Annotated in this window: 99 protein-coding genes and 4 pseudogenes (2 of these 103 running past the window's edge); 49 read left to right on the top strand and 54 right to left on the bottom strand. The window is 61.3% G+C overall.

Going from position 1 to position 115343, the window contains the following annotated elements:
- On the top strand, positions 1-463 hold the end of the coding sequence (locus FHW69_RS14005; protein ID WP_255494809.1) for an amidohydrolase family protein. 1013 nt of this gene lie to the left of the window's left edge; 463 of the gene's 1476 nt are visible here — the last part of the coding sequence; the start codon falls outside the window, past its left edge; the stop codon is at positions 461-463.
- A 2-nt stretch (positions 464-465) separates the two neighbouring features.
- Here FHW69_RS14005 and FHW69_RS14000 read toward each other — a convergent pair whose 3' ends face one another.
- Entirely contained in the window at positions 466-1383 is a 918-nt protein-coding gene (locus FHW69_RS14000) for a LysR substrate-binding domain-containing protein (protein WP_221195549.1), read from the bottom strand.
- Positions 1384-1526: 143 nt separating this feature from the next.
- Here FHW69_RS14000 and FHW69_RS13995 point away from each other — a divergent pair, with 143 nt between their 5' ends.
- A complete protein-coding gene (locus FHW69_RS13995) occupies positions 1527-2552 on the top strand; it encodes an amidohydrolase family protein (RefSeq protein WP_183423704.1) in 1026 nt (341 codons plus the stop codon).
- Between the two features lie 102 nt (positions 2553-2654).
- Positions 2655-4190, top strand: coding sequence for an aldehyde dehydrogenase family protein (locus FHW69_RS13990; RefSeq protein WP_183423703.1), 1536 nt, complete (start codon positions 2655-2657; stop codon positions 4188-4190).
- A gap of 85 nt (positions 4191-4275) precedes the next feature.
- On the opposite strand, the gene FHW69_RS13985 is transcribed toward FHW69_RS13990, so the two are convergent.
- Entirely contained in the window at positions 4276-5793 is a 1518-nt protein-coding gene (locus FHW69_RS13985; protein WP_183423702.1) for a serine hydrolase domain-containing protein, read from the bottom strand.
- 126 nt (positions 5794-5919) lie between these two features.
- On the opposite strand from FHW69_RS13985, the gene FHW69_RS13980 reads away from it, so the two are divergent.
- On the top strand, positions 5920-6453 hold the full coding sequence (locus FHW69_RS13980) for a dihydrofolate reductase family protein (protein ID WP_183423701.1): 534 nt from the start codon (positions 5920-5922) through the stop codon (positions 6451-6453).
- Positions 6454-6684: 231 nt separating this feature from the next.
- Positions 6685-8217, top strand: a complete 1533-nt coding sequence (locus tag FHW69_RS13975; protein ID WP_183423700.1) for an FAD-dependent monooxygenase — start codon at positions 6685-6687, stop codon at positions 8215-8217.
- A gap of 3 nt (positions 8218-8220) precedes the next feature.
- Here FHW69_RS13975 and FHW69_RS13970 read toward each other — a convergent pair whose 3' ends face one another.
- Together FHW69_RS13970 and FHW69_RS13965 are read right to left on the bottom strand one after the other, a co-directional pair.
- The gene (locus tag FHW69_RS13970) at positions 8221-9474 is read right to left on the bottom strand and encodes a dienelactone hydrolase (RefSeq protein WP_183423699.1); all 1254 of its coding nucleotides are present in this window, start codon (positions 9472-9474) and stop codon (positions 8221-8223) included.
- Between the two features lie 106 nt (positions 9475-9580).
- A complete protein-coding gene (locus FHW69_RS13965) occupies positions 9581-11875 on the bottom strand; it encodes a M20/M25/M40 family metallo-hydrolase (RefSeq protein WP_183423698.1) in 2295 nt (764 codons plus the stop codon).
- A gap of 356 nt (positions 11876-12231) precedes the next feature.
- Between FHW69_RS13965 and FHW69_RS13960 the strand changes: the two genes are divergently transcribed.
- The 3 genes from FHW69_RS13960 to FHW69_RS13950 all read left to right on the top strand — a co-directional run bounded on the left by FHW69_RS13960 (position 12232) and on the right by FHW69_RS13950 (position 15545).
- Positions 12232-13305, top strand: coding sequence for a condensation domain-containing protein (locus FHW69_RS13960; RefSeq protein ID WP_183423697.1), 1074 nt, complete (start codon positions 12232-12234; stop codon positions 13303-13305).
- A gap of 67 nt (positions 13306-13372) precedes the next feature.
- Positions 13373-14764, top strand: coding sequence for a hypothetical protein (locus tag FHW69_RS13955; RefSeq protein WP_183423696.1), 1392 nt, complete (start codon positions 13373-13375; stop codon positions 14762-14764).
- Positions 14748-15545 (top strand): alpha/beta fold hydrolase, encoded by a 798-nt coding sequence (locus tag FHW69_RS13950; protein ID WP_183423695.1) that lies wholly within the window; start codon positions 14748-14750, stop codon positions 15543-15545. Before FHW69_RS13955 ends, FHW69_RS13950 begins: the two co-directional genes overlap by 17 nt.
- 457 nt (positions 15546-16002) lie before the next feature.
- On the opposite strand, the gene FHW69_RS13945 is transcribed toward FHW69_RS13950, so the two are convergent.
- Positions 16003-16770 carry a helix-turn-helix transcriptional regulator gene (locus tag FHW69_RS13945; protein ID WP_183423694.1) on the bottom strand — a complete coding sequence of 256 codons (768 nt, stop codon included), beginning with the start codon at positions 16768-16770 and terminating at the stop codon, positions 16003-16005.
- Positions 16771-16865: 95 nt separating this feature from the next.
- Between FHW69_RS13945 and FHW69_RS13940 the strand changes: the two genes are divergently transcribed.
- A complete protein-coding gene (locus tag FHW69_RS13940) occupies positions 16866-18032 on the top strand; it encodes an MFS transporter (RefSeq protein WP_183423693.1) in 1167 nt (388 codons plus the stop codon).
- Positions 18033-18126: 94 nt separating this feature from the next.
- On the opposite strand, the gene FHW69_RS13935 is transcribed toward FHW69_RS13940, so the two are convergent.
- Complete coding sequence (locus tag FHW69_RS13935) at positions 18127-18759, bottom strand: TetR/AcrR family transcriptional regulator (RefSeq protein ID WP_183423692.1); 633 nt, start codon at positions 18757-18759, stop codon at positions 18127-18129.
- 102 nt (positions 18760-18861) lie between these two features.
- Here FHW69_RS13935 and FHW69_RS13930 point away from each other — a divergent pair, with 102 nt between their 5' ends.
- Positions 18862-24969 (top strand): autotransporter outer membrane beta-barrel domain-containing protein, encoded by a 6108-nt coding sequence (locus FHW69_RS13930; protein WP_183423691.1) that lies wholly within the window; start codon positions 18862-18864, stop codon positions 24967-24969.
- Positions 24970-25110: 141 nt separating this feature from the next.
- On the opposite strand, the pseudogene FHW69_RS13925 reads toward FHW69_RS13930, so the two are convergent.
- Positions 25111-25221, bottom strand: a pseudogene (locus FHW69_RS13925) (transposase); the annotation flags it as partial.
- Positions 25222-25330: 109 nt separating this feature from the next.
- Complete coding sequence (locus FHW69_RS13915) at positions 25331-26512, bottom strand: M35 family metallo-endopeptidase (RefSeq protein ID WP_183423690.1); 1182 nt, start codon at positions 26510-26512, stop codon at positions 25331-25333.
- 169 nt (positions 26513-26681) lie between these two features.
- On the opposite strand from FHW69_RS13915, the pseudogene FHW69_RS13910 reads away from it, so the two are divergent.
- The 18 genes and pseudogenes from FHW69_RS13910 to FHW69_RS13830 form a co-directional block, all read left to right on the top strand.
- Positions 26682-27055: pseudogene (locus FHW69_RS13910) on the top strand (DUF892 family protein); the annotation flags it as partial.
- Positions 27056-27447: 392 nt separating this feature from the next.
- Positions 27448-28356 (top strand): RHS repeat-associated core domain-containing protein, encoded by a 909-nt coding sequence (locus tag FHW69_RS13905; protein ID WP_183423689.1) that lies wholly within the window; start codon positions 27448-27450, stop codon positions 28354-28356.
- Positions 28356-28814, top strand: a complete 459-nt coding sequence (locus tag FHW69_RS13900) for a hypothetical protein (RefSeq protein ID WP_183423688.1) — start codon at positions 28356-28358, stop codon at positions 28812-28814. Before FHW69_RS13905 ends, FHW69_RS13900 begins: the two co-directional genes overlap by 1 nt.
- A gap of 870 nt (positions 28815-29684) precedes the next feature.
- Positions 29685-29855: pseudogene (locus tag FHW69_RS19230) on the top strand (hypothetical protein); the annotation flags it as partial.
- Between the two features lie 111 nt (positions 29856-29966).
- Positions 29967-30641, top strand: coding sequence for a phosphopantetheine-binding protein (locus FHW69_RS13895; protein WP_343204028.1), 675 nt, complete (start codon positions 29967-29969; stop codon positions 30639-30641).
- Positions 30583-31710 (top strand): thioester reductase domain-containing protein, encoded by a 1128-nt coding sequence (locus tag FHW69_RS13890; protein ID WP_343204027.1) that lies wholly within the window; start codon positions 30583-30585, stop codon positions 31708-31710. Before FHW69_RS13895 ends, FHW69_RS13890 begins: the two co-directional genes overlap by 59 nt.
- A 135-nt stretch (positions 31711-31845) precedes the next feature.
- Positions 31846-32058, top strand: coding sequence for an MbtH family NRPS accessory protein (locus FHW69_RS13885; RefSeq protein ID WP_183423685.1), 213 nt, complete (start codon positions 31846-31848; stop codon positions 32056-32058).
- A gap of 74 nt (positions 32059-32132) precedes the next feature.
- A complete protein-coding gene (locus tag FHW69_RS13880; protein WP_183423684.1) occupies positions 32133-32516 on the top strand; it encodes a VOC family protein in 384 nt (127 codons plus the stop codon).
- 53 nt (positions 32517-32569) lie between these two features.
- Complete coding sequence (locus FHW69_RS13875) at positions 32570-33496, top strand: AMP-binding protein (RefSeq protein WP_183423683.1); 927 nt, start codon at positions 32570-32572, stop codon at positions 33494-33496.
- Positions 33497-34270: 774 nt separating this feature from the next.
- Positions 34271-34423 (top strand): hypothetical protein, encoded by a 153-nt coding sequence (locus FHW69_RS13870; protein WP_183423682.1) that lies wholly within the window; start codon positions 34271-34273, stop codon positions 34421-34423.
- A 71-nt stretch (positions 34424-34494) separates the two neighbouring features.
- Complete coding sequence (locus FHW69_RS13865) at positions 34495-35646, top strand: replication initiation factor domain-containing protein (RefSeq protein ID WP_183423681.1); 1152 nt, start codon at positions 34495-34497, stop codon at positions 35644-35646.
- A gap of 28 nt (positions 35647-35674) precedes the next feature.
- Complete coding sequence (locus FHW69_RS13860) at positions 35675-35938, top strand: hypothetical protein (RefSeq protein ID WP_183423680.1); 264 nt, start codon at positions 35675-35677, stop codon at positions 35936-35938.
- Between the two features lie 210 nt (positions 35939-36148).
- On the top strand, positions 36149-36349 hold the full coding sequence (locus FHW69_RS13855) for a hypothetical protein (protein ID WP_183423679.1): 201 nt from the start codon (positions 36149-36151) through the stop codon (positions 36347-36349).
- A gap of 5 nt (positions 36350-36354) precedes the next feature.
- Positions 36355-36573, top strand: a complete 219-nt coding sequence (locus FHW69_RS13850; protein WP_183423678.1) for a major capsid protein — start codon at positions 36355-36357, stop codon at positions 36571-36573.
- A gap of 108 nt (positions 36574-36681) precedes the next feature.
- Positions 36682-38133, top strand: coding sequence for a hypothetical protein (locus tag FHW69_RS13845; RefSeq protein ID WP_183423677.1), 1452 nt, complete (start codon positions 36682-36684; stop codon positions 38131-38133).
- 29 nt (positions 38134-38162) lie between these two features.
- Entirely contained in the window at positions 38163-38414 is a 252-nt protein-coding gene (locus FHW69_RS13840; protein WP_183423676.1) for a hypothetical protein, read from the top strand.
- Complete coding sequence (locus tag FHW69_RS13835) at positions 38414-39559, top strand: zonular occludens toxin domain-containing protein (protein WP_183423675.1); 1146 nt, start codon at positions 38414-38416, stop codon at positions 39557-39559. Before FHW69_RS13840 ends, FHW69_RS13835 begins: the two co-directional genes overlap by 1 nt.
- 162 nt (positions 39560-39721) lie before the next feature.
- Positions 39722-39988 carry a hypothetical protein gene (locus FHW69_RS13830; RefSeq protein ID WP_183423674.1) on the top strand — a complete coding sequence of 89 codons (267 nt, stop codon included), beginning with the start codon at positions 39722-39724 and terminating at the stop codon, positions 39986-39988.
- Between the two features lie 610 nt (positions 39989-40598).
- Here FHW69_RS13830 and FHW69_RS13825 read toward each other — a convergent pair.
- The 3 genes from FHW69_RS13825 to FHW69_RS13815 all read right to left on the bottom strand — a co-directional run bounded on the left by FHW69_RS13825 (position 40599) and on the right by FHW69_RS13815 (position 43154).
- Positions 40599-41138 carry a hypothetical protein gene (locus FHW69_RS13825; RefSeq protein WP_183423673.1) on the bottom strand — a complete coding sequence of 180 codons (540 nt, stop codon included), beginning with the start codon at positions 41136-41138 and terminating at the stop codon, positions 40599-40601.
- 115 nt (positions 41139-41253) lie between these two features.
- The gene (locus FHW69_RS13820; RefSeq protein ID WP_183423672.1) at positions 41254-41826 is read right to left on the bottom strand and encodes a hypothetical protein; all 573 of its coding nucleotides are present in this window, start codon (positions 41824-41826) and stop codon (positions 41254-41256) included.
- A gap of 251 nt (positions 41827-42077) precedes the next feature.
- A complete protein-coding gene (locus FHW69_RS13815) occupies positions 42078-43154 on the bottom strand; it encodes a hypothetical protein (RefSeq protein WP_183423671.1) in 1077 nt (358 codons plus the stop codon).
- Between the two features lie 196 nt (positions 43155-43350).
- On the opposite strand from FHW69_RS13815, the gene FHW69_RS19080 reads away from it, so the two are divergent.
- Positions 43351-43479, top strand: a complete 129-nt coding sequence (locus tag FHW69_RS19080; RefSeq protein WP_255494808.1) for a hypothetical protein — start codon at positions 43351-43353, stop codon at positions 43477-43479.
- Positions 43480-44096: 617 nt separating this feature from the next.
- Here FHW69_RS19080 and FHW69_RS13810 read toward each other — a convergent pair.
- The 4 genes from FHW69_RS13810 to FHW69_RS13795 all read right to left on the bottom strand — a co-directional run bounded on the left by FHW69_RS13810 (position 44097) and on the right by FHW69_RS13795 (position 49114).
- Positions 44097-44393 carry a nuclease-related domain-containing protein gene (locus tag FHW69_RS13810; protein WP_183423670.1) on the bottom strand — a complete coding sequence of 99 codons (297 nt, stop codon included), beginning with the start codon at positions 44391-44393 and terminating at the stop codon, positions 44097-44099.
- 166 nt (positions 44394-44559) lie between these two features.
- A complete protein-coding gene (locus tag FHW69_RS13805) occupies positions 44560-46290 on the bottom strand; it encodes a hypothetical protein (RefSeq protein WP_183423669.1) in 1731 nt (576 codons plus the stop codon).
- Positions 46287-47984: a hypothetical protein gene (locus FHW69_RS13800; RefSeq protein WP_183423668.1), complete on the bottom strand. Its 1698-nt coding sequence runs from the start codon at positions 47982-47984 to the stop codon at positions 46287-46289. The genes FHW69_RS13805 and FHW69_RS13800 overlap by 4 nt, the downstream gene beginning before the upstream one ends.
- Before the next feature lie 26 nt (positions 47985-48010).
- Positions 48011-49114: a DNA-binding protein gene (locus FHW69_RS13795; RefSeq protein WP_183423667.1), complete on the bottom strand. Its 1104-nt coding sequence runs from the start codon at positions 49112-49114 to the stop codon at positions 48011-48013.
- A gap of 177 nt (positions 49115-49291) precedes the next feature.
- Here FHW69_RS13795 and FHW69_RS13790 point away from each other — a divergent pair, with 177 nt between their 5' ends.
- Both FHW69_RS13790 and FHW69_RS13785 read left to right on the top strand, forming a co-directional pair.
- Positions 49292-49840, top strand: a complete 549-nt coding sequence (locus tag FHW69_RS13790; protein WP_183423666.1) for a hypothetical protein — start codon at positions 49292-49294, stop codon at positions 49838-49840.
- 176 nt (positions 49841-50016) lie between these two features.
- On the top strand, positions 50017-51198 hold the full coding sequence (locus FHW69_RS13785; RefSeq protein WP_183423665.1) for a tyrosine-type recombinase/integrase: 1182 nt from the start codon (positions 50017-50019) through the stop codon (positions 51196-51198).
- Between the two features lie 218 nt (positions 51199-51416).
- Here the strand turns inward: FHW69_RS13785 and FHW69_RS13780 are convergent, their stop codons facing one another.
- Positions 51417-51755, bottom strand: a complete 339-nt coding sequence (locus FHW69_RS13780; RefSeq protein ID WP_255494807.1) for a hypothetical protein — start codon at positions 51753-51755, stop codon at positions 51417-51419.
- Positions 51756-51888: 133 nt separating this feature from the next.
- Here FHW69_RS13780 and FHW69_RS13775 point away from each other — a divergent pair, with 133 nt between their 5' ends.
- Together FHW69_RS13775 and FHW69_RS13770 are read left to right on the top strand one after the other, a co-directional pair.
- Positions 51889-52206 carry a helix-turn-helix transcriptional regulator gene (locus tag FHW69_RS13775; RefSeq protein WP_183423663.1) on the top strand — a complete coding sequence of 106 codons (318 nt, stop codon included), beginning with the start codon at positions 51889-51891 and terminating at the stop codon, positions 52204-52206.
- A 31-nt stretch (positions 52207-52237) separates the two neighbouring features.
- On the top strand, positions 52238-52990 hold the full coding sequence (locus FHW69_RS13770) for an SseB family protein (RefSeq protein WP_183423662.1): 753 nt from the start codon (positions 52238-52240) through the stop codon (positions 52988-52990).
- A gap of 38 nt (positions 52991-53028) precedes the next feature.
- Here FHW69_RS13770 and FHW69_RS13765 read toward each other — a convergent pair whose 3' ends face one another.
- From FHW69_RS13765 to FHW69_RS13700, 14 genes are all read right to left on the bottom strand, one after another.
- Complete coding sequence (locus FHW69_RS13765) at positions 53029-54525, bottom strand: hypothetical protein (RefSeq protein WP_183423661.1); 1497 nt, start codon at positions 54523-54525, stop codon at positions 53029-53031.
- Between the two features lie 11 nt (positions 54526-54536).
- Positions 54537-55565, bottom strand: a complete 1029-nt coding sequence (locus FHW69_RS13760; RefSeq protein ID WP_183423660.1) for an ATP-binding protein — start codon at positions 55563-55565, stop codon at positions 54537-54539.
- 10 nt (positions 55566-55575) lie between these two features.
- Positions 55576-57519 carry a hypothetical protein gene (locus tag FHW69_RS13755; protein ID WP_183423659.1) on the bottom strand — a complete coding sequence of 648 codons (1944 nt, stop codon included), beginning with the start codon at positions 57517-57519 and terminating at the stop codon, positions 55576-55578.
- A gap of 59 nt (positions 57520-57578) precedes the next feature.
- Complete coding sequence (locus FHW69_RS13750) at positions 57579-58277, bottom strand: hypothetical protein (protein ID WP_183423658.1); 699 nt, start codon at positions 58275-58277, stop codon at positions 57579-57581.
- Positions 58278-59168: 891 nt separating this feature from the next.
- Positions 59169-59666 (bottom strand): hypothetical protein, encoded by a 498-nt coding sequence (locus FHW69_RS13745; RefSeq protein WP_183423657.1) that lies wholly within the window; start codon positions 59664-59666, stop codon positions 59169-59171.
- Positions 59667-59752: 86 nt separating this feature from the next.
- Positions 59753-59986 carry a hypothetical protein gene (locus FHW69_RS13740; RefSeq protein WP_183423656.1) on the bottom strand — a complete coding sequence of 78 codons (234 nt, stop codon included), beginning with the start codon at positions 59984-59986 and terminating at the stop codon, positions 59753-59755.
- 551 nt (positions 59987-60537) lie between these two features.
- Positions 60538-61200, bottom strand: coding sequence for a hypothetical protein (locus FHW69_RS13735; RefSeq protein ID WP_183423655.1), 663 nt, complete (start codon positions 61198-61200; stop codon positions 60538-60540).
- 312 nt (positions 61201-61512) lie between these two features.
- Positions 61513-63690 carry a TonB-dependent receptor gene (locus FHW69_RS13730; RefSeq protein WP_183423654.1) on the bottom strand — a complete coding sequence of 726 codons (2178 nt, stop codon included), beginning with the start codon at positions 63688-63690 and terminating at the stop codon, positions 61513-61515.
- 212 nt (positions 63691-63902) lie between these two features.
- Positions 63903-65207 carry an alpha/beta fold hydrolase gene (locus FHW69_RS13725; protein ID WP_183423653.1) on the bottom strand — a complete coding sequence of 435 codons (1305 nt, stop codon included), beginning with the start codon at positions 65205-65207 and terminating at the stop codon, positions 63903-63905.
- Positions 65195-65605 carry an alcohol dehydrogenase catalytic domain-containing protein gene (locus FHW69_RS13720; RefSeq protein WP_343204026.1) on the bottom strand — a complete coding sequence of 137 codons (411 nt, stop codon included), beginning with the start codon at positions 65603-65605 and terminating at the stop codon, positions 65195-65197. Before FHW69_RS13720 ends, FHW69_RS13725 begins: the two co-directional genes overlap by 13 nt.
- 86 nt (positions 65606-65691) lie before the next feature.
- Entirely contained in the window at positions 65692-66687 is a 996-nt protein-coding gene (locus FHW69_RS13715) for a hypothetical protein (RefSeq protein WP_183423651.1), read from the bottom strand.
- A gap of 137 nt (positions 66688-66824) precedes the next feature.
- On the bottom strand, positions 66825-67469 hold the full coding sequence (locus tag FHW69_RS13710; RefSeq protein ID WP_255494806.1) for a response regulator: 645 nt from the start codon (positions 67467-67469) through the stop codon (positions 66825-66827).
- Between the two features lie 23 nt (positions 67470-67492).
- Complete coding sequence (locus tag FHW69_RS13705) at positions 67493-67864, bottom strand: response regulator (protein WP_183423650.1); 372 nt, start codon at positions 67862-67864, stop codon at positions 67493-67495.
- Positions 67864-71223 (bottom strand): PAS domain-containing protein, encoded by a 3360-nt coding sequence (locus tag FHW69_RS13700; RefSeq protein ID WP_183423649.1) that lies wholly within the window; start codon positions 71221-71223, stop codon positions 67864-67866. The genes FHW69_RS13705 and FHW69_RS13700 overlap by 1 nt, the downstream gene beginning before the upstream one ends.
- A 633-nt stretch (positions 71224-71856) precedes the next feature.
- On the opposite strand from FHW69_RS13700, the gene FHW69_RS13695 reads away from it, so the two are divergent.
- The 9 genes from FHW69_RS13695 to tssA all read left to right on the top strand — a co-directional run bounded on the left by FHW69_RS13695 (position 71857) and on the right by tssA (position 79613).
- A complete protein-coding gene (locus tag FHW69_RS13695) occupies positions 71857-73227 on the top strand; it encodes an alpha/beta fold hydrolase (RefSeq protein WP_255494805.1) in 1371 nt (456 codons plus the stop codon).
- A gap of 72 nt (positions 73228-73299) precedes the next feature.
- On the top strand, positions 73300-73713 hold the full coding sequence (locus FHW69_RS13690) for an organic hydroperoxide resistance protein (RefSeq protein ID WP_343204025.1): 414 nt from the start codon (positions 73300-73302) through the stop codon (positions 73711-73713).
- A 359-nt stretch (positions 73714-74072) separates the two neighbouring features.
- Positions 74073-74294 (top strand): hypothetical protein, encoded by a 222-nt coding sequence (locus FHW69_RS13685; protein WP_183423648.1) that lies wholly within the window; start codon positions 74073-74075, stop codon positions 74292-74294.
- Positions 74291-74995, top strand: a complete 705-nt coding sequence (locus tag FHW69_RS13680) for a cytochrome c biogenesis protein CcdA (RefSeq protein WP_183423647.1) — start codon at positions 74291-74293, stop codon at positions 74993-74995. The genes FHW69_RS13685 and FHW69_RS13680 overlap by 4 nt, the downstream gene beginning before the upstream one ends.
- A 2-nt stretch (positions 74996-74997) precedes the next feature.
- Positions 74998-75519 carry a thioredoxin family protein gene (locus FHW69_RS13675; RefSeq protein ID WP_183423646.1) on the top strand — a complete coding sequence of 174 codons (522 nt, stop codon included), beginning with the start codon at positions 74998-75000 and terminating at the stop codon, positions 75517-75519.
- Between the two features lie 148 nt (positions 75520-75667).
- Positions 75668-76672 carry an alpha/beta hydrolase gene (locus FHW69_RS13670; protein WP_255494804.1) on the top strand — a complete coding sequence of 335 codons (1005 nt, stop codon included), beginning with the start codon at positions 75668-75670 and terminating at the stop codon, positions 76670-76672.
- Positions 76673-76687: 15 nt separating this feature from the next.
- Positions 76688-77197, top strand: coding sequence for a cytochrome P460 family protein (locus FHW69_RS13665; RefSeq protein ID WP_183423645.1), 510 nt, complete (start codon positions 76688-76690; stop codon positions 77195-77197).
- A gap of 411 nt (positions 77198-77608) precedes the next feature.
- Positions 77609-78592 (top strand): LysR family transcriptional regulator, encoded by a 984-nt coding sequence (locus FHW69_RS13660; RefSeq protein ID WP_183423644.1) that lies wholly within the window; start codon positions 77609-77611, stop codon positions 78590-78592.
- A complete protein-coding gene (tssA, locus tag FHW69_RS13655; RefSeq protein WP_183423643.1) occupies positions 78579-79613 on the top strand; it encodes a type VI secretion system protein TssA in 1035 nt (344 codons plus the stop codon). The genes FHW69_RS13660 and tssA overlap by 14 nt, the downstream gene beginning before the upstream one ends.
- Before the next feature lie 262 nt (positions 79614-79875).
- On the opposite strand, the pseudogene FHW69_RS13650 reads toward tssA, so the two are convergent.
- From FHW69_RS13650 to tssB, 15 genes and pseudogenes are all read right to left on the bottom strand, one after another.
- A pseudogene (locus tag FHW69_RS13650) lies at positions 79876-80769 on the bottom strand (serine/threonine-protein kinase); the annotation flags it as partial.
- A gap of 119 nt (positions 80770-80888) precedes the next feature.
- Entirely contained in the window at positions 80889-84404 is a 3516-nt protein-coding gene (gene tssM / locus FHW69_RS13645) for a type VI secretion system membrane subunit TssM (protein WP_183423642.1), read from the bottom strand.
- The gene (gene icmH / locus FHW69_RS13640; protein WP_183423641.1) at positions 84401-85705 is read right to left on the bottom strand and encodes a type IVB secretion system protein IcmH/DotU; all 1305 of its coding nucleotides are present in this window, start codon (positions 85703-85705) and stop codon (positions 84401-84403) included. Before icmH ends, tssM begins: the two co-directional genes overlap by 4 nt.
- A gap of 4 nt (positions 85706-85709) precedes the next feature.
- Positions 85710-87050: a type VI secretion system baseplate subunit TssK gene (gene tssK / locus FHW69_RS13635; RefSeq protein WP_183423639.1), complete on the bottom strand. Its 1341-nt coding sequence runs from the start codon at positions 87048-87050 to the stop codon at positions 85710-85712.
- A gap of 12 nt (positions 87051-87062) precedes the next feature.
- Positions 87063-88253, bottom strand: a complete 1191-nt coding sequence (gene tagH / locus FHW69_RS13630) for a type VI secretion system-associated FHA domain protein TagH (protein ID WP_183423637.1) — start codon at positions 88251-88253, stop codon at positions 87063-87065.
- Positions 88250-88795, bottom strand: coding sequence for a hypothetical protein (locus FHW69_RS13625; RefSeq protein WP_183423635.1), 546 nt, complete (start codon positions 88793-88795; stop codon positions 88250-88252). The genes tagH and FHW69_RS13625 overlap by 4 nt, the downstream gene beginning before the upstream one ends.
- Positions 88792-90753: a type VI secretion system tip protein TssI/VgrG gene (gene tssI, locus FHW69_RS13620; protein WP_183423634.1), complete on the bottom strand. Its 1962-nt coding sequence runs from the start codon at positions 90751-90753 to the stop codon at positions 88792-88794. Before tssI ends, FHW69_RS13625 begins: the two co-directional genes overlap by 4 nt.
- 51 nt (positions 90754-90804) lie before the next feature.
- Positions 90805-91464, bottom strand: coding sequence for a hypothetical protein (locus FHW69_RS13615; RefSeq protein ID WP_183423633.1), 660 nt, complete (start codon positions 91462-91464; stop codon positions 90805-90807).
- Positions 91457-94105, bottom strand: a complete 2649-nt coding sequence (tssH, locus tag FHW69_RS13610; RefSeq protein WP_183423632.1) for a type VI secretion system ATPase TssH — start codon at positions 94103-94105, stop codon at positions 91457-91459. The genes FHW69_RS13615 and tssH overlap by 8 nt, the downstream gene beginning before the upstream one ends.
- A complete protein-coding gene (gene tssG / locus FHW69_RS13605) occupies positions 94102-95142 on the bottom strand; it encodes a type VI secretion system baseplate subunit TssG (RefSeq protein WP_183423631.1) in 1041 nt (346 codons plus the stop codon). The genes tssH and tssG overlap by 4 nt, the downstream gene beginning before the upstream one ends.
- The gene (gene tssF, locus FHW69_RS13600; protein WP_183423630.1) at positions 95106-96971 is read right to left on the bottom strand and encodes a type VI secretion system baseplate subunit TssF; all 1866 of its coding nucleotides are present in this window, start codon (positions 96969-96971) and stop codon (positions 95106-95108) included. The genes tssG and tssF overlap by 37 nt, the downstream gene beginning before the upstream one ends.
- Positions 96972-96975: 4 nt before the next feature.
- The gene (gene tssE, locus FHW69_RS13595) at positions 96976-97479 is read right to left on the bottom strand and encodes a type VI secretion system baseplate subunit TssE (RefSeq protein ID WP_183423629.1); all 504 of its coding nucleotides are present in this window, start codon (positions 97477-97479) and stop codon (positions 96976-96978) included.
- Between the two features lie 7 nt (positions 97480-97486).
- Complete coding sequence (locus FHW69_RS13590; protein ID WP_183423628.1) at positions 97487-97993, bottom strand: type VI secretion system tube protein Hcp; 507 nt, start codon at positions 97991-97993, stop codon at positions 97487-97489.
- Positions 97994-98028: 35 nt separating this feature from the next.
- Entirely contained in the window at positions 98029-99522 is a 1494-nt protein-coding gene (gene tssC, locus FHW69_RS13585; RefSeq protein WP_183423627.1) for a type VI secretion system contractile sheath large subunit, read from the bottom strand.
- A 3-nt stretch (positions 99523-99525) separates the two neighbouring features.
- On the bottom strand, positions 99526-100041 hold the full coding sequence (gene tssB, locus FHW69_RS13580; protein WP_183423626.1) for a type VI secretion system contractile sheath small subunit: 516 nt from the start codon (positions 100039-100041) through the stop codon (positions 99526-99528).
- Between the two features lie 228 nt (positions 100042-100269).
- On the opposite strand from tssB, the gene FHW69_RS13575 reads away from it, so the two are divergent.
- Together FHW69_RS13575 and FHW69_RS13570 are read left to right on the top strand one after the other, a co-directional pair.
- On the top strand, positions 100270-100632 hold the full coding sequence (locus FHW69_RS13575; protein WP_183423625.1) for a metalloregulator ArsR/SmtB family transcription factor: 363 nt from the start codon (positions 100270-100272) through the stop codon (positions 100630-100632).
- Complete coding sequence (locus tag FHW69_RS13570) at positions 100610-101110, top strand: SRPBCC family protein (RefSeq protein WP_183423624.1); 501 nt, start codon at positions 100610-100612, stop codon at positions 101108-101110. Before FHW69_RS13575 ends, FHW69_RS13570 begins: the two co-directional genes overlap by 23 nt.
- 73 nt (positions 101111-101183) lie before the next feature.
- Here the strand turns inward: FHW69_RS13570 and FHW69_RS13565 are convergent, their stop codons facing one another.
- Entirely contained in the window at positions 101184-102053 is an 870-nt protein-coding gene (locus FHW69_RS13565; protein ID WP_183423752.1) for a trypsin-like serine protease, read from the bottom strand.
- Positions 102054-102292: 239 nt separating this feature from the next.
- Here FHW69_RS13565 and FHW69_RS13560 point away from each other — a divergent pair, with 239 nt between their 5' ends.
- Both FHW69_RS13560 and FHW69_RS13555 read left to right on the top strand, forming a co-directional pair.
- Entirely contained in the window at positions 102293-103423 is a 1131-nt protein-coding gene (locus FHW69_RS13560; RefSeq protein ID WP_183423623.1) for a histidine kinase, read from the top strand.
- The gene (locus FHW69_RS13555; protein ID WP_183423622.1) at positions 103420-104172 is read left to right on the top strand and encodes a LytTR family DNA-binding domain-containing protein; all 753 of its coding nucleotides are present in this window, start codon (positions 103420-103422) and stop codon (positions 104170-104172) included. Before FHW69_RS13560 ends, FHW69_RS13555 begins: the two co-directional genes overlap by 4 nt.
- Positions 104173-104218: 46 nt before the next feature.
- On the opposite strand, the gene FHW69_RS13550 is transcribed toward FHW69_RS13555, so the two are convergent.
- The 8 genes from FHW69_RS13550 to FHW69_RS13515 all read right to left on the bottom strand — a co-directional run bounded on the left by FHW69_RS13550 (position 104219) and on the right by FHW69_RS13515 (position 112355).
- Positions 104219-104908, bottom strand: coding sequence for a type 1 glutamine amidotransferase domain-containing protein (locus tag FHW69_RS13550; RefSeq protein WP_183423621.1), 690 nt, complete (start codon positions 104906-104908; stop codon positions 104219-104221).
- Between the two features lie 109 nt (positions 104909-105017).
- The gene (locus FHW69_RS13545; RefSeq protein WP_183423620.1) at positions 105018-105623 is read right to left on the bottom strand and encodes a TetR/AcrR family transcriptional regulator; all 606 of its coding nucleotides are present in this window, start codon (positions 105621-105623) and stop codon (positions 105018-105020) included.
- A 90-nt stretch (positions 105624-105713) separates the two neighbouring features.
- Positions 105714-107225 (bottom strand): ATP-binding protein, encoded by a 1512-nt coding sequence (locus FHW69_RS13540; RefSeq protein WP_183423619.1) that lies wholly within the window; start codon positions 107223-107225, stop codon positions 105714-105716.
- Positions 107222-108706, bottom strand: a complete 1485-nt coding sequence (locus tag FHW69_RS13535; RefSeq protein WP_183423618.1) for an ATPase domain-containing protein — start codon at positions 108704-108706, stop codon at positions 107222-107224. Before FHW69_RS13535 ends, FHW69_RS13540 begins: the two co-directional genes overlap by 4 nt.
- Entirely contained in the window at positions 108703-109125 is a 423-nt protein-coding gene (locus tag FHW69_RS13530) for a hypothetical protein (protein WP_183423617.1), read from the bottom strand. The genes FHW69_RS13535 and FHW69_RS13530 overlap by 4 nt, the downstream gene beginning before the upstream one ends.
- Before the next feature lie 74 nt (positions 109126-109199).
- Positions 109200-110837: an ABC-F family ATP-binding cassette domain-containing protein gene (locus FHW69_RS13525; protein ID WP_183423616.1), complete on the bottom strand. Its 1638-nt coding sequence runs from the start codon at positions 110835-110837 to the stop codon at positions 109200-109202.
- Positions 110838-111043: 206 nt separating this feature from the next.
- A complete protein-coding gene (atpF, locus tag FHW69_RS13520; protein WP_183423615.1) occupies positions 111044-111532 on the bottom strand; it encodes a F0F1 ATP synthase subunit B in 489 nt (162 codons plus the stop codon).
- A 133-nt stretch (positions 111533-111665) separates the two neighbouring features.
- On the bottom strand, positions 111666-112355 hold the full coding sequence (locus FHW69_RS13515) for an SOS response-associated peptidase (protein WP_183423614.1): 690 nt from the start codon (positions 112353-112355) through the stop codon (positions 111666-111668).
- A 106-nt stretch (positions 112356-112461) separates the two neighbouring features.
- On the opposite strand from FHW69_RS13515, the gene FHW69_RS13510 reads away from it, so the two are divergent.
- From FHW69_RS13510 to FHW69_RS13500, 3 genes are all read left to right on the top strand, one after another.
- The gene (locus FHW69_RS13510; RefSeq protein ID WP_183423613.1) at positions 112462-113157 is read left to right on the top strand and encodes a response regulator transcription factor; all 696 of its coding nucleotides are present in this window, start codon (positions 112462-112464) and stop codon (positions 113155-113157) included.
- Entirely contained in the window at positions 113144-114523 is a 1380-nt protein-coding gene (locus FHW69_RS13505) for a HAMP domain-containing sensor histidine kinase (protein WP_183423612.1), read from the top strand. The genes FHW69_RS13510 and FHW69_RS13505 overlap by 14 nt, the downstream gene beginning before the upstream one ends.
- Before the next feature lie 88 nt (positions 114524-114611).
- Positions 114612-115343: the 5' portion of an efflux RND transporter periplasmic adaptor subunit gene (locus FHW69_RS13500; protein ID WP_183423611.1), read on the top strand. 450 nt of this gene lie beyond the right edge of the window; only the first 732 of its 1182 coding nucleotides appear in the window; the start codon lies at positions 114612-114614; its stop codon lies beyond the right edge, outside the window.

The following is a 115343-nucleotide window of genomic DNA, read 5'->3' as shown; positions in this document are numbered from 1 at the left end:
CGCCTACTCCGGCGACATGTTTGCCGAAATGCGGGCCGCGCTCTATCTGCAGCGCAGCGCGGGACAGGCACAGCGTGTGGCGAAAGATCCGCATGCGCCAGCGCCCGTGCGCATGCGCGAGTTGCTTGAGGCGGCCACGATCAACGGCGCAGCAGTGGCGCATCTGGACAAGATCACCGGCAGCCTGACCGAAGGCAAGCAAGCCGACCTGGTCCTCATCAACACGAACGACATCAATCTGTACCCGTCGAACAATGCCCTGGGCACCGTGGTCGGTGCCGCTGAACGCAGCAACGTGGAGACCGTCATCATCGGTGGACGCGTACGCAAGCACGGCGGCAAGCTGGTTGGCCTGGACATGGCGAAGCTGCATCGCGCTACGGAAGAGTCACGGGCCTACCTGTTCAAGTCAGTGGGTTACGACAAGGGCGTGCTGGCCGAAGATTTCGGCCTGCGTCAGTAAACTCATTCCGCGCGGGTACGTGCCTCATGAACGGCGGTACGGCGAATCAGATCGGTGAAGAACTCCGCTGCCGGTGGCAACGGCAGGGCGGCTCGACGCACCAGGCAAATGGCCGGTGCGGCGAGCCGCTCGCGAATCGGTATCGGCATCAGCAAATCGACTGCGCCCGGATGCCGGAGATATTGGCGGGGCAGCATGGCCAGCAGGTCGCTGTTGGCGGCTACCATCATCGTGCTGAGGGCGGAGCTGGTCTCCACCTCGACCCGCGGCGGCGGCAATCCGCGCGTGGAGAAGACGAGGCCAAGTTCGTCCTCTCTGTGCTCGGTGAGCGCCGAGCCGATCCAGCTTGCATCAGCGAGTTCCGCCAGGCTGGAAGCGTGCGCCATCGGATGCCCGACGCGCCCGAGCACCAGACGTTCATTCGTAAAAAGTTGCTCCAGCACAAACTCGCGAGGCAGCGGAACTTCCGCGACGGGCCCCACGTAGAAATCCAGATCACCATCGGCGATCTGCCGGCGCAGGCCCGGGAAAAGTCCCTCGACAATTTTCAGTTTTACACCGGGATAGCGCGCCTTGAATGGTGCGAGCGCGCCCGAAAGCAGCGCAATGGTCGAGGCCATCGACAGGCCGATGGTCAGCTGTCCGATGGTCAGTCCCTTCAGCTGGTCGATCTCGTCGCGCGAACGTTGCAGTTCGGCCTGGATCGACCGCATGCGGCGCACAAACACTTCTCCTGCCGGTGTCAGGCGCATGCCGCGGGGCAGCCGTTCGAAAAGTTCTACGCCCAGATCGTGCTCGACTTCCCTGATGCTGCGGGTCAGTGCGGGCTGCGCGAGGCCAAGATTCTGGGCTGCCGCGCGAAGGCTTCCGCCATCAGCAATGGCGACGACATCGCGTATCTGGCTGAGCTTCAGTGTCATAACAAAACTGCTATGCCTCGAACGATTTCGCCATCTTACGGCATCACATATCGCGAGGCTATCGTGCGTCCACAGTCCCGGCGCAGCACGCGTCGGCGACACCTCCCCAGCAAATCCATTGGCCTTCTTCTGCCATGACTTCGATGAGCACTTCCTTGCCGAACCCGACGAATGCAGTGTCCGCCAGCCGCGGAACGCCCCGCATTGATGTGCACGCGCACTTCCTGCCGGATTTCTACAGCGCGGCCCTGCATGAGGCCGGACTTTCCGCTCCCGATGGCATCCGTGCGTTGCCCGAGTGGAACGAAGTGGAAGCGCTGAAGGTAATGGATGCGCTGAACGTGTCGACCGCCATGCTGTCGATTTCGTCGCCGGGTGTGCATTTCGGCGACGACGCGAAGGCCAGGGAGCTTGCGCGTCGCGTCAACATCGAGGGAAGTCGCCTTGTCGCAGCGCACCCGGGACGGTTTGGTCATTTCGCATCCTTGCCGCTGCCCGATGTCGAAGGCGCTGTGGCTGAAGCGATCTACGCACTTGATGAACTGGGCGCCGATGGCGTGGTGCTTGAGAGCAACGCGCACGGCATCTACCTCGGCGACCCGCGCCTTGCGCCTCTTTATGCCGAGCTCGACAAGCGTCACGCGGTGATCTTCATTCACCCGACTACGCCGGCCTGCTCGTGTTGCGCCCGGCTCGCCGCGAACTATCCGCAGCCGTTGATGGAATTCATTTTCGACACGACACGCTCGGTCGCCGACATGGTGCTGTCGGGCACGCTGGAAGATTTCCCCGATCTTCGCGTGATCGTGCCGCATGCCGGTGCTGCATTGTCGGTGCTTGCTGATCGTATCGAGCTGCTGCTTCCCGCTCTTGCCGATGCACCGGCACGCGGTCGGCCGTCGCTTCGCGAGGCCATGAAGCGCCTGCACTTCGATCTGGCCGGTGTGCCGGTGCCGCATCTTCTGTCCGCACTGACGCAGGTGGCTGACCCCAGTCGCGTGCATTACGGGAGCGACTATCCGTTTACGCCGGAGGCAGCGTGCCACGCGCTGGCCGAGCGTATCGAAAAGACGCCGTTGCTTGACGATGCACGTCGCCAGGGCATCTGGCGCGACAACGCACTTTCGCTGTTCCCCCGCCTTCAAACGGTTTCGGTATCGGACATCTGAGCCCGGACCCGTCCCCCGACTTCGCTGCCTTTCGACATGTGCCGACCGCAGCTTAGCCACTCGCTCGATATGTGCTATCGGGCATCCTACGAGGAATACCCCATGCAACTCGATCTCGGTACATCCAAAGCCCTTGCAGCGAAGCTGAGCGCCGTCAAGACGTATGGCCACTTCATCAACGGCAAGTGGGTTGACGGTCACAGCGGCCAGACCATCGAACTGACCAACCCGGCGACCCGTCAGACGCTGGCACACATCCAGTCCGGCGATGCCGTTGACGTGGATCGTGCGGTCAATGCTGCTTACGACGCGTTTCCGAAGTGGTCGCGCAGCTCGCCGGCACAGCGCCAGACGGTGCTTCGCGCCATTGCCGACCGCCTGCGTGCCCGTCAGCTTGAATATGCAATGATGGACACGCTGAACAACGGCAAGACCATCACTGAGGCCTATACGCACGACATCACCGGTGCTATCGGCCTGTTCGAATACTATGCCGGCGCCGCCTTCCATCTGCATGGCGAAGTGGCTGACTTTGCCGACTCCACCATGATCACGCACCGCGAGCCGATTGGCGTGGTGGCGCAGATCATTCCGTGGAACGTTCCGTTGATGATGGCTGCCCTGAAGCTGGCCCCCGCACTGACGGCCGGTTGCACGGTGGTGCTGAAGCCTGCCGAGACGGTGTGCGTGTCGGTGCTGGAATTCATCAAGGACATTGCCGATGTGCTGCCCCCGGGCGTGATCAACGTGGTGACCGGCTACGGCCACATCGTTGGCGAGCCCCTGGTCACGCACCCGAAGGTGCGCAAGGTGGCCTTCACCGGTTCGCGCGGCACCGCGCAGAAGATCATGAACTACGCTGCGGTCAACATCATTCCGCAGACGCTGGAACTAGGTGGCAAGTCGGCGAACATCGTGTGCGAAGACGCCGACCTTGATGCCGCTGCCGAGTCGGTCGTCATCACCACGATCTTCAACAAGGGCGAAGTGTGCCTGGCGGGCTCGCGTGTCTTCGTGCACAAGAAGGTTCGCGAAGAGTTCGTCGACAAGCTCACCAGGCTGTTTGCCAAGGTGAAGCAGGGTGACCCGACCGATCCGGCTACGCGCCTCGGTGCGCAGTCCTCGAAGGCCCAGTACGATCGCGTGCTGTCGTATATCGAACAGGGCAAGAAGGAAGGCGCTTCCGTGCTGGTTGGCGGCGGTCCCGCTTCCATTCGGGGCCTTGAAAACGGCCTCTTCATCCAGCCGACGATCTTCACCGACGTGCGCAACGACATGGTCATTGCCCAGGAAGAAATCTTCGGGCCGGTCACGGACCTGTTCACCTGGGAAGACGAAGCGGACATGCTCAGCATGGTCAACGACAACATCTATGGCCTGGGCGGCGGTCTGTGGACCCGCAACCTCAACCGCGCCCACCGCATCTCCCGTGCGATGGAAACCGGCATGGTCTGGGTGAACCGCTACTACAACTTCAAGCCCGGTCAGCCGATCGGTGGCGTGAAGCAGAGCGGCTTCGGCCGCGAGAGCACCTTCGAGACCCTGATGCACTACACCAACACCAAGAGTGTGGTCATCAATCTGGAAGAGGGCGGTTACGGCGATTTCCACGCGCCGCCGCCGAACGCGTTTGTCTGATCGCTGTTGGGATTGATCAGGGGAGGGGCGCCGCATTGGCGCCCCTTTTTTATAACAAGAATGTGGCGAGCAAAATCACGTTGCCTCAGTGCGTTTTGGCTGCGTTCGCCGCTGCAAGCAAATCGGCAATGCGTTCGGCCAGAAACCAGTTCTGTCCGGGCCCTTCATTGCTGGTCAGGGCCACGGCTGCCTTCGTCCCCCAGACCATCTGCATATTGGCATCCGTGCCTTCCGTGCCGCCGGCATGGCCGCGAATGTGCAGGCCGTGCGACAGACGATCGCCGAAGCCGGCCGCATAGCCACCGGGGCCTGCGGGAACCTGATCGTCAAACATCTTCGTCAGCGTGGCGGCCGAAACCAGCTTCCCTTCGCGCAGGGCGGCAGCGAACCGCAGCAGATCCGCGTTGGTGGAATAGCCGCCGCCCGCTGCGCCACCCTTGAGGCCGATCTTCAGCCAGTCCGCCTTCCATGCCGTGGAAAACGGCCCCTCACGGAAATAGCCCACCGCGAGTTTCGGCGTCACCTCATCCACGCGGTCGAACCCGGTAGCTCGCATGCCTGCCGGTGCGAAGACGTGTTTTTGCATGTAGTCGTCGTAGTTTTCGTGCGACGTGGTCTCGATGATCCGCCCGAGAAGCATGTATCCGGCGTTGCTGTAGTTCCAGCTCGCTCCCGGCGCGGCGACCTTGGGCTGGCGGGCAATGAGATCGAGGTAGTCGACGGGATTGACGAAGGCCTCCCGATGTTCAAAGTACGCAGGCACGAGGAAATCACCGAGCCCGGCCGTGTGGTGCAGAAGCTGCCATACCGTGACTTTTCGGGCTGTTTCCTGATCGGGATACTCAGGCATGCAGTCAGCAAGCGTGGTGTTCCAGGACAGTTTTCCGGCTTCCACCAGCTGCGCGATAGCAACGGCGGTAAACATCTTGTTGATGGAGCCGATATGAAATTTCGTCTGCTGATCCACGGGCACGCTGAAATTTCGCTCCGCCAAACCGCGGCATTCGTCGAACAGCGTTTTTCCATCATTCGCGATGGTCACGCAGCCGGAGAAGTCGGACGTGCGTACCAGCTGGTCAAGCGTGTTGTGGACCAGGCGTGCAAGCTCACCGTCCGATACCGGACCTTTGGGCCAGCCGGCATACAGGGCCGGGTCGTCGGCGGCATGCAGCTCAAGCTGGCCAAAAAGCTCCGGATGTGCAGGATCGGGGGCCAGAAAGATCATCGCCCGCTGCCCGTGGGCGTCTTTGACGATGAGCTGAAGAAGCCCCGGTTGGCGCGGATCGCTCGCCACATCCACCATGCTCACGCCACCGCTGTCGCGTGCGGCCAGCGCGAGACTTTCCACGGTGTCGGCCTTGTCGCTGGCACCTATGCTGGGCGACATCACGCCCGCCGCCCACTGGCGGATCTGAGCGGGCGTATCGGTGTTGATGTGTTGTATCAGCGCGCTGCCCAGCTTGCCAGCGGGCGTATCCGGAAGTGAGGTGGTCGCCGGACTGGCGCCGGCTCCTGACGTCGGCAGGGCGATGAGCAACACAAGCGCCACGGAGGCAAGGCCTCGGCGGGCACGGCGGAAAGGCGTACGGGATGGAGCGTTCATCGACGGGTTCCTTGGTGCCCGGAGAAGCCGGGTCTGAGGCTTGGATGCGTCGACAGGTACATCCGGATTCACGCGCGGCGCGAGGATCTCGCGTTATCGTCAGCACACTCTCGCGGAGACGTCGCCATGGCGAAACTGACCTTCGGATTGCAGCAGACCCTTGATGGCTATGTGGACCATCAGAACATGAGGCCCGGTCCTGCGCTATTTCGTTTCTTCATTGAGCACGTGCGCAGTCTGAGCGGCGCGATTTATGGCCGCCATACGTATGAAATCATGCGCTACTGGGATGATGACCAGGCCGACTGGGATGCGGAAGAACGTGATTTCGCGGCGGCGTGGCGCAACTTGCCCAAATGGGTGGTGTCGCGTTCGCTGAAGTCTGTGGGGCCGAACGCCACCCTGGTTGGCGAAGACGTCCAGGGCGCGATACGCGAACTCAAGGCCAGACTCACCGGAGTGATCGACATGGCAGGTCCGGACCTGGCGCAACGCCTTGCCGATTCTGGCCTCATTGATGAGTACCGGCTTTATTTCCGCCCCGTTGTGAGGGGGCAACGAGGCACACCGTTCTTCGCCGGACCCGTGCCGTCGCTGCGCCTGGTCTCAGTCGACACGGTCGCGGAAGATGCGGTCAGGCTGGTGTACGTTCCTGCGTGATTCTGGCGCCCGGGTGGTACGTGCCACAAAACCCGTGTTAATGTCGCCGCGTCGGAAAAGGCAGACTTGGTTTGGTAAGCCCAAGTCCTTTCGGTAACGAAAGCTCTGGTCTTTGGCTTCGCGCTTGAGATCCCCGCGACGAATATCGGACGCCCCAGGCGTCCCTTCATTCGTCCGCGAGGGTTCTGTTGCCGAGGAACGCTCCGGTCGATCATTGACCAGGAGCCGTTTATGCAATGCCGCCTTTCCCCATCCCATGACGTCGTTATTGCCGGTGCCGGGCCCGTTGGGTTGTTCCTCGCCTGCGAGCTCAGGCTCTTCGGCCTGTCGGTCATCGTGCTTGAACAAGCCGACGACCCACACTCGCCCCTCAAGCGCCTGCCTTTCGGCATGCGCGGCCTGTCTGCACCCACGCTGGAAGCATTCCATCGGCGGGGATTGCTGGACGCCGTGACCGACGCGCAGCGGGCAAACGATGCATCCGGCGCCACCCACGCGGCTTCTCACTGGATGCAGCAGGCCCGGCGTCCGGCGGGCCATTTCGCAGGCATCCCGTTCTTCCATGAGGACGTCGACGCCTCCCGCTGGTCACATCGCCTTCCGAGCCCGGCGGGCACCAGCCTGATGGTGACGTTGGAGTCTCTTGAATCCGTTCTTGAAGCGCGCGCTGTGGGCATGGGTGCCGAGATCCGCCGCGGCGTCACCGTCGAAGGCTTTGAACAGACCGACGACGAAGTGATCGTGCGCAGCGCGGACGAGGCGTTCCGTGGAAGTTGGCTTGTGGGATGCGATGGTGGCCGCAGCATCGTGCGCAAGGCCGGGAGCTTTGAATTCACCGGCACGCCTCCGGAGTTCACGGGCTACTCCCTCGACGTTGAGCTGGAACAGCCCGACATGCTCCGCACGGGCCGCACATACACGCCAACCGGCATGTATACCTATGCGCGTCCCGGAACCATCGCGATGGTCGATTTCGACGGCGGCGCGTTTCATCGCACGCAACCGGTCACGCTCGATCACGTCCAGTCGGTTCTGCGTCGCGTGTCCGGTGTGGACGTGACATTGACGGCGCTGAAACTCGCCAGCACCTGGACGGATCGGGCCAGTCAGGCCGCGGCCTATCGCCACGGGCGTGTCCTGCTGGCCGGTGATGCGGCTCATATCCATTCGCCGCTGGGCGGGCAGGGACTCAATCTCGGGCTCGGCGACGCGATGAATCTGGGCTGGAAGCTTGCCGCCACCCTTCGCGACAACGCGCCCGCCACGCTGATCGACAGCTATCAGCGCGAACGCCATCCGGTGGGAGCGCAGGTGCTGGACTGGTCGCGTGCCCAGGTGTCACTCATGCGGCCGGCCCCGGCGTCACGCGCACTCGAAGCCATCCTTCGCGACCTGATAGATACGCGCGACGGTGCGACCTACTTTGCCGAACGCGTGTGGGGTGTTTCGCTTCGCTACGATCTGGGCAGCAACCATCCCCTGGTCGGACGCAGCGTCCCCGATTTCGAACTAGCCGACGGCACCAAAGTCGGCGCGTTGCTAAGGGCGGGCAAAGGGCTGTGGCTGGATTTCGCCCCGGACGCTCCATGGCGCGAACTGGCAAGCCGCTGGCACAGCCGGGTCACGTACGTCGCGAGCACCGTCGTGAAAGGCCTGGGGGTGAGCGCCGTGCTGGTACGTCCCGATGGCGTGGTTGCCTGGGTTGCCGAGGATGGCTCAGGCGTCATCGAGGCGGCGCAGGTGGCGAGTCTGTGGTTTGGTTAAACCTTACCGGCCACTGGGCGAAACAGCAGGCGCCTGGCTTTGATCCGGCATGGGCCGGGAGGGCCACGGTTGAGCCACGGTCTTTGTTTCGGCAGGGCGAAACTTCGTCGCCATGAAGTGTCTTGGAACGCCGTTCTGGGCAGGTGTCCGCAAAAGAAACGCAGCAGCGTCGTCATCTTTCTTGAGGGTGGCGTCGAGGAAATTCAGGATGTATCGGGCTACCCAGGCATGGCTTGTGTTGGCGTCGTCCCGCCCGTAGTCGGCGACCTGATCGGCGGCGAAGCTCTCCGCGCTTTTCCGACGTTGCTGCATGGCGCCGAACTGCCCGTGTGACATGCCCACCATGTTCACCGTGTACAGATCGCCGTGCGTCCAGGCATTGAGGACATTCGGCCCCATCCGGTCTGCCTGCGGGCCCTTGTAGCCCGCTTCCAGGTCTTCCAGAAGGTTCGGGTATTCCGCCGTGAAAAACAGCAGGGGAATGGTCATGCGATCTGGATGAATGTCACCTGCCTTCTGCACGATGCCGGGGAAGTAACGCATGCTGCCATCCATCTCGGCCAGCGCCTTGACGCGCGGATCGCGCGCTGCGGCGAAGAGGCTGGAAATGCCGCCCCAGCTCCAGCTGACAAGTCCCACCCTGGACATGTCAGCGTTGGGAAGTGTTTTCGCATACGTGATGAGGAACGAGATATCGCGGGCTTGCGCGTCGATGCCGCGCAGGTCGTCTGTCATGTCACGTGTTGCGGCTCCCATCGAAGGGCTTGCGAGTACCACGTAGCCATGGCTGGCAAGGTATTCGCACAGGTCCGCATTCTCCCACGGGGTGGACGAATCGCTGGGAGCGTATACCAGCACGGGATAGCGGCCTGGCGCCGGCGAAGCATCCTTGTGCGCCCACAGTTGCACCTCTGACGATGACTGCAATTGCGCGCGCCATTTGTTCTTCTCCGGGCGCGGATGGTCGAAATTCTCCGTGTCCGCGAGGCTGGCGTAGTCGCCCACCGTCATGGCCTTGCCTGCCGCAGGCTGCGCGGGATACCAGATCAGCGTCTGTATCGGGCGGTGACCATTCTTCGTGCCGTTGTCGGCCGATAAAGGATACGAACGGGATGTGTCGTACTGGTTCACCACTTTCAGCCCGACCGAAGAGGGGCCGGCGGGCTCAAGAAACTGGAACGACGGTGTCTGCGCGCGAAGCGGAATGGCACTGAGCGACAGCGCGATGGAGAGACACCATCGACCCAACAGCTTCATCGTGAATCCATGTATGCGGGCAATGCACGATTGTAGATCGACCTGACGACCGGACATGTGCTGAAAGTCAGTAAACGCATGCCGAATGCGAAGCGCAATATCCTGCTCAGAGTTGCACCGTCCCCAGCACAAGGCTCTGATTCCCATCGCTGCGTGCCGTCGCCAGATTGCCACGGGCACGTGCGACGGCTGCTGCCTTTTCCGGAAGCTGCCGGTATTCCACAGCGATGATCGCCTCGTGTCCGGTTTCTTTCAGCGTCATCGTGATCTGGCGACCGTTGCACGATGCTCCGCGACAGATGAAAGGATTGTGGTCGCGCGTGCTCGTCGAATAGTCCAGATGGTTGCCGTCCACTTCAATGGCTTGCAGACCTGCCGCCCTGGGGATAAGCAACTCGACCATCGAGGCGTGCTCATCGGCATCAATGCGCGCGGTGACCTGCCATGAGCCACCGACGTTGGTCGTGTTGAGAATCGTCAATCGGGCAGGCGGGAGCGCGGCAGTCGGAACCGCCACGGTATAGAACCGGCTATCTGTCCAGGGAAATACGTTGTTGAGCGCGGCGTCCGGCCCCAGGGCTGCCAACACCGACTCCGGCGGATGGTTGAATGCGGTGCCTGCTGCAACCAGGGCCTTGCCGTGGTCATCCTGCACATACATGACGTTCAACGGCTGCGGTCGTTGTGCGGTATAGGCAGGCGCACGGAACGACAGCGCACCACTGACCACAACAACGGCAAGGCCGACGTAGGTGACATACGCATATACGCGCGTTGCATTTCCGGACTGCGCGAACGGAAGAATTACGCTGGCCGTGACGCCGATGAATCCGCCCATGACAAGAATGCCGAGGCCGCCGTTGAATCCGAGCATAATTTCGACAAGGAAAATGGCAGGAATGACGACGACAAATACGGCCAGCGCAGGAGGAACCTGCAACATATATCGACCGTCGTCGGTCAGGGGGCGCGAGCAGATCAGCGCGCACACCACGAACAGCACGGACGGAAGCAGGAACAGATAGCTGATGCCGGGCAACGCAAAGCACGTCGCTACAGACAGCATGAGCCATGCCCAGCCCATGCCGATCCACAGTCCTACCGGGCTGCTCTTTCGCGCCAGCAGTCGCTGCAATGAAACCACCACGAGCAACACGCTGCTCCACAGGAACAACCGGTTGAACAGACTGCTGGTGTGCCAGGCGTTCGTGGTTCCGTGAACGGCGGACTGGGCATAGTTCAGGACATAGGCAACCGCAACGCCCACCACCAGGGATACGAGAAAGCCCAGCACACCGAACAGGACACTCCGCCCTCCATACGGGTCGAATCTGCGCAACCGCCAGCTTGCAAACGCGAACAGCAAGACGAGCGCGATAGCGGCGATCTGCCCGTACAGCGTCGACCAGTGCAGCATGCCGGTACCGAGAATGTCGGTATAAACCACACTCCCCATGGCATCGCCATCGGGAAGATCGGCATCCATGAGTTTATCGACGAGGTCGTAAACGTTGTCACCCTGCTGCTGAAGACTGCCCGGATCGACGGCTTTCAGATTGTCCAGCGGGGTGTGATAGAGGGGAAAGTTCTCGCCATAGGCGAAGTTGAGTCCCTGTATGCCGCGCTCCTTGAACACGCTCAGGTCGGTGTCGTTCGGCAGCAGCGTGTAGACCGCTGATATCAGTGAATTGGCAGAAGGTTGTCGCGACGTGGACGCAAATGCGTTGACAAGCCAGCCACTGTGGCTGCCTGTCTCGAACATCATGCTCTGGCCCGATGTGCCTCTCGCTTCCATGTTGACGACAGCGGCGACCCTGCCAGCGAGCGGATGTCGCGACGCGAAGGCTTCCGCTCCAAGGAGGCCAGCTTCCTCACCTTCGGTGAAAAGAAAGGCTACCGAGTTCTTGCCAGGCGGCTTTTGCCCGATCAGCCGGGCTGTTTCCAGAAGTATGGCAACGCCCGCTCCATCGTCACTCGCCCCTGGGCCCGCGGGGACGGAGTCGTAGTGGGCAGTGACAAGAATGAGTTTTCCACCTGCGGCACCTTCACGGAGCGCCACAATGTTGCGCACTCTGGCACAGGTTTGCTCCGCCGAAACACAGGACGTAACGTCCTGGACGTCGGGGTCGTAACCCTGTGAATTCAGCCTTGCGAGAATCTTGCGACGGACTTCGTCGTTGGCGGCGCTATCAACCGGATGCGGGGCTTCGTTGCCTAGAAGGTCCGCAAGGACATCGGTGGCGCGTTCGTAAATAAATGCACCTGAAGGCTTGTCCCCTACGGCGTCCGGCTTGATGGTGTCCATGCGCCATCGGATAACGAAGGCAGCGACAACCAGCACGATCAGCAACGCAACGAATATCCCGCTGTACCAACGTCTGTCCCTGATCGTTGCTGACATTCACATCCCCAAATGTTTAGCCCGAACTGCGAAGAAGCGGCTTGCCGAAAACGCGCATATGTGTTCGTGAAGAACGTTTCGTTCCATCGGCGCCGCGGCAGCGTATGTCATCCCTTTCGATGTTGCACGTGGAATTTGTGCATGTGTGCCGAATTTGTGCCACATCCGTTCGACATTTGGTGTGTGTATATAGACGCTGCGAAGGAAGCCTCATCTCGCATAGTTGTCCTGCGCATCGCCGCAGCACGTTGTGCATTCATGTGCCGGGGGGCACAGAGCTCGATCAAGCCGTCGTACCGACGCTCTGCGCGCCGGTCTTGCTGTGTATTTATGTACGCGGATAGGGATGTCGGTTCATGCGAACTTTCGAAACTATGCAGTTGACGGCGGCACAGCAGGATATTTATCTGGAAGGGAAGCTGTTTGGCGGCGTCCTGAACAATATTGGCGGTTTCCAGAAATACCGATGTCGGCTCGACATTACCCGCTTCAAGCGGGCACGAGAGCACGTTCTTCTGGGAAATGATGCATACCGCCTACGGTTTCACGAAGAGGCAAGTGAGTGTCACGCGGTTCTTTCCGATCAACCGCCGTCTGCTCTTCGCGTGCTGGAATGTCCGACTGAAGCCGCCGCACAAGCCTGGATTCAAGCGCAGTTCGAGTGCGCATTTGCCGACCTTTCCTGTGAAGTCTTCCAGGATGCGCTGATTTCCCTTCCAGGTGACGAGTACTGGTACTTCGCCAAAGCGCATCACCTCATGATGGACGGGTGGGGCTTTGCATTGCAGATGCAGCGCATTCTGCATGCGTATGAAGCGCAGGCTCATCCAGCTGAGGAGGGCTACCGAAGGTCATATCCATCGTTCGCTGAGTACATGGAGCGACAGGCGAGCTACCGCGATAGCCCGCAGTACGCACAGAATCGAATCCACTGGCTCGCGCGCCATGAGCGCCCGGCGGAACCGTTGTTCGAGCCCCGCTCAAAGGCCGACGATGGCACATGCAGCGAGCGCGTCAGCGTTGCATTCAACACCGCATCGGTTGGCGCGTTGCACCATTTGGCAGGCGCAGCCGACGCGAATCTGGCGGCGGTGTTTGTCTCCGCACTGACCGTTTATTTCTGCCGGTCATATCAACGAAGTGACATTGTGATCGGGTCGCCGGTGCATAACCGGCGCAATGCCGTCGACAAGGACATTATCGGGTCGTTCGTAAATGTGAACGCGCATCGGTTTGACGCGCCGAACGACGAGTCATTTATCCAGTTGCTCGGGCAGGTCGCTTCCGTGCAGCGGCAGGATTACCGCCATAGTCGATACAATCAGCAAGGAAACGCTGATTCGGCTCGTCGAGATCGAATGCGCCAACGAGGTGGAGCAGAGCACTTATGGCTTCATCCAGGTGCTTTCGACACTTCCGTTCGTGAATGAACTTGATGCGGAATTCTGCATGCATCTCAGAGAAGCGATTGGCGCCTCATCAGCGGAGATTCAATAAATGGACGTTTCCCTAAATCCCGAGATCGTCAGTAACCACGCGCTTACCTCTTTCAGTGCCGTGAAGTTTCTGGACTATTGCGTGACCCAGGGGCGCTGCATGAAGCGCCTGAACCTGCTGGATGACTCGCTGCCCGTGTTCCTGCGCAACTACAAGTACCCGCTGCAATCGTGGCCATGGTTCATTGTCGACAGCATGCAGAAGACGCTCCAGGATGCGGCCTGTCGCGTTCCTGCCCTGATTTACAAAGCCGTGCAGGCGGAGTTTGCCGGGGACGCGAAACGATTTGCCGAGTTCTACCGCATGCCTGACATCCTGGGCGAAATCTTCATGCAGTCCGGCATGGACCTGTCGCAGATCATGCTCCGCGTGGACGCCGTAATGACGTCACGTGGCCTGAAGATCATGGAAATCAACGCCGGTCCCAACATCGGCGGCTGGCAGATCCAGTGGATGGACAAGCAGTATCGCAAGCAGCCGGCGCTGGCGTCGTTCTTCGAGACGACCGAGTGCCGGTCGAGAAACATCCCGCGAAACTACATGAAACATCTTATCGAACAGGGTCGCGCGCGGTGCAACTCGCCGGATGATCCGGTGAATGTGCTGTTCGTTCTTCAGGGATCGGAACTCACCGACGACAGTGTCGACACGTTCCGTACCCTGTTTGAAGAAGCACTGCACGAATGCCAGCTGCCGGGTGAGATCATCCTGGAGCCGGACTTCAGTGACGTTGTCTTCGATCATACCGGCGCATATGTTCGCGGCAAACGCGTGACGTCGCTGGCGGCATTTCACCACGAAACCACCATCGAATTGCCGCGCGAACTGTATCGCTGCTTTCTGGGCGGCAAGGTGTACTGGCCAGGAAACCCGTTCGTGATGGTCATCGGCGACAAGCGTTCGCTGGCCATCGCCAATAACCACAAGAACACCTCGCTGTTCAATGACGAAGAACGCCGCCTTATCGAAACCCATGTGCCATGGTCCGCCGCCATCGTCAGTGGCCCTGTGGAATTCGATGGTGTGACAGGCGATCTGGAAACCCTTCTGCTGGAGCGCAGAGAGGATTTCGTGATCAAGATTGCTCGCGGAAGCTCCGGGAAAGACGTGTATGTCGGCCGGTTCCAACCTGCCGACGTATGGCAAGGCGTTGTACGTCGTGCGTTCTCGGAGGGCGCATGGATGGCGCAGGAATATTGCCTGTCGCTGCCGTTCTACGGACAAAGCGGAGAAGAAGGCTACGGTATACACGACGTGATCTGGGGTGCTTTCGGCTTCGGCACAGGCTACGGCGGCTGCTGGTTGCGCCTGATGGCCAAGGACGCCGGCGACGGTGTCATCAACTCCGCAACGGGAGCCATGGAGGCCATCGTGTATGAAGTATACGAATAATCCCGAGACCCGCGCCCGATGGATGACCATTGGCGCACGTCGACCGGATGCCAGAGCACGGCTGTTCTGCTTTCCTTACGCGGGCTCCGGCGCCTCGATATTCAGGGGGTGGCAAGACCACCTCCCCGAAGACATAGAGGTCGTTGGCGTCCAGCTTCCCGGGCGCGAAAACCGATTCAACGAGCCACGTTTCAACCGACTCATCGACGTCATCGCACCGCTTCACGAAATGGTCGCGGAGATGGCGGATAAGCCGTTCTACTTCTTCGGCCACAGCATCGGCGCACTGATTGCCTTTGAACTCTCCCGCGCATTGCAACGCTACAACTCCCCCCAGCCCTTCCACCTCGTAGTATCTGGCATGCGCGCGCCTCACATAAAGAGGGGAGGGGAGCCGTTGCACCTCATGGACGACGATGCCTTGCTGGAACGAATCACCGACTACAACGGTACGCCGAAAGAACTGCTTCAGGACGTCGAACTGATGAAGTTCTTCCTGCCGCAGCTACGGGATGATTTCGCCATCTCGGAAACCTATCAGTACAGGGACGGGGAGTCGCTGACGTGCCCCGTGACTGCGCTGGGCGGCGATGCTGATCCGAGTGTGTCGGAGAGTGACCTTGACGCGTGGGAAATGCAGACGCGCAGTGCGTTTCGGGCCATCGTTTTCGAGGGGGATCATTTTTTCATACACCCTAACAAGCTTTCGGTGCTTGATGTTCTTGGGAAGTGTTCGGTGGCACACCGGGGGGAGAACAGGGGCGTTGTCTTCGGCTGCTGAGGTTGCCGCCACCCCGGATTTTCTGTTTTTTTTCCTGCTACGATTCCCGGGAACTTTGGGGGCAGGGATGGCTATGGGCACGAAGACCAATTACACGTTGGCGGTATTGTTGACGCTAGGGACCGTGCCTCTTTACCACTTCATTTTGACCGGGCGTTTTTCGTCTGAGAGCTATTGGGCTAAGGTCGCTGCACCGCAGCCACCACCGCCCGCTGCGGAAGTGCGCTCGCCAACTACTTTCACCAACTGCGACGACGCACGAGTTGCGAATGTCTGTGCAGCGATTGAGGCCATGCGGAAAGGAAAGGCCCGCTGTGTGGCGGGACGCATTTATCGTGTTGAGCCCACCATTATTGAGCCCTGGCCGGGTGGGGTTCGTTGTTCGGGATAGCGCGGCTGGAGGCGGAGGAATACCTTCGCTACGACGATTTCGCGCACCACCATCGCATTTGCCGTCTCACTTTTTCAGATAGGCTTTGGGCGTGCAGCCCTGCAACTGCTTGAAGAACGCGATAAACGTGCTGTCGCTCGAAAAGCCGAGTTCGCCGGTGATATGGGAGATGGACTCCCCGGTGACCAGCAACTCAATCGCCCGCAGCAACCGCCATTGCTGCCGCCACTGCTGATAGCTCATGCCGGTATCGCGCTGAAAAATGCGGCCGATGGTCTTGCTGGTCGCGCCGACATGTCTTGCCAGCTCCGCCATTTCCGGTGGAAGCGCGTCAGGTCGGCTGGTGAAACCGGCAAGGCGACGGTCCCTGGGCATGGCGAGCAGCATGGGCTGGCGTGGTGCATCGACAATTTCATGGATGCACAACCCGATAAGGTGCTGGTCGCGGTTGCTGCTCCAGGGATGGTCGAACGCCGCCAGGGCCATCGGCTCGAGTATGGCGCCGAGCAGCGGGCTGACATCAATGACCGATACCGTCGCCGGCAGCCGAAGGCAAAGGGTGGCGTCGAACCAGAGCGAGCGGTAGTCCACCACTTGCCGCATCACGGCGCGATGGCGCACATTGGCAGGAATCCACGCGGCGCGCGTCGGCGGCAGCAGGCATAGCTGCTCGTCCAGGGTGATGCGGATGCAGCCCTCTCGGGCAAACAGCAATTGCCCGCGGCCATGGCAGTGAAGTCCGGAGTCGTGACTGGCCAGCGTTGAGGCGCAGCCCACGACTGGCGCATCGAAGCTATCCGGATCAAAGAGGGAGTCTGCGGTTAACCAGGCCATGCCGCGATTGTCCGGTTTGCCGCATTTTCTGTCTAACTTCCGTGAGACAGGACAGGCGGCGCTTCCGAGAATGGCCCACTCGTGGAGAGGCCATCATGGACAACAAACACTTCTTGCCGTTGGCGATTGCGCTGCTGATGTTTCCCCAACTTGCGCAGACGCTCTACAGCCCGGCCCTGGCGGACTTTGTACAGCATTTTGCCGTGGCCCCCGGGTTGGCAGCGCAGACGCTGGCCGTCTATTTCCTGTCCTTCGCCTTTGGCGTGGTCGGATGGGGCTGGCTGAGCGATCGGTGCGGGCGTCGCGTTGCCATGCTGGCCGGTTTGGCAGTGTATACAGCCGCCACGGTGATCGCTCTTTGTGTGACCACGTTCCAGGGCCTGCTGTTCGCCCAGGCGCTTGCGGCGTTCGGCGCTGCCGTGGGATCGGTCGTGACACAGACGATCCTCCGCGACTGCTTTGCCGGGGCCACGTTAACCAAGGTGTTCGCTTTGGTGGGCATGGTGTTGGCGCTGAGTCCGGCCATCGGCCTGTTCACCGGCGCCGCCTTGGTGCAAGCTTTTGGCTATCGCGGCGTGCTTTGGTGTTTGCTGGTGTTGGCGATGTCATTGTTCCTCTGGAGCGCCGTAGCGCTGCCCGAGACGCGGTCCCGCCCGATAACGAACGTGTCGTTGCGCGAAACGTTCCGGTTGCTCATGCACAACACCGGCGTATGGCAGTCGGCGCTGCTCGTGACGGTCTTCAATGTCGCCATGTACGGCTATTACGCGCTGGGTCCTTTCATCTTCCAGCACCTGGGCCTGGAGAAGTCCGCCTACGGTGCCAGCGGTATCTTGCTGGCGGCCGGATCGTCGCTGGGCGCCTGGAGCAATCGAACCTTCAACAGGGCAGGCGTTCGCGCCGAAAACGTTCTTGTGCTCAGCGCGGTACTGGTCCTGAGTGGCGGTCTGGGCGTGCACGCTTTGCGGCACAGCGCATGGTTTATTGCGCCGATGCTGCTGGTGGTTTTCGCCTTTGGCCTGGCTATTCCTCATGTTCTTGGAAGGGCGTTGTCCGATTTTGGAGATCGCCTGGGTACGGCGGGCGCGCTGTTCGGGTTGATGTACTACCTGATGATTGGCGTGGGAATGTTGCTCACCGGCTGGGCGCAATCACTTGGCAATACGTTGCTGGTCTGCGGCGGCATCGCTTTGCTCCTGAGCATAAGTGGGCGACATGGGCCTGGCGTATCGCCCGTGCGCTCAGGAAAGACGGATCACTGATCGACAGGCGACCGGTGCCCGGCGGGCCGCAAAGCCCGGCGCCGCACTTGCAGCAGCGCATGCGCCGCGTGCGAGCCAGCCCGCTCCAGGCGCTTCACACCGGTGCCGATGCCACGTACTTCTCTATCAGTTCGACAAGTTCCAGTTCAATGGCTTGTCGTGGCACGTCCACGTTGGGCTGGACAAGTAGGCCGCGGAATACGCCACTGACCGCATGCGTCAACACGAACGCCTGGGCAGGCGTAAGCATGCGCCGGGAATCCTGCTCAGCGCCGTGCTCGCGAGTCATCTCGCTGCTGAGCTCGGCCATCATGGGCAGAAGCCGGTTGGTTGTACCCTGCGACAGGGCGTGCACCAGAAGCTGGCGATGCACCTTCGAGCGTCCCCCATAGGTCTGGCCGATGGCGCCAAAAATAGCCAGGAGTCGCTCCCGCGATGATTGGCTGGAGGCGCGACGGTAGCTTGCCAGGATGCGATCCGATAGTCCGCCCATTTCCCTGTCCGCCAGTTCCTTGAGCACGGCCGGCTTGCCATCGAAATATTGATAAAGCGTGCCGATGCTGACACCGGCACGTTCGGCGATGGCGTTGGTGGTAAGCGACTCGATGTCGCCTTTGTCCAGGAGCTGGATAGCGGCTTCCAATATGAGGGCGACCTTCTCCTGCGACCGTTGCTGCAACGGCTTGCGGCGCTTAACTGCTTGAGTTGGCGGTTCTTTTTGCTTCATGGCCAAGTCCCGGGAACGTGAGTCCCAAAATATGAGCATTGCTCATATCATGGTCGCGTCCCGCCCGGCAAGGGCGATTGCAGACCTCCTGAGGATATTCCCATGGCTCCGATCATTGTCGGCGGCTCGCGGCCGCCTGCCTTTCACTCGCACGCACGTTTTCCCCGCCGGACCCCGCTGGCATTGCTCCTTGGTGCCCTGCTTCCGCTGAGCCAGAGTTTCGCGCAGACCATTCCGCTCAGCGGCGCGCAGGGCGCCTATGCCAACAACCAAACAGGTCAATCCGGTGCGGATGGCCAGGGTGACGATACTCATCCTCAGGATGGCAGCCCGGCGCCGGGTGGCCCGGTGCTTTCGGTTGAATTGACCAATGGCGCCCGGATGACGTCGGGTGGCACGAGCCCGACCCTCAGCCTGTTGCTGGCTGGCGGCACGGGTGGCAAAGGCACTGCGGTCAAAGGCGGCAACTACGGCCCGTTCGGTGGCAACGGCGGCCAGGGCGGTACACCCGACTTGCTGCAGTTCGTGAGTGATCTCAATACGACCATCACCAGCAGCACGACGGGGCCAGCTGCGGTAGTGCTGCAAAGCACCGGTGGCGCAGGCGGTTATGGCGGCAGCTACACCGGAACCAATGGCGATCCGGGCAAGGCCGGCGCCGCCGGAAACGGTGGCGACGTCACAGCCAACCTCTCCGGCAGCATCATCAGCACGAATGGCTGGTCGGGAAGCAACCCTGGTACGACGGCGCTGCTGATGTCCTCGACCGGTGGTGCCGGCGGTGGCTTTGATCCCGCCTACAGCAGCTCGGGCACGGCACAACATTCGGTAGGCGACACCACAGCCAACGCCGGCGCCGCTGGTGGAGCAGGCGGTAACGTATCGCTTGCGACCCAGGACGCGAGCTTCGTATCCGCGGGCACGGCAATCGAACTTCTCAGCCAGGGCGGCCAGGGCAGTGAGGGTGTTGCGGCTTACTCCCCGGACACGGCCAGAGGCGGCAACGGCGGTACGGGTGGCACCGGTGGCGCGGTCACCGCAACCATCACGGGCGAGCCGAACAGTAATTCGTGGCTCATCTCGGCCGTCGGCTCGCCGCTGGCGGCCCAAGGCAACACGTTCAATCTGCCCCATGACGATGGCACGGTCGAGACATCCTTCCTCAGCGCGGGCGTGTCCGCCCAATCGTTGGGCGGTGGCGGCGGCACGGGTGGCGATGCCAATGGCACCCCCGCCTATGCGGGCACCGGCGGCAAGGCCGGTGACGGTGGCGCTGTGACGTTGACGCTGGGCGACATCAACGTCACCACGAAGGGCTACACCACGCCGGCGCTGCTCGCGCAGAGTATCGGCGGCTCGGGAGGCGACGGTGCGGACGCCGGGTCGGTGTTCAAGTCGAAAGCCGGCAATGGTGCCGATGGTGGCAACGGCGGCAATGTCGTTGTGCAGACCTATTCGGACGCGACCAGCGCAGACACGCAGGCCGCCATCACGACCAACGGCGATGACTCCAGCGGCATCGTTGCCCAGAGCATTGGCGGTGGCGGCGGTGCCGGTGGCGATGCGACGGCCAATGGTGTGCTGGCCGGCATGTCGGTGGGTGGCAAGGGCGAGCAGGGCGGTCTCGGTGGCACGGTGACGGTGGTGAACGGCCAGAAGGACGATGGCACCGCGATGCCCGGCCTCGTCATCCTGACCCATGGCGATCGATCCGATGGCATCTCGGCGATGAGCATTGGCGGCGGCGGTGGCTCGGGCGGTAATGCATCGACCTTCACGGCCGGAGCCTTCACGATGACCGTCGGTGGCACTGGCGGCTCGGGCGGCAACGCCGGTACGCGCGGCACGCAGCAGGTCAATGCTGTCAACAACGGCATCATTCAGACCAACGGTGCCCATTCGATTGGCATGCAGGCGCTGGCGGTTGGCGGAGGCGGCGGCAACGGCGGTTCGGCCAGCTCGATCGAGGGCGGCGCGCAGCTCGATGTGACGCTTGCCGTAGGCGGCGCGGGCGGCTCGGCGGGCACGGCGGGCGACGTGTACTCGACCAACAACGGCCAGATCCTCACGCAGGGAAGCGATGCCTTCGGCATGCAAGTCCTCAGTGTGGGCGGTGGCGGCGGTAATGGCGGTGCGAGCAAGGCCGCGGCGTATCAGCTGCTCAACACCGGTGAAGTGCCGTCGCTGGATTTCAATCTCTCTATCGGCGGCCAGGGCGGCGGCGGTGGCGATGGCGGCAACGTCCAGGGCACTAACAATTTCTCCATCGTTACCAGTGGCTCCGGTTCGCACGGCCTGGAAGTGCAGAGCATTGGCGGCGGTGGTGGTAACGGTGGCGATTCGAGTTCCACGCAGACGAGCACGAAGGGTTCCACCATCAACGTCAACCTCGCCATCGGCGGTGACGGCAAAGGCGGTGGTACCGGCGGCCAGGTGACAGCCACGAACAACGGCCTGATCTGGACCATGGCCGGCGACAGCGATGCGATCTTCGCGCAGAGCGTCGGCGGTGGCGGCGGCAACGGCGGCACCGGGTACGCCGACACCTCGCAGTTCGCCGACAACGACAGCAAGAAGTCTGGCCAGTTGCAGCTGTCCGTCGGTGGCAATGGTGGCAGCGGTGACGCCGGGGGTGACGTGACGGCAACCAACGCCCAAGGCGCCACCATCATCACCATGGGCGACAGCGCGCGCGGCATCTTTGCGCAGAGCGTCGGTGGCATTGGGGGCAATGGCAGTGGCGGCCAAAGCAACGGCAGCTCCGGCACGCTGGATGCGCGCGTTGCCGTGGGTGGTAATGGCGGCAATGGCAACGTCGGCGGCACGGTGACCGTGAACAACGCCGGCACCATCGTGACCGGAGGCGGAGATTCCGCGGGCGTTTACGCGGAAAGTGTCGGCGGTGGTGGCGGCAATGGCGGCAAGGCGGGCACGGCCGGCGGCAATGACCCGCAAACGCAGCTCTTCAACTACCTTCAGGCATCCTTGCCCAGTGTCGTTTCAACCTACAGCAACAAAACGGACGGGTTCGTCCCCAACGCTGCACAGCTGTTCGACAAGGGCGTGAACTGGACCGTCAACCTGCTGAAGGGCTACTACCAGAACAATGCGGCCAATGGCGCGAAGCCGCAGGCCAGTGGTGCGGGTGGTGGCGATCTCAATGTGTCGCTGACGGTAGGCGGTGGCTTTGCTGGCAAAGGCGGTAGCGGCGACACCGGCGGCGACGTCTACGTCAACAACGCAGGCACTGGCGCCATTCAGACGCTGGGGCCGATGTCCGATGGCATCTTCGCACTGAGCGTGGGCGGCGGAGGTGGCGATGGTGGAACGGTCGCGGCCTCCAACAACACCAGCACGACGCCCTCAAAGCTCAACGTCACGGTGGCCGTGGGCGGCCGGGGCGGTTCAGCAGGCGATGGCGGCAATGTGTCCGTGCTCAACAATGGCAGCGTCACCACGGCTGGCAGTGGTTCGCTTGGCATCTTTGCCGGCAGCTTCGGTGGCGGTGGCGGCACCGGCGGTGTTACTGCCACCAGCGTGTTAAACGGCAGCAACACCTTGCAGACGGTCAACGTCGAGCTTGGCGGTGATGCCGGCGCCACAGGCAATGGCCAGGATGTCACTGTCCTCAGCATTCCGGCAGTAAATCAGGCGGCGCCCACGCAGGTGTCGACAACAGGCTCGTATGCAGCGGGTATCGGCGCGATGAGCGTGGGCGGCGGTGGCGGCCTGGTGACGCTCAATGGCACGGTGACGGACCCCACGACTGGTGGCGCAGTGAGCACGGGCGGCCTCCAGATGTCAGGCTTCCAACTTGCGGGCAAGGACCAGGCGGTGGTGTGCGGCGGACAGGCGCTGGCCTCCTGTGGCGATGGCGGCAGCGTGACGGTGACTGCGCAAAATGTGCAGACCATGGGCCAGGATTCACCGGGCATCGTGGCGCAAAGCATCGGTGGTGGCGGTGGCTGGGTTCAGGGCGTTGCCTCCAACGCGCAGAACTACTTCAGCGCCAGTAGCGTGAACGGCATGTCCGGCGATGGCCATGACGCGTCGGTCAACGTACAAGGTCATGTCGCCACGTCCGGCAGCGGAGCATACGGTGTCATCGCGCAAAGCATCGGGGGTGCCGGTCTTCTTGGCGGCGACCTGTCCAGCGCCACAGGCGCAGGTGCGTTCACGCCGGAAACGACCAACTGGCTGACCAAGGGCAGCATCGGCAATGGCGGCACTGTACTGGTCAATGTTCCGACCGGTGCGAGCGTGACCACGACCGGCACCAATGCGATCGGTGTCTTCGCGCAGAGCGTGGGCGGCGGCGGCGGATTGGTGGCTAGCGAGAATACCGCTTATATGGGAACGGCGGGCGGCACTGGCACCTCTGGGCAGGTCACCGTCAACGTGGGCGGCAAGGTGACCACGATGGGGGAGGGCGCCACGGCGATCTATGTCAATGCAGATGGCAACACGGCATCAAGCAGCGCAACTGCCGTGAATGTGACAGGAGAAGTCACCGCGACGGGCGCCGGATCGGATGCGATCATCTTCAACAGCAATGCGGCGAGTAACACGGTGACCAACTCCGGACTCATCGGCTACAGCGGTGCGTTCGGAAGCGCAATCGTCGCCGAGCGCGGCAACGTCGAGGTTACCAACCAGGCATCGGGCACCCTCTATGGCCGAATCAGCCTGGGCAGCGGCGGCACGTTGTCCAACGCCGGCACGTGGGTACTCCCGACTGGCAGCATCAGCCTTGCGAGTTCCGTCGACAACACCGGGACCATGATCGTAGGCAAGGGCCTGACCAACGGTGGTTCGGTTCCGGGTACCTATCTGGACAGCTATCTGGTCCTCGATGGCACGCTGGAAACCTACGTCGATTTTGCCAACAAGCAGGATTCAGAGCTAACCGTCGCAAAGGGTGCAAGCCTCGTGGGCACCATCCAGATCAACCCGGTAACGATGGCCCCCAACACCGTCGCGGTGCTATCGGTGCCCACGAGCCTCGGAACAGGTGATTACAAAGTCGTGGATGCGTCGAACTACCTGTTTCAGTACACGCCGACTCTGAGCAATGGTGTGCTCTCGGTGACGCCGCAGGCCAAGCTGGCGAGCACGGCGCAAGAGGCAGGACTTTCACGCAACGCCCAGCAGTTGGCCAATCACCTGCAGGCGAATTTCGATGCCGGAGTGACTGCACTGTCCCCCCTGTATAGCGTGCTGGACCAGGTCAAGGATCCCGCCCATTACGCGGCCACACTCAATGGGCTGGGAGCCGAATCCCTGCAAATGGTTGGCGTTGCGCGCATCAATGCGAGTGAGTCGTTCGTCAATCGCATGAACGCCTGTCCTAACAATGGCGACACGCCCGCGGATCAGCGTGAGCACGACTGCGTATGGGGCCGCGTGACCGATCAGGTAAGCAATGCGGACGGTGAGGGTGACGGCTACCACCTCAACGAGCACGTGGTGCAAATGGGTGGTCAGCACGAGTTCGCCGACGGCTGGTGGGTGGGCGGCTCGGTGGCATACAACAATGGCACTGAATCCGCGTCCAGCGGCGTTGGCGGCGTCACTGATCACGGTTTCAGCATCGGCGGCGTGGTGAAGCGCGAGATGGGTAACTGGACCTTTACCGGTGCAATGGATGCATCGCAGGGAAGCTACCAGTCTGCACGCAACCTGCAACTGGTCGATCAGCGCATCCAGGCGACCGGGTCGTTCGATGGAACGAACATCGGCTTGCACTCGCGTATTTCGTATCTTTTCTCTGACAGCAGCTGGTATGTGCGGCCGTACCTTGATCTGCATCTAGTGAACGTCCATACCGACAGCTTCCAGGAGAGCACCGCCGGAGCGATTGGCCTGAAGGTGGCGGCAGGCAACGGCACCATCTTTGCCGCTACGCCCATGATCGAGGCCGGCGACCGCTTCACCTTCGACAACGGTGTCCAACTGCGCCCGTCCGTCGGCGTGGGTCGCGCCTTCTACAGTGGCAACAGTTGGAATACGGACATGCGTCTGGCCGGCTCATCCGACAGCGTCGGCTCGTTCAACAGCGCATTCAACGCCCCACGCCAGATGAATCAATATGACGCGGCGCTGGATCTGACGCTGAATGCACATTCCGAGCTGCGCCTGGACTACACCGGGCAATTCGGCAACGGATATCGCATGAATGAGGGCGCGCTGAAGTACACGTACTTCTTCTAATGGCCGGTTGGGCGCTTTATATGGATGAAGGGCGGCCGCCATCTCCAGAGGAACCCCGTTCTGAAGGTGGACTTCGATTATGGCGGCTACAACAGGCGGTCGTCGCACCGTTGCCGCACGCCGCACCTTGAACCGCCCCACGAATCGGCGCATCGATGCCGAGTCATACCGGGCTTCTTCCACGGCCGGATCGCTCAACGCATACCACTGCTACAAGAAGTGGATGCGCAGCGTGCGGTCCAGACCCACCGGGCGCGGCATCCTCAAGGTCATGAAGCGCATGGCCTACTGCTACAGGGATGGCGCGTACTTCTTTATGAAAATACGCGCCGCCTTCCCCGGTAATCCACGATGAACCTTTTTAAAGGCCGCCACTTTCGACGAAGAATTTGTAATTGTCGGCGTTTCTGATTGCCGCTGACTTATTGTCTTTCGCCAGTTGCGCCGAAGGTCCGGTTCCATATCTGATATCCACGGCTCCCTGTGCCAAATCGTCGGAAAAATGTGCTGCCTCGTGGATGAGTGCTCCTGCTTTGGTGTCAAACCCGCCATCGCTGAGCTCGAAAAATCGGGGGCAGATGCCGATTTTCTGATTGGACAAAGCCACTGCAGCGGTCAGATCTGTTGCGCCCCATTCGGGCGGACACGCGCAGTCGAATGATATGGGCCTCGTATAGGGTATTCCGCCAAGTCGCAAAGCAATAGCGGAAGTGACCTTTATTGGATAGAAATTTTCCGTGTCGAACCAATGCGGATCAATCGCGGCAAGCCAGTTGGGGTCATAGCTCCCCAACCAATTGTTCCGTCGGAAGTCATTTTTCAGCTTTGCGGTAAAGGTATTGCCTTCGCCCTCGTAGTACCACAGGCTAGCATTGTGCTGAGTAGCGCTCGTAGACAACGCCATTGCCCTGGACATGGCCGCATCGATTACATCTTGCTTGGATGCTTCACAAACCGTCGCTTGTGGCGTGTCGTAGAGCCCAAGCGTTTTATCCTGCATTTCCAAAACGGCTTTGACCGAAATGTCCAACGTGTTGCTTATTGGTTGCCGGGCAGAATCTATTTGGAGAAAACGCGAAACTCCGCGCTCGTCCTGAGCGGGCTCACCGATTACAGGGCGATTGAATCTCAATGTATATATGCCGCCAGTACTTAAATCGTAGCTCTTCGACAAATCTATCTCTCTTGACAGGGAATCTCCCGGGCTCATTCTGAAGAAAGCTCTCCCGTCAATTCCGTCACTGACATAGGCAACTCCGCTGTTATATATACTGGTATATCTTGCGTTTATTCCGCGGGCATCAAGCACTTCAAAAACATTGTTCGTCAGGCGCTCACCCGTTGTGGAGAACGGCGTGAGCGGTTTCAGCACATAGACCGGGTCAGCGCCTTGGTTTTTCATCGTAAATATTACAACGCCAGATTCCGCCGCGGCCGCTGACGGTGGCCGACTGATAATGATTTGAAGTGGGCTTTCTTGCGGAGTGCTTGATACGTCGATGGGAAAACAAGCGAGTAATATGATTACGCTGATCGCTTTCATTGTCAGGTCTCCAAGAGCTTTTTGTGGGAAGCGTTCCTTGCTTTGAACGTAGCATTACGAACTTCCGGAGGATGCAGGCTGCTTCTGAAAAAGCTGGAGCGATCTCTGGCAACGGTAACGGTCGGCGCCGCGGCAAACGGTGACTCCTCTTCTAAAGCAGCGCGGTGACATGACTATCAAAACCATCGAAGATCTGTTCATTCACGAGTTTTCGGACATCTACAGCGCCGAAAAGCAACTAACCAAAGCACTGCCCAGACTGGCGCGCGCATCTACAGATCCCGGCTTGAAGGAGGAGTTTGAGAGTCACCTTGGGGTCAGGTCGAACGCATTGACCAAGTGGTGGAACTGTTGGGCATTCGCCTGAAACGTATCAAGTGCGCTGCGATGGAGGGTCTTGTGGAGGAGGGCAAAGAGGTCATTGACGGTGTTGAGGAAGACCCCTTGCGCGACGCGGCCCTCATCGGCGGTGGCAACAAGGTCGAGCATTACGACATCGCCAGCTACGGCACCCTGATCGCGTTGGCCAAGCAGCTCGGTTACGGCGCCGGAAGTTGGGCCACGTCAGGGCGAGGCGACGGCACCTACGCTTACGTCGTGGCCGCATGCAATGCCGGCGGTTGCGGGCCGAACAGCGCAGCGGCGACCGTGTCCGTCAACAACGTTCCGCCGACACCCACCAACGTTCATGCCATCGATTCCTTCAGTGGCAAACGGGAAATCCTGACTATTACGTGGAACGCGACACCAGGCGCCACCTATTACCAAGTGCTTCGAAACAACACGACCACGATGTGGCAAGTTAACGCGCCCACGACCTTGCAGCTCGTGGAGTCAGGGCCGATTGGCGAAATCATTCTTTACGGCTACCAGGTGCGTGCGTGTAACGCCGTGGGGTGTTCCGCGTGGGTGGATGCGTTATGAGAACGATAGCGATGATCGACCAATTCGGATCGCTTCGCGAGGCGATGGCCCGCTCCCTTTGTGTGGCCGTTATCGCGATCGCAGCGTTTGGCACCTCGCTGGCGGCCGCTACCGAAACCGTGACGTACTATTACACCAGCCCACAAGGGACAGTGCTTGCAACGACGAATGCGGGAGGAAGTGTGATATCCACGGCGGAGTACCGACCCTACGGGAGCCAAGTGCTGGGCACCCCAGAAGATGGTCCGGGATACACGGGGCATGTAGGCGACGTCGATTCAGGCTTGATCTATATGCAAGCGAGATACTACGACCCGACTTCGGCACGATTTTTATCGATAGACCCGAAAAATGTGGGTGCTGGCGATATACAGAGCTTCGCCCGATACAGTTATGCAAATCTGAATCCGATTTTGAACATCGATCCCGACGGTCGGGCAAGTTACGCATTAATTCCCCTGCAAGCGAAGAACATCAACACGATTGTTACCGACGGAAAGGGTGGAATACAGGTGTATCTGGGCAACGCACGCGGCATGGGACGCGTCGTGCATGAGGGTGTAGACCGGCACGAAAATACGCATAAGTCGGACTTCTATACCAACTGCGATCAGACGTGCGGCATCCTGGCCGATGCGAAGGCTGGCCTCCAGATCGTTGTAACCTCCGGGGATGCAGACGCGGCTGCATCCGAAGTCAGGGCGTCCAATGTCGAGATTGACTATCTCACAAGTGAAAAGGACAAATTGCGAAACAATCAGGAGAAACCCAGCATCCTGAAGCGTATTGATCAGATGACCGAATATCGCAACGACAACCAGACCATCGTTGATCAAGCGGCTCCCTCACCTCCGCCAGCAATCGTCCCGGCAACACCCACTCCGCCTGATCCTAAGCAGCAAAACGAAGGAGGCCACTGATGTATGCCAAGGTAGTTTTGTTCGCCATCGCATTCGCATGCATTGGCGTGACACAAGCCGAGGAGAACAGAGTCTGCGCTTCCGTTCCTTTACTCGCAGTGATGCTCGACGATGGAAGCGACCAAACCCTCACGCTGACCGTTAAGAACCCCGGCTCAAAGGCGGTCGAACTCGAAGCGTTCTATCTTGGGGAGAACATGTTGCACCTTTCCGCAGTGGAGAAGACGAGCGGCCGGGTGCTTAAGGTGCTTATCCCACTGCTGTCGCCCGGTGTGGAGCCACTGAGGATCCCACCAAAAGGCGAAGTGGCACGAAAAGTACGGCTCAATGTGTTATTCCCTGAGCTTTCGGAAACGTTGAAGCGAACGGCTGTGGATATCTCCTGGAAGGTGACCTTGAAGCCGATCGACGGCTGCTTCTCGCAGGAGGTAGCGACGACAATGACGCTTCAGCGATGAGGCGACGTTGGACCAAATCGGGTGCGCTGGCTCGGTTCGTCCAATACGACAAAACACGTCCGCACGCGCATCCGACTGGATATTCACCCGTACAAGGGCGATCTCATGACGACGTCCATCCTTCATCGCCATGCCGGAAGCTCCTCTTGAGGCGAAGCAAACTACCGGCAGACGCAAGATACCTTACCGCCATCGGCGGCCCGCCCGAGCATGGGGGCGCTAGCGAGTCACAAGGTGTACGCGGCCGGCCGGCTGCTTGATGGAAGCATGGGGCTAGCTAGCGGCGGCGCCCTCCCCATCATCCATCAAGCGTGCTCCGATGCTCTCGCTCAACGCGCCGGTACGGTGATAACCCACGACGCTGGCGACGCTACGGCAGCTGCCTTAGGTACTCGTGGACGCCAGCCGTTGACAGGGGACTGAGTTCTGAATCTCGCAGCTCGTGACTCCAGACGTCCACGAATCCAGACAGCCCCGTTGAAAGGCTGGACATAGATGCCGCGGTACGCCGAGCCGTCCAGTCTAGCCAGAGCTCGGCGCACCTTCCACGCAAGTCAGTTGGACAATCGGCTTGCCGTGCGGTCAAGAGATCGGCAAAGCGGATCAGCGTGTTGGTCGAGTGCCTGGCGGGGAATGTATGTCGTGCCATCGCGGACTCCTCATAAGTAAGTGCTCACGACATCCCAGTTGTAGCTCGCGAAAAGTCAGAGCAACTTTTGCAGCGCCTGCGTTCGATAAGGCTGTGGCGCCGAAGGGAGCGACGCGATGTCGGCATGCGACACTAATGGCAGGACAGAACGACGATGCTAGGCCGCTAAGTAAAAAGATCTGCGGGAGGCAAGTGTTTGATCCAACGAAGGCGGCGCGACCGAAGCGTCGATCTGGTCGATCGGGCTGCGGCTCGAACCCAGCGACGGGCCGGCCTTGCCGATTCCCTACGGACGTCCGTTGCGCAACCAGAAGATCGCCGTCATGGATGCGTGCCACTGGCCTTGCCCGGATCATGTAGTGGGCGAAATCTGCATCGGCGGTGATGGCGTTGCCGATGGGTATGCTGGCGATCCCGTGCAGACCGAAGCCCGTTTCATCACGGCATTCGACGGACGGCGCTGGTATCGCACAGGCGACCTGGGCATATCGTCGGATGACGGGATGATCCACATCCTGGGCCGCATGGACACCCAGGTGAAGGTCAACGGGCACCGGATCGAATGCGGCGACGTCGCCTCGGCGTTGCTCGGCATCCACGGCGTGAACGATGCGATCGTGGTGGCGCGCGAGGATGGTGCCGGCCGGCACCTTGCGGCGTACGTGGTCACCGCGTCGCCTCAAACCACCGCTGTGGCGCTCGATCATGCCCTGCGTGCGCGCCTTCCCGCGTACATGGTCCCGCGTGCATGGTGCCTTTGCGATGCGTTGCCCCGTTCCGCCAACGACAAGGTCGACATGAGCCGCCTGCCGGCGCCGCAGCCGCTCGCCGCAGATGCCAACGACGTGTGCCCAGCGCAAAGCCCCCTCGAAAAGCACGTCGTCGCGGCCTGTGATTTCGCCATGTCGGGAACGGGCGCTGCCCACTTGGGAGAAGATTTCTTTGCACGTGGCGGCGACTCGTTGCAAGCCATGGCGATGACCTCACGGCTTAGCCACTTGCTCGGGCGCGAAGTCAGCGTGCGCCTGCTTTACGCACATCCTCGGCTGGGCGACCTGGCGCACGCCCTGGCGATGGGAGGGACATGGCGCGGACGGCGACATCGATCCCGCCGGGGAAGTGCAGGCAATCGCCGGATGGCTAGGTACGGGGCGAGTCATCGACACGGAGCGGCCTGACGGCCCACGTCTGCTTACCGGTGCCACCGGCTTCCTCGGAGTGTTCCTTCTCGAGGCGCTGCAGGGTGCGGAGTCGACACCCGTCTGGTGCGTGGTGCGTTGTCGTAGCGAAGCGGAGGGCAGGGCGCGGTTGCTCGAGCGGGCCCGCTTCTTTGGCGCGACGATCGATGCCTCGCGGGTGGAGATCATTCCCGGTGATGTCAGCGAGCCGCGCCTCGGGCTTAGCGAATCATGGCGCAGGGCCATTCTGCGCGAAGTAAAGCACGTGTACCACAGCGCGGCACAGGTGGACTTCCTGCGCGGCTACCCATCGCTCAAGGCAGCCAACGTCATGAGCGTCGTCGAACTGGGCCGTTTGACCCTTGACGCACCGGGCATGCACTTGCATTTCGTGTCGAGCCGGAACGTGCTGGATCTTGTCGGCGGCGGCATCGAGGAACGTATGCGCCAGCCATGGCACGACCGACTGAACGATGGTTACGCCCAATCCAAGTGGGTGGCCGAACAGGTGGTTGTGGCGTTGCACGAGCGAGGCGTGCCCTGTGCCATCTACAGGCCCTCGCGTATCGTTGCCGCTCGCCGTTCGCGAGGCGTCAATGTGGACGAATTCTTCAACCGTGCATTACGCGCCAGCGCGCGTCTCGGACTGGAGCCAGGCTATTCCGGAGTGGACAACATGGTTCCGGTGGATCATGTCGCCAGGGCCATCGTGGCGCTGTCACAGATGGATGCGTGCCTGGGAGGTGCATTTCACGTACAACATCCCCGGGAGACATCCCTGTCCCTGGTACTCGACCGCCTTCGCCACCGGCTCGCGCTGGAAGGCCGCACCATCGACACGAGCGGGCCGCGCGAATGGATTGCCGCTATCGAGGGCGACGATCCGGCCCACCAACCGCTGTTCGCATTGTTGCCGTTGTTGCGCGTCGACGCGAGCGATGCGCCAGCGGCCCCACCTGCACCTGTTCCTTCGGGAAAAACCGACGAACTGCTTCGATCGCTGGGCATCGAATGTCCGGCGATCGACGAGGCGCATGTCGACCGTCTCATCGCCCTGGCACTAACGTGAAAAAGCACCTGAGAAAACTTGTTCGCGTGTGCCGTTTACACTATGCTCGAAAAGCATTGCACCTTCTTCGTTCGCACCATCGTTCCGACGTTTTCGCGCTACCGTTGCCCCGTCCTCTATCAAGGAGTTTCGACGATGTGGGATTCCGAGAACACCGTTTTCGAAGTGGTCGTCAATCACGAAGAGCAGTATTCGATCTGGCCGGAGGTGAAAGAACTCCCGCTTGGATGGAAACGCGTTGGCAAGCGCGGTAACCGGCAGGAATGCCTCGCCTATATCGACGAGGTATGGACCGATCTTCGCCCTCTCAGCCTGCGAAAGCACCTGGCGACGCAACAGGCGACATAACGTCCCGTCGATCCATTCCTTGCGATGTCTCCAGCGCATGGGACATCGTCGATTCGCTTGCCGTGGGGAAAACCATGACGGTCTCGCCTGCCGATATCATAAAAATGCGACCCTTCATTCCAGCGAAGGACTTCGAGCGTTCCAAGAGCTTCTATCGCGACCTTGGGTTTTCCATCACGCACGACATGCAGGATCTCGCCGAATTGTCGCTTGGCGAGCATAACTTCCTCTTGCAGAATTATTACAGGAAGGAGTGGGCCGAGAACTGCGTCATGCACCTCCTGGTCCCTGATGCCGGGACGTGGTGGCGCGCCATCAGCGCGAAGAACCTTCCGGGCCGCCACGACATTCCCGCGCCCGAGGAACCGAAAATGCAGCCATGGGGGCTCAAGGTGATGTACCTGAGCGACCCCTCCGGCGTCCTGTGGCATATAGCCGAGGCTCCGCCGACGCCGTAACGGAGTGCAGCAGGCGAGGGACACCACCGGGACAATAGGCGGAGACCTGAGGGATGGAACACCTGGTTGCGATGCTCGATCGCGCGGCCGATGCGGCGCCGGACCGTATCGCTTTCGTACGCGAGGGGCACGAAGCGGCGTCGATAACCTATGCCGGGCTGCGCGCGCGAACGACGCGCCTTGCCGATGGTCTGGCACGACGCTTCGCTCCCGGCGAAAGGGTACCGCTGCTGCTCGACGATGCCGTCGATGCCGTCATTGCATTCTTTGCATGCCAGCGTGCCGCGCTCATTGCAGTGCCCATGGCTCTACCGGGCAAGCGGGCGGAGCGCATCGAGTCCTTTAGCCGGATCGTCGCCGCGTGTGGTGCACGGCAGGGCCTCGTATCCGACGACTTCGCGGCCCGAACGACGGGGCACCTGGCCGACCTCCCGGTGTTGGGATTTTCCCAGACCCTCGGTGAGGGGAAGGAAACCGCGTCAATGCGCGAACCCGCCGCCGATGCGATCGCTTACCTGCAATTTACCTCGGGCTCCGTAGGCACGCCCAAGGGCGTGATCGTGAAGCAGTCGAATGTGCTCGCGAACCTGCGCCAGATAGCGTCGCGCTTTCGCCTGGCGCCGGGTCTGGCGACGGTCACCTGGTACCCGTCGTTTCAGTTCGCCCCCGGCATTAGCGCCTACGGCTTGCAGCGCCTGCTTTCGATTCTGGCGTCACGCTTTGGCTTTTCGCCTGCGACGGATGATCGGGGCGGGTGGGCGCGGGCCTTCTGGCTCTTCCAGCCCAGAGGAGAGCTATCGCTCCAATGTCGTGCTGTCAGAGGCCACGCCGTTACGGACCCCGTCATGGTTGCTATGGTTATTCGCGATATCTCATCAGCGGCGCGTGCGCCGGCGGATGCGCTGGCGGATGATCCGTTGGCTGTAATCGGCCTCGCGCAAACGTTGCATGCGGCCAAACTGAGCGACGCCAGCGCGTAGTGGTCCTTTGCGGACCCGCCGCTGGTAGATGCTCAATTGGGTCCCGCGGCAGGGTCACGGGCGATACGTAAGCTATCGTTTTTAAATGCCAGTCCGGCTTTTTGATTCCTTCAGTCCGATTTCAGCATCGCAGTCCGGGAAAAGAGCGAAATCCGAGACCAATCGCCCTCCGGCGATATCTACGATTTGACATAATATACAGAGCTGGCGTTTTCTGCGAAAAAAGCCCCTCGTGCCTGCGCCGGGTAGGGTGCACTTGTCAAGCCTGCAATCAACGTTATGCACGCGGCGGCTTGAGCAAGTCGAAGCCACACCCTGCGCGCTTCCGGCGTTCTCGCCCTCTCCGCTTCGATAAGCGGTAGCCAGTGCGCGACGGGCTCGTTTACGGCCATGCACATCCGCTCCACGCTTTCTGCGTCGGGGTGTGACTTCGCCTTTCGCCAGTTATTCACGGTCTGCGGCGTGACGCGCAGCGCACGTGCTGCCTCGCTATCGTTCTTGTGCGAGCACATTTTGACGTACGCGTCAAGTAATTTAATTGTGGCAGACATTTCAAAGACCCTTTGACAAGTGCTTCAAAGGGTACTTTAATCCGCCCAACTTCAAAGAGTCTTTGAAGGCATGGGGGCCACCGATGGTTATTAATGCTGCCGCTTTCGCAATCGCTGCATGCACGCTTCCGGGCGTCGTACTGCTGACCCTCCGTATCCGTCGATACGTCGAACGTCAGGACGCTCTCAAGCGGGCAGGGTGGCTGTGATGCACGGTTGGCAGATGCGCTTGATCGAGCAATACGGTCGTGAGTGCGAGGGCGCGCTCGCACTGGAAGCCAACTATCTTGATCGTCAGGACTTCGAGCGCGCTGCCGATATGGCCGATGAAGCCGATTCCCTCTCGTTCCGTGCCTTCGTTGTGGCGTCGCTGTGAAGCCGCCAGCCATTTGCATCACCGAGTCAGGCGCTCAGTACGCCGAGCGACTTCGTCGTGACTACATCCCGATGCTCAACGCCATCGACGCACCGTTTCGTGCGGGTGCGGATCGCCGCTCAGCGGCGATGGTCCCCTCAGCTAACAGGGGACTAAAGTCCTCAGTTGCGACTCTCGTTGACGAACCCATCGAAGCCGGGGCTCTTGCGATTGTCGATTTTTTGACGTTCACGGCGCAGCTCTCGGCGTTGCAGCAGGGAGAGTTCGGCGCTCGCTTGCGCGCGGCTGCGGTGGATGGTTGCGATTCGAGCGTTGAACTGTTGTGTCGTTACGCGCTGCATGCCATCGCGCCGGGAAGCGGCTTGCGTGTTGATGAGCAGGTGCGCGGCTTTCGCAACTTCTACGACAAGCACTGCCGCATTCTGACGCCAGAAGGCAAGGTGTGCGGGTTTGTCGCGCTCGGTGGTGAACGCCAACGCGGCACGTTCTGCGTTGAATTGACCGGTGAAGGCTGCGCCCACGTCGTGGCGTGGGCGCACACGCGTGAGGTGCTGGAAGGGTGGGGCGCCAAGCTCAGCCGTGTCGATTGCGCACACGACGACAAAGAGGGCAGGCACACGCTTGCGGATGTGCAGCGGTGGTACGACGAAGGGCAGTTTACGAGCCGTGGTCGTCCGCCTGCGATTGGTTATCAAGGCTTCAATGACGGCTCTGGCCAGACGATCTATGTCGGCAAGAACGAAGGCAATCAACGTTTGTGCGTGTACGAGAAGGGTAAGCAGCTCGGCGACCCCAGCAGCCCTTGGGTTCGCTTTGAAGCGCGTTTCGGTGCCAAGTACCGGGAAATCCCGTACGACATTCTTGAACGCCCGTGGGAATTCATCACGGGTCACTATCCTCCGCTGAGCTGGATCAGCGAGTTGTCGACGCGCATGCAGACGTCTGTTGCCAAGGCAGCTGCTTGCATGGCGGGTTCGCTTCGTCATGCGAAGCGTCAATGCGGTCGTGTCGTGAACGCACTGCGCAAGTTCTGCACAACGCCAGGTGAATTTGCGGGCGCTGTGGAGTCGCTGCTCAAGGCAGAGAAGCTTCCGGCGTGGGCCGAGGGCATCTACCAAGGGTCAGCTTTGTTTGATCCGGTCCTTCGACCGGCACGTGATCTGGCGGCGCGCTTCGTGCTTCCGGGCGACTACAACGTTCCTTCCTCATCTATCACTGTCTAGGCCGTTTGGACGGCCAAAAGGATTCATTATGAACATCATTCGAGTCACGTCCGAGGTTCGCGTTGCTCAGGGCCGTAAGGACCCGTCGCAGTCGTTCGGGTTCCAGAAGTGCGGCCTCCAGATGGGCCCGGGCATGTTCCAGATGTTTGACCGCATGTTCAGCCCGACGCGCAACGAGAAGCCTTTGCCCGAGGGTGACTACAAGGTGGAGCCTGAAAAGCCGTATCTCGACCGCAACGGCAACCTTCATTACGGCTATACGCTCGTCCCGGTTGCGGCCTCGAAGGTATGAAGCTCAATGCGCTCTACGTCGCTCTCTGGCTTGCAGGCGTCGTGCACTGAGCTGTAACGCTCTCACTCCCGGGGGGTGAAGGGGGGATCGTTTATCTCCCCTTCGATCTTCGCTTCTAGATCACTGCTCGGGGCTATGAGGGTTGGACGCGTAAGGATTTTTCTCGGGGTACACGAGTCCCGTGTGCGCCAACGATGACTAGGAGGGTGTATGTCGCTTCCCATGGTAATGATGTGTTTGAGCGAGAACATCGACCAAACAACCGGCGCTTGCAGCCAGATCATGTGGGTGCATATCCCTTCTCTCATCCCTGAATTTGACACCGCATCCGGTGTCGCCGTGGGCGTGGCTGTTTTGTCCGTTTGGGCTATCGCGTACGGATTCAAAAAGATGAAACGGGTGGGAGATTGAAGATCATGCAGACCAAAAACACGCACCTCAAGACGCTCGTTGCCACTGGCTTCACTGCGTCGGCTTTTGCTGCGGGCTCGGCGATGGCTGCCGATACGGTCGATACCGCCGCCATCATTTCCACGATTCAGTCGGCGGGCGTTGCGGCTGCCGCGATTGGTGTGGCTGTGCTGTCCATGCACTACGGCATCAAGCTCTACAAGTGGATCAAGGCGGCGGGCTAAACGATGTAGCAGGCGGCGGGGGCGGCGACGCTCCCGCCCTTTTTTTGAGGGTTACGACGTGATCGCATACGCGGGTTACTGGGTGTGTCTGGCACTGCTGGGGGCTGCATGGATTATTTTTTCCGACGACTGATGCGGGCACGCGCTTTCGCTTTCGCGGCCGTGGTGCTGTGTGCGCTGTGCAGTGTCATTCCAGGCACGTCACGCGCGGCCGTGACACCCGATACGTATGGCGAGGCGTATGCAAAGTGCCAGGCGCTTATTGCCGGTCGTGCAGTCAGCCCGGGCCGCGACCACTGGAAGTGTCGCGATGAGCCCGATTACAAGCGCGTGGCTGCATGGCAGTTGAGCAAAGACGAAGGCGCGGGTGATCGTTACGAGGTGTTCCCGTACGCGGGCACTTACGATCCTTGTGCGGGCATGCAGCCCGAGACGCGCAACTGGGTTGGACAGGTGTCGAACGGCACCAAAATCTGCTGGCCCAACAAGCAGCCTGACGGCTCTACAGTCAAGTGCGGCATGAAATTTCACACGGACGGCATGCCCATCAAGAATCCATGGGGCAATTGGTGGACGTACGGCACGTTTGCACCGACAGGCAGCCTCTGCGGTAACGGACCCGGTGCCGGTGGCGGATGGGAGCCGCCTGAGGGCGTTCCAGCGCCCGACGTACCGCCTCCCGCAGAGCCACCCAAGGACCCGCCCCCGAAAGACCCCCCGAAGGTCTGTGGCGGCCTTTCGTGCTATGACCCCGGCAAGAACCAGTTTTGTGCCGTGAGTGAGTCGGGTGTACAGACCTGTGTTCCCGCTCCTACGCCCGGGGCGAGCAATGGCTCTTCCGGTAGCAACGGTTCGTGCTCTACGAACGGAAACATCACCCTGTGCGCTGGCAGCCCGCAAGCACCTGCGCCGCCTCCTAAGTCGGTCCCTGACCCTCCAACACAGACGCGCGGAACAGACGGCTATACAGGGGGCAATCCGGCGACGGGCGGCGTCGGCAACATTGGCGTCGGTGGCTACGTCAACGGCGGCGGAACGATCAGCAACGGTGCGGGGCCTGCGGATACGAAGCCCCCTGCGCAGCCTGCGGGCTCGGGTACAAGTCCGGCACCCGCCAAAGACAACACGGGCGCGAGCGGGGGAGGGGATTGCAACAACCCGCCCTTTGTGTCCGGTAGTGCCGCGTTGGGAATGGTGGCCACGCAGGCGTGGCAGACCCGGTGCGCGGTCGATGGCATGACCGCAAAGCTGGACAAGTCGTTGAACGGAACCGGTGACGCTGGTGATATCACCACGCCATCGGGTACGAAGGCGTGGGTGGATTCACCAAAGAGTCCGGATGCCATTGCTGAGAACGCGAATCACGGTCTCTATGACTCCAGTGGCATGGGGTTCACCTCCACGTGCCCGATGCATGACGTTGTTGTGCCCTTGTTCAACGGCAAGTCGTTCACCGTCAAGTTTAGTGAGGGGTGTCAGTGGGGTGATTTGATCCGGCTGATTGTGATCGCTTTCGGGTTGTACTGGGCCGCGAAGATCACGGCCGGAGGGACCGCGTAATGCCAGTCATCGTAGGTTGGATTGGACGCATGCTTCTCACCGTTGCGGGTGAGTTTGCTATCAAGGCCATGGCGGGCGCTGCTGTTGGTTTGGCCACGTACACGGTCGTCATTTCGCCCGTGCGCGATCTGATTGCGCAGCGTTTCGCGCAAGCAGGCATCCTCGCTGAGTACGTCGGCTTTCTCGGTATTGACGTGCATATCACCATTGTGTTGAGCGCGCTCGCGGGTCGTGCGTGGGTGAACAGCACCAAGTCGTTCTTTACGATGAGGGCCAAGTAATGCCAGTTGCTTTGTTCACCGGACTGCCAGGTGCGGGCAAGACTGCGCAGCTTGTCGCGGAGATTGTTCGGTTGCGAGAAGCGGAACCGGGTAGGCCGATCTTCGCGATGGGTATCAACGGGCTTAAGGAGGGCCTTGCCGCTGAACTGACCATGGAGCAATTGCACGCTTGGTGGGAGCTGCCGCCCGGTTCGATCATCTGCCTTGATGAGTGTCAGGAAGAGCATTTGATGCCCAAGGATCGAGGCAACCCGGCTCTTTGGGTGCAGCGTATTGCGAAGGTGCGTCATCACGGCATGGACTTCCTGCTCACGACGCAGCACCCGCAGAACATGAGCGCGTACGTGCGCCGCTTGGTTGACAAGCACGTGCATACGGTGCGCAAGTTCAAGAGCACTGTTGTGTCGCGATATACGTGGGGCAGGTGCATGGATGACCCAGAAAAGGGCTCTGTGCAGAAGTCCGCGGTGGAGTCCGTGGGCACATTGCCCAAACAAGTTTTCGAGCTGTACAAGTCGTCATCGCTGCACACGATGAAGCGCAGCATTCCGCGCAAGGTGTACATCTTCGCCGTGTTGGTCGTGGTTGCGATTGCGGCTGCGGTATCGGTGCCTGTGTTGATTCGCAAGGCGCAGGTGCAGAACACTGACTCCATCAAGCAGGTGGGGAGGATGAGCAATGACGGTGCACACGAACCGGAGCTTGGAGAGCGTGCGAGGCATGCGGCGGAGTTGCGTACGGAGAGCTATACGCAATGGATTAAGCCGCGTGTGGATGGTGTTCCGTGGTCAGCTCCGGCGTTTGATGGTATGGCCGTGCGAGCGCAGCCGCGTTTGTATTGCATTGCCTCGGAGGATGGTCGTTGCTTGTGCAACACGGAGCAGGGCACGCGGTATCAGGTCGAAGTCAACATGTGTCGCGCGATAGTGCGCGAAGGCGGCATGTATAACCCCTTCCAAGAGCCGCCCGGCTCGCGCTCTGACAGGGAGGGACAGCGTCCGCCGTCGACAGCGGCTTCGCCGCCGTCGGCGGACGCTGTAGCCATGACAGGGGGCGTCAGTGGCACATGGAAGGCGGGGATCGGGCAAGCCGCGTACATCCCTCCGCAGCAAACGGTTGTCAGCGCCCTTTCCGGCGACCGCTGATCGGGGTGTAGGGGTGGAACCCCTACGGATACGCTCTCGAACCTCTCCAACGAAGAAGCCCCGACCATCGCTGTCCGGGGCTTTTCTTTGACCTCAATCCATTCCCCGACAACCGCTTTTGCTGTTCGGCTATCCTCACGCGTTTCCACGGGTGGACAAGGGATGGATCGTTCGACAATCGTTGCCGCTGTCATTCTGGCCATCACATACGTGGGCTATCAGGAGTACGTGCGTCGTTATCCGGTTGCTGAGCCTGTCCGCCAGCTGGTGGTCCGCACTGCACCTCAGGACAGTGCTGAGCAGGAAATTGAGATCCTTCGCGCGGATCTTGCTCATGCGCACGCGATGCTTGATTACTACACCAAGCCGGCTGGCACGTGCTATCCAATGCCTCAAGCGCCAAGTTCAGCAGCTCCGGCGTTACGCTGATCGTTCTGCCTCGCAGCTTTCCGCGTAATTCGCGGCCCCTTACACGCCAACCGGCCCAAGGGCCGGTCAGGTCATGTCGGTTGTGGAGGCGGTCTTGAAGACCCTGGGCGATTTCGCGCACGCTGATGGCCCATCCAGAGGGTGCGCGAAGGATTTGTTCTGTGTCGTCAAACGTCCAGTGGAAGCGCATAGCGGTGTCTCGAAGATCGTAGGGCCTCGGCCACCGCAAGAAGCATGCCAGCAATCTTCCGACGCATCCTTCGTTTTACATAATATACATTATGCGAACTAAAAGCAGGTAGGGCTCAAGAGACAAGAACTGCCGCCCCCTGAATTTTCCTGCTCGCAAATCAGCAAGCGCCTGAAGTGCGCGGAACTAAATTGAGATCGTTACTAGCCCAAACGGGCTGAATTTACCAAGCATTTAACATCTTAAGAAAAGATCGGGAATTAGTTCTCCGCAGAACGGAACTGAAGGTTGATCATTTCCTCGGCGGCTCGTCCACGCATCCATGCAAAGGTGCGCGGAACTAAACATTGATCACTGCCCCGAAGAGCCGGGGTTTAGCGAGCATTTACTACTTTGAAGGCAGATCACCGCTCTTCGAGCTTAGTCGTCGCTGGAGGAAAGGCGCGGTCGCAGCAAAACGAACTTGTGTAGACTCGTCGGCAGAATTTCGCCTAATTCCAGCATGCGCCCCAGATAGCTCAGCCGGTGCGTGCCTTCGATTAGATGAAGGTCGCGCCCATACACTCGCCAGCCGTCGTCAGCCAGCGATTCGGTGGCAACGACTACAGGCGGAAACGGCGGCGTAAGATCCTTGGCCATGCGCTGGTAAATCATATAATTTTGATTGCGCGACTTGAACTGGTCGTATTGCCATCCCCATTCCGTCATCGGCTGGTTATGGAAGTACCTGATGCTCTCAGAGGCTTCCTGCGCCGTGACGTATTCAATCGACAGCGCATAGTCGTCCAGATCGAGCTGTGGGTAGTGCTCGTTGAAATGATCAAAGTGGTCATAGACTACTTGCCGATAAAACTCCAACACGGCTTCGTCAGCAGGCAGCGAAAGGCGATCGCGGTAGTCTTCCCACGCTTCCTGCTCCCAGCTACCGAAATTTATAGGCTTGAGGCACAGTGGAAGCATCGGTTGATCCTGATGTGGCGTAGCACCTGTGCACGTGGAGCGTGCAAGCATGCGAAGTCGAGTAGCGCGATATCGGGGAACTGTGGTTGACGAACGTATCGTGTCCTGCAGAATGTTACCTGTCCGCACTTCGTGAGCCGACATCAGGCATCGTTGCTTTGCTCGCCAAACGGAGGAGCAAATGGGTGTCCTCCCCGGCCGCCCCGGTCTTGAACTCTGCCGGAATCGATGCCGCCGGCAGGATGCTACCCGTTCGTTTGTCCACCAACTCACACTGCCATGGCGCGGCTGGCCGAGTCCACAAGCAAAAGGCTCCTTCGGTCATACCTTTTCGATCACTTATCAGGGGCTCGAACTCTGCCAGTGCCGCCTTGAGAAGAAACGACGCATATCCCTTCTCCCTCGCATACGGCTCGGTAAAAAGGGTATATGCCTCGAACCCGTCGATCTGCCCGAGCGTGAACGGACGAATGAACAACCATGCCTCTGCCGTCATGGTGTCGTCGACGTACTTGCCGACGTACAGCACGGTGGCAGTTTTCTCGTTGAGCACGGGCGCCTTCCACGCGGTGAATCCGCCATGCCGCCAGTGAGGAAGCTCCTCGCGGGGCGTCCCAATCCACTCAACGCCTTTCGCCAGCCGCGGCTCATCGACGGCCGCGTCACAGGGATGAATTCTCAAGACCATGATGATTCCTTTCGGTTCGCAAAATGAGTTCGGCCGGCCGAGGTCATCGGAGTGAGGTGTTGCGGCGGTTAGCCGTATGGCGCTCGTACTGTCGGCGTGCGTGCGACGAGGCGTCACCGGCGCATCGAGCGATGCATGGGCGAGAGCCCTACTCCCGGAAGCCGCCGATTTGGCTTTCGATTCGCTGGATCGCCTTAATCAGTGAGGCCCCGATGTCCTCGCGCTCACCAATACCATGCAGGAGGGGCAGATCACCGATGCTCCCAAGAGTCCCGATCATCGTAGCCGCGAAGTGCAGAACGACGCAATGCGTTCCGGCAGATCTCTCTTACCAAATCTGGGAATCGTTCGATGACGGATTTGCGGACGCCGTCTTCGTGCGCCATTGACTGCGTCACCATACATAGGGCCGACGCCGCTCCCAGTTGGCCGGGCCTTCGGAACTCGCTGATCGCTCGCTCACAAATCGTCTTGAGCTCCTCCGGTTCCACGTTCGGGTGATGAATCCAGTAGTACAGACGCCCGAGGACAATCAACGGATTTGCCGTCGAGTCACCCCGATACTCTTCCGGGGGGCTTAGCGGAACCCCTGGCATGCCCAGGCCCGCATGAGCCCACACAAATAAGGCAATTGCTTCTTTTGGCATAAAACTGTCGATGGCTGGGAGCTCTAGCCATCGCTCGATGGCATGGGCGACCGAAGGATCATCGTATTCGACCAGTTCTTGAAACATCGGTGCCACAAACATTCCGGCGCTCTCCGCGCCTTTACAGGCCATCGTTAACAGGCGTTTTCGGCCATCGGAACCCAGATCTTGGATGGCCTCGCAATAGGCGCTTGCGTACGGGTGATCGAACTGGCCGACATACAAGCTCCGAGCCCTCCCACATGTGTCTGAGCTCACGATGTCGGTAAGAACATCCCGCAACTCGGCTCGAACGGTAGCGATGTGCTGGCTAATCTCATCTTCTAAGGCGCCCAAGTGTTCGAGCGATTCGAACACCATGCTGGCTAGTAAGGGACTGACGCCTGGCAGTAACGCTTCCAAGGCCACGATTAAGTCCTGCCGCGCGGTGTCATCGGACAAGCGAATGAAGTGAACGAAATCTAAGAGCGCGAGCTGTAGGTGATAGGCCTGATACTTCCACGGCTCACGCAGTCGCGAGAGAACATTCGGGAGAGCAGCCTCCTTATCTTCTGCGAATCTCACTAAGGTAAGCAGAAAGTAGACTTGCCCAGGCATCTGAGCGCGCTCCCACTCAGCCCTGCCCGTGAAATTGGATCTATCAGTGCGAAACGCGGGAATATTGTTCGCGATGCAAGCCATCAGGTTCGAAATCCCTGCCCTGCCCCGCATGATGTAAGCATCCGCAAACAAGCCGCTGCGCAGGCCAATGTTCTTGCTTCGCGCCTCGTCTTTTAGTGTGTGAAAGCCCCGGCTTAGTGACTAGTCCATGACGCCGATGACATCCATGACGCGATCGATATAAAACCCACGCCACACGCGGTCGGAGATCGTTGTCATGAGCGCTACTTCCGACGGCGTCCATTCGAAGACGCTAGTCTCGGTGACGCCCGCACCATTCCACGATCCGGCTTCCAACGAGAACCTGACCGTTGCCGCTTCGGACGTCATTTTCTCAAAAATCTGATCGCAACGGGCTATTGTCTAGTCGCACGCAGGACGCCCGCATTCACCATTAGCTGCAGAAATTAAGAGGTCCGTGTCTGTCGCGTGGGCGAGCAGCCTGGTAACGAATCGTTCGTCATCGTAGGCACCCAGGATAAGCGCGCGTGCATTCTGATATTTGGGCGCGCATAGGGCCCGAAGGACAATCTCGAGGTCGTCCTTGCTCCGCCGCACAATCGATTCGGCAGCAAATGCCGAGAATATGAGTTCGTGCACGAAGCTGACGTGGTCTGACCGCCTCACCACGAGTAGGGAAGTAAAGATCCGACCAAGAAGGTCTCCGGGGATGCGATGTGTCTCTGCCAGGCGCTCCAGATCCCTTATGCACAGGCTGAACGCCAAGCGTCAGCGTTCGGACTTGTCGCAGACCCAGGTGCCGCGCAAAGTCGGCCCATTGCGCTCGGGAGAGTCGCAAGCTGGAGGCCTGGGTGACGACGGACATTAAGTTGTCCAGGTCAACGACGGAGACTTTGTGGTCAGACGGCGGGACATCCGATCCCGCCGGCAGCCCCGGAGCGACGGCAACACACGCATACGGATAGCCGCTCGTGTCGCCATAACGGGCCCCCAGCACGTCCCTTAACGCGTACTTCGCGCCAAGTGCTGCAGGTAGGAGTTGCCAACGTGTTTCCAAACGCTTCCCGCCGCACGCATCTGCCAGAGTCCATTCACCTTCCCGCGCACCCGGCGCGAGAAATGTTTCGCTTCCACAACCAGCGTCAGCGCGTCCGTGGCGATGAGACAATCCATCTGACGACCCCCGATGTGGAAATTGGCAAAGATCGACGCCCCCGTGCCCGCGTACAAAAGGGAGTCGACCAGCGCAGCCAGCACGTCGCGTTCCGAGGCATGCTCGATGGCCTCGTCGACATACACGGACATCTCCGTCATGCCATTTGCTTCCATCGCGGCTGATCTCCCACTTAGTGATCTTACGGCAGCGCAGTTTGATCGCGATAGCTGGAGCGGCCGCCCGTCCATCCCGCGCGCTTAATGTTGAGCGTCCGGCACTTTGTCCGGGGCCTTCGCTGAGGCATCTGAACTATTCGGGCTGTTCCGATGGCGACCCTTCCGATGGTCCCGGCTCACCCCGCTCCCTAAATGCCGGTAGCCACAAATGCGGCGGCAGGGGCAACCGATGATGACGACAGGCCAGAAGCAGTATTGGCCAGTACCCCGTCTGCATAGCCGAAAGACCATTGAAACCGTGGTCCTCGTGGCATGCCGCCTTTACCATGTCCAAGAAAGCGTTGGCCCCTTCGTCCAGCGACAGGCCACACAAGGCACGGCCGTGTTGTTTACGCGGATGAAATAAGTTGGCGTCGGTATCGCTGTCGGGTAGCCAAAACTGCAGCGTGCAATGCTGCAACTTCTCACGAACCACTTTGGCCAGTTGGTCGAAGCCCTGCTGGTCTTTGAGCCCTGCCAGCCATGCGGCGACCAGGGGAACCAAGGTGCTCGCGCTGGTCATTTCTTCGAGGTAGGCATCGGAGCGGTGCCGTGGATGCTCGGCAAGGTCTCGATAGTCCGACGTCGTGCACGGGTACTGGCCGTGCGTGTGAAGCGTGTACTCGAGTCGCTCCACGATCATGACCAACCAGGCTTGACTGCCGGCGATCGCCGTGGCACTGGTCAGCCACAGCATGAGAAAAAGGGCGATATCGGTTGCCTGATGATCCGTAGCGGGCAAAAGGAGCACCGGGTTGTTTTCGATCAATGCAACGCCGCCGCGCAGGTAGGCGCGACTCGCTTGGTACAACGCATCCTTGTCGATATCAATATCGCGTTGCCGAAGCCAGTCGAGCCAGATCCCCGCAAGGGCGATTCGCCCGAGCATGTCGAAGAGCGCTAAGTTCTTGTCGATCGCACGATGCGAGGGGACCGCGCTTGTCAGGCCGTGCCGAATTGCGACATGCGGCATGATCTTCTCGTCGACCAGGCTACCGAGGATCGTGATGTGTAGGCTAATTACCTCGGAAACGACGCGCGACATATCTTCCGCTGTCTTGTCCTGCGCACCGATATGCAATCGCATCAAGTCCCATATCGCCAACACGACGATCTCGCTTCCCAGAAAGGCCGCCTCTAGGTTGCCTGCTTCACGGGCCCAGACGTACAACACCCACAGGCAGATGTTCAGTTGTCGAGCCGAGCGAACACGTACCTTTGCATCGGCGTTGGCAGCCTCGTGCAGCGCGGTGGCCAACTGCCGGAAGTGCACAATCGAGGCGTGCGGCTCGTCGACCAGGGCAACCGCTTTCTGGAAGACGCTCCTCATTGAGGCTGGTAAGAGCTCTTCACGTAGTAACCCCGTGAGTAACAGTCCGGAAAGGTAATCGCCGTTCCATTCCACAAAGGAAATCCGGTCAGTGGAATGCTTGGTCGTAAATGACGTCAGCTGTTCCCTGACTTGTTCGCGCACGTTGCCGCCGAAGACCAGGCAAATCATGATAGGAAGACCGCGAAGATGGGGTGGCAGCCGGTTCGGAATATAGGTATCCAGGATTTCGTTCAACGAGGGGCGAACCGCTTGAGGGCTACCATCCCAATCCTGTCGGGTCAGGTCGCCCTGTTTCAGGGTAAACAGATAGACCTTCCGAATGCCGTCTTCGTCCGCCCGCTCAGCGCCGATGTCTACACCGCGCTGCGCCGTCCCGCGCTTGGGAAACGAGAACACGTTGTAACCCAGTTCGGACAAAAGGTCCGGCAGAATGGCATCCAGCTCCCCGCGTTCCTTCAATGCCGCCACGTACTCGCGCAATAAGAGTTTCATGCAGGCCGCTTCCCCACTCGGAGTGTCCGTAGAGTTAGGTCAAAACCAATGGGATCGATGGCTAGTTGACGCGGGATCTCCTTCGATACGCTAAAGCTTCCCATCGGCGTGTCCATGCGTCGGCTGCTGCCGTCGGCGTCGCGCAGCATCATCGCCATGCCTGACCCGTGGAGGATCACCGCTCGCTTGAAGAGCGAGGCGAATAAAGACTGTTCGTGGGCGCTCTTGTGCACCTCGCGCATTTCATCGGTGCGCTTGAGGTGTTGGACGCGCCGGTGCTCGTCCGACGGAGCGAGTTCGGGAATCGCCGGAATTTCCTTCCAGCGATCGAGATACGCTCGGGACGTCTCGAGAAAAGGTTGCAAGCATGCCCAGGGTGGTTCGGCGTCCACCAACGTCTGTGCATATTCGCTCGCGCAGTGGTAATTGTCGAAGAGCAAGTCGGTCAACAGCTGCCCGATTTCCTCACGCTGCGTGCCGTCGGTCGCGCGCACGGCCGCACATAATACTGACGTGGCCGACACCGGGACGAACATCAGCCACCCCGCCGCCTTGCCGCACAGAAACATCAGCTCCTCGTACGATTGAGGGAACGCGTCAGCGTCGATTGCCAGCGGACGCCCCTCCAGCTCGCCTTGTCCCAGCATCTCGTGCAGCATCTCGCAAAGCGCCGCATCCTCGCTAAGGAGCCAGTTTATCGCCAGCTGCCCGAGCTCATTGGGCGGCACAGCCAGCGTCGCGTGCATGAAGCTCTTGAATGCCCGACCGCTGAGCGTCCCCCCGCTACCAACTATCATGGTGCCTACTAGGTCCGCAGCGTCCTTTGCGCGCCCGGCGGCAACCAGTCGCCGGGCGACCTCGTCCAATTGCCGGACCACCCCCGCGTGGCTCGCGTCCGCGGTAGCGGCGACCTCCAAAAGGTGAGGAAAGAGCGGCGTATCCAGCAAGGTCGGTTGGCTCCACAAGGCGTACACGACGGCCGCAGCCAAGCTCTGAGGATAACGACGCAGAAGCGCCTCCAATGTCGCGACGGCCGTCGCCGCTACCGCCGGCGTCGCGCGGGCGTGGATGCTGGCGGCTGTGATGAACGCTTGTTGCTCGACGGCGAGGTCTGCGCCCTCGGCCGCGCAGTCGAGCTCGGCAAGGACTTCCAGCGACGCCCTATACCCGTCGGGGGAATCGACGATCCGCGACAGCGCCGTGAGCGCGCCGATCCGGCAGGCGCCAGTGCGCGTGGCCGTTAGCACCCGCGCCTGCGCGGCGTCTTCGAGTGCCTCGAGGGCAAACGTCAGATGATGTGTCGAGGATTCATGGCCCTGCGCCGCTTGGGCGATCACGCGCCGCGCCTCGGCCGGACGTCGGGCGAACCAGGCGCGCAACGCCGTGTTGGGCGTGTTTGATGCCAAGTCCGCACCGCCGCGCTGAACCAACGCCGCGACCACCGTCATGAGGCGCTCCGCGCTCGCCTCGAGGTCTGGCAGCAACCGCTCCAATACGCCGGCCACCTCGAAGAAGCGCATATCATCGAGCGCCTGCACCTGTCCGGTGTCGACCAGTGACAAGAGGTCCAGGCGTCCTTCGTTGTGCAGACGGGCCAGGCCGGCAACGTCGCTATCATCGAATTTCAGATGGGCCGTCAATTGGCCGCTATCAAACCACGCGATCCATTGGGCGTCTGCCGGCTCGGGGTCCATAACGCTTCCTTGTGAGGGTAGGCGAATTATCCAGGGGCATTGTCGACGATCGTCGGCTCATCGGGTGAGACACGCATGAGGACGGCGTGCAAGCGGTCCCTTTCCTGGACCAGTGCGGCCGCCGTGGCTTGGCTGGCCGCCAAGGCTTCGCTGGCTCGAGCCGCTATCGCTCGGACCGCCACCAAAGCCTCGCGCTCCCGGCGGAGATCGGCGGCCACATGATCATGCAGACTCGCGTCCGCTTTCGCGGTGGTCTGCGCTAACTGAAGCGCCTGCTCCAGTTGGTCTACCCGATCGGTCAGCGTCGCGAGCGTGGTCTGTGCCGCGCCGAGTTCGCGGTCCTGTAGCTCGGCGCGTTGCTGGGCTTTGACGAGCGCGTTGGCCGACTCTGCGGCCTCCGCGCGCAGCGCAAGGGCCTGTGTCTCGATGGCCAGCGTGGCCTCGCGTACAGCTTTCAGCTCGGCCTGTTGCGAGGCGTAGCGGACGTCGGCCGCGGCCAATAGGTTGGTGAGGTGGGAGTGCTCGGTCTTGGCCGTGGCCCCCTCACGCTGTAACCGCTCCACCTCGTGGTTTCGCTGCTTGATCATCTCGGCCGCCTCACGGGCTTGATCATTGACGCGGGCAAGCTCTCTCTGCAGCGCCTCATTGCGCCCTTGCAGGCCTTGGAACTCCTCGCGCATTGCCGTGACGACACGCTCGGTAGTCGCGCGTTCGTCGGCGAGCGCGGCTTGGCTCGCGGCCAGCTGCGCCGCTTCCGCGGCCAGCGCCGCCTGATCGTCCGCGATCGCGGCGCGCAACGGCGAGAGCTCATCTTGGGCGAAGCGAGTGGCATCGGCCTGCAGCCGCTCCCAAAGAGTGATCAGCTCGGCAGGGACGGCACTGGGGCCGGCCGCTTGGCGACCTTGACGAAACCACGCATCGAGCTTGGGGTGGATCGTGTTGGGCGAGCCGCCGCCAGCAATGCGACGGATGAACTCTACCGTCGGTTTTGTCCCCTCCAATGCGAACGCGGCTTCGGCGATGGCGTCGACGTCCGCCTGATCCAGCGGGCCTCGACGGACACCGCAGCGGGCTTCCCACGCGGCGCGCACCTGCTGTTCGAGCGCATTCAAGGAATTCTCATCATTCATGGCGCGTGCTCGACGGAGGGCACGTCGAGACTACGCACGCGACGCATTTGGCGCAACAAAATATGGCATACATATGCCGAATTATTGACAAATAACAACCTCTGACAATGCCACTTGTCAGATATCGATAAGAGCGTTAGGCTGAAAGCATCTGCCCTCGTTGCACGGATGCTCCTCATGCACAACCACCTCTTGACCCGCCCCGCCTGTTTGGTCTGCGCGCTGGCGGGCGTCGTTGTCTTGGTCACTTCCGCTACCGCTCAGTCGGCGCGGCCTGCCATACCTGCGCTACGGGTGATGGAACATCAACAGCTCACGTGCGGCACCCAAGTGATCTACGACACGCAGGTGAATATGGCCGAGGAGGCCCTCCAGGTGCGGCTCGTCTGGCAACTGGGCGAGCTCGGTGCTTACGCCGGTCTGAACGTCGTCGGTCAGGTGAATGCTCAGCAGCAGGATCATCTGGCCGACCAGCCATATCGCGCGATCACAGTGAGTTCGGTAGTCAAGGCGCTTCGCCCCGACGGCCGGGCGGCCGTCGCCGTGGTTTATACGTTGCAGAAGGGTGACGCGTCGCCGGCGAGCTGCGCGTTCGTCGACGCGGTCATCGATGTGGGACATCCCGTGCATCTGACCGGGTCGGACGGGTTGCCGGTAACCCTTACCCTCCTGCTGCCCTCGCCCACCGCCCCGCCCCGCGTGGGTCCGTCGGATGACAATGGTTGAGGCCGGCGTGACTTATGGTGCTCGCTCAGCGCCCTTGTGCGCCGCTGGAGCGAGTTATGGCCCAGCGTAGGGATGTTGCGCCCCTGCCCTTCCAGGCCACCCGCGATCAGCTCGCGGCACAGCTGCGTACAGCCCGGCGAACAGACGTGCAGAGCGCCGCGACGGGACTTGTACCCTTGGCCGATGCCGCCAGCGACGGCCTCGCACCGATTGCGGCGGCGATTCTTGGTCCGTTGGGGGCGCCGTTTCGCTTCGCCCTCTCCGAAGAGCAACTGGCCAGCGCACAGGACTACGTCACGCAACAGCAACGGCACGGCACCCGCGGCTTAGCGGCGAGCAGTTGCCGTACCCGTGCGGCCGACTGGCTGACCTGGCTGGCCTTCTGCGCGCATTACGACCGGGTGGTGCTGCCAGCACGCTTTGACGACGTGCGCGAGCTGCTTGACCAACTGGTTGCAGCGGGGCGCAAGAAAGCCACGCTCGAACACCTGCTCTGGTCACTGGCCGACATCCACCGCCGCCATGGCTGTCCCGGCCCTATGGACAGCGCGATTGCTCGCGACTACTGGCGAGACCTCGTACGCGAGCAGCTCGACGGCGAACAACGGCAGGCCGCGCCGATGACGCTCGACCTGCTCGATCAGCTCGTCACGGCGTTGCTCGCGCACCCGTTGACGGTGCGGCGGGTGGCCGCGGGGCTGCGCCCGGTGGCGGAGCACGCGCAACGGCGCCGCCGCGCACGTGATGCGGCAATGCTGCATGTCGCCTACGACCTGATGATGCGCTCGGCTGAATTGGTCGCGATGGAATGGGCGCGGCTCATGCCGCTGCCACATGGCGGCGCCACCTATCGGTTGGGCAAGACCAAGACCGATCAAGCCGGCGTCGGACGCACGCTGTATTTACGCCCGGCGACGCTGGCCGCGCTCGACGCGTGGCGGACGCAGTCGTCGCAGGGCGAGTTCGTGTTCCATGCGATATCCGACGACGTCCACTTGGATCCCGCCGGCGCACCGAGCGAAGCGGTCGGTGCGCAGTGGCAAACGCGCAGGGAGCGTGCAAGACAGCGTGAGCAGAGGCCACTGGGCACGCGCGAGGTGAGTGCTGTTTTTCGGCGTGCGGTGAGCCTGGCCGGCTTGGATCTCGATCTGCATTGGCTGACCGGGCACTCCGCACGCGTAGGCGCCGCGCAGGACATGGTACGCGCGGGTTCGTCGACAGCGCAGGTGCAGGTCGCCGGGCGCTGGGCCAGCGAGCGCATGCCGATCCGCTACGCGGAACGCGTCCTTGCGCGAGACGCCGGCGAGGACCGGTTTGCCAAGTTGGCGGCGATGCAGCGCCGACGGGACCGCTCCTAATATGCCGCTGCCCCCCCCCCCCGGGAATTGCTGGTGTGAGGACTCCGTCCTAGAGTCAGCAAATCTCGGCCTCGGCCAGTTGATGAAGTCGTCGATGTACTTGTTGTTCAACTAGAAGGGGCGCGAGATCAAGGTCCGATTGGAAGGTCAGCTCGTATAAACACGATCAGCGAGATCATGCTGCCCGCTTTCGAAGGCATCCGTTTCGCGAAGGCGGGCTATCCGCCGTCGCGGGCCTGGCTACGGCGGCGGGAGCGGTGCGCTTCGGCGAACCGCTCGAGGAATTCGTACATGGCTCCGCGGAAACGCAGCACTTCGGCTGGCAGCGCAATGCCCAGGTTTCGGGATATGTCGGTTGCGTAGCGAACCTGGGCCTCCGAGGGCAGTTGGAGGTCGGCGTCAAGGACCCCGGCCAAGCTCGTCGCAAAGCACTCTGCTAGCCGTTCACAGAGCTGTTCGACACCTTGAGCAGCTTCCGCCCTCCCGAGCTGAACGGCCCATGCCTCCCGGGCGAAGTCGTCCAGAGGGATTGGGATGCCGGATTCGTCGTCGAGCATGAGCTGCATAGGCATGCCGGAGGTAGCCGGATATGGTGAAAACAAGCGCTTGCGACCGATACTACGAAACTCGTAGTATCGGTCGCAAGGCAATGTTACGAATCTCGTAGGCCCTTCCTACTAGGTTCGGCCCATGGTCCGTAAGCAGGATGTCCGGCTGGTCTTTCAGCATCGCCTGAAAATCGCTCGCGAACGCCTTGACATTTCACAGAAAGAGCTCGGTATTCGGGCAGGTTTGGATTCCTTTGTGGCCAGTACACGCATAAATCGGTACGAGCTTGGCGTCCACCAGCCAGACATGGCGACCGCCGAAAGGCTAGCCCATGCCCTTTCTGTACCCACGGCCTACCTATTTGCTGGGGACGAACGGCTAGCACGTATGATTCTGGCGTTCGACCAGATGTCGGTGGCCGAGAAAGAAAGCTTATTGAAAACCCTCGAACAGGGCTAAGAGCGCCGCGGGAGGCGGCTCAGGAGGCAATTTGAGTACTCGCGACATCGTCGGCGATGCGTTGCAACGAGCCGCTCACGATCCGGGGCTTACCCCCGAGCTGCACAGCCTGCTAAGGGAGCGCACCCTCCTGGTACCGGTCTCCCGCGTACGCTCAACCGCCGGCGGGTCGGCGGCCAGCGCGATCCTTCTGTGGAAGGATCCATCGGACGGCACGGCATTCGTGCCCCTGTTCTCGGCAACTGCTCGACTTCCCAAGGGCGCGCCGCCAACGGTCACCATGGTCTGGGACTCACTCAAGCGGCTGACCACCGTCCTCCCGCGAGCACACTTTCGGATCAATCCGGCTGGCCCAGTGTTGTACGACCTGTCGCCGGAATTGGCGCACAGTGTGGCAAATGAAAAGTTATCGTCGACTGCGCCCCGAGCAGCCTTCCCAGCCGGCGCCGAGATGGGACTCGGCCGACCCACAGAGGATCAAGGTCGTCTGGTCGCGGCGCTACGCTCCTATTTCGCTCGTCAGTGGGCCTCACCTGCAGTATTTCTGTATGAGGTGCATCGAAACGTAGTCCCGGCGGCCATGCCCGCGCTGGCGATCGGCGTGGTATGCGATTTCGACGAAGCGATCGCAGCCGCGGTCGCTGCTATCGTGCCGGAGGCATACGGCGGGACGCTTCCGGTGGACATTACGTTTATCGGTGGGAACCCAGAGATCGGCCACGCGCTCGTTGGCTTGGGCATCTGTCCGATCGTCATGGCTCGTGTTTCTCCAGCGCCTCAGTAGTTTCCAGGTTCTCTTCGATAGGTGCACATTGGACCCTATCAACCTGACGGTTTCCATCGTCTTAGGTAATCCATTTCATCAGTGACTGCTTGCTCGTCGGGTGGATCGTAGAGCCACCGGTGCGGACCGATACCCCGCATACCATCGCTACCTCGTGTTGCAGGACGATAAACCCCAAGAACCGCGGGATCATTTCCTGCTCTTTCTTGTTTCTGCCGGCGCCGAAGTGTCGCCATGGGATGCTCCCACCGCGCGGCCACGCGTCCTTGGTCACAGTCATTTATGTCCGCCGGATCGGCCGGTCCATAGGCGAATCCATGGGACGCAGGCGAGTCCATCATGCGCGTCCACGGGTCCCAAAGCGTTACCAATCCTCGGTCAGGCGGCAAGATACCTCGAGCGAGCATTGATCGCGACATCACCAAGATTTGCAAGCCGTGATGAAAGGAGCTGAGCAAGTCCCGACGAAGCATGTCCGGCACGAACTCTGTCACTAAAGCGTCGGAATATCGCGTGAGCTTCTTGGATTCATTTACCATGTACCGGCAACGCGTGCGCCATATGAAATATGCCCACGCCATGACACAGAGGTCGCCCTCCCACGGGAGCGTGTCTTCGGTCACATGAATTGAGCTGAGCATAAATCTGGCGCCTTCGTAGCAATGCATATGAGGTCCGAGGTACTGCTTCACCTCACCCGAGACATCTTCGAAGGCCTGGTCCACATCTAACCAGTTAGGGCGTTTTCGGGCGGGGCCTAAGCGAGTGCCGTCAATACGCTGAAGCTGCGCCGGCGACGGGCAGAGCAGTCGCCCGTTTAACGGGAAGGGCGTATGACTAGCGAGCATCGGCAGCAACACCGCTGACCATGACCGCGGCATGAGCCCCCTTTTCTCGTGTACGCCGACGGGGTTTATCCCCCAGCCCGAGGGTGCGGGATAATCGGTGATTGCCGCTCGCGTCCAGCTAATCACCTCATTTTCGATTGCGACGCGACGGCGACGGGTTCTCGTCGAGATGTGCAGCGGCCATGATTCGGGAACCACACTCACGCCGCAGTGCTGGCAGGCAAGGCCGCCAACAGCGACCTGGCGCAGATCGGCGAACGGACTATGGCAGAAATCGCAGGTCATCCGCAGGGGAGAGCCATGCCAAGGGCACCGGTCAAGGCCGGCCAGTTGATGGATGACCGAGTGAAAGCCGGACCGCAGACAGCGCGGGCAGTATCGCGGTTCACGTGCCAGCAGTGGCGCGACAGCCCTCAGCCACTGGCTAACCGGCCCATCACGACCGAAGCGTGCACGCATGGTGGAGAAGGCCGCTTGCGCGTCGTCACTACTTTGCAAAGAAGTCTCTGTCCACCATCGCCCGTTACCAGTAAATAAGGCTTCCCTGAGATCTGCAAGTGCGACCCGCCGGCCGACCATAGCTTCTACAGCCTCGCGAACGCTGCATGCATTCAGCCATGCGACTCTGTGGCACGCTCCCCACGCGGATTCCCAAGGGTCTTCGAAGCAATGATTCCAGCTGATCATCGCTGCGTCCTTCAGAGCGCATCGCGCCGCAGGCCCGTGTTGCCGAATTCATCGGCGTCGCTCCGCCGTTGGATCGGCGGGCGATCGAAGTAGCCGCTCATCTTTACCGCCGTGCCCCAGTCCTCATAACCGGGGACAAATCCCGCACTGTCCCGATCACGGGTAAGTTCAGCCAACTCGGCGAGCGTGCGGGCGATGTACTCCATTGCGATCCCTTCACCGGTCAACTTGCCATGAAGAGACATACCAAATCCGCCGCATAGACCGAGCAGCTGGTCAGACAACCGCATTCCCGCCTCGAACGCACGGGGCCACAGAAAATGCGTATAGCTCAAACCACTGCCGCTGGGGTACTCAGACTGCTCGTCGCAAGCTATCAGAAAGTCAGCGACGTCATCCCCGCAAAGGATTGCCTCAAACTGAAAGAAGTGCTCCATAAAGCGGGAATTTAGGTCAGAGCGCCCCTTCATCATGATCTGATTCCGCATACCGATGAGCTCGTGCTGGCCGAACATCACCACAGTCACTCGATAGTGCCGATTCACAAGAAAGTTGATGTAATACTTTATCCACCCCAACTGAATCGCGTGCAAGCACTGCGCTTCATCAAGTATCAGGAACACATGGCGACGCTTTGCTCCCAACGCGAAGAGGGCGCGGCAAAGCTGTTCGCGCAAGTCAGGCAGTCGACGCGAGGTCTTGCCTTCGAACTCCATGGCGTGAAGCATGTCCTGGATTAGCGACCCCTCTGCACAGACCAGGTCCGTCTTTGCTTCATAAACCAAAACGCCTGCGCCAGGATACGTCGTCGCAATGGCCTGCCTGATGGCTCTAATGCACGAGCTCTTACCAGTGCGCGGTTCGGCCCAAAATGCCCCGCCCGCCTGTTGCCGCCTGCCCCACTTCAAGACGAGACCAAGCACCCATCCGATCGGGGCAGTGGGTAATACGGCGCTGGTGACAATCAGTGGATGATCATCCCAGCAGTCGTCGCGAACGCGCAGGGTGTCGATCGAGGGCGTGTGGAAGGACGTATTCATAACGTTTTCCTCAATTGATGGCGAAGAAACGAGTCCGTGGCGCGACGGTGTGCGCTTTAGCTGCCTCCGATGCCGTCTTCACGGATGGGACGGCAGGCGCGCTGACGACTGCCTGCGTCCGTTCGGTTGCGGCGTGACCCTTCCCCGTCGGCTCGCGCCATTCAGGCACATGGCCGAGGCGGCTCGCCTCGGCAAGCTGATTGGCGGCCTCTGCTACGGCGAGGCGATCACCTTTCTTACCCTTGGCAACCGCCGTTTTGCTTACCTTTGCGAGCCAATCGCTGACTATGCAAGCGTGGGAGCGACGAACCATTTCTCCCGCGTCGATCTCCGCATTGATTAGCCGGCGCATTTCCCGAGAATGGGAGGCGCCGGCCCACGTCCCGGTGGCATGGACGCGACCCAGCGGGCGACCATCCTGCGCAACAACGAACAGACCTGAGATGTCGTCCTCGTCAATGTGCAACTGCACCAGGTCTCCTACCAAATCCATGCGCTCCGAGAGCCACGAGGCCGAATATCGAGCTCGATCGAAGTTGATGTGAGGCCTTTCGCCGCGTGACAAACTGCCGGCCACACGGACGGTTTCAATCATCAGCCCCAATGGCGGCATGCCTGGTAGCGGCGGCGGCAGTACAGGCGGGAGAAAACCGATCGATCTGTCCTCGACATAGTGCTGCAGCAGTTCCAATGGCGTCGATCCGAGATTGCCGGTCGGCAGCGACGTGTTGTAGTCCGCTATCACGGCATCGATCAGGTCAAGCACAGCTTGCAGATCGATTTTGTACGTCACCGCCTTCCCTTCCGCCCCCTTGCGGCGCGGATCGGTTGGCCCCGTCCCGGTGGATGAGGGCAGACGCTGGAAGGCAATTTCCAGTCGATGATTGATCGATTCCACGAAGGGGCGACGTTCGAAGTGGGCAACCTTGCCATAATTAATTGCACATCCCGCCATGAACCCGATACGGGACAGCGACGCCTCGGCCAGATGAGCCGAGTCGTTATCCATAAGCAACATATTGAATCCACAGGCCGCCAAGGCGTCGATGAGCTCCGACGGCAACCCGCCACGCCGCACGGCATCGAACCCGGGCAGGCTCATGACTCGCGGTGTCCACCGTCCCAACGCCTTGGCAACTGTGGCCACGATATCCGCCGCGTTCGCCTTGCGCCGAACGATTACGGTGTAGGCTAGGATCGCCTCGCTGAAACGATCGACGACGAGGATGATGGTGAGACGGCGAATTCTCACGTACCTAACGCCCTTGGGCGTCGGAATTGCGAGGCAGGCGAAAAAGTCCAGGGTGTGCTCATCCATCTCTACAATGTCCAAGGGCATCCTCGCCCGAAGGCGGCTGCACTGGCCGGTCCCTGTCGCCGCTTTGACCTTTGCCACCGTGCCGTACTGACGCTCGACGATCGCATCGTAGTGCCGCTCATAAAAACCGGTGACCCATTTGTTGAGGGACCGAATTCCCCTGTGTTCAACGCAAAAAGGCCAATCGCTAGCACCGAGTCCCTGCTCCTTACAGAGCGCCAGGAAGTACTGGTGCGCGTCCTTCATTGCTACGCGAGATTCAGGAAGTGCGTGATCGCGCCGAGCGGTAAGAAGATACTGAGATAAGCGTGTCTCGATAGTTGGGTAGGTGCGAAAGATCGCGCCTAGCGCACCGCTATATCCGCCTTGAGATAGGGCATCCCTTGCACTAGCGACATCCTTGCGCTTGTAAGCGGTTACACGTGCGCCTGGCAGCAGGCCAAACCAGCCAAGCATCCGTCCGCCATCGTCGAAAGTTACGCACCGCCCAATCCGACGACCGAGCTCCGCGTACGAGAGGCGTGCCAATCGAAGCTGCAGGCCGACCTTCTCGCCAGCAAGATACGAAACGATTACATCGTGGATCTCTAAGAACCGCGCCCGCCGGCTCTCGGTCAACGATGAGAGGTCGGGCATGGCCCAATCCGCGCAATTCGCGACCTCAGTGGCTATTGTGCGTCGCGTGACCCTGGCGGTCATGAGGTTCGCCTCGACAGAAGCGTATTACGACTCCAGGGGCGATCATCTAGGTCGCTACCCAGTTGGCGGCGTCGCAAGAGATGTGCAACTGATGCGAACAGCAACGCACGCGGTTGATCGCTCAGTCGATCAAGTACCGCGCCCATAGCAATCTCACTGCCGCCAGGCACATGTGCTGAGATGAGCGCATCGATGACTCTCAGCGAGCGCCCCCGACAACGCAGATAGGCGCCCATCACACGATTCCAGTTGGAGATTCGCATACTGGCGGCATCCAAGTTCGCCGCTGTTACCTCTTCGAACTTACCGCCAAGTCGTCTAGCCGCCACAGAGTAACGCTCGATCAGATGCGCGTCTTTATCATTTGATGGATCAAGGCGACGCTCCGCTACCCGACGGCAACTGCGACTGCCGTCCAGCCTCGTGACAATGCAATCGAAGCGCAGCGGCTTGTCGGATCCGTCATCGAGCGTGGTGACGATTGGCTCTAAAACGTATTCCGACACATCGACCGCAGGATCGCCCTCGGTGAGATAAAAGTGCTCGTGCCGGAGGTCACCCAACAGGGGGATGCGATGATCACCGTCCATGGTGTGCACGATCCAAATGCCGGAGCGCACATCTCGATTGTCTTGCAGGTTTCCTGCCGCCCTGCGCCTCTGGGCACGGGCGGGGCTTGCGCTTTCGGATCTCATGATCTGCCTCCTTCGAATTGGAGGCGAACGGCTGTGCCGCATGCCTTTTTTAGGCATACGAAGCTACTTGACAACGGATCTATCGTTGCCTAAGTTAGGCTTGGAATCTCCACCACGAGCATCCAAGCGAAGCCCCCTCAGCGCCACTGCAATGGCGCTGAGGGGGCTTTATTTTTGCCGGTTCGCCTGTAGGTTCATCTCACCTCGCCGCAATGAGGGTCTCCGCGCCGCGCGTTGCGCAGTGGCGGACACTCTTTTTTCCGCATTCCCGGTCGTATGTCAACCTACTTTTGCTTGACGCGGGCAAAAAGGTCGACGGTTAGTTTCGATCAGTAAAACAGTCAATGATTAGTTTCCCCAATCGAAACTAAAAATCGTCTCCGAATTAGTGGGCGCCATGCGCCATCAAGTATTTAAGATCGCGACGATGAACGAGGTTTACTTCCGGCCTCTCCTGATTGGCCTGCTGGGTGCGGCCAACAAAGTTAGGCCGTATCGACCTTAGTTTTAGGCCGACTGCGCCTATTTCTCTATGCCAGTCCCGGCGCGCGCCAAAATCTTTGTACCGGTCGTCCTCGGCTGTCAAAACAAGTGATCCAATCTGCGCGTGTTTGATCGCGCCGATCATTTAGGCAATCACCGTGAACCCAGATGGATGCTGTTGTGCGCATTTGGAACTGTCGTCGACCATTCCCAGTGTGAACGGCGATCCTCCCGCAATCACCGGTCAACGGATGCCATCTGGTAGACGTCGATTAACGGTGCCTCTGGTGAGGCCGTCAGTGCGGCCCTCACAGCCGAGGCGCGCCGCGATCGGAACAAAACCTGGTAAGAGTTCTGTGCCCGGCTCCCAAACCTTTTGCGGCCGGTTTAGCGTGCGCCTTCGCCCTCTCAAGCGGCTCCGAGCTGGTTTACCAAAGCGAACACAGAATTCGGCTCCTCAGGAAAAGCCTCCGCAGGCGTGCGTGCGTCGTCGGAAAACGGTAAGAGGTACTGAACGGCCGCGATAGGATCTGCAATCGGCTTGCGGTCGTACGCGCAGCAGCGCGGCGAAAGGCGGCTGTTCCGCTGATACAGCCAGAACGCTCGCCGCCAACCGCCAGGGTCGTCGGTGGGAACAAAACCTCCAAGCGACGCGAGCAGTGAAAGTAAGCGGCGCCGGCTGGCTGCCGATACCTGAGGTTCGAATTGGAAGCGGGGGTAAACAAAAGCGGCTGCCTCCTTGTGCCATACGCCGAAAATTTCGCCCGCACGACGCAAGTCATCGATGTCTGTCGCGGTGCCCTCGCTCGCCCCATTCAGCTGCGCAGCGACCTGTGCCGCAGTTAACGAGCTGGCCAGAATGGTTCGCCTTCGTGCTTCGGTCACTTCGCTAGCAGCATCATTCATGGACTCATGCCTCCTCCGGCATGCGCTAATCCTAGATTAACTCGCGGTGCACTTTTTGGGCTGGGCTATGCTGTCTGCTTCGAGTGTTACGACGAAATGGCGATGGGGGCGCGCTTGAGGTAATACAGGTGATGCCCCGAATAAACAATTTCGCCCGCGGCCACCGAGGCACGAAACGAATCCCTAAGCTGCTCGACGGTCATGATCGACCTTGCGTGAGGATTCTCCGCCAGAAATATGCTCAATCGCCACTCATCAAACCCGTCGATCTGGCCCTGGTCGCCGAAGTCAAAGTCGACGGACCAGTCGCTTCCCGCCACGTCACAGCCGTAACCGTGCTTTTGGTAACGCGCGCCGTCGCCAAGTCGCCTCGTGGGCCAATAGGGGTAGCTGCCCAGTCATCGTTGCTCGTAGGAAGGACGATACCTGAGGCTTCAAGCAAGCTGGCTGCGTGCGCGACGGCGTCGAGGTAGGTAACCCTTTACGAGTTTGATTTCTCCGCCGAACGTAGCGGGTCCTACGAGCCATCCCTGACCCTCCCCCTCCGGTTAGGTGACCTTGACAGTCGGGGACGGCACAAATGTCCGTAGCAGAACTGCGCCTTGTCACCGCGCTTGGCCCGGCGTTCCGGACGCCACATCGACCCGTGTGAAATCGCGCGTAAATTGCTTACTCGCGACTATCGGGTCGCCGCGGCGGGGCTATTTGGCCGCCAATCGACGGGCAGGTAGCTGGACGAATCCTCCACGGCGAAGACGTCGGGTCGAACACGACAAAATGCTGGTCATCGATGCGTGCTGCAAGGGCGGTCGCCGCTCCACAGATTGGGCGCTGCCAAAAGTCCAGGCCGACGACGATCACTAAGCCTGTCTTACGCAGCAAAGAGTCCTGCCGCAGGTCGATGTGCGCAACTTCGCAATGCTGTGGCGAAGAGCCACGTCACGGGGGCTAGCACGCCGGTGAATACGGTCAATGCGGCAGGGAACGACCCGGGGTCCTGTCCAGTGAGATCAAACACCGTTCTGCGCGCCAAGCTGAGTGAGATGCCTGCCATTAGCGCAGCCACTGCCGCTAGCACGACAATGCCAATCTCCCGTGCGGCGCTCCAGCGGACTAAGGCCCGGCCGAACACCACAAGATCGAGCGAAGCCACTACGCCGAAAAAGCTCACGGCGACGCTGAAAACGACCTGCCAAGGACCAGACGCGGCGAAAAATGCTGAACCGCATCCCGCAATGAAGAGTAGATACCAAGCGGCGCGCCACAACAGTTGAAGCCATGCCGGCTGACGCACCACGGTGGGCGCTTCACTCAATGCTCGCTGGAGGCGAGCTTTAACGGCCTGGCATTCCGCCGCTGCTTGGGTAAGCAGCCGGCGGCTCTGAGGCATCGACTGGCGCACCCAAAGCCCGGCAACACAGGTGACAAAGATCCCGGCAGCAGTTCGGGTTGAGAAAAAATAGGCTGCGACAATCGCAGTTGCCCATATCAGGATGGCAATGCGCCCGCGTCGCGCGCGAAGTTCGGAAATCATCCCTGCTCTGCCCGTCGACGTCCCTGTTGGTGATCGGCATACGCCGCCGAAGCTCGAGTATTACGACATACGGGCCTTCGTGCGCTCTTGGCTATCGCCTTCGAACGATCTACGCTCATTCCGACTCAGCGGTGATTGACTCGCCCACCGGGCCAGGGACGCGTGCGCCGATGGAGAATGACATGTCCTTCGGCTCCGCAGCCGCTGGCGGATGCCAGCAAGCTTCAATGCTGCCCCACGCAACTAAGAGAACCAAGAGTAGCCAGGCTACGTCGAGCCGTGACCTCTGAATGGAGGCCCGCAATGGGGACATCAAAGCTTGATCTCCAGATCAATGCGCGCAGTTGCCTGGGAGTGCCGACGCGTTGTCAGCTTCATGGCACCGTTATTATCGAAGTACTCCGTTCCGCTGACGAAATCCTGGTGAAGCAGATTGGCCACGCTCATACGCAACGACGTCGCCTTGGAAAGCGTCCAGAGAGCGTAGATATCGAGGGCGCGTCTAGCAGCCGAATCGTCAAGCTGATGGGCCGCTACCCGGACCGCACCGCCCGTCTTAAACGTATAGCTAGTGCCCGCGTTCCACGCAGGCGAGAATCTATATTCGAGTTCTACGGTGGAATTGAAGCGTATCTGGTCGTTGATCCGGTTGTAAGGGCCTGGCACATCGTCAACGATCGACCAGTTGCGCGCGGCGTTGAAACGGACGTCGATATGCGGTGCCGGAGCAATCAATTGGTCCAGAAAGAAATGCGTGTCCATCTCGACGCCCCAGGCCCGGGCGTTGCCGCCATTGAAAGGAGAAGCTATCCAGCGCCCGTCCACCAGCACCGTTTCAGTTCGCAGCACGTGGCTGATGCTCCGCGCGTAAGGGCCTACGCTGATCATTGCATCGTCTTTCCAGTAGTGCTCGAAAGACAAGTCTAGGCCGACAGCCAGCTCTGGCCTCAACGCCGGATTGCCAACTGTGTCCGGGTTAAGTGCCGTATTGTTCGTAGTTGTGTAAGGGCGCGGCACCAACTGCGCGATCGGCGGCGCGTTGTAAGTACGGCTGAATGCAAGGCGAAGTTGGTCCTTGGAGCCACCGGGAAACTTCCAGAGAGACTGGACCACGGGCGAAACGACGCGGCCGCGGAAGCTCACTGCCGTGAAATCGTCACCGGAGCTGCGAGTGTTCAGTTGCTCGACGCGCAGGCCGTAGTAGAGCGACCATACTTTGGTCACGGTCCAGTCATCCTGAGCATACAATGCGAGTCGGGCGACCCGCGCATCAAAGGAAAGGCTGCTGTTGTCCGGGTCCACCCCGGCCACGATCTGTCCAGTCTGGGTTCGCCGCTCGGAACGGGTCGTGACACCACCGTCCCAGCCCACCTCAAGGAGGTGGTTCTCGATGTACGGTAGGGTATATTTCCCGGTGGAGTTCACTCCATGGCCACGGACCCTTGAATCGACCCGGGTATCAAGGTTGAGAATGCCCGCTGCGTCGTAAGCGTGCTCCCTAAAATCACCGTTCTGCCCATTGGTTGTGAGCGTCAATTTGGACTCCAGGTTTCCGCCCTCCTGGGTGAAGGCATGATTCCAGCCGATATCAGCCCGGACTTGCGCTGCGTCGAACACTCCGTACTGATGGTCGATGGGATGAGCGACTTCATCGCCGATAAGCGTTCGGTAATCGTTGTCACTGGACGCCGTGGACCGGGACGCGTCAATAAGGGTCTCGATCGTAATCTTGTCGCCATTGCTCAGACGGTACGTGGCGCTCGGCGCCATCGAGATCGAATTGGCCCTTCCGCGCACGCGGAATTCACCCGGACGCAAGAGATTCTCGTTCCCGACACTATCAACACCGGTTTGCAGACTGTTTTCTGTGATGAGGTAATTGCGCTGGGCTAGCGAAGCTGTCCACACATAAGACAGCTTGTCGCCGGCCTTGGTAGCCTGCCAAGTCAAGCCGGGTGAATAAAGCCCTCGGGAAGAAGCCTCGCTTAACTTGATCGAGTTGTTTCGCGTCGCCGAGGCCTTGCGCAATGTGATATTGATGGTTCCCGCGATGCCCTCGGCTCGCATGTCTGCTGTCGCCGAACGAATGATCTCGACACTCTCAATCATTTCAGGCGTCAGTGACTCGAGGTCAAAGCCTGGCGGTGCTTTTTGGCCGTTAAGAAGGATTTGTGTGTAGCCATTGCCCATGCCACGGAGGGAAACGTTGCCAGGCTTGCCCGGCGCGCCGGTCGAAACGGTGACGCCGGGCATCCGCTTGAGAGCATCGGCCAGCGTTGCGTCACCGAATTTCTCCAACTCCTCGTGCGGAACCACAATCCGGGAAGTCGTATCATCACGTCGGCTGTCGTAGCTCGAGGCTGACACCGTGACGCCTTTCAGCTCCGTGGTCGACGCGGCCGAGGACCCCACCTGCTGTTCCCCGGAAGTGGTTGCCGGCGGCGGTGGATTGCCGGGTCCATCCTGAGCATCTGCCGACTTGGCGAACATGGACGCCATCGCAAGCCAAAACAACGTCCGTCGCACCCTGATGCAGTAGGCCCTGCCCGCGTTAGCCGCTGCGCCCTCGGTGCTTCCCTGATGAATCATTCAAATATCCTACTATCTAGCCAACAATGGCACGACGCCAATGGGGAGTGGGTGCTCCTGCGAGAACGCAGCCGATTATGTGGCACGTTCTAAGATACATCTGCGGCTTGCTTTTACTCGAGGATTAGAGACGCCAGTCGGCCGACGAAGGGCTCGCGTAACGCCCTCGAATGCGTCGCATCGCCATCAACATAAGTCAATTCTGGAAACACCCTGCTCCATCCCTGGACCAATGCCCGCTTCCTTTCGTCGTTCCCCCTTTCGTCGAGCCGCTCGTCGTGAAGGACGATCAACTTCACCGTGCCTTCCCGCCCCGGTGTTGGCAGGTACGGGGTGCGAAGGCATGCCGCGAACACCTTGAAGACGTTATCAATTAGGCTAATGTCCACACGATGATCTAGTAGATTGTGCTCGACCAGCTTTTGTTGCACAAGCTTGATTCTGTCCGTATGGCTCATGACTGCGATTGCATCACGCCTCACGCACATATCGGCGGAAGCCAGGTCCTCGTAAATTCCGACCAGCGACATGAGGATCTCGACATCCGTCAGATCGGGAATTGCCTTACCGCCGGGTGCCGAGGAATCAATCAGGGTAAGCGTCCTGACAAAATAGCCCTGCTCTTCCAGCAAGCGCGCCAACTCAGTGGCCACCCATCCGCCGAACGAGTGCCCGACCAAGTGGATGTCACCGCAGGGAATCCGTTCGACGACTTCTGCGGCGTACCGCCTGGCCGCGAAGTCAATGTCTGAATCCGGGATATCCGACAAAGCATCCATCCCCGCCGGTTGCAGCCCGAAGACAGCTGCTTGGCTGGGAAGGCGCCCAGCGAGGTCCGCGAACATCGCAGGGGTCGCACCAGCACCTGGCACTAGGAGGTAGGACATCGTTGGGCGGAGTGAGGGTAGATTTAGGGCAACTAGGCACGAGCCAGCGCGAGACAGGAGTCGATTGTTGTCTTTCTCCGCAGCCAACATGCACTCCCACAGCGTGTCGGCAAGGATACCAACGTAGGGTTCGCGCACCATCGACCCGTGGTCGCCTGGCACGTCCTGCACCAGGAGGGCGGCGCGCGGCACAATGGCGTCCCACCCACGCATTGGATTGTCGGTTGGCTCACTCACTGCCCGGAACAGATGGACGGGGACATCGAGACTACGGGCTAGGTAGTCAGCCTGCGCATGCGAGAGAGAAAGCATCGATCCCAGGTAGTGCTCTAAATCTGACTCGGACATCCGATAAATGTCATTGTAAAGGCCATGTTTCTCGGCAAGCGACACCAAAGAGCTCGAATCGGCGGTTTCAAACTCGCTCTGCACTTCCGGAGATAGGCCAGCGTTCGATGCGGCGCCGCAAAGCAACGTTCGAAGATGTTCACTGGTGCTTGTGTCGCCTCCCCGTAAACTTAATCCAGACATAAACCGACCTCCCCCAGCGGAAACACATAGTCGGCATCCGCAATGGCCGAGGTCGCGAAGCCGCCATCGCGGGTATAGCCGGTGAAGAGTGGATGATCGCAAAGATTCTGCCGTCCCTCGACGCAGTAATGACAAACGCCGCAGGTGTGCCCCAGCCAGGTGACGCCAACGCGTTGTCCCACCGCCAGGCCGTTGACGCCTGATCCGATGGCGTCGATACGCCCGACGATCTCGTGTCCAGGCGTGATCGGGACCTGCGGATGAGGTAACTCGCCATCAACCACATGAAGGTCGGTGCGGCAGACGCCACATGCGGCCACCTCGATGCGTACCTCACCCGGACCTGGTAGCCGATCCGGCTGTGTCTCGTCGTTGCCGCAGGCGTGGGTACGTTCCACCGATGAACGCGCGCACGTCCTCGCCGCGACGCTGTCGGTCGCTACTGAGCTGCGTGGGGCCATCACTACTGGAAAAGCATGCCTTGTCAGCAGCGGGCGGGAGTGACCTGCGACTCCTGGTATACGCGCTGGATCTGACAGAGCCTGCTCGTGACCAGTGGGGATTTCATGGGCTCATAGGTGTAGATGAGCTTATTGGCGTCCCGTAATTGAATTTGATACGGCTGGTGAAGTTTCTGGGTAAGGTGATACCAGGTCACGAGCTCGGCGAAATCGTCGTGCCAGTTGCTACTGCCGTATAGCGACGCGAAGGGGCTTTTACTCAGGCTGGCATAGAGCGCCTGCGCTTCGGCTACCGGTAGCGCTTTACCGTGTGATCGGTACCTGGAGCCTGCGAGCAACGGACTGTCGTAGCGTGGAATGGGGGTAATCCGGTTGATCCATATGCCTTTCGTGAATGGCGTCATGGCAACGTCCTTTGCTGGATCTTCGGCGCCTTCATGGGACGTGATATCGAGGCTGCTGTCGACAATATGGGATGCCTCATGCGTCAGTACGTAGACGATTGCATCCAGGTTACCTGCGTTGATCGAAACGTTGAGCGGTGATCCTGCGGCATCGAAGCAGGTTCGCTCCTTCCTGGTCACGATCTCGGAGATCGTCTCGTTCAGCACGCCTGCACGAATGATGATGTCGAACGTCTTATAGGGTGCGCCGGACTCCACGGTCGAGGTCAGGGCGTTGTTTGGCAGGCCATCCAGGAAGCTGATGGAATGAAGGCGGTCGCGAAGGACACGCTGATGTAATGGAGGAAGCATGGCGAAAGCCGCGGACAACTTCTTCATTTCCACATCTGAAAGAACGTGCGTCGTCGGTGCGGGAAGCCCTGCATCCTTCAATTGCCTCACTATGGCGTCAGGTGCGCCACCCATCCTCGATTCAAGCGGGCTGCCCGCTTCGAAGCCGCGATTCGGATCTGTCGCCATCGATTGCGGCTGGGAGACCTGAGCTGGCATGGCCGCAGGAGGTGTAGTGACGCAGGCAAGGAGGCAGGCAAAGGCAACTGACAAGGCGACGCGCATATATGAGTGTCTCAGTGAGCATCAATGGATGTGGAAGGGACGTACGAAAGAGTGCCGCGAGGCGTGAACTTCGCAGTTGCACGACGATTGCCAGCCAGGGGATCACAATGGTGTGCAGCCGATGGGGGGACTATTCGTCAACGGGTGATCTTTTCCGCCAGTCTTACCAGGTCAGCAAGCGATCGGGCGCCCATTTTTTGCATGACCTTTCCCCGGTGCGCCTTGACGGTGATTTCAGTGATGCCCAATTCGGATCCGACCTGCTTGTTCAGCAACCCTGCGACCACCAGTCCCATGACATCCCGCTCCCGTGGCGTCAGGGATGTGTAACGCGTACGGACCTCATCGCCCGCTTGCTGCCGCTTAATCGCATCGCAACTTCGACGTATCGCATCTTCGATAGCCTCCAGCAAGGCATCGTCGGCGAAAGGTTTGGTCAGGAACTCCATGGCGCCGGCTTTCATCGCCCGAACCGATGTGGGAATGTCGCCATATCCGGTGATGAAGATGATAGGCATGTCGGCGCGTTCCATTGCCACCCGCGTTTGAAGGTCCAGACCATTCAACTCCGGAAGGTTGACATCGAGCACAAGGCAGCAAGGAACGATGGCGCGCGGGTAGGAGAGAAAATCCTCCGCTGAGGCAAACGTCCTGGGCTGCCAGCCGGCATGTGCAATGAGCAGCTCCAGCGACTCGCGAATGGAAATGTCATCGTCAATGACAAATACGGTTGGCTTGTCGAGCGGCATGGACACAAATCTCAGCGATTTTTCATCTTTCATGGTCGAGTGAAGCGGCAAATGACTCAGTTGGGGCGAAGCGCTGCGTGAAGTGCATCCAGTAACGACTGCTCGCTAAAGGGCTTGAAAAGGCACTCAATCGCACCTTGATTGATGAGCCTTGGTCGGGCTGACGCGTCACCGTGAGCCGTGATGAAAACGATCGGAATATGAAAGCCCAGGCGCTTCAATTCCTTCTGAAGTTCGGGGCCCGACATGCCAGGCATTGCAACATCAAGGATCAGGCAGTGTGTCTTGTAAAGAGTGTCCGATGTAAGAAATTCCTCGGCTGAGGAAAAGGATCTGGAACTGTATCCAAGTTCCCGAAGAAGATCGGGCAACGACTCGCGTACCGACTGGTCGTCATCGACGACCGAAACAAGTGACTTCGATGTCATTATCGAATCCTTACGGAAGGTTCTGGGCGGTGACCTTCTGCGGCCGTGGATGAGTCGTCTTCAGGCTGAAGCAACTCCCTGCTTCGGGAAATTCCCGGAGGGATCGAGAATCCAAACGTGGTTCCATGTTCTTCATTGTTATAGGCAAAGATGCGCCCGTGATGACTTTCGATGATTGACCGGCTGACGGACAAGCCAATGCCCATGCCCTCACTTTTCGTGGTGTGAAATGGCTCGAAGAGCTTATCCAGCGTGGTGGAATCAACCCCCGTACCACTATCCATGACAGCCAGCCGAACGCCCCCACCCTCTTCGTTTTCCGTCTTGATGACCAGTTGCCTGGGACGATCCCTGACTTCGCTCATCGACTCCATGGCATTTAGAAGTAGATTGAGAATGACTTGCTGTAGTTGAACTCTGTCGCCCGTAACAATGGAAAGGTCGTCGCTGAAATCCGTGTACAGAATGATTCGGTTGCGCTGGAGCTCCCTGCGTGACAGCGCTATGACTTCGCGAGTTGCTTCATTCAAGTCCATCGACTCACTTTTCAGCGATTTCTTGCTGAACAGCGCGCGGAGTCGCTTGATCACGTCCGAGGCGCGATTTCCATCGCGAATGGTTCGCTTTGCGGTCTCGATCGCGCCATCGATGTTCGGCGGGTTCGCCGAGAGCATGCGTACGCACGTGCTTGCATTGGTCACAATGCCCGATAACGGCTGATTCACTTCGTGTGCAATCGAGGCTGTGAGTGCCCCAAGGCTGGTCACCCGGGACATGTGTGCCAGTTCCGATCTGACAGCTCCCAGAGCCTCTTCCGAGAGCCGTCGCGCGGTTACATCATGTACGGCTCCAATGTACTCGACTTCTCCGTTTGCCTCGTAGGTCGCGTGCGCCACGGTATGCAGATACTTCACTGAGCCATCGGCCATCAGCAGCCGATGGTCGTACTCAAAGTCTTGCTGTGCATTTGCCTTCTCGATCATGTCGTGGACCAGCGGAAGATCCTCCGGCAAATGGTGTGCCGCGATCAGGTCGAGCGTTACCTCGGTACCCGGCTCAATCCCGAAAATGCGATATACCTGCTCCGACCAGGTAATCTCGCCCGCCGATACTCGCCAGGAAAAACTTCCGCTTGAGCTCAGTCGTTGAGTCTTTGCCAGAAATGCCTCGCTGCGCCTCAGCGACCCTTCATTGAGGGCGCGCTCAATCGCGATACTCGCAAGATGAGTGAATTTCGCGATCATGTTCTGATCGTCTGATGCGGGTACTTTCGTCTGGCGATGAAAGAGTGCCAGAGTGCCGATGGCCTTCCCGTTTGCCGAGAGAATCGGAGTCGACCAAACGGCTCGAAAACCCTGCGAAAGAGGCCGTTGGCGCCATGCGGACCAGCGGTCGTCTGAGGCGATGTCGCTGGATACGACTTGCTCATTGAGGATGGCGGCCGTTGCGCATGGGAACGCATCCATGTCCACAGCGCTTCCGTCAATGTTATCCGTAAGAATCGGTGGAAGACCTGGCGACGCACCCTGCTGGAAGCGTATCGCCCGATCAGCGCCCGCCTGCCCGTAAATGGGCCTGGGATCTATAAGAAGAACGCTACACACACATCCGTCCAGTGACGATTCGACAAGACGGCATAGTGAATCAAGTATCGCCGGCAGGGGCTCGTCGCCAGCCATCATTTTGAGAACGTACTTCTCCCTGGACTGCAGCATCTCCACGCGCTTTCGATCTTCGATATCCGTGTTTTGCCCATACCATCGCACTACCCTTCCCGTCTGATCTCGCAGAGGAACGGCCCTGATGAGGAACCAGCGATAGAGTCCGTCAACGCCACGCAACCTTGCTTCGTAATCGCCAGCCTCACCTGAGGCCAGAAGTGTCTGCCAATAGGCGGCCATGTCAACGGCGTCATCGGGGTGAAGGCATACTCTCCATCCTTCACCATACGACTCCTCCATCGACATGCCGGTATATTCGAGCCAGCGCTGGTTGAGAAAGTCGACGCCACCTTCAGGACTCGTGCTCCACACAAATCCGGGAATCGCATTGATGTCCGCGCGAAGTCGGTCTTCGGACCCCTGCACCTGGTGCAGTGCTTGTGCAAGCGCTTCCTGAGCTCGCTGTCGTTCGATAGCGATGCTTGCAATGCGGGCGAACTTTTCAATGAGGGCTCGTTGCGACGGGGTGGGTGATCTTGGCTCGTCGAAGTAAACGGCGAGTGCGCCAAGCGCATGTCCTGCCGCCGATCTGATGGGGGTGGACCAGCAAGCCTGGATGCCCAGCGAGAGCGCGCGGGGGCACCACGCATAGGTCGACCATCTGTCGTCCAGGTTCAGGTCTGACGCGATGATCTGCTCGTTAAGGCAGGTAGCCATCGCGCATGGACCGGACTCGACATCGAGCGGGCGGCTGATGATCGCTTCGACAAAACCGTCAGGAAGGCTGGGGCCGCTACCGTACTCAAACCGGCATCCCTCCTGATCGGCCAGGATCAGGCTGCAAAGGCACCCTGAGGCGGTTGTCTCTACAAAGCGACACAGTCCATCCAGTATGGCCGGCATGGACTCGCCCTGCGCAACCATTTCCAGAAGATGCTTTTCACCCGCCAGAAGTGCTTCGGTGCACTTCCTGTCATCAATGTCCACGTGGGTGACGTACCACAGAAGAATATTCCCGTGGTTATCCCGCAACGGATGGCCCTGGATAAGGAACCAGCGGTAGCTTCCGTCAAGGCGGCGCTTGCGAGCTTCGATTTCCCAATCGCTACCTGTAGCAATGGATGTCTTGAAAGAGGAAATAGCCCTTTCGCGATCATCTGGGTGGAAACCAGAGCCGCCCGCTCCGACATCATCTGGCTCGGCATCGAAATAATCCAGATATCGCCTATTGGCGTAATAAAGATCGCCCGCAGCCGTTCGCAGGGAAATCAGCGCCGGAAGGCCGTCGATGATCGAGCGATAGTAGCCGGGGTCATTGGAGAGTGCGTCGTTACAGGACGGCATTTCATCCACTGACTCGGTTCCGGTGACGCACCACAGGTCCCTTTGGACAGCCTCTTCGGCGACAGGCGATATTTGAAGCTGGAATGTTCGATAGACCCCATCGCGACGCCTGATCCGGGCGCTGACGGTAGTTGGGTGGCCCTTCTCGCCGGGCGTCCTCCACACGTTCCGGATTTTCTGCAGATCACCTTGATGTACGGCCGACTGCCACCTGATACCGGCTGACTGTTCGTCGCCGAGACCTGTGTATTCGCCCCATGTGAGGTCGGCGACGTCAAGCTCCCCACTGGAGGAAACCGTCCACGTGATTTCATGCGGGAATTCGGTAACCATCCGATTGATTTCTGGGGCCATGTCGGCGACACCGATGCGTTGTCACAGCCCAAGGATGCGCCAACGACCCGTACGGTGCCCATGATACTTTGGTATTGATAACGTTAATATTTTGAGTCAAGCAGACCGGATTTCTCGTGTCGCCCGATGAAAGGTAATGCGCGGTGCCCTGCACCCTCCATTCGCCGCGGGCTCCAGCCCTCCCGCAGCCGCCCGTGACCGATACAGACCGGGTCAATATCCCTCCCGCTTGAAAGTGACCTCGCCGGGGGGCGATGGCGCGGTAGTGCCCGAATGGTCGCGTCGATGCACTGGCTATAAATCGTGCTTCCACAGGATGCCGTGTTCGTCGCCCTGCCTGCAATGCTGCCTGCGCGCTCAGGATGGCAAAGGCCTATATCTGTGGCCAGGCATGCCGATGATTTCAACGATGCAGATATACCAAGGTGTCGATCGATACCTTGGTCCAATCGTATAGCGTCGCGGGGTTTGTTGTTATTCATATCGCGCCACGCTTTCAAGTGGTCACGCTGAATCTTTCCGAAGAAATTCATTCTATCGACTCACTGATTACCAAAAGAGCGATCGCAATGCGGTCGCCTATGGCGCCCTGTTGTCTTCTCTTCCTCATCAAGAAAAAAGAGGTAAATGGTCATGCAACTTAAAGACTCCAAACGATCGTCATCGATCGTCGTGACGATGTTGGCCGCTGCCCTTGGGCTGGCAGTGTCCACCGGAAGTATGGCAAGCGAACACGTCCAGGCTGGCACTCACAATGCGCAGAGCAGCGCGGCAAATGCCGGGGCCACGCATGACGGCAAGCCGGTGGCAAATCAGGCCGACGACACGAGCATTCGTCCCTACCGCATCCATGTCCCGGAAGCCGACCTTGTCGATCTGCGCGCGCGAATTGCCGCGACCCGCTGGCCCGACCGGGAAACGGTTCCGGATCAGTCGCAAGGCGCACAGCTGGCCAGCATCAAGGCACTCGTGGACTACTGGGGAACCGGATACGACTGGCGACGTGTCGAGACGCAGCTGAACGCCCTCCCCATGTTCGTAACGACCATCGACGGGATAGATATTCAGTTCATCTGGGTCAAGTCGAAAGCGAAGCATTCGCTTCCCTTGCTCGTAACGCATGGTTGGCCGGGTTCGATCCTCGAATTGACCAAATCGATCGGTCCTCTGACGGACCCCGTGGCCGATGGAGGAAAAGCCGACGATGCATTTGACGTCGTCATTCCGTCGATGCCTGGCTATGGGTTCTCCGGCAAGCCGCACGGCACGGGGTGGGATCCTGATCACATTGCCCGTGCGTGGGATGTGTTGATGAAGCGGCTTGGGTACCAGCGCTACGTATCTCAAGGTGGCGACTGGGGATCTGTCATCGCTGATGCCATGGGGCGCCAGGCGCCGAAGGGACTGCTGGGAATTCACGTCAACATGCCTGCGACGGTACCCGCTGCCGCTGCGAGCGCCATGGCAGCGGGCAAACCTGCTCCTGCCGGGCTGTCTGCAAGTGAGAAAGCCGCATATGACTCCCTGAGCACGTTCTTCAAGAAGAACGGTGCCTACGGCGCGATGATGACGACGCGACCGCAGACGCTTGGCTATGGCTTGAGCGATTCACCGGCTGGTCTGGCTGCCTGGATGTACGACAAGTTTGCCCAGTGGACCTACAGCGGCGGTGAGCCGGAGAAGTCGCTCACGAAAGACGAAATGCTCGATGACATCACGCTCTATTGGCTGACAAATAGTGCTGTTTCTTCCGCCCGGCTCTATTGGGAAAACAATAACAACAATTTCAATGCCGTCGAACAGAAGACCGCCAGTATTTCTGTGCCCGTGGCGGTAACCGTGTTCCCGGGAGAGATCTACAAGGCTCCGCGAAGCTGGACAAAGCAGGCGTACCCGACGCTCACCTATTTCCACGAGGTAGACAAGGGTGGCCACTTCGCAGCGTGGGAAGAACCGGAGCTTTTCGCCAGGGAACTTCGCGAAGCATTCCGGCCGCTTCGATAAGAAGCCTTTGAGGCAGTGTGCCAATCGTTGCGCTGCCTCGTTTTACCTACACAGACCACGAAGGATATTGAAGTGATCAACGAACGAGTTCTCTATACTGGAAAAACACATGTCACGGGTGGCCGCGACGGTCTCGCCCGCAGTGACGATGAACGACTGAATGTTCGGCTATCTGCGCCAGGAAGTTCCGGTGCGGGGACGAATCCGGAGCAGCTGCTCGCTGCCGGATGGTCAGCCTGCTTTATTGGAGCAATGAAAATTGCTGCCGCCAATGCAAAGATCGTGCTTCCGGTGGACACGACAATCGACGCCGAAGTGGATCTTTGCATCGCAGAGAACGCTTATTTCCTCCAGGCACAGCTAACGATCACCGTTCCGGGTATCGACCGTGACGTTGCGCGGGAACTGGCTCAGTCTGCGCATCAGACATGTCCCTACTCCAAAGCGACCCGCGGCAACATCGATGTCGTCATCAACGTGGTCTAGGTTCCGCTTCAGGCGAGGTGGGCGACGTCACGCCCGATGGAATGTGGCGTCACGCAAGTAAACGCGGGTGACGCGAACGGACGCTGCCGACGTAGTGGGTGCGCCGCCGCCCTCCCCTCTCGCCTGAGCGTGGCTGCACCGGATTGTTGACGACGACAGGTTGCTCCAGGCGAACCATATTCGCCTGGAGCGCTGGGCGTGACTGGCCTGTTTCATTGATACGCGATGGAGAGGCGTTGCTGGCTGGATCACACGTTCCAATGCTCTCCCGCTCGCGAATCAGTTGCGGGCGGCAGGATGGGCGAAGCCGCAGAAGACCGGGGCTCAACAGCCGCCATGAACACGAAAGAGGCATCATCATGTCCCGTGACACGTTTACTTCAGATATCCCTTTGAGCCGCCGGATGCGGCTGCCACGCACAGGCCGCAATGAGCAGCGGTTAGCCTTCCCGGAAGATCCGCAATACGACATGCCGCGCACGATCTCGCGCAAGCCTGCGCCTGGAGCCATCGGATCGCGCTTTGGGGGCGTGCAGGACAAGGCTTCGACCGCCCGTGCGATCAGGAAGTCAATCCCATGATTGCCTACGCTTTGGCACTCCTGGCTGGCATGGCCACCATCGGCTCACCATGCATCCTGCCTGTGCTGCCGATTGTGCTTGCCACTACCGCTGGTCGAAGCAAGGCAGAGCCCTTGCTTATCATCGCAGGCTTCGTCGCCACATTTGCTGCAGGTGGCATCCTGATCGGTGCGCTGTCGGCCTCGTCGGGCGAGCTTCAGCAGAGCATTCGTACCGCGTCTGTCCTGCTGTTGCTCATCGCCGGGCTGGCATGCCTGTGGACTGCACCGTTTGACTGGCTCGTACAGCAGGTGCGGCAACTCGCCGTCGTGCGCCGCAGTGCACTGTCCTGGTCCCCGACGTCGGGCGGTCGCGTCGGCGCGTTGCTGGTAGGCGCGTCGCTGGGTCTGGCGTGGACACCATGCGCGGGACCGATCCTGGCCTCGATGCTTGCGCTCGCTGCCTCGGCGCAAGCATCAGGTAAAGCCATTGCATTGCTTGGCACGTACGCACTGGGCGCAGGCATTCCGATGCTGGCAATCGCATATGGCGGCAGCTGGGTGTCTTCTCGTCTGGGCTTCTTTCATCGTCGAGCCGGACTTTTTCGCCAGATGTTCGGTGCCATAGCCATCGCCGTTGCCGTGCTTCAGTTGCTGCAATACGACGTGGCCGTTACTGCCTGGGCGACGCAGTGGCTTCCTTCATTCTCCACAGGACTCTGAACATGAACATGAAAGTGATGGCTGCTCTGGCCTTCTGTTTTCTCACGGGCGCCTGCACGCCCGGCACCCAGGCCAATAGCGATGCCATCGCGGTTGCTCCCGACTTCAGTGGCATCAACCATTGGATAAACACCGAACCACTGAACATGGCGCAGTTGAAGGGCAAGGTGGTTCTGGTCGAGTTCTGGACCTATTCCTGCATCAATTGCATCCGCGTGATGCCGTATGTAAAGCAGTGGCACGATCGCTACCGCGATCAGGGTCTCGTCGTGGTTGGCGTGCATACGCCTGAATACGGCTACGAGAAAATCCGGGGAAATCTCGAGACAGCAGTAAAACGTTTCGGCATCGAATACCCGGTGGCACAGGACAACGAATACCGAACCTGGAATGCCTTCGGCAACCGTTATTGGCCCGCGCTTTACCTCATCGACAAGGACGGTCGCATGGTCTACCAGCACTTCGGAGAAGGAGACTATGCTCAGACCGAGGCGCGTATCCGGCAGTTGCTGGCAGAGCACTGAGTCTTGCCCGCTTGCAGCCGGGTATAAGCACCAGCGATTGGCATCTCGATATTCGCCGCATGAGTATCGAACGACCCTCCAGAAAACCGGCCACGAACAAGATCGCGCGTTCCAGCACTCAGGCGGAGAAGAACCCATGCACACCCATATGAAGCTCGCGACGCCCTGTCTATGGCGTATGGCACTCGCCCTCACGCTGATCGTCCAGGCCGGCCTCATGGGAACGGCACATGCACAATCGGCCGAACTGCGAGGTGCCTGGGGTCCCCTCAAGCATGTCCATGCCGGCGTGCTCGATGTTGCCTACGCGGAAATGGGGCCAGCCGATGGCACCGTGGTGATACTTCTGCATGGCTGGCCTTATGACATACACAGTTATGAGCGGGTCGCGCCAGCGCTCGCAGCAAAGGGGTACCGCGTACTCGTCCCCTACGCTCGGGGTTTTGGAGACACGCACTTTCTTTCCGCAAGCACCAAGCGCAACGCTGAGCCTGCCGCGCTGGCCATGGACGTCGTCGAATTCATGGATGCCCTGCATATCCGGCGAGCTGTTCTCGGGGGATTTGACTGGGGTGCGCGCTCAGCCGATATCGTTGCTGCGTTGTGGCCGGAGCGCGTGAAGGCGCTGGTCAGCGTGAGCGGTTATCTGATCAGTACGCGGGAGGCGGGCAAGGCGCCCCTGTCGCCCAAGGCCGAGTACCAGTGGTGGTATCAGTTTTACTTCGCCACCGAGCGCGGACACAAGGGCTACGAAAAGAACCATCGCGAGTTCGCCCGGCTGATCTGGCAGCTGGCCTCACCCAAGTGGAATTTCGATGAGGCGACATTCGAGCGTAGTGCGGCAGCCTTCGACAACCCGGATCATGTCGCGATCACTATCCACAATTATCGCTGGCGTCTGAGTCTCGCCAGTGGGGAGGCTCGATACGCTCTTCTGGAAGAGCGCCTGTCGCAGCTTCCCAGAATAACGGTGCCGACCATCGCCATGGAGAGTGACGCCAATGGCGCGCCGCACCCGGCACCGGAAGCCTACGCAAAGCAATTTATCGGCAAGTACCAGTTTCGCCTGATCGGGAATGGCGTCGGGCATAACCTGCCGCAGGAGGCGCCGCAGGCGTTTATACAGGCAATCGTCGATGCCGATCACTTCTGATCGGGAGGCAAACCCATGAGACAGATTTTCGTTGTTTTTTTCGCGGCTGGGGGAATATTTATCGCACTGGCTTCGATGGCGCTCGCCATGGGAAAGGTGGACAAGCGGCCCAGGTCGCCCATTTACGGCGTCACGTTGCCGGAGGGCTATCGCCAATGGGAGTTCATTGCTCCAGCGCAAGAGGCGCCGCCCCTTGACGAATTGCGCGTCGTTGTTGGCAATGTCACGGCAATGAAGGCGTACAGGGATGGGAAGCTGCCGTTTCCCGATGGCACCGTACTGGTGAAATTGGCCTGGAAACGCGCGCCTTCGTCGGAGTTTGCGCCTGCATCCGTTCCCGGCGCCGCCACCACGGTGCAGGTGATGGTCAAGGATTCAAGGCGATACGCCGCCACGGGTGGCTGGGGCTTCGGCAGATTCATCAATGGCAAGTCGGCAGACGAAGCGCAGCATCGAACCTGCTATGGCTGCCATCTGGGCAATGTAAAAGACCACGACCTGGTTTTTACCCGCTACGCGCGGTAATTCACGCGTTTGGGGCGTAGCGCGTTCCTCATGCCGCCATACGGCATGTGGCGTACGCCCCCTTGCGACAACGTGCTTCGCATTTGCGCACCACATCCAAGTCGATCTGTGGCAGGACATACCTCCGGATCTCGATTTGCCGACCAGCACGCCAGCATCGGCCCGCCCGAGAATGGCGACGATCTACGTCTCGCCGAATGTCGGTTCCCTCATGGGTCCTCCTGATGGGAAAGCTGCGCGAAATCCTAGTTCTTATGTGTCGACCTGCCGGGGCAGCTTACGATAGCCCCACAGACCGAGCATCCCCAGGTTCGGTATGCCCACAAATACGATAAATCGTCTTGAAATCCACTGAAAACAGGCGGAGACATGCGTCCCTGTCCGTTTCACGGGTGTGAATAACGGTAGGTAATGAATCTCAAACCGAGTGACCTCCCTCTTCTCTTCGCCCTCGACATGTTGCTTGAAGAACGCAATGTGACGCGCGCGGCTGCGCGGCTGCACGTGAGCCAACCGGCGCTCTCGGCTCAGCTCGCACGTCTGCGCAGACTTTTCAACGACCCCCTGCTGGTTCCTTCGGAAACGGGTCGCGGCATGGTGCCTACGCCAAAGGCTGAGGAGATGGCGATCTCGCTGCGTGACGCGCTTTCGCAGCTGGGCACGCTGGGCGATCCGACGGATGTTTTCGACCCCGAACGTGATGCGGCGACGTTCCGCGTCGGTGGCTCGTTCAGTGCCATCGGGACGTTCGCCAAGCCCTTGATCCAGTCGTTCCAGCAGAAGAGCAACCGCGCACTGCGCCTCTCGTTTCGTGCAGCCTCTGAAGACATGGATGTGCTGGCCAAGTTCGAGAACGGTGAGATCGACGTCTTGCTTGCTCCCGACCGACAGGTGCCGGACCCACTGAAGATGCGTCCGTTGATAGCCGATGAAGTCAGGATGGTGCAACGCGTGGGGCACCCCCGCGGCACGCGTCCTCTCACGCCCGAGGAGTATTGTTCGCTGGGCCATCTGCTTGTTTCGCCGTCCGGCCGCATGGAAGGGCTCATGGATGCGCGCTTGCGCGATATGGGCCTGTCTCGCGATGTGCTTGTGTCCGCTCCCTATGGCGACAGCATAGGCGCGCTGCTCCTTGCCAGCGACCTGGTGTGCACCTTGCCCCAGGGCATGATCGAGGCGCTGGGCCCCGGCGTCGAGGCGTATGCGCTGCCTTTTCGTGTTCCCGACATGTCGCTGGCCATGGCCTGGCACAGGCGCCTCGACAAGCAGCCGGCCCAGCGCTGGCTGCGCGATGAAATCACGCGGATCAGTCACGACCTGCGCCCCACCCTCCCTGCCGGCAAGCATCCCGGCATCTTCCCCATGCTGGAGCAAATTCCCGATGGATACCACTGACAGTCTGCTGGAGGCGCTGGACGTGGATGCGCCATGCGGGCCCAACCTTGAATATGATGCCGCTTTCCTTGCCCTGGAGATGCTGGCCGCGCCACGTCCCGAGCGTGCCGTCGGCGACTCGGTCAAATGCGCCGAAGAGCCGGAATGGCGCGATGTCGCGCGACAGGCCGAACAGCTCTGGGAGCGTACGCGTGATCTCCGTATAGCCATCCATCTTGGCAATGCCCGCCTGAAGACCTCGGGCATCGCGGCATGGGCGCAGAGCATCGGATTGGTCGAGGCGCTATTGCAACGCTACTGGAGCGACGTACATCCGCAACTGGATGACAACGATCCGGTGGAGCGCGTCAACGCGCTGGCGGCACTGGCGGCCGTCGATGGCACGGTGGGCTATCTTCGCAGCGTACCCCTGCTACGCGCCGAGCGCATCGGCGCGTTTTCGCTGCGCGACCTTCGGGTTCTCAACGGTTCCCTGAAACCCGGCGATGGTGCGATGGAAAGCGCGCCGGTGTCGCAAGAAATGGTCGACGCCGTAGCACAACAGGTCGAGGTCGATGTGCTGGTGACCACGGAAGCCGCCATTGCGGCCGCCCTCGCCCATGTGCGAGCCATCGGACGAATGTTCGAGGAACGCACGCCGGGCATGGGGCCGGACTTCGACGCGCTGGAACGCGATCTGCGCGAGATTGATACCTTCCTGCGCGCCCAGGTTGCCATGCGCGCGCCGCAAGCCCTGGTCCAAGACGCCGGCGCGGACGTCGCGACGTGTTCGGCCGACCACACGGATACCACTGTCGCGACTGCGGCGCACGGCCCGGTGCGCAACACCGATGACGTGCTGCGTATGCTTGATGAGATATGCGCCTGGTATTCGCGCCACGAACCATCGAGCCCGGTGCCTCCGCTGCTGCGCCGGGCCAGCCGCCTCGTCGGCCTCAGCTTCACCGAGCTACTGCGGACGCTCGCACCCGGTGGCGTATCCGAGTTCCAGCATCTGTCTGGCGACGAGGGCGCGGGTTAACGCAGCACTGAATCGCTCTTGAAATGCCCAATCATCTGGACGATGCCGGGCCTGGCTCAGAGAGGTTTCGCGAGAGGACATCCTTCTGGGCATGCATGCGCTTCAGGCGCGCCAGCTCTGCCTCAACGTCTTTGAGGTGGCGCAGTTGTGACGCGTCCATACCGGCATGTGTGTTCTTCCAGCCGACCTGCATCCCGGCAAACAAGCTCCCCGTGGCCGCGATAACCGCCAGGGCCACGATGGTCACAAGCCTCGGTGTCAAACGTTCACGCCAGCGCCGCTTGCGCAAGCCGGCGAGCATGATTCCGACATCGTGGCTGCGCCGCTCCGCCGTAAACGCCAGCCCGTCCAGCAGTGCCTTGTACTGGCGCCTGTCGAGGCCGGGTACCGGCGGAACCCGGCGCGATGCAGCCATTGCCTCCCTGGCACTTTCCTTGCCGAACGGATGGCGCCCGGTCAGCAGTTCGAACACCACGCAGGCAAACGCGTAAATGTCGTCGGACGGCATGGGCGTCTTGTCTTGCAGCCTTTCCAGGCTTGCATAGGCGGGCGTCATGGCGCCGAGCGTGCCAGCGTCGAACACCGTGCGGTCGCCGCCGGATTGGGCGTCGATCTTGCCGGCGCGGGCAATGCCGAAGTCGAATACCTTGGCTACGCCATCGGGAGTGACCAGCACGTTGCCCGGCTTGAAGTCCGTATGGACGATGCCGGCGGCATGAGCGCACTGCAAGGCCTCGGCCATGCCCTCGATCAAGGGCATGGCCTCGTCCAGCGGCATGCCATCGCGTGCCTTCGTGCGGATCAGCGTGCGCAGGTCAGTGCCTTGAACATACTCCATCGTCATGAAGACGTTGGTGCCGTCTTTGTCGAAGTCGTAAACGCGCACGATGTGATCGTTGCCCAGATGCTGCATGCGGCGGGATTCGCGCTGTAGCGCGATCAGGGCATCGGGGTGCTCGCGGAACTCGTCGTTGAGCACCTTGACCGCCACGTACGGATGGCGGTCAAGGGCTTCCACCTTACGCTCGTCGCGCGCAAGGTAGACCACGCCCATGCCGCCCCGGCCCAGTTCGCGCTGCATGAGAAAGCGCCCTTTCAGCAGGCTGCCCACGCCGATACGTTCGCCCCGGGCAAGGTCGGCCACGCGCCGCAAGGTGTGGCAGGTGCCTTTGCTTGCCTGCGCGCGCAGTGGCTTGAATACGGTGGCATCCGTGCAATCCACCGTATCCTCCCGGCTCCCTGGCAGCTTGCCGTGGAACCCCGCCCCTGCCCGTCTCACACCGGGCACCGGAAGCTTTGCGCGCTGGTGTCGCCGAACGGATGGCGCAGGCTGGACGCTTCAATGTCCACGTTGGCCCGCGTGGTGCCGAAGCCAAAGCTTGCGCCAAAGCGCGTTTCGGTGCGGCGCAGCAGCGTCGCCGCGTCAAGAGCGTGGAACCAGCCCCATTCACCGGGATAATCGAGCGTGGGCAAAAGATTGTCTTTTTCATCCCATGCGCTGATGCGCGTGCTGCCCGGGTTCGGGCCTGGCCAGTGCATCGCCATGGGCGGCGTGTTCTCGCCGTTCCTGTATTCGAAGCGCTGGCCGTCCACCTCGACCGTCAGGCGCGATACGCCGGGGGGTAGCGAGGTAACCGATACGGTGAAGTTCACGGCGGGCGCCGGGCCATCGCGGAAATACGCGTGGCGAATCGCATCGGCGACCTGAGCCTGCGCCAGTATCGTGCCACCCGCCTTTGCGCCGTGCGCATCGCGGAATCGCCAGCGGTCGCCGCTGGTATCGACGCTCCTGGACAGCGTCTGCCTGAAGAATGTGTCGAAGCGGCCACCATTTCCGAACAGTTCGGCGAAGTTCTGCAGCGGAATGTCATTGCGGCTGTTGGCGGTGAATGGGTAACGTCCTTTTACGAAGCGCGAACAATCCCCGCCGGCCGCCTCGCGAAAGCCATCGGCGACCGCGCCACTGGCACCCTTGCTGACCAGCGACTGGCTCGATCCGGCGAGTCCTCCGATCCACATCGACAATGGCGCGGGAAGCTGGCTCGCCTCCTGTCGGGCGATGGCGAGGGCTGGATCGGGTTGACCGAGGTTTTCCGCATCGGGGCGAAGGGTCAGCAGTGTCCTGCTCATCTGCTCCAGTACGCCAATCACGGCGTCCAGCGGGGTCGCGCCCGGCGTGCCTTCCGTAAGCTGGTTGATCGTGGCGAAATGCTCAATGATGGGTGCGTCCGCGCGCTGTACGGGCGCACTGCCCCCGGCGATCAGACGGGCGATGTGGCTGCGGCTTTTCACCTGGTCGGTAACGCGTTGTTCCACAGCCTTGGCGGTGCGACTCTCCACGTCGGCGGGAGCCTGCCTGAGAAGGTCGCTGGTGTTGTCGCGTACCAGGGCCATCAGCGCCTTGAGCGGCGAGCTGGGTCCGGCCAGGCGCGCAGCCAGATCGCTGGCCTCCTGGACGTTGGCCACCGGTTGCAGTTGCAGGTCGTTGAGCAGGTCGTCCCATGCGCGGATGTAGTCGGCCACGTAGAGCGCCTGCACCTGCGTTGTGAGCGAGGCGCGGCGTACCGGGTCGTTCGCCTTGATGCCGAATACCCACTCATCCTTGACGAAGCCGTCCACGGAGGCGGCGATGCCTCCGCGAGAGCCAGGCGCCGAAGTACTCGCCGGCTCCACCATGGCGGCGAAAACGGATCGCGTGTACAGCGCGGCCAGCGGCTTGGACAACGGTGCACCGCTGCGTCGGTGGAATACGTTGCCTAGCAGCCCCAGCATGCGGTCCAGGCGCACAGGCGCATCCTGGCGCGTCTCGCTGTCGAGTTTCAGCCCGCCATAGATGAGCGTGGCCAGGTCTGCCGCGCGCAGGGACGCACGCGCCTCTTCAACGAGGGCCGCGTCGACGGGAAACGAATGCAATGCGTCGCGGCCGTCGAAGAGCAGGCGGAAGTGACCCTCCAGTGCATCGGCAAGGCTCGCCTCGTTCGGGAACACTTCGCCCCAGCGTTCGCGCGCAAGCAAGGACAGCGCATTGCCGTCGCGATGCCCGGGCTCGGCGAGCATCAGATAGCCCTTCAAGGCGTAGTACAGCCGCTGCGGATCGTTCGCCGCGTCGCGCAGGCCATCGCGAAATTGCAGCGTCAGTCCTGGTACGACGCTGGCATTGATCTCGCGGATATGCGCCAGGCGCACCTCACTGAAGATGGCATCACCCTGGAACAGCCCGAAACGCATCGACCATGGGCGATGGTGCTTCACTGTGGCCGCGAGCTGTTCCGCCCGGCCAGACACGTCCAGACGCTGCAAAGCCTGCGCGTAGTACTCCCTAAGGGACCGGGGCGTCGACACCTGCGTATCGTCGGGATAGTCGTGCAGCGCGTCCTGCACGCGGGCCACGAAGTCGGCGTTGCGCGCCGCGCAGGTGAACATGCCGACAAGCAGTCCAGCCGTCAGCAACGCCATGCCGCCGATCATTGCCACCTCCAGCCAGCGGCGTTGGCGCAACGCCATCGGATCGGCGCCCGCGAAACCGGCCTCGGGAAGGATAACGTCGCGGAACAGGCGTTCGATGAAGAACGTGCGCCGGGGCGCGCGTGACACAGCATTACCGGGGGCGTGCATGCCGAACGACCGCCCTACGCCTGACAACACGCGGTCGACAGGGCTGCCTTCCTGCGTACCTGACGTAAGGTACATGCCGCGGAGCACGGGCGAACGTCCATAGGCGTGGCTGCCGAACACGGATGCTGCCAGCGGCAATACGCGTTCGCGAACGTGGCGCAGTTGCTGCGGAAACGACAGGATGCGGGCACGCCGACGTACGTCGGGTGCCGCGTGCATCCGCTCCACGGTGGCCGTGTCGATGCGCTCTAGCAGGGCATCGAACTCCTCGCCAAGTAGCCTGGACGCGCTGCCGTCGATGCTTTCCCCGGGCGTGAACGTCGCTCCCCAGACCTGCGTGCGTTCCGGCGTGTCCAGTCCATCGAAGTGCTCAAGGAAGCCAGCCACAAGGTCGAGCTTGGTAAACACCAGGTACACCGGCAGCGCCGGGCCAAGCCGGCTTCCCATCTCGTCGAGCCGCTCGCGCAGAGTATCCGCGTGATGCTGACGTTCCCCGGCATCCATGGTCAGCAACTCCGCCACGTTCATGGTCAGGATCACACCATTGAGCCGTCTCCGGCCGCGATAACGCCGGAGCGTCTGCAAAAACACATCCCACGCGGGTGCGTCCACTTCCGGATCGGAATCCTGCGTGGTGTAGCGACCGGCGGTGTCGAGGAACACGGCCCGGTCAGTGAACCACCAGTCGCACTGGCGTGTGCGGCCCATACCTGCCACCGGCCGCTTACCCGTGCTGCCGGGCAACGGGAATTCAAGGCCGGAGTGTTCCAGCAGCGTGCTCTTGCCTGATCCTGGCGCACCGATTACCACGTACCACGGCAGGTCCTGAAGATGACCGCTGCCGTCGCGGCGTCGACGTAACAGGACACGCGCATCGTCGAACCTTGCGCGCAGCCCGTCCCGCTCAGCCCGAATGCGACCATCCGCGTGCTCGGCAAGTTCATCGCCTCGATGCGCGTTACGCCGCGCGCCCAGCCACTGATGAAGCACGACCACGTTGATCCAGATGGTCGCCACGAGCACGATGGCGAGCACGCGGGAGCCCACATCGGCCAGGGGTTGCCAGTCGCCGATGCTGAGGTAAGGCCCGGCGAACGCGATCAGCAACGCACACAGCACCATGCCGATGGCGGCGCGTGCCCAGCGGTGTCCCATCACGCGGGTGAGGTGATTCATCCGGCCTCCGGCACGAAAAGGATCTCGACGCGACGGTTGCGCGCGCGGTTGGCCGGCAGGTCCGGTGGTGTTGCCACGGGTTGCGATGCGCCTGCGCCGCGGGCCTCCACACGCTGCGGATCGTCTAGCGTGCGGGTAAGGATGGTCGTGACGCTGCGCGCGCGGGCCGTGGAGAGTTCCACATTGTTCTTGAAGCGCGACGAACGAATGGGCTGGTCGTCCGTGTGTCCGACGACGATCACGTGCCCGCGCACCTGATTGAGAGCTTGTGCCACCCGACCGAGCAATGCGGCCTGGTCGGCGGCGACGTCTGCACCGCCGGAGCGAAACATCTCGCTCGCGGCGAGGCCGATCGTGGCCTGGCCATCCGCCTGCTCATCCACGGAAATGACTCCGTTGCGCGTGTCCTCGGCAAGCAACTGGCGAAGCCCCGAAGCACGTGCCTTCGCGGGCACGGCAGCGGCGGGCAATCGCACGCCGTGCAGGCCGATGGTAGCGAGGCGCGCGCTGAGAGGCCCGGTCTGTTCGTTGAGGCGCGTACGCAGGTAAATCCAGGCGCCCGCAAGTACACTGCATGCGACCAGCGCGGCCATCCATACGGGTAAGCTGCGCTGCGGCTTTACAGGGCGGCTGACGCCTTGCCAGCGCGGCGACAGCGCGGCTGGTGTGGCCGTCCGGTACGCCATGATCCGTCGATAAACGTCCTCGCGACGGTCGGCGAGACGTGCCATGCCGCCGGGTTCCACCAGATACTTGCCGCCGAAACCGAGCGCGAGGCACAGGTACATCAGCTCGACAAGGTCACCATGTCGCCCCATGTCAAGGATGAGCCGGTCGAGGATGGCGAAGAATTTCTCCCCGCCATAGGTCTCACCGTGGAAGGTCACCAGCAGAGTCTGCTGGCTCCAGCCCGTCTGTTCGCCCCAGGGAGAGTCGAGCACGGCCTCGTCAATCATCGTGCACAACACGTAGCGCGCGGCCACGCTGGCCTGGGCGTCGGCACCCGCGCGCGCCGCCCTCTCTTCAAAGCGACGGATGTAGAGCACCGCCCGTTCGCGCAAAAGCCCCGGGTCAGGCGGCCTGGGGCTGTTACGCAGTTGTGCTGCCAGCAGAAGCAAAGGATTGGCCGCGCGCACGAGCGGATTGCCGCCTGCCGAGGGCAGTTCCTGCACCGCCTGGGCGAGGCGTCGCTCCGGCTCGCGCTCGCGCGGCGGCGTGGCATGGGCCGGCGGGCAACTACCCACTGGCCGCACCACCGTCGTATCCCCGCCATGGGACACCTGGGAATCGTTGTGTGTCACGCGCTCAGTTCCTCACCGCCCACAGTTCCAGCGTCAGCCCGTCGAAGCCGTTGCCGACGTGCAAGGCGATGCCACCGGACGTACGCAGGGTTTTCCACATCGGCGACGCGGTATCCAGTTCGAAGTACTGATAGCCCGCGTGATAAGGAATCTGGCGTGGTGCCGAGGCGAGCGACGCCACGGCGATACCCGGCAGTTGCAGGTTGACCAGGTCGCGGATCTTTTCCACTGGGCCGATCTTCGACTGCGTGGGCAAACGTCGGCGCATGTCGGTCGCCGCGATATCGGCTTTGGCGGCGAGCACGAACGAGGCGTTATCCAGCAGCGTGGCATCTGCGACCCTCCCCACCCATACGCCGTATTTGCGTTGTTGCAGCGGTACCGGTACGGCGGTTTGCTCGAGCACCGCGCTGAGGCTAAGGCGCAACGCGGCAATCAGCGGATCGAAGCTTTCGCGCAGGCGGTCGTGTCGATACGGCGGGAACGCTTCGCTGCGCTTGCCGGATGAGGTAAAGGTGGCCAATTCGCCGGCCATGCCCAGCAACAGGCGGTAAAGGTCTTCCGGGTGCAGCAGTGGCGCTTCAGCGACATGAGCCACCTGCGGCTGGTAGCGGTTGACTACCTGCAGCATGAGGAAGTCCGCCAGTTCCGCGGTGCTTGTGCGATCAGTACCGCTCACCCGGCCAGCCAGCGCTTCGCCGCGCTGATGTAGCAAGCCAAGCAACTCGCTCAGGAACAGGCTCAACCGTTCCGATGCACGACAGGCCAGTGCGCTGGGCATGAAACCATCGTCCAGTACCACGCGACGGTCGGCGCGGCATTCGGCGAGTTGCGCCAGCGGCAGCTCGACCAGGCCGTCGCGGGCCTCGTTGGAAGCGGCCAGACGCGTGGCAAGCCCGCCCACCTCAAGCACCACCATGCCCGTGGTGCTGCCGGACGCATCGGCCACTTCAGCCTCGCGCACCGTGAACCGGGCCAGCTGGCCATGCGCAGGTGCGCCGGGCCACAGGCTTTCCGCCTGCGACGGCGAGCGCAGCGGCAGCGTCAGGTAAATCGGCTGGTCACGCCACGACGCGTCGATATCCAGCGGCGGTGGCAGCGGATCGCGATCAGGCATCGAGAACGGCGTGCCGTCCGGAAAGACGCCACGTGCACGGCGGATGCCGAGCTTGCCGATGGCAAGGAGGTCGCGTTCGATCTCCAGTTCGTCGAATCCCCAGGGGTGGGAACGTAGCGTGGCGGCGCGCAATTCCACGTAGCGCTCGATGTAGCGGTCCTGCTGTTGCATGTGCTGTGGGCGAAGAAACAGGCCTTCGCTCCACACCACTTTGTTGAAGGCGGTCATCATCGGTTCCGGTTAGTGGTCGTCGCGCCGGGCGCGCGCCAGCTGGTCTTCATAGGCCCGGACGAACTCCTCGCCCCACAGGCGGCGGAAACGTTCGTCGGGGTCGGCGGCGAGGCCGCGGAAATGGGCGCGATAGCGCTCCCACGGCCCCCTGGCGGTTGAAAAGCCGAAACGCGAACGGCGGCTCTTGTCGTCGAAGCGCGCCGGATCGAATTGCGCGATTACCTCGTCGAAGGCCGCACGCACGCTTGCCAGCAGCGCTACCTGGTGGAGCCGGATATCGTCCATGGCGTCGATGATCGCCGCCTCACCCGAAAGGAACGCGTCATTGGGTGCGGCGAGTACACGTGCCAGGGCTTCGCTTCCGGACGGTGAGAATTTCAGCGGATTGTTTTCGCGGCGCTGGATCAGCGTCACCGGGAGGCGGAAGCCATTTTTCAATTCCGCCCGCGCGCGCAGCATATCCATCACGCCTTCAAGCACGAGGGCGAACAGGGACTCGATGGCGGCAGGTGCGCCCGTCGGGGCCACTGCCGTGGTTGTTTCAGCCAGCGGTACTGGAACGGCCGTCTCCGACCTGACCAGCGCGTGGTCGGCGGTGGATGTAGCCTCGTTGGGTAGACGGAACAGGCTGGGCGTGCAATCCCAGTTCTCCGGAAGCACGCTGCCAGCAGGCGGAGCGACGGTGACATTGACGGGCGGCGCGTCGAACTGATCCGCCATCGGCGAGGTATGGTTCCAGTGCGTCGATGGCTCGGCAACGGGCGTCGCTTCTCGTGCCGTTGGCAACCATGCCAGCGGGTCCAGTGACGCGCCGCACACCGGGTGCCCCGGAATGAGGGACGGCGAGGTGGTCGTTGCTGTTGGTGCGTCAGCGTCCTCGATAGCGACCGCGATGTCGAAGGTATCCAATTGCACGCGGTCACCACCGTTGAGGGACACCGGCACGCCACTGCGCATCGGCGTGCCGTTCACAAGCATGCCGTTGGTGCTGTGGTCTTCAAGGAAGTACAGGCCGTTGAGGTAGCGCACCACCGCATGCTGGCGAGATACGCCCTGCGCGTGCAGCACCCAGTCGCACTGTTGCGCACGGCCAATGGTGAGATCGTGGCCTTCCACCCGCACGAAAGGCCGCTCGGCCGCGTCAGCGGCGTGGGCACCCAGCACGGAGAGCACCAGTGTCGGTCCGATGGACGAATTCATGGGATGTCCTCCGGGGAAAGCAAAGCCATGGCGGCGATGGCGAACTGGCGGCAACGGTCGGCAAAGTCGGGTGAGCCCGATACCAGCGTCAGCAGCGCGGCCGCCGCGGCAACGGCCAGTAGCTGGGGAGCAACGGGCGCGACGTCCCTGCCCTCGCCATCGAGCAGGAAGCCTTCGGACCATCCGGCGCTGGCGGCGAGCAGCGCACCCGTGCCGACGTAGTGCTGGCTTGCGGCAAAGTGAAGTGCGGCGCGACGGCTGGGTTCAGTGCGCTCGCGCAGCCAGGTTTCGGCTATCCGCAGGCCTTCGTGGTCTTCGGCATCGAGCGCTTCGCCACGTACGCACTGGCAGACCCACGGCACCACGTAACCGCGCGGCATCAGCCGCAGGGCCAGCCGCAGGGCGGCCGGTGCGTCACCGTTGTCCAGCAGCGCACGCACGGCGGAACGTTGGCTCAGGTCGTCGCGCAGCAGGTCAAGCGCGCCGTCGTCCAGGCTGATCTCGCGCGCCACGGTCATCAGGGAAAGAGGCAGGGCATTCATAGCAGGAGGGAGGGCATGCCCTTGAGCACCGCCGGGCCCAGGCTGGAGGAGAGCATCAGCGCTGCGCCGGATTTGACGGCGATGGCAGCGTTGGCCTTGACTGTGACGGTGGCCGCTGCCGTGACGCACATGGCCGCGCCGGATGTGAGTGTGGTGGCTCCACCCGATGCCAGGCTGATCGCTGCGGTGGCATTGAGCTTCAGCGTCGTGCCCAGAATCTGCACCTCGCCGGTGCGCTTCATGACGATGCGAGCCATACCGGTGACCAGCTCGATTTCCTCACCGGCTTCAATACGAAGACGTCTACCCACGGCAAGGCTGTCGTCGCGACCCACGTCGTGCGAACGATCGCGTTTGACGGCTTCGGTCTCGTCACGGTCGATGGTGGAGAAGTGATCGTTCTCTGCCTCGTGGCGCAGGTCGCGCCGGGCGTGAAAAAACAGCTCTTCGGCGCCCTTGCGGTCCTCGAAGCGGATCTCGTTGGCGTCACCCGCTGCACCACGCAAGCTCCGGCTGATGATGCCGCTACGCGTACGCTCTTCGGGCAGGGCATACGGCGGCATGTGGTCCTGGTTGTACACACTGCCCAGGATCAGCGGCCGGTCGGGATGTCCTTCGTGAAACCCGACGACCACTTCCTGACCCACACGGGGGATGAACTGCGCGCCCCACCGCTTGCCCGCCCAACCCGAAACCACGCGCACGGGGCAGGACTGCTCGGCTTTCGGCTTGCCTGGCCCATTCCAGAAGAACGTGACCAGGACGCGCCCATGGCTGTCCACTTCGATATCTTCATCGGTCTGGCCGTACACCACGGCGGTCTGCACTCCCGCGATCACCGGCTGGGGTGTCTCCTGCGCCGTGCGGAACGGTTGCCGGCTGCGGATGACGTGGAACCGGCAGGCAAAGGGTGGCTCCTCCTTGTCCGCTTCGACGCCACCACCCTGGTAGTTCACCTCGACGAGGCGCGTCGAGCTCGATACCACGAGATATTCCTGGTTTGCCTCAGCCAGCGGGAAGCCTTTCAGCCGGAACCAGGCGCCCGTGGCCAGGCCAACGGCATCGGTGAATCCCGCCGATGTGGCCTGCGATACGCTGAGTGCGTCCGCGCGTACCTGCGCGAGCCGCTGTCCATCCGCGACCTGCTGGGCATAGCCAGCGGAACCGTAGGGGTAGTCATAAACCTCAAGTCCGGACACCTTGTGCGCGTCGGCATGATCGGAGACCTCCTCGTTGGCGAGCAGCGACGCGCGAGGGCGAAGATAGTCGTAATCATCGAGGCGCACCCGCGTCGGATTGACGGTGCGGCCGGTGGTCCACTCGCTGATCGAGGCCTTCATGCGATGCCCGCGTTCGGTCGGGGGCGCATAGGGAATCGTCTCAAAGCCCGGCACGGCGGCATGGGCGCCCAGCGCGTCGGCCAGCACCATGGTGTGGCTGCCCTGTGCGTGGGTGAAGAAATAATAGATGCCCTCCTGCTCCATCAGCCTGCTGATGAAGTCGAAGTAGCTCTCGCGGTACTGCACGCAGTACTCGCGCACGGCGTACTGGGCCGTGAGGCTGACCCGCACGTCGCCGAAGCCAAACTCGGCCAGCACATCCCGCACGATCTGCGGCACCGTCTTGTTCTTGTAGATGCGGCAGTCGGAGGTCTGTCGCAGAAGCCACGGTTTGGGCACCACCGTGAACATATACACCGCGTAGCGCACGTTCTCGATCTGGACGAATGCGCCCTGCTCGGCCTCCACCGCAATGCCGTTGTAGTAACGGACGTAACCCTGCGGCGTGGTTACGGTCACCGTCATCGGTGTGCCGAGTAGCGCGCGAAGGTCCACGGAGGCGTTCTTGCTGATTGCCTCGATGCGGAAACGGGGAAGCCGTCCGAGTTCTTCCGTCGCCGTCATGTTGGCGAAAAGAAGGTCGTCCACTGCGGCAGTCAGCGTTATGGCGTGGGGCATGCATGGATCCCATGGCCTGCCGGCTTCGCGCGGCGGGCTTCAAGTCAGATGTCAGTCGGTGATCGGAATGTTGCCGGCGGAGGCAAGACGTTGCAGCCAGTCTTTTCGTGACCCCTCATAGTCGACGCGCACTGGCGTCACCCCGTTGATGGGCGCACGCACCATGGTCATGTCGCTGCGAAGCTGCATCAGCCATTTGCCAACCAGCTTGGAAAGCTCGCCACGAATGAACGTGCTGACCTCCTGGCAAAGCGACTCACGGTCTGCTTTCGATTTGGGCGCTTGTTCCAGGGAACTGCCGTTGGCGAAGTTCCTGCGTGCGGAAGCGTCTTCTCCGGCATTAACCAGCGACCGCCACACCGTCATGGGATTGTCCCTGTCGTCGTTGCCCCAGGCCCAATCCAGGACGGACTGCTTGAAGCGTTCGGATTGCCGACCAAAGGCCATCGAATTGGGGTCGTCGGCCACCACGACCTGGTCGTCCTGAATCCAATGCATCTGGGCGACCCTGGCGTGATTGCGGATCTCGGCGAGCGTTGCGTACGAGTTGGGGAACAACGCCCGGATGGTTGCCGCATCCGAACTGTTCTGTGCCCCCTTGCTGGTCGCTGCAATCAGCACCTTTTCCAGCGAAAGCTCTTGAGCCAGCCGCTTGAAGCTCGATGCGAGGCAACCGTCGAAGTCGTTGAATACGTGATTTCCCTTAGCCATGGCTGCTCACTCCCTCGTCCACGTCGAGGCCATCGAACCGATAGACAAGCGCACCGCCCGATGCGTCCACCTGCACGCGCTGCACCGGCTCGCCTTCGGTCGTCCGAACGAGCAGTTCCCGGCTGATGTCCGGCAGCATGGTGTTGGTCAGGATCGCGTCGATCATGCGGCCGCCGCTTTCGCTCTGGGTACAGCGGCTGACGACCAGCGCCATGGCGGCGTCGGTGCACTCGAACGGCACGCGATACCGGTCCTCGATGCGCCGCCTGATTCGTTCCAGTTGCAGGCGCACGATCTGCTCCAGCATCTGCAGGTCCAGGGGGTAATACGGCACGGCAACCAGCCGGCCCAGCAGTGCCGGGGGGAAAACCTCGAGCAACGGGGCGCGCAGTGCCATCGCCATCGTCTCGACATCGGGAGGTTCACCCGCATGGGCACACAATCTTTCGATGATCTCGGTGCCCGCGTTGGTGGTCAGGATGATGAGCGTGTTGCGGAAGTCGATCCGGCGCCCTTCCCCGTCCTCCATCACACCCTTGTCGAAGACCTGGAAAAAGATCTCGTGGACATCCGGGTGGGCTTTTTCCACCTCGTCCAGCAGCACCACTGAATACGGCCGCCGCCGCACCGCCTCGGTCAGCACCCCGCCCTCGCCATAACCGACATAGCCCGGCGGCGCACCCTTGAGGGTGGAAACGGTGTGCTTCTCCTGGAACTCACTCATGTTGATAGTGATGAGGTTGTGCTCGCCGCCGTAGAGCGTTTCCGCCAGGGCCAGCGCGGTTTCGGTCTTGCCGACGCCAGAGGTGCCTGCCAGAAGAAACACACCGATTGGCTTGTCGGGATTGTCGAGGCCGGCACGCGAGGTCTGCACGCGCCTGGCGATCATCTCCATCGCATGGTCCTGGCCGATGACCCGCTGGCCCATCAGCGCTGCCAGGTTCATTACCGTATCCAGTTCGCTGCGGACCATGCGCCCCACCGGAATGCCGGTCCAGTCAGCGACGACAGACGCCACGGCTTGCTGGTCCACGGCGGGAAGCATCAGCGGCGTATCACCCTGATGATCTGCGAGGGACGCCTGCAGGCGGCGCAACTGTGCCAGCGCCTCGTCGCGACCGGAGCCATCAAGACCGTCGCGCAAGCGCTGCCGCAAGGCGAGGATGGCCTCGACCAGGTCGCGCTCCTGGCTCCAGGCTTCCTCAAGCGCCATCAGTTCCAGGCTCGCGTCGGTGATTGCAGCGTCGATGACGGACGGGCGTTCGCCTGCGTCGAAGCCGACCGCGTGCTCGCGCCGGATGATGTCCCGTTCGGTCTCCAGCGCCTCGATGTGGCGTCGTGCGTCGGCGACCCGCGCCGGCACGGCATGATGGCTGACCGCTACGCGTGCGCAGGCAGTGTCCAGCAGACTGACGCCTTTGTCGGGCAACTGGCGCGCCGGGATGTAACGATGCGAGAGCCGCACCGCCGCTTCGATGGCTTCGTCCAGCACCTGGACGCCATGGTGTCGCTCCATCACGCCAGCGACCGTGCGCAGCATCAGCACCGCCCTGGCCTCGTCGGGCTCCCCGACCTGGACTGTCTGGAAGCGCCGGGTGAGTGCCGGGTCTTTCTCGATGTGTTTCTTGTATTCAGCCCACGTGGTGGCGCCGATGGTGCGCAGTGTGCCGCGCGCGAGCGCCGGCTTCAGCAGGTTGGCCGCGTCACCTGTGCCCGCCGCGCGACCGGCACCGACGAGGGTATGGGCCTCATCAATAAAAAGGATGACCGGCTTGACCGAGGCCTGTACCTCGTCGATGACCTGGCGCAGGCGACGTTCAAACTCGCCCGTCATGCTGGCACCGGCCTGCAGCAGGCCAACATCCAGCACGCGCAGCTCGACATCGCGCAATGCGGGCGGCACGTCGCCGGCGACGATGCGTTGCGCGAAGCCCTCGACGACGGCGGTCTTGCCCACGCCCGCCTCGCCGACCAGCATGGGGTTGTTCTGGCGACGACGCATCAGGATGTCGACGACCTGGCGGATCTCATCGTCCCGGCCGACCACCGGATCAATGCGTCCTTCCCGTGCCTGCGCCGTGAGATCCACGGTGAAGCGAAGCAAGCCGTCGCGTGTTCCGCTCTGTGCGGGCGCAGGTACGCCATCGGTCGCGGCGAGACGATCCTCGGGCGATCCGGCGATCATTGCCGGCAAGGCCTCCAGCAGGCCCTCTTCGCGGATCCTGGCGAATTCGGGCGAGATCCGGTCAAGCACGTGGCGCAGGCGGCGCGTGCGCACGATGCCCGCCAGCAGATAACCCGTTCGCACCTGCGTCTGCCCGAAGCTCAGCGTCGCGTACACCCAGGCGCGCTCCACGGCCTCCTCGACATCGGCGGACAGGTCGCTCACCGACGACGCCCCACCGGGCAGCTGCTCCAGCGCGTTGTCGACGTCGCGCGCAAGCCGTGACGGATCCATACCCGTATGGACGATGATGCGATGCAGATCGGAATCATCGCCCTGCAAAATCTGCTGCAGCCAGTGCACGAGCTCGACGTCGCGGTGGCCGCGCAGGCGGCATGCCATGGTGGCGCCTTCGATCGCCTTGTAGGCGATGGCATTGAGTTTGCCGAACAAAGCGGCTCGGCTGATATCTGTCACGATGGCTTCCTCGAACAATTCGGATGGGAAAGGGGTTGCAGGACCAGGTCATCCGCTTCATCCGGGTCGGCAAAACAGCCCATCCACGAAGACATACCAAGGCGCCCGCTGCGACCCATGTGGGAGAGCGGAACCTCGTTGCGACGAAGCACAAGCCGGACATCCCAGTCGAACGAGTCGCCCGCGTAGAAACGCACGGCGGCCACCAGTTCGCCGAGGGCGTCGCCGCCCGGGAGGAAGCGGCGGTAATCGGCGAACGTCATGGGCCCCAGGCGGATGCGGAACCGATGCTGGGCGTCACGCACGCTGGCCCCTAGCACCGCTGTCGTTCCCATGCCGGCCATGGCGCGCCCCATGCGCAGACGGCCCTCCTCCGGCAGGGTCATCCATGCCACCGCAAACTCTTCCAGCCGAACCGGGACATCGAAGAAAGCGCCAAGGAATGTCACCAGGCCTTCGGCATTCCTGGCCTGCGCGACGAGGCGGCCCGCCATGTAACGACGGAAGCGGTCGGGCAACGCATCGCGTTCTGCCAGTGCCGGGCTGTCGATGCCGACCAGCGCGCCGAGAAAATGCGCGAAGGCGTCCTCGTCGGGGCGGTCCATCTGCACCGTGGGCTGCGCATCGGCCCATGCCCGATAGAACAGGCTGAGCATGCGGTGATGGAACACATCCGCGAAGGCGGTGAAGGTTGCATCGCGCGCGGTGCGCTCGCGTTCCAGCGTGTATTCGGTGAGGTGCAACGGCAGCGCGCCGTTCGGTCCCCACAGACCCAGCATGAGGCTGTGGATACGCGGCGGCCGATCAGGGTCGATGTCGACGCGATCCATGGCGCACGGCGCGAACGCGAGCGACGGCGTATGCGCAAGGCGCACAGGATCATCCGCGACGCGTGCGGAGCGCCCCAGCCGCGGACGGTCGGTGTAGACGCACTCGATCCGACGCAGCGCCTCGAACCAGTCGAACGACGACGGGTCCGTGTGCAGCGCGTCGATCAGAACTAAAGGATCGGGCGCGTGCCGGAGCGAGCCGTCCACCGTGCCACCTCGTTGCGTTCGTGGGTATGCAGCACGGTCTCGGTGAATGAGTTCAGCGAGACATACCGGGCAAAGAAATGCTGCATGACGGAGCCGAAGAGGAACGCCCCGGTACCTTCAAAAGCCTGCTCGTTGCAGGTGAAGCGGATTTCCAGGCCACGCCCGTAAGTCACCGGCCCGGTGATGGGCAAACGGCGCACGATGGGAGTGGAGCGCACGTCGCGCACCCCTTCGATCAGGCGGCGCGATGCGGCATCGAACTCGTCGCTGTACAGCAGCAGCATCTCGCGTAGCGCTGCTGCACCTTCGTCGTGCTCCAGCAGCGACAGGTAATTGAGCTGCAAGTGACTGATCAGCCGCCAGGCAGCCTGCCCTTCGGCAAGCGCGGCGCGCGGACGCGTGGGGCCCGCCAGGCAGCGTATGGAGCGCACGGGCGCGTCGGTGTCGAGCAGGAAATCGGTTGTGCCCTTGCCCACCGGCATGTGCAGTGGCAGGTCGCGATTGCTGCACAGCAGGCGCATGCCGAGTTGACGCAGCGTGCTCGCGTACGGCGCCTGGTTGCCGTCAACCAGAGACAGAAAAACCTCGCCGCCGACGTAGCTGGAACGAGGTCCTTCGCGCCGCTCGCGTTGTGAGGCGAGGCGCGGTTCACGGCGCACGGTGAAGAACGCGGCATCAGGGCGGTGCCACGTACGCGCGTTGCCGCCATAGAAAGGATGGAAGGCCTGCTCAGGCTCCTGGCTGTCGCCGAAGCCCTGGACGTCGTCAACGTCATAGACCTCGAAATCCATGGGACGGGTCCGATCCGCCAGCACGTGGTACTGACCTGCGCCATCTCGCAGGTGGATACGATCCGACCGGCGCGGAAACAGGTTGATGGCCGGTGTGCAGAACAGGCGGATATAGGAAGCATCTACCGCGCCATCCAGCCGTGCCACCGCACGGTCCAGCCACACCACCAGGTCAAAGCCACCGCTTCCGGTTCGGGGCAACGCCTTTCGCAGACCGCTGAACGCGGCAAACTGGAAGCGTTGCGGACAAGCGAAATATTCCTGTAGCAGCCGATAACCGCTGAACGACCGGTCGCTCGCTGGCAACAAGGCTTCCTCGTCGGTAAAGCCGCGCGGCTGGATGCACGCCTGTTCCACATGGCGCACGGTGTCACCGGCCATCACGGAAAAACCCAGGCCATTTCCAAGCACCTGCTCATAAAGCAGGCCTGGCAAGTCGCCGGTCCCGGCGAAGAACACCGGCAGTTCATCAAACGACAAGGCTTCCAGCGCCATGCCAGCGGCGAGCCTGAAGCGCAGACGGAGTGCCGCGCGCGGGGCGACACCCGGTGGCACGGTCAATCCCGCCGCCGCGATGGCGGCCGGGCTTGCCATGTAGCGAGCCTCGCCAAGCGACAGCGGCAACAAGGTGACCGGATGCGCGGTGCGGTACTCGCACGCGGTGCGTTCACCGAAACCGATCTGGCTGCGCAGTGCGGTGCCGCGCGCCACTGGATGGCCCTCACCCGGAAGGTTGCCGGCATCGTCCGGCTGCATCTCCACCACCGTCATGGACGGTACGGGCGCGAGGTAATGCGGGTACAGCATGCGCAACAGGTGCTGGGTAAAAACGGGATGCTGCGCGTCCAGTTTCATCTGCACGCGAGCGGACATGAAGGCAAACCCTTCCAGCAGGCGCTCCACGTAGGGGTCAGCACATTCCATCCCCTCCATGCCCAGCCGCCCCGCGATCTTTGGATACGCGCTGGCGAACTCCGCGCCCGTTTCACGGACGTGCTGGAGTTCCTGGTTGTAGTAACGAAGCAGTCGGGGGTCCATGGGCTCAGCCGAGTCCGTCGAACACACTGAAACGCGCGGTTTCCAGGTCGACCTCGGTTTTCAGATAAAGGTTGAGGGACAAAGGCTGTGCCCACATCGTCGATTCGATGCTGAAGGACAGCGTCAGCCGGTCCATGCGTGTGGTGTGCGCATGCGCATCCACGTGCAGCGTGGACGGGTCCAGGCGCGGTTCAAACAGGGTGATCGCCGTGTGGATACGCTGGCGCCACACCGCGATATCCATCCCGGTGATGGCCGCACCCGTAAGATCCGGGATGCCGTAGTCGAGGACCGATCCCTCGACGTACGGCAGCCCGCCGTGATCGTCAGACCACCCGTGCCGCGTGCAGTTGAACAGCCAGCCCAGGTCGCGCACGACGCACTCGCGCAGACGCGCCGCAGTAATGACGCGCTTGTCCCGACTCTCCTGCGCGACATGGGGTTCATCGTCGCGCAGGCGATCCAGCAGCGAGGGCTGGAGACGTTCCTGGGTGATCAGTTCAGCCACGCATGGATCACGCCTGGCCCTTCACCTGCTGCATGTCGTAGGTGAAGTCCTTGGTGCCGCCGGTTGCCTTGCCCTTGTCATCCTGCGGCTGGAACGAGTACTTGAACTTGCCGAAATGCAGGGTGATATTTTCCGTCAGGCGCTCGTCGCCACTGCTGCCGCCGGTGGAAAACGAGGTGATCATCACGCCCTCGGTCAGCTCGATGGTCACGAAGTCGGTCTGCTCACCCGTGGCATTGGTGATGTACAGCGTGGCGCTATCGACGCGCGCGCCGGTACATACGGCATTGAGCAATGCGTTGGAGCACGAGTCGACGAACTTGGTGATCGTGATGTCCTGCACGTTGGCCTTGCCGCCGGAGGCGTAGCCGGCACCCGTGTGCAGGTTGCCCGAGTTACAGGCGCCCCACGCCCACGCGATGATGGGCACCTGGTCCTTATGACCGGCGTGATTGGACGCGCCCTCGATCTTGACCTGACCGGGGCCGAACTTGAGATGCATATCGAAAGCCATGAACGCTTTTCCTCATTTTGCGAGATTTAAAAAACTCAGACGGCCTTGCCGGTAGGCAGGCGGGCAACCAGTCGCAGCGAGACCGTAAGGCCCTCAAGCTGGTAATGCGGCTTGAGGTAGAACTTGGAGGTGTAGTAACCCGGGTTGCCTTCCACTTCCTCGACCACCACCCGCGCAGCGGCCAGCGGCTTGCGCGCTTTGGTTTCTTCGCTGGAATTGACCGGATCGCCATCGACGTAGTTGAGGATCCAGCGGGTCAGCCAGTCCTGCATCTGCTCGCGGGTGCTGAAGGAACCGATCTTGTCGCGCACGATGCACTTCAGGTAATGCGCGAAGCGCGAGCAGGCAAACATGTACGGCAGGCGTGCGCTCAGCGCCGCGTTGGCGGTGGCATCCGGGTCGTCGTACTCCTCCGGACGAGCCAGCGACTGCGTGCCGATGAACGCGGCCATGTCGGAGTTCTTGCGATGCACGACCGGCATCAGGCCCATCTTGTCCAGTTCCGCCGCGCGGCGGTCGGTGATCGCGATCTCCGTCGGGCACTGCATGTCCACGCCGCCATCGTCGGTCGGGAAGACGTGCGCCGGCAGGTTGTCGACCGTGCCGCCTGACTCCACGCCGCGAATCCGCGTGCACCAGCCATACTGCTTGAACGAACGGTTGATGTTGACGCCCATCGCGTAAGCAGCGTTCTGCCAGGTGTATTTCGAGGAATCCGCACCGCTGGTGTCTTCCTCGAAATCAAACTCTTCCACCGGCTCGGTTCTGGCGCCGTATGGGAGGCGCGACAGCGTGCGCGGCATGGTCAGGGCAACGTACTTGGTGTCTTCACCGTCGCGCAGCGAACGCCATGCGGCGTACTCGGGCGTGGAGTAGATCTTGGCCAGGTCGCGCGGGTTAGCCAGTTCATCCCACCCATCCATGCCCAGCAGCTCCGGCGCCGCAGCGGCGATAAACGGCGCATGCGATGCGGCAGCCACCTGGGCCATGCCACGCAGCAGTTCCACGTCCTGCGGGCTGTGGTCGAAATAGTAGTCACCGATCAGGCAGCCATAGGGCTCACCGCCGAGCTGGCCGTACTCTTCCTCGTACACCTTCTTGAAGATGGGGCTCTGGTCCCACGCCGTGCCCTTGTAACGCTTCAGCGTGTGGCCCAGCTCGCTCTTCGAGAGGTTCATCACACGGATCTTCAACTGCGGATCCGTCTCGGTATTCGTCACAAGGTGATGCAGTCCGCGCCATGCGCCTTCCAGCTTCTGGAAGTCGGGATGATGCAGGATCAGATTGATCTGCTCGCTGAGCTTGCGATCAATCTCGGCGATATACGCATTGATAGTCTGGGTGACGTCATCGGAGACGATGTCCGCGCGGTCGAGCACCTGCTCGGCCAGCGTGCGGATGGCCGATTCCACCTCGGCGCGGGCGCGCTCGCTCTTCGGCCGGAACTCCTTGTTGAGCAGGGCCGCGAATTCATGGCTTGGGGGTGTGTCGGCAATGGCCTCGGCGGCCTGGGCCTGGTTGGTCGCCATCGGTCAGTCTTCCTTCGTGTCGTTGGCGGCCGACCGCGTCGCGGCAAGGGTTGCGAGCAACGCCGGATCCCTGATCGCCTGAGCGACCAGCTTTTCGATGCTGGCCTTGCCGTCGAGGTAGGTGCCCAGGTTGGCCAGCTGCGTACGGGCCTCGAGCAGCTTTGCCAGAGGTTCAACGTGGCGAGCGATGGCCGCGGGCGAGAAGTCGTCCAGATGCCGGAACTGCATCTCGATGCCCAGTCGACCCTCGCCTGTAAGAGTATTGGGCACAGCGAAGGACACGGTGGGCCGGATCGACTCGAGCCGGTCGTTGAAGTTGTCCACATCGATCTCAAGCGCCTTGCGCTCATCCACCGGCGGCAGGTCGCCCGCGCCAGCGCCCGACAGATCGGTCATCACGCCCATGACAAAGGGAATGTTTACTTTTTTCTGCGCGCCATAGAGCTCGATGTCATATTCGATCTGAACGCGCGGCGCGCGGTTGCGCGCTATGAACTTCTGGCTGCTCGACTTGGCCATCGTTGCTTCCTACGGATCGATAGATACCGGTGATGGTGTTGATTCACACCATCAATCAAGCGTCGATTCTTGACTCGCCCCATCAAAAGCTGAAATCGCTATTCCATATACGAGTCATAACAAGTGGTGATAGCTCGCGAGCGGCATTCACGGCGCGTGCTGACCAGATAAGCGAACTGCGCGCCGCCTCACTTGCAAATTCCCGGGGCTCGCCATACAGTGAACCATATGGTTCACTATCAAGCCCGTCTCGACATGACCTTTGCCGCGCTCTCCGATGTCACCCGACGCGGCGTGCTGGAGCAGCTTGGGGATTCGGACGCCTCCGTCACCGACCTTGCCCGACGGTTCGGCATGACCCTCACGGGCATGAAGAAGCATGTCAGCATCCTGGAGCAGGCAGGGCTCGTCACAACCGAGAAAGTTGGGCGCGTGCGAACTTGCAAGCTCGGACGGCGCCAGTTGGAGGAAGAGGCCGCCTGGATCGAGCGGCACCGCGAACTGTGGAGCGCCCGATTCGACGCACTCGACGAACTTGTCGAGCACCTGAAAAGCAAGGAGAAGGCAAATGTCCAAAGAAAGCGAAGGTAGTGCCACCCTTACGAACCGCACCGCCGTGGAACGCAAGTCCGACTACGAACTGGTCGTAACGCGCACGTTCCATGCTCCGGTGCATATCGTCTTTGAAGCGTGGAGCCATCCCGAATTATTCAAGCTTTGGTGGGTTCCGAAATCGGCGGGCATGTCGCTGCTTTCGTGCGACATGGATATTCGCACTGGCGGCACGTACCGGCTTGTGTTCAGTCATCCGGCTTTCGATCAGCCGATGGCGTTCTTCGGCACCTACAACGAAGTGACGCCGCACAAGCGTATTGTGTGGACGAACGAAGAAAGCGATGAGGGCGCGGTGACCACCGTGACATTCGAAGAACGTGACGGCAACACACTAGTCACCCTGCACGAACTCTACCCGACGAAAAAAGCTCTCGAAGAGGCCCTTGCCGGTTCGGCACAAGGCCTGCCCGAACAGTTTGCGCAACTGGACGAATTGTTCATCGGCAGATCGTGACCGAAGCACCGCCGCGCTGGCCAGTTCGGCGCCAGATGAGAACGAGCCCTGGCTCGTTCTCATGGTATGGATATCAGGGTGTCATCGTTGATGGCGCAACCGTCGAGCCCTGGGCAGACATCACGCTATCCATCCACTGAACATAGCTTGAGACACGGACGGCGTACACGATCTCTCCGTACAGTCCCTCGCGGAATGGGCCGCCGGTTGCATAGCTCTTCCAGAACGGATGGTTGGCGGGATACCTGCCCCAGGAGGCGAGGCCGATGAGTTGCCTCGAACGGCCCTGCCCGATCAGCAATGGCCCGCCACTGTCACCGCTGCCCGTGATGCCTTCGAGTGGCAGAGCGGTCGGCGGTGGGTCGAATCTGTACCAGACATAGCGCGTATTGGCGCCTTCAATGATATTGAAGGCGTGGCGCAGAACGCCTCGATGCGAGCTGTGAGCATCCTGCCCGTCGCTGCCATTGCCGGTGGCGCCTTTGCCCGCCAGTTCTGCGGTCATCCCCATTTCGTTGTTCCCGCGAAAAAGCGGGATGGGAGTGACGTCGGTCACCGGCGCCGCCAGTTCGACAAGCGCAATGTCGTCAGACGACGCCAGGAAGGCGTACACCCCCGACGGGTCGTGAGATGAGAGGAACTCATTGACCACCGCGTCGGGCAATTTCCTGTAGCCGGGATAAGTGACGACACGCTTGATCTTGCGCGCCACGCCGCCGATGGATACATCGCATTCCATGCAATTGGTGGGGGCTGCGTGCGCGGCGGTTACCACCCACTGAGGCGCAATCAGGACACCATGCCCCTCGTCGGGCAAGTCGGCAAGCGCAGGGAAGGCTGAAGCCGGTACCCGATATCGGGAATCAGCGACATCGCTGCGAACCACAACGGCATTCGCGGTCGTTGCGATGGTAAGCAGTACCAACAGAAAGTGGGATCTCATCATCGTTCTTTGGCCAGGGAGAAGGTCCGCATGGGACAGGCGGCAGATATAGAACACGCAGCAGCGCCACGGAACCGGCATGCGACGAAACCGTTCGGCGATGCGATGAAATGCCTTGGAGGCGGATGGCTCGTGTGCGCAACCGCACATGCTTTGCTAACGTGCCGCCTATGGATTTGCCCGACGACCACTTGCCTCCCCCGCCGCCACAAAGCTCGCTGCATGACCCGGGCGGCAGGATGCTCTATCAAAACTTCCGCGCCTTCACCTGGCCATGGTTGCTGCGTCGGGGCATGGTTCTGTGGCCGCTGGCCATCCTTGTGGGGGGTGCGTATGCCGCGTGGCATGCATCGGGCATGGATGCGTGGGGCGACTGGCCGGGGCTGGCGATCCGGGCTTGCGTGGCGACACTGCTCGTGGTTTCGGTGGGGCCGTTGCTGGCCACCTGGATTCGCTGCTGGCAGCTGCCGCTCGTGGTCGAGCGCGTGTTGGTGCTGCTGGCGATCCTTCTCGGGTTGTGGATCGGGATCATCGCCCTGGACTGGGCCAGTGCCTACCACGCCCTGCTGATGCAGGCTTACGCGGGGCGCTCGATGGGCCCCAACGTGCTCGGCCAAACCATTTCCGACCTTCTTGCCTTGACGATCAACGCGCCTGTCCTGGTCCTGATCGTCGCAGGCGGAGGTTTCGCGGCGATCTACTATCTGGGCGAGCGGCGACGCGTTGCCCAGTACACGGCGCGTCGCCAGATCGAGAGCCTGCGCGCAGAACGGGACGCGGCGGACATGCGACTGGCTGTCCTCCAGGCCCAGATCGAACCGCATTTCCTCTTCAATACGCTGGCGTCGGTGCGGTCACTGATCGCGGTGGAACCTCATCGCGCGGCGAGAACCATCGAGGCGCTGGCGGACTATCTGCGCATCGCATTGCCCCGCATCCGGACAGCAGGCATCGAGAAAGCCACGCTCGGTCGCCAGATAGATCTTTGCCTTGGCTATCTTGAGATCATGAATGTCCGTACGGCTGGCCGTATCGATGTGCGCGTTGATGCCGGCGAGGACGTGCGTGCGCTGCCCTTCCCTCCCCTGATCCTGCTGGCCCTGGTGGAGAACGCCGTAACCCATGGCATCGAGTCGAAGCCTGGCCCAGGCATGATCGCGATCACGGCCCGCACCGTGGACGGATTCTTGAACGTGAACATCGAAGACGATGGCCTGGGACTGCAACCGGGCACCACCCCGGGCGTGGGCCTCGCGAATGTCCGGGCGCAGCTTCGCGACCGTTTTGGAGCATGCGCACGCTTCGACATCGTGTCACGTGCAGGTGGCGGGGTGAGCGCACGTATCCACATTCCGCTGGTGCTGCCATGACCGCGCCCATCACGGCTCTTGTCGCCGAAGACGAGGAGCCGCAGCGCGCGGAATTGCGCGGCATGCTGAAAGCCCTGTGGCCTGAACTGATCATTGTTGCGGAATGCGAGGATGGCATCAGTGCACTCGACGCATGGACCTCAAAGAAGCCCGACGTCGCCTTCCTGGACATCCGCATGCCCGGCCTCGGTGGCATTGAAGTGGCGCGGCAGGCAGAAAGTCCTGCCCAGGTTGTTTTCATCACCGCTCACGACGAATTTGCCGTGAAGGCTTTCGACGCCGGTGCTGTCGATTATTTGCTGAAACCGATCCGCACCGACCGCCTGGCCGAAACGGTGACGCGTCTGCGCAACCGCCGTTCCGCAACGCAAGTCGATCTGGCTGCGTTGATCGAGAGCCTGGCCAGCCGGTCGAAGCAGGCAGAGCCCATCACCTGGATTACTGCCAGCGTCGGCGATGCCGTTCGAATGATCCCCATCGACGAGGTCATTCTTTTCCAGGCCGATGAAAAGTACACCCGTGTCTCTACCGCCGCTGATTCGGCGTATATCCGCACGCCGCTGAAAGATCTGATGCTGAAGCTTGACCCGGACGTCTTCTGGAGAATTCACCGAAACGCCATCGTTCGCGTGTCGGCGATTCAGCAGGTCAAACCCGATGGAGAGGGTCGCTTGTTGGTCTGGCTCCATGGCATGGCCGAACCGCTGCGGGTAAGCGATGCATTTCGCCACCGTTTTCGCCCCATGTGATGCGGGTCCGTCGCCGGGACCGGACCCGCTGTGTTTACCCGTTCACTCAGCCCGCAACGCGCTTGAGCTGATTCATTAACACCACCGCCGCCTCAGACGACGAGGCCGGATTCTGTCCCGTAATCAGCAGTCCATCCGTCACCACATAAGAGCCCCAGTCCGGTCCCTGCGAGTAAATGCCGCCCTTCGCCTTGAGCTGGTCTTCGACCAGAAACGGCACGATGTCGGTGAGGCCAACGGCCGCTTCTTCGCTGTTGGTGAACCCGGTGACTTTCCTGCCCTCGACCAGAGGGCGGCCGTTGGCGGACTTCACATCGCGCAGGACGCCCGGTGCGTGACATACCAGCGCGACAGGCTTGCCGGCTTGCACAAAGGCTTCAATCAGTGCGATCGAATGCTTGTCGTTGACCAGATCCCAGAGCGGGCCGTGGCCGCCGGGGTAAAACACCGTGTCGAAATCTGCCTGGTTGACGGTATCCAGTTTCACCGTGCCCGCAAGCTGTGCATTGGCGGCGGCGTCTGCTTCGAAGCGGCGGGTGAGGTCGGTCTGGAATGATGGCTCGTTGCTCTTGGGGTCCAGCGGCGGCAGTCCGCCTTTGGGCGAGGCAAGAACGACCTCGGCCCCGGCGTCTTTGAATGTGTAGTACGGCGCAGCCAGTTCTTCCAGCCAGAAACCGGTTTTGCGGCCGGTGTCGCCCAGTTGGTCGTGGGAGGTTAGAACGATAAGAACCTTCATGGGACATTCCTCTGATGGGTGACGACCGGCGTAATAGACCAGTCGTCTATAAAAGGTGATCAAAAATAGGCACTTCACAAGAAGTGCCTCCAGAAACCCCTCGCCCGCCTCAGGGTGAGAGGTGAAGCGTTTGCCTCGTCGTGGTCATCGCCTGCTCGAACGGCCCGGTATTGCGGACGATCTTGGCCATGATGCTCGCGCCCAGCCACAGCTGATACAGGCTCTGCGCCACAACGCGCGGCTCCTGATCGACGGTTACCGATCCATCGGACACCCCCGCTTCTATGGCGTCGGCCAGGCGCCGGATGATTTCGGCCGTGCCGCGCTGTAATGCTGTGCGCATGGATTCGGAAAGGTCGGCCACTTCAGCGCCCAGCTTCACGGCCAGGCATTTGCCCTGGCAGTCCAGGAACGATTGGTTGTTGTGCCACGACTCAAAGTAGTTGATGAGCCGCTGCGACATTTTCAATCCCGGCTCACGGAACGTGGCCGCGATATCCGCCAGATAGTCCTCGAAGTAGCTTTCAAGCATCGCTTCGCCGAAGGCCTCCTTCGAGCCGAAGTAATGATAGAACGACCCCTTGGGGACGCTGGCTTCAGAAAGGATCTCGTTCAACCCCACGGCGGAAAACCCCTTCGCACCCATGATGCGCTGGCCCGTGGCGAGAATCTTCTCGCGGACGTCGTTGAATTGCGGGGCGGTGGCAGGGCTCATGGGGGCACTTTACGCCAGATTAGACCGGTCGTCTAGTGCCTTGTCTGGCTACCTTTGTCACCATGCAGGCATGTCGGCACGCCACATCTGCTAATCGCCAAGGCGCCCCAGCGTCACGGTAAACGACGTGCCAGCATTCTCACCGTTGCTGTGCACTTCCACCCGGCCGCCGTGGGCTTCGATCATGTCGCGGACGACGGTCAGGCCAATGCCCAGTCCCCCGCCATTGAATGCGACGGCGGTACTGTCCTGCACGAACGGTTCGAAGATGTGGGGAAGCGCTTCGGCTGACACGCCGATGCCGCTGTCTTTGACGGTCACTATCACCGATGCTTCGTCCACGCTGACCAGAACATCAATCGCGCCTCGCTCTGGGGTGTACTTCGACGCGTTGTCCAGGAGGTTGGTGAAAACCTGTGCCAGCCGGACGGGGTCGCCAAGAACGCGGATAGGGTTCTCAGGCAAGGTGGTGGTCAGGACCTGGGCACGCAACGCAATGGCCGGTGCACACGTGTCGATGGACTGATTGAGTACCGAGGTGATTGATACCGCCTCGCGCTTGAGCCGCACCTTGCCGGTGTTGATGCGGGACACGTCGAGCAGATCGGTGAGCAATCGCGAGATGTGGACTATCTGTCGGCTGATGACATTTTGCAGGCGGGGAATCTCACTCGCCTCAACTTCACTCATCATGGCGGCCGCCAGGCTGATGGGCGTCAGCGGTGTGCGCAGCTCGTGAGCGAGAACCGCGAGGAAGTCCGTCTGACGCCGGAGTGCCTTTTCAGCCAGCTCTTTCTTGTCCATGGACATCATGGACGCCAGCAAAAGCTGCTCGTTGGCATGGCGCAGGCACGCCTGCAGGGGCGACTCTGTCGTTCTGAAAAATGCTTCGTCCGAAGGGCGAGGGAACGCCGCGCTTTCGTCTGGTTCCGGCTGCGGCGGCTGCCGCATGGAGCGATCAAAGATCACCAGACCACGCTCTTTGTTCTGGCCCGCCCAATATACGGCGGCCTCGGCGCTGCTGATGAGGTCCAGCGGTGACTGGCCGTGGTCGGGAAACAGTGCGCCGCCCACGCTCACCGTCAATTGAGGCATGTCGTCGTCAGGTCCGATCGTTGAATCGGTAGCCTCGATCACGCGCTGGGCGACGGCCCGGGCTTCGTGAAGCATGGCCTCGGGCAATAAAACGAGGAACCCATGTGCGCCATGGCGACTGATGGTTTCCACTTTGCCAACGGCTTCACCCATGTGCCCGGCCAGCAGCCGCAGCGCAGCGTCGCCGGCATGCTTTCCCCGCCTGGCAACAAATTCCGCGAAGTGGCCAACGTCAACCGCCAGAAGTGCCAGCGGACTCTGATGGAGTCGTGCGCTTGCCATGGCCTGGACCAGACGGTCCAGCAGCAACGCGCGATTGGGAAGATGCGTCACCGCGTCAGGCCCGATCGAAAGCGACATCTCTTCGAGCAACCGGGCGCTCGTCTCGGCTCGCTTCTGCGCTTCGATGAGGCTCAGCACCAGTTCTTCGTTGACCGCAACCAGGCGCTCGTTGAGCGCCTCAGGAGAGACGGCAGGACGTGCTTTATCGCCCTGCCTTGCGTTCATTGAGGCTCGTCCTGATGCCGATCAGAGGATTCCGGCGACGTGCGGGAGGGGTGGCCACCCAGCAGGCCCTGGTGCCCCTCGACGCGGCTTCCGATGTGGATGCCGTCGTCGCTGATCGTAAACAGCCTCAAGTCGTCCGAATGGGCGCTTGCACGTAGCTTGGCCACCGCCATCACGCGCAGAAGCCGGCTGTCCAGCTCGATATAACGATGGACAATGATGGCGTCGGTCATGAAGGCCGTGCCGTAGGGACTGAAGCGCAGTTCTGCGTAGCGGTCTTCGAGTTCGGAGGTCATCAACAGGGTGACGCCCTCCTCGGCCAGCGCAAAAACCATCTGCGCAAGCGACTCGCGGAAGTCGGCCTTGAAGCTCGGTGCGATGGCAAGTTCGAAACCCGAAAGCGAGTCGATCACCACGCGCGCGGCACCGAGGCGCCGTACTTCGGCCAGCACGATCAGAAGCACTTCGTTGATGGACAGGCCCGACTGCGGCGTATGAACCAGCCCGACGTGCCCGCTGTTGATAAGGTCGGTAAGCACGACAGCATGGGTACGGTTCGGATGCTGCTCGAAGGACACCATGACGCCCTTCTCCCCCGCCCGTGCTCCTGCCGCGAGGAAGGCCGCTGCCATGATGCTTTTGCCGGACCCTGACGGGCCTGCAACGAGCAGCGAATAACCGCGCGGCAAGCCTCCGCCCATCATGTCGTCAAGGCCGGGCACGCCCATCTGCAACCTGTCGCTGAGCGCTTGCATCGGTGCGGCGTCCTCACGCGCCACGGTGGATACGGGCGCGAACACCCTGATGCCATCGGACGTGATGCGGAACGTATGCAGGCCGGGAAGCGATGGCTGCCCGCGCATTTTCATCACCTCCAGCTTCCTCACCATCGAATTGCGCATGATGCTCTGGCGCACCCAGATCAATCCGTCAGCGATGGTGAACACCGGGTTGGCGTCTGCTTCGTCGAAATACTCACCGATCAGAAACGTGGTGGCCTGCCAGCTGGTCATCACCATGCCGAGCTTCTGCACGAAGCGTTGCAGATGATGCTGGGCATTTCCCAGAGCCGTGCTGGCCATGGCCACGGAACGGAACGAGTCGACGAAGATCAGCGCCGGATTGTGTGTTTCAACTTCCTGGATGATCCGTTCCAGCACGGCGTTGAGGTCACCCACCAGGGTTTCATCCGTGAGGTTGATGAACCGCACCGACTGGTTCACCAGCTCCTGGTCGAAGAACGGAAACTGCTGCTGGTAGCGAAGCATCTTCAGCGGCGGCTCGCCGAGCACCGTGAAATAAAGGGTCGGCCGCTCCGGCGTTGCGAGCGAAAACATGATCTGGTGAGCGAGCGTGGTTTTTCCACAGCCCGGCGCGCCGGCAATAAGATTGAACGAGAACTCGGGGATGCCGCCGCCGAGGACCGCGTCCAATCCTTCGACGCCTGTCGGCAGGCGGCGAATGGTGACGTTACTGCTCATGGGCTGGTCCTGCCTGAATCAATAGTGGGAGCCACGCTGACCGTGGAGAGAAGCTGGGCGGTCAGAGACGCGCCGATCAAGCTGCCGAGTAATTCGTAGAATGTCTTGAAGAACGCGCCGCCGCCTTCGGCGATGGTCACAGGCGGGTAGGCCTCGCTGACCACCCGGAACACGTCGAAATCCATCTCGGTGCGTGATTGCTGGTTGACCGCAGCAAGCCAGGGCGTGTCGGCAGAGGCGAGCGAGAGCGCGCGCTTGAACAACACCGTCATGCCGCGCCGTCCAAGAATGGGCGTAAGGGCAGACTCGATCTGCCGGAGGATAGCGACAATCTCGTCCGCGACATGCGCGCTATCAGCGCCCTCTGTGGCGCGCTGCACCAAGGCGAAACCGATTCGGTCGCTTGCCTCGCTGTCCATGATTCGAAATGTCGCCCGGGCGCTCCAATCCGTCAGATTACTCTAAATATGCCGTTTTGCTATCGTTGCGTTCGTCATCGTTTATGGCCCAACGATTGTGCGCGCTCGCCGGGACTGCCCAGCACGCAGCGGCGTGTTACCCCGATAGTTGCCAGAAACGCAGCGTCATGACTGACGACCACCATTGCCCCCTCAAAAGCACGCAGCGCCTCGCCCAGCTGGCTGATGCCCGCAAGATCCAGGTTGTTCGTCGGCTCATCCAGCAACAGAAACTGCGGTGCCACCTCGGCATGGAGTACGCATGCCAGTACCACACGCAACCGCTCACCGCCCGACAGGCCGGCTACAGCCAGGTGCATCCGGTCGCCACGAAAATGAAGCCGTGCGAGCAGGTTGGCCCGCTCCTGCGCCGGCATGCCGGGGGCGTAGTCGGCAAGGCATTGGGCCACCGTTCGCGTGGTATCGGCCAATTCAAGGCGCTGTGACAGATACGTGACGCCGCCTTGAGCCACGCGGACCACGCCTGCATCAGCAGAACGTTCGCCGGCCATGATGCGCAGCAATGTCGTTTTTCCAGACCCATTGTCGCCGCTCAGGGCAATGCGCTCCGGACCACGAATGGACATCGTCAGCCCGTTGTCCCCGAACAGGGCCCTCTCACCGTGACAGACCTGCATGTTCTCGCATGCGAACAGAACTCGCCGCGCCGGTACCCGCGTGGCGGGCAGCGTGAAGTCAAGCGACGGGAGTGATTCCAGCTCGCTCGCGGCGTCGGCCAGGCGCGACTGCATGCTGGCGAGACGATGTTCGTGCAGTTCGTCGGCCTTCCCTGCCGATACCTGCGCATGTCGTTTGCGAAGGCCGGCCGCAAGGCGGGACAGCCCGGCATCGGGGAGACTCCGTGCCGCATTCCCGGCCCGGCGCTCGGCGCGTTCGCGCGCATCCTGCTTGTCGCGCTTCTCGCGGCGCACTTCGCTGCGCAGGTTCTGTACCTGCCCGGCGAATGCGTTCTGCTCGGTGCTCACTGTGTCGCGGTAAGCGTCGTAGCCTGCGCCAAACCAGCGAAGATCGCCGCGAGACAGTTCTGCAATGTGTTCCGTCGTGCGAAGCAGTTCCCGGTCGTGGCTGGCCACGATGAGGCAACCCTTCCATTCGTTGAGTACACGATAGAGCCTTTCCCGCGATGAGGTGTCCAGATGGTTGGTGGGCTCGTCCAGCAACAGGATATCCGGACGTTGCATGAGGCAGGACGCCAGCCCCAGAGACATGACCTGGCCGCCGCTCAACGTCGACAGAGGGCGTTCCAGCGCAACATGGCCAAGACCCAGACGATCCAGGATGGCGTACACACGTTCGCGCACATTCCAGTCGCCGTCCACGATATCGAAGTGCTCGGGCGTGCCCTTCCCCGCTGAAATGGCATCCAGTGCCAACAGGACGGGCGTCACTTCGAGCACATCGGCCACGGTGGACGATGTGGCGAGCGGCAGGTGTTGTGGAAGCCAGGCCAGCTTTCCGCGAATGTCGATGGTGCCCGACGAGGCGGTCAACCGACCGGCAAGCAGCTTCAGGAGCGTGCTCTTGCCTGCACCATTGAGCGCAACAAGACCCGTGCTCGACGGACCAAGAGCGAACGACACATCGGCCAGGACGGTCGTACCGTCGGGCCAGGAAAAACAGAGATGGGAAACGCGGACGAGCGCTTCGGACATGAGGGATTCTCCGTCGAAGCCTTAGGTGCCGCAACGCGCGGCATCAGGCAGAAGTCAGCCGGAGGATCGGGGCGGTGTCGGAACACCGGCGTCACGCAGTCCGGAATGAATCGTCGGGTTGAATCGCCTTTCTCACATGTCGCGACTGTTGCTTCAGAAGTTGTCCTGAAACCATTGTCGTGTTGCAAACGGGCCAAAGGCAAGCCCTAGTGCAGCTCGGTTTTCAGCTCGTCCAGAAGATCCGCGTGCCGGGTTGCATCGACCTTGCGCCCCAGAATCTTCGATGCTGCCGACAACGACAGACCCGCGACTTCAGCGCGAAGTGCGACGCGCGTCGCTTCGATCTCCCGCGCCATCAACTCACTGGCCGCGGCAATGTCGCGCTGGGTGACGGATATCGCCTGCTCTTTCGCAGCAGCGATCAGTTCGTTGGCACGAACGTGAGCGACGTCGATCATCTGCGCGGCCTCCCGGCGTGCGTCAACCAGAATCCGGTGGCTTTCGCGTGCTGACGCGGCCTGGGTGGAACGCGCCTGTTCGCTTTCGGCCATGCCATCGGAGATGCGCTGGGCACGCTCTTCAAGCACCCGTCGCAGTCGCGGGTAGATACCGTAAGTGGTTACCAGCACCAGCGCGGCGAAGACCATCGCCTGAAGGAAAACGGTTGCGTTGATCGAAAGACTGCTCTGTTCCACAGATGCTCCGTGAACTCGCGTGAAGTGATTTTTCTTCGTCCAAACCGTTCTACTGTACAGGAGTATCAAAGACCTGTGCAGCGGCAAAAAGGCAACATGAACACCCGTGCGCATGTACGGATCGTGCTTGACGCTACAGCGAAACGGGCTCGATCAATTCGGGCCCGTTGTTCTTCGGCGAAGCCAGGGCCTTCGTCACCGGATAAACGGCAAGATCAGGCTCTGGCGCTGCCGCCAGAACGCCTTCGGCATCGTCCACACTTCCTTCCACCCAGACCTGCCACAGGTCCGGCGGCAGGATCACCGGGCTGCGATCGTGAATGTCGTGGCTCACTCTGGCGGGCTTGCCCGTCAGAATCGTGAAGCTTCGTATCCATTCGCCGTCATTGGCGGGCTGCCAGGTTGCATGCAAGCCTGCAAACATCATCAGGTGGCCGGCAGGCTCATGGATAAAATAAGGCTGCTTGTGACGGGGCTCGCCCTTCCACTCGAAGAACCCGGAAGCCGGAATCAGGCAACGGTGTCTGCGAAAGGCGCTGCGGAAGACTTTGCTTTCGTTGACCGTCTCCGCCCGCGCGTTGAACAGGCGGGATGCCACCTTCAGGTCTTTCGCCCAGGAGGGAATGAGTCCCCAGCGAAACATTCCCACCTGATAGCTTCTGTCGCTCAGGGTGATTACGAGGGCGCGCTGGGTCGGGGCGATGTTGAACTGGTCGTCGCGCTGGTTGATCTCGCTGGCCAGATCCAGCCCCATGGACTCAAGCGCCTGTTTCGCCTCGCGGGACAGGCTGACGGGACCATAGGTGGCATAGCGGCCGCACATGGATGAAGCATAGCCAACAGGCGTGATGCTGCGGTATGGACGTGGGAGCCGTTGCCGGATTTTCGGCCTATGATTGGCCCGCCGCCCTCCCCGCCAGACTCCTGCCATGCGCTGCCTCCTGATCGAAGACGACCTCCCCATCGCTGCGCTGATCCGGGAAGGCCTCCGGGAGGCCGGGCATGAGGTCGAGGTCTGCCACGACGGACCGGGTGGCCTGATGCGCATCACTCAGGAGCGCTGGGATCTGATCGTGCTTGACCGGATGCTTCAGGGGGGCCTGGACGGACTGGATATCCTCTCGGCCATGCGGCTGCGGGACGACCATACGCCCGTGCTGGTATTGAGCGCGCTCAGCAGCCTGGACGAACGCATCCGCGGGCTGCGCAGCGGCGGCGACGATTACCTGACCAAGCCGTTCTCGATGGACGAACTGATGGCACGGATTGACGCACTGGCCCGGCGCACCACCCCGCGCGCGGAGGCCGATACGTTGACGGCAGCCGACCTGACGCTGGAGCGGCGCAGCCGCAAGGTGTTCCGTGCAGGCAGGGCGTTGCAGCTTCAGCCGCGTGAATATCAGTTGCTGGAATATCTGATGCGTCACCAGGGCGAGGTGGTCACTCGCAAAATGTTGCTGGCTGCGGTGTGGGGTTACCACTTCGATCCGGAGACCAACGTGATCGACGTGCAGATGAGCCGACTGCGAAACAAGATCGACGAAGGCGGCGCAACGCCCCTCATTCGCACGGTGCGAGGCGTGGGCTTCACGCTAGAGGACAGCGGCATCCATGTCGCTGAGTGACTTCCGTCGCTCGGTTGTCTTCCGCCTGGTCGCGGGCTACGCGGTACTGCTGGTTCTGTCCATTGCGCTGATCGCGGCCGTTTTCTATGTGGGGACGGCCGGCCTGCTGCGGCGGAATATCGACCAGCAACTGCAAAGCCGCCTCCGCTTTCTCGTGCAGGAAGAACATGGCCGTGGCCCGGACGCGCTGGCCAGCGACATCCACGGCCTGCTGACGGACAACGAAGATTCCGATACCGAGATCTACCTGCTGCTGGACCGCAAGGGAAAGAAAATCATCGGCAACCTCACCGCATGGCCGGATGCGGCCACCGCCAGCGAGGGCCTGCACCAGCTGGCGGTAGACCGTTTCGGTCGCTACTCGCCCAGTCGCCTGCTGACGCATCGTTTCGCGGATGGCAGCACGTTGCTGGTAGGACGCGACATGCAGGACGTGCAGTCGCTGGAGCACCGCATCACCGTCGCGTTTGCCATCGGCGGCCTGCTTGCACTGCTGCTGGGCGTGGGCGGCGCCATGCTGTTTCGCCGTCAGCTTCAACGGCAATTGCAGGCTATCCATCGCACGACCACCGAAATTGCTGCCGGCCGACTGGACCGGCGGGTGATCGCGGGCCGTTCCGGGGACGAATTCGCGATGCTGGCCCGCGACATCAACGACATGCTGGATGAAATCGAGCGCCTGATGGATAGCGCCCGCCAGGTATCCAACGCCATCGCGCACGATCTGCGCACGCCGCTCGGACGGGTGCGCGGATCGCTGGAGCACGCGCTGCGCTCCCCGCAGCGCGACACCCGCCTGCCTGACGACGCCCAGTACGCCATCGACCAGATCGACGACCTCATCGTCGTGCTGGACAAGATGTTGCAGATTGCCGAAGCCGAATCGGGCGTACGCCGCGACAGCTTTGAAACCCTGTCGCTGAATGAACTGCTTGAAGACATCGCCGAGCTTTACCGTCCTGCCGCCGAGCAGCGCTCCATTACGCTGTCGTCCCGGACGCAAGGCGACCCCCATGTGCTGGCAGATCGCCACCTGCTGGCCGGCGTACTGGCCAACCTGCTCGACAACGCGTTCAAGTACGCCGGAGAAGGCGCCAACGTTGCGATGCAGGCGGTGGGTGTCGGGCAAAGCGTCCATCTGACGGTGCAGGACAACGGCCCGGGCATGCCTGAGGACGCGCTGCCTCGCGCCACGGAGCGCTTCTTCCGGGTGGATGCCAGCCGCCATCTGCGGGGCAATGGATTGGGGCTGAGCATCGTGGCCGCCGTGATTGCGCTGCATCGCGGTCGGCTGACGCTGCGCAATGCCTCGCCCGGTCTGGTGGTGGATATCGAATTGCCGGCGGCCAACCTTTCCAAACCGTAACTGTTCCCCGGATGGGTGCTGACTTAGCGTAGCGACGCTTCCCCCACCGCCGGCCGCTGGCCGGCTGCTGTCGCACGCCATGACGCACATGAACAAGCACAAAGGTCGACTCATCACGGGTGGCTGCCTTCTGGTGGCCATGCTCATTGCCGTGTGCCTGAGGCCATCTTCCACGGCAGCGAACAGCACACCAGTCGCCGCTCGGTTGACGACGCAAGACACGCAGAGCGTCACGCTCAGCGCGCAGCAGGCCCGTCGCGTGCGCGTCGCGCAGGTCGTCACCCGCGATTTCACGCCCGAAGTCGATGCCGTGGGCTATGTGGACTTCAATCAGGATGGGCTCGCGCAAGTCACGTCACCGTACGCGGGCCGCGTGCGCCAGGTCTTTGCCAGGGCGGGCGACACGGTGAAGAAGGACCAGGTGCTCTTCTCGGTCGACAGCCCCGATCTTGCCCAGGCCGAAGCGGCGCTTGTCAGTGCTGCGGCTGCGCGCGTGCAGACCGCCTCCGTGCTGCGACGTGCCAACGGCATGGCGCAGGTGCAGGCAAACGCGCCCCGCGACGTGGAGCAGGCGGTGTCCGATCAACAGACGGCCGAAGGCAACTACCAGGCCGCGCGGCGCGCCCTGCACATCTTTGGCAAAGACGATGCGGAAATAGACCGCATCGTCGCCACACGCCGTATTGACGGCGAGCTTCGCATCAAGAGTCCCATCGACGGACAGGTCAGCACGCGCACCATTGCGGCAGGCGATCTCGTCCAGCCCGGCGGCTCGCCCGCGCCGTTCAGCGTGTCCGATGCGAACAGCGTGTGGCTGGTG

This window comes from Luteibacter sp. Sphag1AF, assembly GCF_014192715.1.
GTDB lineage: Bacteria > Pseudomonadota > Gammaproteobacteria > Xanthomonadales > Rhodanobacteraceae > Luteibacter.
The sequence above is the reverse complement of the archived record's forward strand: the minus strand, read 5'-3'. Positions and strand labels throughout refer to the sequence as shown.

Excerpts from the sequence above, each read along its gene's own strand:
- FHW69_RS13840 (WP_183423676.1), top strand. The coding sequence starts at position 38,163 with ATGCTTCTCACCGTTGCGGGTGAGTTTGCTATCAAGGCCATGGCGGGC.
- FHW69_RS13970 (WP_183423699.1), bottom strand. The coding sequence starts at position 9,474 with ATGAAGCTGTTGGGTCGATGGTGTCTCTCCATCGCGCTGTCGCTCAGT.
- FHW69_RS13540 (WP_183423619.1), bottom strand. The coding sequence starts at position 107,225 with ATGAACGCAAGGCAGGGCGATAAAGCACGTCCTGCCGTCTCTCCTGAG.
- FHW69_RS13990 (WP_183423703.1), top strand. The coding sequence starts at position 2,655 with ATGCAACTCGATCTCGGTACATCCAAAGCCCTTGCAGCGAAGCTGAGC.
- FHW69_RS13700 (WP_183423649.1), bottom strand. The coding sequence starts at position 71,223 with ATGGCCCCAGAAATCAATCGGATGGTTACCGAATTCCCGCATGAAATC.
- FHW69_RS13820 (WP_183423672.1), bottom strand. The coding sequence starts at position 41,826 with ATGGTCTTGAGAATTCATCCCTGTGACGCGGCCGTCGATGAGCCGCGG.
- tssF (WP_183423630.1), bottom strand. The coding sequence starts at position 96,971 with ATGGACCCCCGACTGCTTCGTTACTACAACCAGGAACTCCAGCACGTC.
- FHW69_RS13915 (WP_183423690.1), bottom strand. The coding sequence starts at position 26,512 with ATGAAAGCGATCAGCGTAATCATATTACTCGCTTGTTTTCCCATCGAC.
- FHW69_RS13715 (WP_183423651.1), bottom strand. The coding sequence starts at position 66,687 with ATGCGCGTCGCCTTGTCAGTTGCCTTTGCCTGCCTCCTTGCCTGCGTC.
- FHW69_RS13800 (WP_183423668.1), bottom strand. The coding sequence starts at position 47,984 with ATGGACCCCGAGCCGGCAGACGCCCAATGGATCGCGTGGTTTGATAGC.
- tagH (WP_183423637.1), bottom strand. The coding sequence starts at position 88,253 with ATGAATTCGTCCATCGGACCGACACTGGTGCTCTCCGTGCTGGGTGCC.
- FHW69_RS13930 (WP_183423691.1), top strand. The coding sequence starts at position 18,862 with ATGGCTCCGATCATTGTCGGCGGCTCGCGGCCGCCTGCCTTTCACTCG.
- FHW69_RS13775 (WP_183423663.1), top strand. The coding sequence starts at position 51,889 with ATGGTCCGTAAGCAGGATGTCCGGCTGGTCTTTCAGCATCGCCTGAAA.
- FHW69_RS13625 (WP_183423635.1), bottom strand. The coding sequence starts at position 88,795 with ATGAATGCCCTGCCTCTTTCCCTGATGACCGTGGCGCGCGAGATCAGC.
- FHW69_RS13570 (WP_183423624.1), top strand. The coding sequence starts at position 100,610 with ATGTCCAAAGAAAGCGAAGGTAGTGCCACCCTTACGAACCGCACCGCC.
- FHW69_RS13830 (WP_183423674.1), top strand. The coding sequence starts at position 39,722 with ATGGATCGTTCGACAATCGTTGCCGCTGTCATTCTGGCCATCACATAC.
- FHW69_RS13550 (WP_183423621.1), bottom strand. The coding sequence starts at position 104,908 with ATGAAGGTTCTTATCGTTCTAACCTCCCACGACCAACTGGGCGACACC.
- FHW69_RS13590 (WP_183423628.1), bottom strand. The coding sequence starts at position 97,993 with ATGGCTTTCGATATGCATCTCAAGTTCGGCCCCGGTCAGGTCAAGATC.
- FHW69_RS13750 (WP_183423658.1), bottom strand. The coding sequence starts at position 58,277 with ATGAGATCCGAAAGCGCAAGCCCCGCCCGTGCCCAGAGGCGCAGGGCG.
- FHW69_RS13665 (WP_183423645.1), top strand. The coding sequence starts at position 76,688 with ATGAGACAGATTTTCGTTGTTTTTTTCGCGGCTGGGGGAATATTTATC.
- FHW69_RS13975 (WP_183423700.1), top strand. The coding sequence starts at position 6,685 with ATGCAATGCCGCCTTTCCCCATCCCATGACGTCGTTATTGCCGGTGCC.
- FHW69_RS13880 (WP_183423684.1), top strand. The coding sequence starts at position 32,133 with ATGACGGTCTCGCCTGCCGATATCATAAAAATGCGACCCTTCATTCCA.
- FHW69_RS13675 (WP_183423646.1), top strand. The coding sequence starts at position 74,998 with ATGAACATGAAAGTGATGGCTGCTCTGGCCTTCTGTTTTCTCACGGGC.
- FHW69_RS13865 (WP_183423681.1), top strand. The coding sequence starts at position 34,495 with ATGCTCAACGCCATCGACGCACCGTTTCGTGCGGGTGCGGATCGCCGC.
- FHW69_RS13745 (WP_183423657.1), bottom strand. The coding sequence starts at position 59,666 with ATGAATGATGCTGCTAGCGAAGTGACCGAAGCACGAAGGCGAACCATT.
- FHW69_RS13870 (WP_183423682.1), top strand. The coding sequence starts at position 34,271 with ATGCGCTTGATCGAGCAATACGGTCGTGAGTGCGAGGGCGCGCTCGCA.
- FHW69_RS13755 (WP_183423659.1), bottom strand. The coding sequence starts at position 57,519 with ATGCCCGACCTCTCATCGTTGACCGAGAGCCGGCGGGCGCGGTTCTTA.
- FHW69_RS13660 (WP_183423644.1), top strand. The coding sequence starts at position 77,609 with ATGAATCTCAAACCGAGTGACCTCCCTCTTCTCTTCGCCCTCGACATG.
- FHW69_RS13850 (WP_183423678.1), top strand. The coding sequence starts at position 36,355 with ATGCAGACCAAAAACACGCACCTCAAGACGCTCGTTGCCACTGGCTTC.
- tssK (WP_183423639.1), bottom strand. The coding sequence starts at position 87,050 with ATGACCGCCTTCAACAAAGTGGTGTGGAGCGAAGGCCTGTTTCTTCGC.
- FHW69_RS13945 (WP_183423694.1), bottom strand. The coding sequence starts at position 16,770 with ATGGCCTGGTTAACCGCAGACTCCCTCTTTGATCCGGATAGCTTCGAT.
- FHW69_RS13575 (WP_183423625.1), top strand. The coding sequence starts at position 100,270 with ATGGTTCACTATCAAGCCCGTCTCGACATGACCTTTGCCGCGCTCTCC.
- FHW69_RS13855 (WP_183423679.1), top strand. The coding sequence starts at position 36,149 with ATGTCGCTTCCCATGGTAATGATGTGTTTGAGCGAGAACATCGACCAA.
- FHW69_RS13730 (WP_183423654.1), bottom strand. The coding sequence starts at position 63,690 with ATGTTCGCCAAGTCGGCAGATGCTCAGGATGGACCCGGCAATCCACCG.
- FHW69_RS13525 (WP_183423616.1), bottom strand. The coding sequence starts at position 110,837 with ATGTCCGAAGCGCTCGTCCGCGTTTCCCATCTCTGTTTTTCCTGGCCC.
- FHW69_RS13995 (WP_183423704.1), top strand. The coding sequence starts at position 1,527 with ATGAGCACTTCCTTGCCGAACCCGACGAATGCAGTGTCCGCCAGCCGC.
- FHW69_RS13960 (WP_183423697.1), top strand. The coding sequence starts at position 12,232 with ATGCGAACTTTCGAAACTATGCAGTTGACGGCGGCACAGCAGGATATT.
- FHW69_RS13955 (WP_183423696.1), top strand. The coding sequence starts at position 13,373 with ATGGACGTTTCCCTAAATCCCGAGATCGTCAGTAACCACGCGCTTACC.
- tssI (WP_183423634.1), bottom strand. The coding sequence starts at position 90,753 with ATGCCCCACGCCATAACGCTGACTGCCGCAGTGGACGACCTTCTTTTC.
- FHW69_RS13685 (WP_183423648.1), top strand. The coding sequence starts at position 74,073 with ATGTCCCGTGACACGTTTACTTCAGATATCCCTTTGAGCCGCCGGATG.
- FHW69_RS13545 (WP_183423620.1), bottom strand. The coding sequence starts at position 105,623 with ATGAGCCCTGCCACCGCCCCGCAATTCAACGACGTCCGCGAGAAGATT.
- FHW69_RS13965 (WP_183423698.1), bottom strand. The coding sequence starts at position 11,875 with ATGTCAGCAACGATCAGGGACAGACGTTGGTACAGCGGGATATTCGTT.
- tssM (WP_183423642.1), bottom strand. The coding sequence starts at position 84,404 with ATGAATCACCTCACCCGCGTGATGGGACACCGCTGGGCACGCGCCGCC.
- tssC (WP_183423627.1), bottom strand. The coding sequence starts at position 99,522 with ATGGCGACCAACCAGGCCCAGGCCGCCGAGGCCATTGCCGACACACCC.
- FHW69_RS19080 (WP_255494808.1), top strand. The coding sequence starts at position 43,351 with ATGAGCGCTACTTCCGACGGCGTCCATTCGAAGACGCTAGTCTCGGTG.
- FHW69_RS13565 (WP_183423752.1), bottom strand. The coding sequence starts at position 102,053 with ATGAGATCCCACTTTCTGTTGGTACTGCTTACCATCGCAACGACCGCG.
- FHW69_RS13805 (WP_183423669.1), bottom strand. The coding sequence starts at position 46,290 with ATGAAACTCTTATTGCGCGAGTACGTGGCGGCATTGAAGGAACGCGGG.
- FHW69_RS13825 (WP_183423673.1), bottom strand. The coding sequence starts at position 41,138 with ATGCTTCCACTGTGCCTCAAGCCTATAAATTTCGGTAGCTGGGAGCAG.
- FHW69_RS13985 (WP_183423702.1), bottom strand. The coding sequence starts at position 5,793 with ATGAACGCTCCATCCCGTACGCCTTTCCGCCGTGCCCGCCGAGGCCTT.
- FHW69_RS13760 (WP_183423660.1), bottom strand. The coding sequence starts at position 55,565 with ATGAATACGTCCTTCCACACGCCCTCGATCGACACCCTGCGCGTTCGC.
- FHW69_RS13515 (WP_183423614.1), bottom strand. The coding sequence starts at position 112,355 with ATGTGCGGCCGCTATGCCACCTATGGTCCCGTCAGCCTGTCCCGCGAG.
- FHW69_RS13795 (WP_183423667.1), bottom strand. The coding sequence starts at position 49,114 with ATGAATGATGAGAATTCCTTGAATGCGCTCGAACAGCAGGTGCGCGCC.
- FHW69_RS14000 (WP_221195549.1), bottom strand. The coding sequence starts at position 1,383 with ATGACACTGAAGCTCAGCCAGATACGCGATGTCGTCGCCATTGCTGAT.
- FHW69_RS13530 (WP_183423617.1), bottom strand. The coding sequence starts at position 109,125 with ATGGACAGCGAGGCAAGCGACCGAATCGGTTTCGCCTTGGTGCAGCGC.
- FHW69_RS13940 (WP_183423693.1), top strand. The coding sequence starts at position 16,866 with ATGGACAACAAACACTTCTTGCCGTTGGCGATTGCGCTGCTGATGTTT.
- FHW69_RS13950 (WP_183423695.1), top strand. The coding sequence starts at position 14,748 with ATGAAGTATACGAATAATCCCGAGACCCGCGCCCGATGGATGACCATT.
- tssA (WP_183423643.1), top strand. The coding sequence starts at position 78,579 with ATGGATACCACTGACAGTCTGCTGGAGGCGCTGGACGTGGATGCGCCA.
- FHW69_RS13560 (WP_183423623.1), top strand. The coding sequence starts at position 102,293 with ATGCTCTATCAAAACTTCCGCGCCTTCACCTGGCCATGGTTGCTGCGT.
- FHW69_RS13860 (WP_183423680.1), top strand. The coding sequence starts at position 35,675 with ATGAACATCATTCGAGTCACGTCCGAGGTTCGCGTTGCTCAGGGCCGT.
- FHW69_RS13895 (WP_343204028.1), top strand. The coding sequence starts at position 29,967 with ATGATCCACATCCTGGGCCGCATGGACACCCAGGTGAAGGTCAACGGG.
- FHW69_RS13815 (WP_183423671.1), bottom strand. The coding sequence starts at position 43,154 with ATGGCTTGCATCGCGAACAATATTCCCGCGTTTCGCACTGATAGATCC.
- tssB (WP_183423626.1), bottom strand. The coding sequence starts at position 100,041 with ATGGCCAAGTCGAGCAGCCAGAAGTTCATAGCGCGCAACCGCGCGCCG.
- FHW69_RS13705 (WP_183423650.1), bottom strand. The coding sequence starts at position 67,864 with ATGACATCGAAGTCACTTGTTTCGGTCGTCGATGACGACCAGTCGGTA.
- FHW69_RS13845 (WP_183423677.1), top strand. The coding sequence starts at position 36,682 with ATGGATTATTTTTTCCGACGACTGATGCGGGCACGCGCTTTCGCTTTC.
- FHW69_RS13505 (WP_183423612.1), top strand. The coding sequence starts at position 113,144 with ATGTCGCTGAGTGACTTCCGTCGCTCGGTTGTCTTCCGCCTGGTCGCG.
- FHW69_RS13510 (WP_183423613.1), top strand. The coding sequence starts at position 112,462 with ATGCGCTGCCTCCTGATCGAAGACGACCTCCCCATCGCTGCGCTGATC.
- FHW69_RS13835 (WP_183423675.1), top strand. The coding sequence starts at position 38,414 with ATGCCAGTTGCTTTGTTCACCGGACTGCCAGGTGCGGGCAAGACTGCG.
- FHW69_RS13695 (WP_255494805.1), top strand. The coding sequence starts at position 71,857 with ATGCAACTTAAAGACTCCAAACGATCGTCATCGATCGTCGTGACGATG.
- FHW69_RS13710 (WP_255494806.1), bottom strand. The coding sequence starts at position 67,469 with ATGAAAGATGAAAAATCGCTGAGATTTGTGTCCATGCCGCTCGACAAG.
- FHW69_RS13765 (WP_183423661.1), bottom strand. The coding sequence starts at position 54,525 with ATGATCAGCTGGAATCATTGCTTCGAAGACCCTTGGGAATCCGCGTGG.
- FHW69_RS13935 (WP_183423692.1), bottom strand. The coding sequence starts at position 18,759 with ATGAAGCAAAAAGAACCGCCAACTCAAGCAGTTAAGCGCCGCAAGCCG.
- FHW69_RS13555 (WP_183423622.1), top strand. The coding sequence starts at position 103,420 with ATGACCGCGCCCATCACGGCTCTTGTCGCCGAAGACGAGGAGCCGCAG.
- FHW69_RS13615 (WP_183423633.1), bottom strand. The coding sequence starts at position 91,464 with ATGGCTAAGGGAAATCACGTATTCAACGACTTCGACGGTTGCCTCGCA.
- FHW69_RS13885 (WP_183423685.1), top strand. The coding sequence starts at position 31,846 with ATGTGGGATTCCGAGAACACCGTTTTCGAAGTGGTCGTCAATCACGAA.
- FHW69_RS13670 (WP_255494804.1), top strand. The coding sequence starts at position 75,668 with ATGAAGCTCGCGACGCCCTGTCTATGGCGTATGGCACTCGCCCTCACG.
- FHW69_RS13980 (WP_183423701.1), top strand. The coding sequence starts at position 5,920 with ATGGCGAAACTGACCTTCGGATTGCAGCAGACCCTTGATGGCTATGTG.
- FHW69_RS13790 (WP_183423666.1), top strand. The coding sequence starts at position 49,292 with ATGCACAACCACCTCTTGACCCGCCCCGCCTGTTTGGTCTGCGCGCTG.
- FHW69_RS13905 (WP_183423689.1), top strand. The coding sequence starts at position 27,448 with ATGATCGACCAATTCGGATCGCTTCGCGAGGCGATGGCCCGCTCCCTT.
- FHW69_RS13725 (WP_183423653.1), bottom strand. The coding sequence starts at position 65,207 with ATGTCTGGATTAAGTTTACGGGGAGGCGACACAAGCACCAGTGAACAT.
- FHW69_RS13875 (WP_183423683.1), top strand. The coding sequence starts at position 32,570 with ATGGAACACCTGGTTGCGATGCTCGATCGCGCGGCCGATGCGGCGCCG.
- FHW69_RS13680 (WP_183423647.1), top strand. The coding sequence starts at position 74,291 with ATGATTGCCTACGCTTTGGCACTCCTGGCTGGCATGGCCACCATCGGC.
- FHW69_RS13780 (WP_255494807.1), bottom strand. The coding sequence starts at position 51,755 with ATGCTCGACGACGAATCCGGCATCCCAATCCCTCTGGACGACTTCGCC.
- FHW69_RS13535 (WP_183423618.1), bottom strand. The coding sequence starts at position 108,706 with ATGAGCAGTAACGTCACCATTCGCCGCCTGCCGACAGGCGTCGAAGGA.
- FHW69_RS13735 (WP_183423655.1), bottom strand. The coding sequence starts at position 61,200 with ATGATTTCCGAACTTCGCGCGCGACGCGGGCGCATTGCCATCCTGATA.
- FHW69_RS13900 (WP_183423688.1), top strand. The coding sequence starts at position 28,356 with ATGTATGCCAAGGTAGTTTTGTTCGCCATCGCATTCGCATGCATTGGC.